Source organism: Halobacillus naozhouensis (genome assembly GCF_029714185.1).
GTDB lineage: Bacteria > Bacillota > Bacilli > Bacillales > Halobacillaceae > Halobacillus_A > Halobacillus_A naozhouensis.
Genome location: NZ_CP121671.1, coordinates 1,844,253 through 1,959,595 on the forward strand (window position 1 = coordinate 1,844,253; position 115,343 = coordinate 1,959,595).

The window sequence follows — 115,343 nt, forward strand, 5'->3', positions numbered from 1 at the left end:
AATTAAAGTCGGAATAATAAACTCCAATCTGATTACAACGTTCACAGGTTTCTGGCTTGCCATGTATTTTACTGGTGCAGGCTTCGCCAGTCATTGGCTGACATTCCTATTGACCATGTTCGGAACCGCTTTCTTAATTGCGGGTGGATGTATCATCAATAACTGGTATGATAGAGATATTGATCACATCATGACACGAACGGTCAGCCGCCCTACTGTAACGGGTTCAATTCCATTGCCAGTGATTTTATCGATGGGTATTGGCGCTTCAAGCATCGGTTTTATTATACTTTTATTCACGACCATAGAAGCTGCCCTCTTTGGAGCATTTGGCTGGTTTGTTTATGTGGTGCTGTACACCATGTGGTCTAAAAGGAAATACACGATCAACACGGTAATTGGAAGCTTTTCCGGTGCTGTTCCGCCATTAATCGGGTGGGCTGCCGTTGAACCGGGATTACGTTTAGAAGCTATTATCTTGTTTTTAATTATGTTTATCTGGCAAACTCCTCATTTTTTAGCTTTAGCTATGAAGAAGAAAGAGGATTACAAAGCAGCTGGAATTCCAATGCTGCCTGTTGTTCATGGGTTTAAAATGACCAAAAGGCAAGTGGTCGTTTATGTAGCTTGTTTATTGCCATTACCAATTTACTTAGTTTCTCTGGGAAGCATCTTTTTAACGGTGGCCTTCGCTCTGTCTATCGGCTGGCTGATACTGGGTTTAGTCGGGTTCTTGATGAAGGACGATTATAAGTGGGCCAAGTGGATGTTTGTTTATTCCTTGAACTATTTGACAATCCTATTCTTAACGATGGTGCTTGTCACATTGCCTGTTTCTTTTTAAGGTAACCAGCTCTTTTTCGAGCTAGTTCCAATAATATAATTCAATCAAAAGAGAAAGAGAGGTATCACTCAATGAGAGGTTGGATGGGAAAGTTCCGTTCCTTGATCTTATTTGGCGCATTAACCCTATTCCTTTCGGGATGCGGGGTTGAGAATATGACTGCACTAAAGCCAGAAGGATATGGAGCGAATTTATTATTTGATCTTATGATGATCAGTATTGCGATAATGCTCTTTGTGTTCATTATCGTTATGGCGATCTACACGTTTGTTTTAATTCGTTATCGTCAGAAAAAGGGACAGGAAGACTATATCCCTAAACAAACAGAAGGAAACAAAGCTTTAGAAATGATTTGGACAGTTATCCCAATTATTTTACTTCTAGTATTAGCTGTTCCTACTGTGCAAGCTACGTTTGACTTAGCGGATACAGGAGCTAAGAACGATGAGGACGCAATAACCATTGAGGTTACTGGTAATCAGTACTGGTGGCATTTTAATTATAAAGGACAGGAAATCACGACGAGTCAGGACCTTTATATTCCAACTGGTGAACGCGTATACTTAGACTTAAAATCGAGTGATGTTATTCACTCATTCTGGGTTCCTTCCATCGCAGGTAAAATGGACACGAATCCGGGCGAAAACGTAAATTCGATGTACTTAGAAGCTTTTGAAGAAGGCGTTTACTGGGGACAATGTGCTGAGCTTTGTGGTCCATCGCATTCTTTAATGGACTTTAAAGTGATTGCTGTAAGTCCTGAAGAATTTGATCAGTGGGTAAAAGACATGCAAAATGTCGATCCTGAAGCTGAGCCAAAGACAGCCTCTGCAAAAGAAGGTCAGGAATTATTTAATAACAACTGTATGAGCTGTCACGCCATTGGAAGCGGCGGTGCCGGTATTGCACCAAACCTAACCAATTTTGGCAACCGTACGATGATTGCAGGAATTCTTGAACCGACGAAAGAGAACTTGGTCAATTGGATTGTTAATCCAGATGAAATTAAGCCTGGTAACCAAATGCCGGCCAATCTGGTATCTGAAGAAGAAGCAAGCAAGATTGCAGATTACCTGCTGCAACTTAAACATTCAGAAGTTACACCTGATTCTGCAGGTGACAACAATCAAAAATAATTTATAACTACGAGAAAGAGGTTTTTAAGGGAGGTTAAAGCGTGAGTACTGCTGTTGCTCAAAATCGTGGACTCGGCGCTGCGATTTGGGACTATTTAACAACGGTGGACCATAAAAAGATTGCTCATCTTTATTTGGTCTCCGGAGGTTTATTTTTCCTTATCGGCGGGCTTGAAGCGATGATAATTCGAATTCAGCTTATGGAGCCTAGTAATAACTTCATATCCGCTGGACTTTATAATGAAATGATCACCATGCATGGTACAACAATGATTTTCCTGGCGGCAATGCCGATCATATTTGCTTTAATGAATGCTGTTGTACCTTTACAGATCGGAGCACGAGATGTAGCTTTTCCATTTTTGAACTCACTAGGTTTCTGGTTGTTTTTATTTGGTGGGTTAATTTTGAACATTTCCTGGTTTACGGGCGCTCCAGATGCCGGCTGGACGAACTATGCACCACTTTCGACAACCTCGCCCGGCCATGGAGTAGACTACTACGTCATGGGTCTGCAGATCTCAGGCGCTGGAACGTTGATTGGTGGTATTAACTTTCTTGTAACGATCGTTAATATGCGTGCACCCGGTATGACATATATGCGTATGCCGTTGTTTACCTGGACTGTCTTTGTAACGAGCACATTGATCCTATTTGCCTTCCCGGCATTGACTGTTGGTCTTTTCCTCATGATGTTTGACCGCATGTTTGGATCTGCATTCTTTGATGTAGCTCTTGGCGGTAACGCTATGATCTGGGAGCACTTATTCTGGATCTTTGGACACCCGGAAGTATATATTTTGATTCTTCCTGCTTTCGGTGCTTTTAGTGAAATCTTTTCTACGTTTTCTAAAAAACGCCTGTTTGGTTATTCAGCGATGGTATTTGCAACTGTATTGATCGGCTTTTTAGCCTTCATGGTTTGGGCTCACCACATGTTTACTGTGGGAATGGGTCCAATTGCGAACTCGATCTTTGCTGTAGCTACAATGGCAATTGCTGTTCCAACCGGAATTAAGATATTCAACTGGCTGTTTACGATGTGGGGCGGTAACATTCGCATGACAACCGCTATGCTCTGGTCAATCGCATTTATCCCTACCTTCACCATTGGAGGTATGACAGGGGTAATGCTGGCGGCCGCAGCAGCTGATTATCAATATCACGATACTTATTTCGTAGTAGCCCATTTCCACTATGTTATCGTTGGTGGTCTGGTGTTCGGTATTTTCGCTGCCCTCCATTACTGGTGGCCGAAAATGTTTGGGCAAGTTTTAAGTGAAGGTCTTGGTAAGTTAACTTTCTGGTTGTTCTTCATCGGATTCCATCTGACGTTCTTCATTCAGCATTTCTTAGGTCTGATTGGAATGCCGCGTCGTTACTGGACATACCAGGAAGGACAGGGACTGGAATTAGGAAACATGATCAGTACAGTCGGTGCCTTTTTAATGGCGATTGGTACTCTTGTTTTCCTCTATAACATTGTTCAAACTGCCGTAAAAGGCGAGAAAGTAAGCGGAGACCCGTGGGATGGCCGTACGCTCGAATGGGCAATTCCATCACCACCACCGCACTATAATTTCAAACAAACACCACTTGTCCGCGGTCTTGACGCCCTATGGGTGGAGAAGATGGAAGGCAAGAATGGGATGACCCCTGCTGAGCCGCTTGGTGATATTCATATGCCAAATAACTCTATTCTTCCGTTCTTAATGTCATTAGGACTGTTTATTGCAGGCTTTGGGTTCATCTATCAAGTGGACAATAAAATGTGGTTAATTCTCGTATTTATCGGAATGGGTATTACACTTGGATCCATGTTGACACGTTCAGTCAAAGATGATCTAGGTCATCATATTCATAAAGAAGATCTTGAGAAGGGGGCTGGCGAGTAATGAGTAATGAGGATGTACTAAATCCAAAAGAAATGCCACATGAGCCGGAAAAAGCCACCCTTGAAGGCAAGAATAAGTTCATAGGCTTTTGGTTCTTCCTTGGCGGGGAAACCGTATTGTTTGCTTGTTTATTTGGTACGTATCTTGCATTAAACGGCTCGACTATGGGGGAGAATACTCCTGAACACCTATTTGGCTTAGAGCTCGTGTTTATTATGACGATGCTTCTATTAACAAGTTCTCTGACAAGTGTGTATGCAATGTACCATATGAAGAACAATGATTTTGGGAAAATGCAATTATGGCTTGGCGTTACAGTCGTGCTTGGACTCGGATTCCTTGGCTGTGAAATTTACGAATTCATGCACTACATTCACGAGTATGAATTCACATTCCAATCTTCGGCGTTCGGTTCTGCTTTTTACACGTTAGTTGGATTCCATGGTGGTCACGTACTATTTGGTTTATCATGGATCACTGCGTTGATGATTCGTAATTCAAGACGCGGCCTGAACCTGTATAATGCACCTAAGTTTTATATTGCAAGTTTATACTGGCACTTCATTGATGTTGTATGGGTATTTATCTTTACTGTCGTATATTTGATGGGAAAGGTGGGTTAATCAATGGCGAATCACTCGAAATCCCCTAGTCAGCAAATGGACTTTGAGAAGAAGCAGCACAAGGAAGAAATGAAACAGCAAGTGATTAGTTTTGTGATGATGATTCTTTTCACGATCGTGGCATTTAGTATGGTGCTGCTTGAGATTAACTCGTATTTCCTCATTCCTACATTGATCTTACTGGCAGTTGTGCAAGTTCTTTTCCAACTGTATTACTTCATGCATATGAAAAACAAAGGGCATGACATGGTTGCCATGATGATGTACGGAGGAATCAGTGTTGCCGTACTGACGATCATTACCTTTACGACTATTATCTGGTGGTAAAGAAGACAAAAGACCGGGGATCTCCGGTCTTTTTCTTTATGTCTAATTTATGAACATTAAAAAAGATCTTGGACAAGGCTCGTGTTTTACGTGAAAATTAGTTAAAATAAAGAGGTAACAAGTCTATACAATCTGAGGTGAGACACCCATGTGGTTAGAACTACAAATATTCGGGTTTCGAGCACTATGGAGCCCTTATTATTTGCTTTTTGTTTTAGTACTTTCATTTCTTTACTTTATGATAACCGGACCGTGGCGTAAGCAGGGTGAAACAAGACCTGAAACCCGTCAGCAGGTAATGTTTTATATCGGGATGGCATTGTTATACACTATCAAGGGATCCCCGATTGACTTACTCTCTCATATAATGTTTACCGCACATATGATACAAATGGCTCTTTATTACTTATTGTTTCCAATCCTCATTATTAAAGGGATCCCTGTTTGGATTTGGCAAAAGGTTTTTCAAATACGTGGACTGAAGTCGGTTCTTAGCTTATTAACAAGGCCGTTGATTGCACTGTTATTATTTAACGGTGTATTCTCGATTTATCACATGCCACAGGTGTTTGATTATGCCAAATCGAGTGAATGGGCTCATGCGCTTATTAGTACCGGCATTTTATTCACCGCATTTTGTATGTGGTGGGCCGTGTATTCACCGCTTGAGAAAACAGATCGTTTAAGCCCTATTTTAAAGATTGGCTACATTTTTGCTAACGGTGTTTTAATTACACCAGCATGCGGGCTGATCATTTTTGCCGGCGCCCCTATCTATGAAACATATTCCCAGGCGGGTGCATGGCTGCAGGCAATGAGTTTATGTGTGCCCACAGATGTACTGGCAGGCATTTCAAATCAATTAAGTGGCCCTGCGTTTTTTACTCCAATGCCAGTGCTGCATGATCAGCAGCTGGGCGGGATTGTCATGAAAGTATCACAAGAGATCATTTTCGGCTTCATTATTGCTCAAATCTTTTTCAGCTGGTTTAATCGTGAGCGTGATACAATTGATCCATTGCCAAGCCATTTGCAAACAGACTCGTAATGCTGAGAGTTTACCTCCGCCTATACACTTTGCCGTAAGATTTATCGAAAAGGAGAACGCACATGCCATTATTACCCACACTAAGTACTTTTTTTATTGTACTAAGCGCGATATTAATTGCTATTGGCTGGCGGTTAATTGTTACAAATAAACCTCAAGCACATAGAAAGGCTATGATTGCTGCGTCTATCAGTGCATTGATTTTTTTCATTATTTACATGAGCCGAACTATCTTTATTGGAAATACCAGCTTCGGCGGTCCTGATGATATCAAAATATACTACACTATTTTCCTGATTTTTCATATTATCCTTGCCACAGTAGGCGCTGTGTTTGGGGTTGTGACTCTGACGTTAGCTTTTAAGCGAAATTTAATTAAGCATCGAAAAATTGGTCCAGTTACAAGCATTATCTGGTTTTGCACAGCAGTTACCGGTGTAATGGTGTACTTGTTGCTATATGTGATTTATGAAGGTGGAAAAACCACAAGCATGCTAAAGGCTATTTTTGGATTTTAAGCAGACAGCAATTAGATGAATTCGTCTAATTGCTGTTTTTATAACAAATAAAGGAGAGGATTAGGTGGAACATGCCTCGGACCGTATCAGGTTTATCCCGATAACTGTGAAAGCAGGCCAGCTTATGATCAGGAACCCCGTTAGTTTTTACGCTACATATGGTTTCCCGCGTAATAAATCCTGGCCTCATGATGGATTAAAAGCGATCTTGCCTTTTTACGTAGAGTTGTTAGAAAACGAGAGGTCTGAACTCGGGTTCGGTCCGTGGATGATGGTGGACCGCAGAGTGGGGGAAATACTAGGTGACATAGGATTTAAGGGGCAGCCTAAGTATGGAATGGTCGAAATTGGCTACTATGTAGTTCTTTCCAAGCGGAATCAAGGCTTCGCCACGGAAGCTGTAAAAGCGATGTGTAACTGGGCTTTTCAACAATCGCATGTTCGGACTGTTGAGGCACAATGTGACAAACGCAACCTCGCCTCCCAGCAAGTACTGTTCAACAATGGGTTTAATCCAATTTCGGAAAAAGGTGCTATTATTACTTTTATGAAAGAGAAATACAGTCGTGCTGAGAAACCTGGGTCGACGCAAGACCAGCATCAATAATCCCGTGAGTCGATAGCAGTCGACCGCGGGATTATTGGTGTTTATAATTTTAAATTCCACTTAATGATTCCGGCTTCTTTTGCAGAGTTAAAGGCGATCAGTGTGAGCGGTCCTAGGATAAAGCCAGCAAGCCCGATAAGCTGGAGCCCGAGATACATGGCGATTAAGGTAGCTAGCGGGGACAGACCAATGTGACTGCCCATAACTTTTGGTTCAACCGTTCTACGTATAGCAAGCAGGATGATCGCTAATACAGCCAGCTGTGTTCCAAGTGGGATATCACCTGTGATAAACATATATAACGACCATGGTCCTAAGATCACGATTGATCCGATGATCGGGATGAAGTCAATTACCCAGATGATCAGCGACATGACAATGGCTACTTCAGGGGCAATCCACAACAATCCAATGAGAGAAACGATGAAAATGATAATACTGACTAGGAATTGTGCTTTTAAAAATCCAAACACAACATAAGATAAGCGGGCGTTCATGAATTTTACTTTTTCCGAAGTGGCTTCGGTAAGCTGGTTGTGTAATTTTTTTCTGAGTCGCGGCATTTCCAGCATAAATAAAAATAAAGCAATCAGATAGACAAGGAAGCTCACTAGATACTCAGGGATTTTTGCGGCTACTGCAGCAATATTTCCAAGCTGTAATTTTTGACTGATCGCCTGAGTGGTTGAATCAAGTGTACTCATTAATTCACTTGTTACTTTCTCGACGAATTCTGGAGGCATATTCTTTGTGAAGTTATCCATATTATTTTCCCAATGAATAAACACACTGTTAATTTGGTTAATGTAGGCAGGAGCATTGTCAGCCAATTGAAGGATCTGAGTGATCGCTCTGGTGACAGCGTATGTTCCCAGTAATCCAATGAAGAGTAGAAATAGCAGAAATACCACAATCACTGCCACTTTCCTATTCACTCGAAGTCGAAACTTGATCCATCGTATGGAAGGATTTAAAAACAAGGCAGTGACGAGTGCAGCAATTAGCGGCACAGATATGGGTAAAACAAAATACCCTACAACGATGAACAGGATTGCAAGCAGGATAAGTGTCCATTGACGCTTAGTAAGATAGCTGAACAATTTATAAAATGACTCCCTTCTTCTCTATATTTGAGTGTGTCATGAAGAAGAGCCGCTCACCAGAGTGGTGTGCGACTCTTGAATAATTTTCAGCCAGTCTTAGAGGTCATTATGTTGTTTGGTGTTCGGCTACGTGTTCTTGTAGTTTCTTAACTAAATTGGTTGCTTTATCAATGATGCTTGAAGAAAACCCTTCTTGTTCTCCATATTCTACGCCATGTGGATAGTGGTGCTTCCCTAGAAGCGGAGTCACCAGCTGGATAACGGCATTACCTTTATCTACGTCACCTTCCAGCGCATATCCTTGTATGCGGATATAGAACGTTTTATTCTTCTCTGGGGAGTCAACTTTGTAATCATAGCTGACTCTTTCGTAATCCCATGAGCCGCCCAAAATAAACCCATTACTTTCCATAATCATAGTGAGTCGTTTAATGTCAATTACTAATCCATCGATTCCAGTACCTTCTAATTTCATTACATACACCTCACAAATTTTATGTATCTTTCCTCATTTTAGTATGGGAAAGGACAAGTTGCAATTCGCTGTGAATCGCTTTGTTATTACTATACATACTTTACCGACAGTCACTTAATTATACTATAAATTGCCTAGCCATGCATGTAATAAATTTAAGAAATCGGGAACAATACATATCGACGGCTGAATTAAAGGAGGATATTCATGAAGACCGTTAAAGATGTAATGACGAGTGATGTATCTGTTTGTCAAACGAGTGATACCTTATTCGATGCAGCTTCTATGATGAAACAGCAAAATGTTGGAGCCGTGCCTATTTGTGATGATAGTGGCCATTTAATGGGAATGGTAACCGATAGAGACTTAGTGATCCGGGGATATGCTGATAAGAATCCAGATTCTACACCTATCCAGCAAGTGATGAGTGAGCATCTGTACCATATCAGTCCAGACACGACCCTTGAGGAAGCCGGACAAATGATGGCCGAGCATCAAGTACGCCGACTGCCTGTCGTTGAAAATGGAAAATTGACAGGGATTATTGCGCTTGGTGATTTGTCCCTTGATCAAAAATCAGATCATGCTGCTGGTGTAGCATTACACGACATTTCAGAGCGTCCAGAGCTTCATTAAACCTTTTTAATAAGGCGACCCCTAGCAAAACGGGTCGTCTTATTTATTGACCCTACACGACGTAGGGTCGTTCGACGTTGGCACAGGAAATGCCGAACTTAGTCGAACTTCCTCTATGCCGTTTTTAACAGAACTTCCTTGAATTTCGGACTTCCTTAATTCAGTTTTAGCAGAGCTTACTCTTTCCTGTCTATCAGCGAATACACTTTTGTCATAGAAACAAGTTCTCTAGCTTATAGTATAGTAAAGAGGGTTAATAGGGGGAGTGGACGATGAGGAATTCGATTGCTATTGGATTGTTATTTATTCTGTTAAGTGGGGCGTGCTACCTGTTTATAGCTCAGCCAGCCACTCCGGAAACTCAGCCATCTGAATCCATCATAGAGACAGCGTCACCTGAGCAGCCTGTGACGAAAAATAGTCAGGAGAATCTGGAAAAAGAGAAAACGTTTTTCTCTTGGCTGGGAACTTCTAGTGAGGAGATTCTATCTCAGTTTAAAGAACCAGATCGAATTGATCAAAGTCCATACGGGTATGAGTGGTGGGTGTATTCGGGAGCGGATCGTTATTTTCAATTCGGCATCCGTGATGGAGAAGTAGTTACGGCGGTTACTTTTAGCGAAAACCCGAATGCACAGCTGACCATCGGGAAAAGTTATCGTCAATTAAATCAAGCCTATACGTTCCAGTCGGATGTGTCGATCCGCAATGGAATGTATTCCTTTCAGCTTACCGAAAAAGATATAAAAGAACGGCCGCTTATTCCATTAAATGATGAATGGTCTGCACAGCTTTATTTTGATACGTTTACGAAAGAGCTATCAGCTGTCCGTGCCGTTAGAAATGATATTTTACTGGAACAGCAGCCCTATCAACTTACTTATAGAGGTGATCTTCCTACACCTGAGGTCCTTACAGAGGAGGATTGGGAGGAGATCAATCAGGGTGCTGAACAGCAAATCTTCGAAATGTCTAATTATATTCGCCTGAAACATGGAATTGACTCGCTGGTAGTTCATGACAAAGCGGCGGCAGTGGCTTTTAGCCATAGTAAAGATATGAACGAGCACAACTATTTCTCCCATCATTCTCAAAATGGCGATGGGGTCGGAGAACGGCTTAGGAAGGCAGAAGTTCCCTATACAAGAGCCGGCGAAAATATAGCAGCACAGCATATCGACGCAACAGCTGCAATTCATGGATGGTTGAATAGCAAAGGCCACCGTGAGTCTTTGCTGGATGAGCGTTACACCCACTTGGGAGTCGGGGTGGATCAACTGTATTACACCCAGAATTTCCTCGCACTGCCTTGAACATATTTAGGCGAAATGCATAGGCTATAGAGTAGTTTTCTATAGTGAGGTGTGTACACATGAGTGAAAAGATCTTGCACCCAAGCGTCCAGCAATTTAAGGAGTTCGTAGATGCCAATCCTAATGTGAAAAGTCACCTAAGGAAGAATCATAAACTTATCCAAAGTTACTATGAGAAGTGGATGATTTTAGGAGAAGATGATCCTTTCTGGACATCACTTCCGAAATCAAAAACGCAAACGGATAACAATAAAAAGGATTGGATGAAACAATTTGGAGACCTGATGCAGGATATCAATTGGGAAGATGTTTCCAAGCATATCGATGAACTGAATGGAGCGATCGGCCAGATTCAACAGCTGATTACGAATATTCAACAGGAAAACAAACAAGACGCAAGGCAAGACACCATCGGCTATCCGTATTATTAAGCCGGCACATATTTCTTTACAGTTCCAGTAAAACCCAAGGGTATCTGCACCTTGGGTTTTTTGGCGTGCGGTGTACTGCTAAGTTGTCTCCACATCATTTATTTCAGTAGGTATGTTTTATATATACCTATACGGGGTACTCCCATGTAAATAAACTGTATAGAAGTGAACATAACTAATGGATATAGGAGGTTATTTATAGTGCCGAACAAAAATGATCAGCATAAGGAACACGGAAATCATCCGAACGAACATGTGCCCGAGCATCAGCAGTCACATGAGCATCATGACGACCACGCCCATCATGACCATGGTGCGCACGATCACCACGATCATCACGAACATATGGTAGCCGATTTCAAGAAACGCTTTTATATTTCACTTATACTTACGATTCCTATTTTGCTCCTGTCTTCGATGATTCAGGATTTCATTGGTTTAGAGATTGCTTTTCTATATGATCAGTATGTGTTATTTGGGTTAGCTTCATTGGTCTTCTTTTATGGAGGCTGGTCCTTCTTAACTGGTGCTATGGACGAGTTAAAGAATAAGAACCCAGGGATGATGACACTGATTGGCCTTGCGATTGTTGTCGCTTATGGTTATAGTTCCATGGTTGTTTTCGGATGGGAAGGACGCAATTTCTTCTGGGAGCTTGCCACATTAGTTGATATCATGCTGCTTGGCCACTGGATTGAAATGAAGTCAGTGATGGGGGCTTCGAATGCTTTACAAGAACTTGTTAAGTTAATGCCAAATGAGGCGCATCGTGTCAACGAAGCTGGGGAAACAGAAGATGTGCCGATCCATGAGCTGGACCATGACGATCATGTAGTAGTGAAACCAGGTGAAAAAATACCGGTCGACGGTATGATCCTTGATGGTAAATCAGCGATCGATGAATCGATGTTAACAGGTGAGTCGGTTCCTGTTGAAAAGGCTCAGGAAGACGAAGTAATCGGCGGTTCGATTAACAAAGAAGGTAGTCTGACGATTGCTGTGAAAAATATCGGAGAGAACACGTATCTTTCACAAGTTATTAACTTGGTCAAGGAAGCACAAAGTTCGAAATCACGTGCCCAGGACCTGGCAAACCGGGCGGCGAAGTGGCTGTTTTACCTGGCATTGGCATCAGGGATTGCGACCTTCATCATTTGGGTCACGATGGGAGCAACAATTGATATGGCAGTCGAAAGGACAGTCACGGTCATGGTCATCACATGTCCGCATGCTTTAGGACTGGCTGCACCACTAGTCATCGCTGTTTCAACCGCCATTTCCGCGAAAAAAGGCCTGTTAATTAGAAATCGCACCCAATTTGAGAACGCCCGCCAGTTGGATGCTGTTATTTTTGACAAAACCGGAACGCTCACGAAAGGCGAATTCGGGGTCACAGATATCATTTCTTCACAAGGATTTGAAGATAGAGACGTTATCTATTGGGCTGCGAGTGCTGAACAGAATTCACAGCACCCGCTTGCAAGAGGTATCATCGAAAGGGCAGAGGAACTGGAAGTTTCCCTGGATCATGTTGAAAACTTCGAATCCATGACAGGTAAAGGACTGCAAGGGGACGTTGCGGGGAAAAAAATCGCGGTCGTCAGCCCTGGCTATGTGAAGGGAGAAAACATCTCCTACGATACCTCGTCGTTTGAAAGGCTGTCAGAAGAAGGGAAAACCGTTGTGTTTGTTCTGCTTGATGGTCAATTGGCCGGTATGATAGCACTGGCTGATATAGTACGGGATTCAGCGAAAGCAGCGATAGCTGCCCTTAAAGAAAAGGGAATCCATTCTATCATGTTGACAGGGGACAATCAGAAAGTAGCTGATTGGGTCGCTGACCAGCTGGACATGGATGAGGTGTATGCAGAAGTTCTTCCTGATCATAAAGCAGACCAGGTCAAGAAAGTCCAGGCAGAGGGTAGAAAGGTAGCAATGACAGGGGATGGTGTCAATGATGCCCCGGCCTTAGCGACAGCTGATGTCGGGATAGCGATCGGCAGTGGAACGGATGTGGCTGTCGAAACTGCCGATATCGTTTTAGTTAAAAGTAATCCGGAAGACATTGTGTCTGTTGTGGAACTATCTCAAAACACGTATAAGAAAATGGTGCAAAATTTGTGGTGGGCCGCAGGATATAATATCGTCGCTATTCCATTAGCTGCAGGGGTCCTGGCCCCGATTGGAATAATGCTGAGTCCTGCTGTTGGTGCCATCCTTATGAGTCTGAGTACGATTGTGGTAGCGATTAATGCCAAGCTACTTAAAGCCTAGCTTGCGGGTGGCTGATCGGAGGTGTCTCATTCTGATTTAACCCTTTTAGTAGAATAGGATGTATCTGCATTTTATTCTATCTCTATATTTGGTACAATATAGAAGGAGGTGACACCTACTATGTTAGCCACAATGGAAATTGTAGATATATTAGACCAGTCTGAATCGATTGGTAAGATGGTTATGGATTCAGAGGTCATGCAAAATTACCAACAAGCTAAACAAGAGCTTGCGTCGGATCCAGATGCCCAGAAATTGATTCAGGATTTCACGGATATGAAAGATCAATACGAAGACGTGCAGCGCTTTGGGCGTTACCACCCTGATTACAGCATCATTATGAAGCGTGTCAGAGGGGTAAAGCGTGAGATGGACATGCATGAGAAAGTAGCACGTTATAAGAAAGCAGAACGTGAAGTTCAAAAGCTGCTGGATGAAATTAGCCAGAGTGTTGCCTTTAGTGTTAGTGAACAGATCAAGGTTCCGAGGAATGGAATGGTGTTTACAGACACAGGGTGCGGCTGTGGATCCGGCGGAGGCTGCGGTTGTGCTTCGTAACATAATATAAAGTATACTGACAGGTGTGTGTGCATCTGCAGCAAACATAAGGCGCCTGACTCTTGTTTTGATTGGAACATGAGTCAGGCGTTTCGTTTCTATTCTAGCTATCAAGCTTAGGAATGATTGAAGAGTAGTGATTAATTTGGTAAAATCATCATAAATACAAAACAAAGTAGGGAATTTTTATGAGGGTGAAACGACAAGGAATCATTGTGTATTTTCAACACATGAAGAATATTCGTCAAATTAAAAAACATGGTCATTTGATCCATGCTTCCAAAAAGCAAAAATATGCCCTTCTTTATGTGGATCATGAAGACACAGAGTTTAAGATGGAGAAACTGGAGCGTTTACCGTTCGTCTCTCGTGTTGTTCTTTCCCATAAGCCAGCCATCCGAACGAACTTTGAGAATGCTAAACCGGATAAAGCTAAGCAATATGATTATAAGATGGGGATTTAACAGGCGTTTGTTATGAACAAACGCCTGTTTTATTTTTCCTTACGATAAAGGAGCTATAAACTTATTGGTCCTTAATATGCCGATTAAGTATTGATAATACAAGTCTGTCTCAGGAAACACATTCGAGGGTTTAACAGTAAATTCGCTGATTTGTTTCTGATGACTTTCTACCATATCTTTAAACATCTCATAGCGTTTATTCGGCTGCTCATGCGGGTTAGGAATGCCTTCTCTGCAAAGGTAGATCGGCTGAAACTTTTGCTCAGGAGTAGGCTTCATGATTAAAGCTAGGGAAGCTGCGGGGCGGTTTGATTTTTCGCTAAAGAATGCAATGGCGTGCTGGATGCGATCAGGCATGAGCCGCCCCAGTTCCACAAGTTCATAGATATCCGCGTATCCTTCGCCGAGTTCAATAAATTTTTGAATCAATTGATATCGTCCTTTCAAATGGTCTACTCCTTACTTTAGCATGGGACAGGAAGTCATGGGAAGTGGTTATAGGTGATTGCCATGGGGCGGATGAAATTCACTTTAAGTTTTGCAGACAAAAAAATAGAGCTGCCCCACTAAGGGACAGCCCTTCTTTTTGCTTCTGTAATATGGAAACAAAAAGCAAAGGGAGAGGAGAAACCGGAAGATGGACCTATGGGGAATTAAGTCTCTTCCGTTTTCCGAAGCAGATAGATCTGCCTCACAACTAAGTATCACCACTTCTAAAATGTTTTATACGAACAAAGCTGATTATTTTCCGAAAAAAAACGCCTCTTGTGTGAAACGTTTTCAGCTCTTGACGATTTGTGGTAGGATTATGGTGAATGTGGATGAAAGAGGGGTGAAAATGATGCGAGTCATTGCAGGTATACATAAAGGCAGACAACTCAAGCCTGTACCGAATCATAAAACAAGACCCACGACGGACAAAGTGAAAGAATCGGTGTTTCAAATCATCGGGCCATATTTTGAAGGTGGACAAGTTCTCGATCTGTTTGCTGGAAGCGGAGGACTCGGCATTGAAGCTCTAAGCCGCGGTGCGGAGCAGTGTGTATTTGTGGATCAGCAGCAGAAGGCGATCCAGGTCATTCATGAGAATCTGGAGACCCTCAGGCTGAAGGATCAAGCTGAAATATTTAGAACCGATGCGCTTAGAGCCATTAAGGCGGCAGGGAAAAGAGGACTGACTTTTCAATACATATTTCTTGACCCTCCTTATAAAAAGTTTTCTTATGAAGACCTGCTGGAAGCCTTGATTCATGAGGGACTGACTGATAGTGGGACAACAATCGTCTGTGAACACGATGCCGCTGAGGATATTCCTGCCCAAGTAGGGCAATTTAAACTAATAAAATCTGAGAAATACGGCAGTAATATCGGTGTTTCTATTTTTAGATATGAGGTGACAAAATGACCAGGTTAGCGATTTGTCCAGGCAGTTTTGATCCTGTGACATACGGACATTTAGATATCATTCAACGCGGGACGAAGGTGTTCGATCACCTGATCGTGGCTGTGTTTAATAATCAAAGCAAGGCACCGTTGTTTGATGTCCACGAGCGAGTAGCACTATTGGAAGAAGCGACTGCAGATCTTTCTAACGTTTCAGTGGACGCTTGTGACGGACTGCTAATGGATTATGCGCAAGACAAAGGAGCTCAAGCGATTATTCGGGGATTGCGAGCGGTCAGTGATTTTGAATATGAAATGCAAATTACATCCATGAATCGGAAGCTCAATGAAGAAATTGAGACCTTTTTTATGATGACAAATAACCAGTATTCGTTCTTAAGTTCGAGTATCGTCAAAGAAGTTGCCAAATATCGGGCCAACATTTCCGACTTGGTTCCACCGACAGTTGAAAAAGCACTACGGCATAAATATAAATAAGCAAGGAGGTGTTCCAACAGTGTAAATCACTTAAAGGAACACCTCTTTTTTTTGAATGAGTTTCTCTGTTTGGATAGTAAGGGCGGATGCTTTCTTTACAGATTTTCCCGAGTTAGCCGTTTTGTTAGCACGATACTGACTTATCCCCTTTTTTTCATCCAAAAGAGATATAGGGAAAGTGATAGAAGACAAAATGTAAAGATCGGTCCGTAATGTTCAAAAAAGGCCATCCAGTGGTTTAGCGAATCATGTGTCCCTGTCCACACATTGACTGAATCCTCTGGAACATCAAAGTATTGATAGAATATAACCATCAGAACAGCGGCAATCGTACCATGGGCTAACCTCGCCCAGGCGTAGGGTGCGAACCGGATATCGGTATCGGCTAAGATACTGGCGATTTGAGCTTGAATGGACAGCCCGTGAAACCCTAAAATGAAGCTTACAAAAACCAACTGAGCTAATAAAGACGTATTGGTATCGGTCAGTGCTGCAACACCGGTCGTTATTTCGAATAACCCTGCTGTTAAAGGCAGCTGAAATACTTCTGGAATCCCAAACAATGTGAGCAGTAAGGAGGATAAATGAATCACTCCTGTTTGTTTTAACAAGTCTGTCACTACAGAAAATAACATAATAAAGCCGCCGACGAGGATTAATGTCTTGATGGAACGCATCACGGCATCTCCAAGCAGCTGGCCTAAGGGACGGCCATCATTAATCCGTGTATGGTGCAAAATGTGAAGTGCTTCTTTTACCGACTTTTTATGAGAGTGACCAGTCGGCTTGTCTTCACCATAACGATAAAAACGCATGCCAAGACCTACTAGAAAGTTTCCCCCGTAATGAGCAGCCGCGATCATCAAACCCAGCCCTGTATTGCCGAAGAAGGCGCCTGCTACCACTCCGAAGAGGAAAAGTGGACTGGAAGCATTCGTAAACGCGACAAGACGTTCCGCTTCCACCTTCGTGACCTGTCCGTTCTCCCGTAAATCCCTTGTCCATTTTGCTCCCGCCGGATACCCGCTCACCATCCCCATCACCCATACGAATCCCCCGGCTCCTGGCACATTAAATAATGGGCGCATAAATCGTTCGCATAAGGCACCTACCCCGTGTACAACACCGAACCCGAACAGCAATTCAGCAATGATGAAGAAAGGCAGCAAGGATGGAAACACTTTGGTGGCCCATAAGTCCATTCCTCGCAGACTGGCCGATAATACTGTATCAGGATACATAATGAGGGCAATGGTAAAAAAGATAGCCAGGACAGTGAAAGCGACGGTTGTTAATTTAGCTATAGCCATCACACCTTTACACGTCGTTTTCTGTACTTCTAAAATCATACATAGTAAAATGAGTATAGATTTTACATCGTAATGTTTGTCCCCACTTATATGTACGCTCATAAGTAACACAGATATACCATAAAATAGAATCAATCGATTTTCAGGCAAGGAGAGATGTCGTGTGGAGCATCCTAAAATAGGTCTGGCCCTTGGCTCAGGGGGTGCTCGGGGGTTTGCACATTTAGGAGTCCTTAAGGTATTGAGCGAACATGGAATTCCGGTGCATTTGATCGCCGGAAGCAGTATGGGTGCCCTTGTCGGGTCCTTTTATGCAGCGGGACAACGAATTGAAGACTTATATAAGTTAGCCTTCACATTCAAACGGAAGTACTACCTTGATTTCACTGTTCCGAAAATGGGATTTATTCAGGGACGTAGAATTAAGGAGTATATCCGTTTATTTACGTTTGGCAAATCCATTGAACAATTTAATTTGCCCATGTCGATCATTGCGACAGATTTATCAGCAGGAACAAAGAAAGTGTTTCAAAGCGGCCCTGCCAGCGATGCGGTTCGTGCCAGCATAGCGATTCCTGGGATTTTCGTTCCGGAAAAAATTAATGACCGTCTGTATATCGACGGAGGAGTGATTGATCGGGTGCCTGTCTCGGTGGTTAAGCAGATGGGGGCTGACCTGATCATTGCCGTCGATTGCTCTCATTTCGATGCCGATCCAAGCATTCATTCTATTTATGATGTTATTTTCCAGAGTATCGATATTATGCAGGATCAACTTGCGACGGCCATGGGAATCTCCTCAGATGCCGATGTGATGATACGTCCCGAGGTGACCACCTACAGTTCCCGGGCTTTTACCAATATCAAAGAAATTATTGAGGCGGGGGAGGCGGCAGCCACATTGCAGGTCGACGCGATTAAACACAAGATAGCTAATTGGAAGGGGACATCATCATTATGAAATCCAATAAACGAATTATAATAACTGGAATCATTACCATCTTAATCGTCGCATTTCTAGGAGCCTATCGATTACCTTATTACATTTACAAGCCAGGAAATGCGGACGAACTGGACCCTTTTGTTGAAGTGGCTGGAGGATACCAAAGCGATGGGGACATGCATTTAGTTACCGTCCGAGGCGGTCAGGCTACGCCGGTTCAATGGCTGATCGCTAAAGTTAGACCGTTTTATCAAGTGCACCCTCTCGATGAGATCAGGCCGGAGGGCATTTCTGAAGAAGAATACTTTCATGCTCAACTCAGGATGATGGAATCTTCCCAGGAGGCAGCTAAAGTGGTAGCCTATCAAGCAGCTGACAAAGATATTGACATTAATTACGAAGGTGTCTACGTTGTTAATGTGTTAAAAGAAATGCCAGCTTCTGAGCACCTTAAAGCTGGAGATGAAATTGTTAAAGTGGATGGCAAGAAGATTAATGAATCCAGTGAACTAGTTGACTATGTTGGCGGGTTTAGTGAAGGGGAAACCGTTTCGCTTACGATTAAAAGGGGCGGTGAAACGCTGACGAAAGAAATTGAACTTGCTACTTTCCCTGATAATCCGGATAAAGCAGGTGTCGGTATATCGCTCGTAACCGATCGTACGGTGGAGGTAGACCCCAATGTTAAAATAAAAAGCGGTGAAATTGGGGGTCCTAGTGCCGGGTTGATGTTTTCGCTGGAACTTTACGATCAGTTAACTGAACAAGATCTTACAAAAGGCTATCAAATTGCTGGTACAGGTGAAATTAATTATGAAGGTCAGGTAGGTAGAATCGGAGGCATCGGTAAAAAGGTAGTCGCTGCAGACGAGGACGGTTGTGACATCTTCTTCGCCCCGAATGAAGAGGGAAGAGAAGGATCCAATTACGAGATGGCTAAGAAAGCCGCAGAGGAAATCGGAACAGATATGAAAATTGTTCCCGTTGATACATTTCAAGATGCACGTGATTACTTGCAAAAGCTTGAGCCAAAGGAATAGAGAAGTAAAAAGAATGCCGCACATCAGCTTGCGGCATTCTTTTTAGATCCGAATGGGAGGTCCGTACTCTGTTGCTATCTGCCTGATCCTTTCCTTAGCAGGGAGCAGACTGCCCTTTCTTCGAATTCCAGCAGGGGATGAGCCCATTGCTGAGGCTGAGTAAGCAGCGGCACGTCCATGCGCTTTTTTTGTTTATTCAAGTAGGTTTGTCCTGTTTCGTTCATGCCAAGAAAACGCACATAAGGAGCCTGTTCGTTCAAAGAACGATTGGCTTCGTCTTTGGTTAAGCCTGTTAGAATATGGACACAAGTCCGTTGCAATCTTGTCCATGTATAACGTTTCGTTTTAACGGTATCGATGAGCTGATCAAAGCTTGCAGCTCGTTTGGCCGCTTGTTTAAAACGGTGTTCCAGTCCCTCATCCATGCCGTGAATCAACTGTAATTGGTCAGTGGGAAGCGTAAGGATTTTGTATTGCAGCAGTGCAAAATAATGCTCCCAGTCATGCCAGATGCCATAAGTATGCCTGTAGCGGCACAATTCGTCGGCAGTCAGGGCGGGCATAGCCTCGCGTGCCTGATCCGTCATTTTGTGATGGGTCAGCAAGTCCTTGCGTATACTCGTCGCACTAGCGATCGATCCGCCCATCTGTTGGTCGTGGTACTGGCTTCCTGTCCGTTTAATCGTAAGTGGAGTAATTTGTTTGTGACGGGTAAGCATTTGTTTTATGTAGCTGTAGCCCAGGGTGTTATTAGGCTGACCAAGATCGAGGGATTGTAGTCCGATCGCTTTGTAGGCAAGACGAGCTGCTTCCGGATAGGAAAGCCCTTTGTCCATATGGTGGCGTAAACTGCCATGAAATTTTTCGCCGTGCTGCACTAATGTTTCATGCGCAGCTAAGAACGGGGCGATGTCACCATTTTCACTGCCAAAGCAAATGGCATCAACGCCAGCATTAGACAGCGTATCGACCGCACCCTGGCTAAAATAATCACTATGCTGGACGGCAAATAAATAAGGCAGCTCGAGAACTAAATCGGCTCCAGACTGTAATGCGGCTTTGGTTCTATGCCACTTATCGATGATAGCAGGCTCGCCTCGCTGCAGGAAGTTCCCGCTCATCACGGCGATCATACAATCCGCTTCAGCAGCTTGGCGGCTTTGTTCGATATGGTAGGCGTGCCCATTATGAAACGGATTATACTCGACAATGACTCCACAAGATTTCATCGTATGAAAGTCCTCCTTCGTTTAATACTAGAGCATAACGGACCTATTGAATCCATGCTATTTATATCTTATCATGAAGATAGTATAATTAGCCGCTCATTTATTAGTAAAGGATCGGTACACAGGAATGAAATCATACGTGTACGTGTAAAAGGGTGTAAAGAAAATATATTGACAAATCGCTTAAATCCTTTTACAATAACTCTTGTTGCCATGGGGTGATAACTATGAAATTTCCTCTACAAAAACTAAACCAGGCGGGCGATGATCCGTTTGTTTTTGAGGACGATGTAGACATTCGCGAATTAGAGGATATGAATAACGACATTCGCAGGATTTCTCCTGTTCATGTAGAAGGTCAAGCCAGAAGACACGGCGATGACATCTCCGTCACGTTCTCCATTAAAGGCGAAATGGTTTTGGCATGTGCAAGAACATTAGTCGACGTGGAATATCCTTTTCAAATTGAGGCGCGGGAAGAATTCAACCTGTCTCCCTATTACGAAGAGGAAGATGAAAGTGAGATTCACCCGATTAGTGGAGAAATGCTTGACTTAACGCCTTATATCAAGGAAAATGTACTATTAGAGGTTCCAACTCGGGTATTTTCAGATGATCAAGAGGCACATGATCAAGCTCTTACAGAGGGTAAGGGCTGGCAGGTGGTTACAGAGGAACCGGAGGAGAAGAAAGTGGATCCTCGAATGGCTAAGCTGCAATCATTATTGAATGAAGAAGAAAATAACGAATAAGAAAATCATCAAGGTTTTCTCAGTCGTAAATAAAAGGAGGTGTACAACATGGCAGTACCTAAGCGTAAAACATCCAAAAAGGTAAAAAACCAACGTCGTACTCATAAAAAACTTCACGTACCTGGTATGGTAGAATGCCAGAACTGTGGAGAGTATACAAAACCACACCATGTTTGCAAATCTTGTGGACAGTATGATGGAAAGCAAGTGGTTGAACAGTAAGATTTGTTTGGAAGAAGGACCTGAATCTCAGGTCCTTTTTTATGCAAAAAAAGATATTTGCTAATATCATGGACTATATCACACGCAAAGGGAGCAAACGTATGGAACAAGTAACGCTGACTGTACATAATTACGGATGTGCTGTGATTACACTAAATCGTCCGGATAAAATGAATGCGGTTACAAAGCAGATGGCTGAAGAACTCCTGGAGGCCATAGAACAAGCAAGGACCGTCGAACATGTAAAGTGTCTCGTTATCCGCGGCGCAGGGGACCGTGCGTTTTGCACAGGAGGAGACTTAACAGAACTGCATGGAGATTTAACAAGTGAAGAGGCTTATCACGTCCTTTCACCTATGAAACAGGTGCTGCATGAGCTGGTCTGTTTTCCGGTCCCAACCTTCGCATTTCTCAATGGCCAGGCACGCGGCGGAGGGTGCGAGATTGCAACTGCCTGTGACTTTAGATACGGCTTAGCTGATGGAAGCTATGGATTTGTTCAAGGGCAGCTTGGCATCACACCGGGATGGGGTGGCGGTGAGATTTTATATAAGCGGATCTCATCTAATGCTGCTGCCCATTGGTTAATGGATGCTAAGATGTACACGGCAGCCCGGGCCCTTGAGATTGGCTGGTTACATAAGATCGTAGACAAGCAGGACATGGACGAGAAGGAGTTACTTCGTCCTTTTTTAGAAAAATCGCTGGAACAACTGCATGTCTTCAAGCAGCAATACGTGCAAAGGCTGGCTTTAGATGGGTTATCACAGCAAATGGACGAGGAAGTCCAGCAATGTGCCAGACTATGGGAATCTGAGGGGCACGTGGAAGCCGTGAGAAGGTTCACATCTTCCAGAAAAAACTGATAAATACGATTCTATCAACCTCTTCTTTTGCATAACTATAAGCAAACGATAGAGGAGGGATCAAATGGACGCCCCAAGACAAGATGCCTGGAAGGGTGAAGAAGATGTACTTCTAGCCCAAACAGTGCTGCGCTATATCCGGGATGGAAGAACCCAGCTGGAAGCCTTTCAAGAGGTAGCGGAGCAGCTGAAGCGAACCCCCGCTGCGTGTGGGTTTCGATGGAATGCTACAGTAAGAAAGGATTATCAGAAGGACATTCGTGAAGCGAAGCAAAATAGAAAATCCAGATCTGTACTTGCACAAACAGCTTTACAAAGGGAGACGCCCATTTCATTTGATGATGCCATTTCTTTTCTGAAAGAGATGAAAACGAGTCAGCATTCATCGCATGATCATGAACAGCTCCAAAGCCGGCTGCATCAGTTAAATGAAGATAACGTAAAATTAAAGGATCAGCTGAAGGAGCTGGAAGAAGCGTGGAGTGAAATGGAGAAGTTTGTGACCTATGTGAAGAAAAGCAGGCCGCAAACCTACACATAATGAGAGAAAGAAAAGGCCCTACACAGTAATGTAGCGGCCTTGTTTGTTTTATAGAGGATGTTCAAAAAGTCACTAAATGATAAAATGAAACTTCCATCAGCAGGGTTTTTACTAATGGTTCGTTAAGGCCTGCACGACGTGGGTTTCACAGACGTTGCCACAGGACGTGGCGAACTTAGCCTGTGTTCCTTAAAATCGGACATTTACGCACAGTTAACCCCCTGCTAAGATTCTTATTTTCACGAAGATATCTTTGGGGTTTACTGACCGTTAATGCGGGATAAAAGGCGATTTTCTTCTAATTGTCAACCATTGAACACACACACTTATAGAGTCAGACTTCTCTTTCTTTTACACCAGAAGGCATCCAGATCAATGGATTCTCACCAAGGTCCCGTTCGACATCGTAATGAGCTTTTTGGAAGTCCATTTTTTCCCAGAAAGAATGGGATTTAATTCGTGGATTAGTCTTGATAGGTAAGTTAAAGCTCTTCGCGAAATCTACTAATGCTTTTCCATATCCTTGGTTACGATAGTCTGGGAGCACTTCTAATTTCCAAAGCTCCAAGTAGTCCTGTGGAGGATTAAAGTAATGGTCGTATTTAGCGTGTACACGATAAAGACTCATCCTGGCTGCTAAAGCGTTTCCAAAATAGACTCCAAAAAAAGGTGACTCGCTGTCATTCTCCACAATATTGCTCTCAAGATCTTCAAGCATTGTTAATTCCTGATTTCCATATTCCTTAAACCGCTTAAATTCTTCTAATGTTTTATAATTAACTAATAATGGCTGAACTTTTAATTTTGTCATCATGTGGGATTCCCCTTTCAAGATTCTGTATCTACTTCTAATTATAATATAAAAATATTCAGATTGAAATGAATGACACTTATCTTTGCAAAAAGCCGTTCCCTGTTTTAGTGGAAGTTTGCTACAATAAGGAAAAAAGACGCTCTAACGAAATGAGGGAATGCCATGGAAGTGGGAATCATTGGCGGTGGTGCAATTGGGTTACTGATAGCCTCACACTTACATGAAGTACATAAGGTGACCCTATACGTGAAAAGGGAAGAACAGCGTGAGGCTCTAAACAGAAACGGTGTGTTTTGTTCATCGTTACGTCATACTGCCTATGTGGATGTTCAGTTGTTTACAGGTCAGCGAATGGAACATGATCTCGTCATACTTGCTGTTAAACAGCAGTCATTAGGTTCGGTCATCGACAACCTGAGTACAGAAGCTGCATTACTTTTTCTCCAAAATGGGATGGACCACCTCGAACCCATTTCAAATCTATCTAATCCATGCCTGATCGGAATCGTTGAGCATGGGGCTCTCAAGGAAAGGGATACGGATGTTCTTCATACGGGAAAAGGGAAGATCGTGATAGCCGCTCATCATGGTCTGGAAGCGATCGAAGATTGGGCAGCTAGATTATCAACTGCTGAGTTTCCGTTTGTAACGGGACAAGCGTACTTTCCGATTCTGGCTAAAAAACTGGTAGTGAACACGGTCATCAATCCCTTGACAGCTCTTTTCCACGTGAACAATAGGGCGCTTATGGACAACCCTTCAATTCAATCATTAGCTAAACAGCTTTGTAAGGAAGCGTGCCATGTTCTTGATTTGTCCTATTCTGAGCAATGGGAACGGGTTGCGGCTGTTGCATACAATACGGGCGAGAATCAATCGTCGATGCTTCAAGATATTAGGCTCGGAAGGAAAACCGAAGTGGATGCAATTTGTGGGTATATTGTGAAGTCAGCTAAAGGAGAGGCGCCTTTTCATGAGTTTGTAATGGAAGCCATTCATGCACTGGAAATACAATCGGATAGAGGAGAAGCGTTATGACGAATGCTTTCATCTATATGATTGCCGCTTTAGTAACTATGCCGCTGCTATTTTTATGGATTAGTTATTTTATTGCTATGAAATGGCATCGTTCTAAGAAAAAGGCCGTTCGGCAGTGCACGCAGTATACTGTTCCGTTTCTAGTATTAGGTATTCACGTTTTGCTGCTTGTTTTATTTGAGGAGAGTTATTTGTCCTGGATCATAATTTTTTTACTGGTCATTCTAAGCTTGTCTGTTATTATTCAGTATAAAATTTATGAAGAAGTTCAGCTGGGGCGGACATTCAAAGTATTTCTGAGGCTTAGCTTTGTAATGCTGCTGGCCGTGTATATGGGCTTGACGGTGTATGGGCTAGCTGGCAGGATGCTTCTTTGAAGACATTGGTGGGATGCAGAGAAGCCAATCTCTTCCCGATTTTCCGTAGAGATATCTTCTGGAGCAAACAGATTAGGTGAACTATCCGGCGCTTTTTTGTACAATACATAAGGGTACATAACAACCTGAGCATAAAAGGAGAAGTTCATCATGCGAATCGATCCCGTCAAACTAAATCAGAAGAATGTTTTAGTAAACGATTATTTTCATCATTATAAAAATGTGGAAGATAAATTTGAATACAATCCTCATCATGAAGATACCCTACGAAAACGAGCCGATTATGTGCAGGAGCGCACATACAATCGTGATGGCCTGGCTGATACGCTCACAGAGATGAATGAGCAGTGGGGAGCCCCGTCCCGAACCTTTACCTCGATTGAAAAGCTCCGGGATAACAAAACGATGGCTGTAGTGGCTGGTCAGCAGGCCGGGCTGTTGACAGGGCCGCTGTACACGGTTCATAAAATTATTTCAGTGATTCAGCTCGCGAAACAACAGGAGAAGCAGCTTGGAACGCCCGTGGCTCCAGTCTTTTGGATCGCTGGAGAAGACCATGACTTTGCTGAGATTAACCATGTGATGATGAAGAGCGAACAAAGAATGAAGAAAATTCAGCTGCAGCTACAGGCTGACCAGAAAGCTTCGGTGTCAGATCTGCCTTTTGATCGCGAAGCTGTAGATTCCTGGTTACAGAAGGTCTTCGCTGAAGTAAAGGAAACAGAAATCACTCGCGATTTTTATCAAACAGTGGTCAGGCACATGCATCAATCCTCGAGCTATAGCGAGTTCTTTGCGCGTCTGCTCTATCAGCTGTTTAGTGAAGAGGGGTTAATTATCGTTGATGCACATCATCAGAGCATTCGTCAACTGGAATCTGGGTATTTTGAGCAGATGATTGATGAAAATGAAACCATTGCAGCAGGTGTCTCGGCAGCAATTCAGCGAAATAGACAGCAAGGCTATCCAGTGTCATTAGATAGTGAGGCAGACGATGCTCATTTGTTCTACCATCACAGAGGGGAACGAGTTTTGCTTACGAGAAACGAAGAGGGAACCTTTCATGGCAAAAAGAATGAAGTGGAGAAGACAAAAGCCGAACTGCTTCAAATCGCCAGGGAAACACCGTGGCAGTTAAGTAACAATGTGGTTACAAGACCTCTTATGCAGGAATTCTTGTTTCCTGTACTGTCCTTCATTGGCGGCCCAGGTGAAATCAGCTATTGGTCTGTACTCAAACCAGCTTTTCAGGCACTGGAGTTACAAATGCCGCCTGTGTATCCGCGATTATCTTTTACGCTGATTGATCGAAAGGCTGAAGCATCGCTTGCAGAACTGCAGCTGGATGTGAAGCAAGTTCTTGAACGTGGGACTGCGAGTGAGAAGGTGAAGTGGCTGGCGGCAACGAGCAATCCGCCTATTGAACGCATAAGTGAGCAGGTTAAACATGAAATGGAAGACATTCACCAGCCGCTCCGTGAAAAAGCCTCTGAACTCGGGCCTGATCTTGAAGCGCTGGCGGAGAAGAATTTAGGTTATCTCAAGCAAATGGTGGAGTTTTTAGAACATCGTATGCTTCAATCGATTGAAGAAAAATACGAACATGAAATGAAGACATTTAAAGAGCTGGATCTGCTGCTTCACCCCGAAGGAGGATTACAGGAAAGAGTGTGGAGCATTACCCCGTGGGTAAACACATACGGAATGGATGTATTTAAGCGGATCAATGACCATCATCTTTCCTTTACTCACACGCATTACGTGGTGTATGTGTAACGCCCTCCACAATCCCCCACAATGGAATAAGGAAAGAAAAACTTTGAAAATCTTGCCTTCCAGGCAGGATTTTTTTATTATTTAAAGAATGATATAAAAGTAAGTGGTGAAAAGTGGGGCAATGTGGTAGGATGAATGTAGAAGGTGGGGAAGAGTCTATGTTCATGGGCGAATTTCAACATAACATTGATACCAAAGGACGAATTATCGTACCTTCTAAATTTCGTGATGAACTCCAGGACGGCTTTGTGCTGACAAGGGGTTTGGACCAGTGTTTATTTGCCTATCCTATGAATGAGTGGAAGTTGCTTGAAGAGAAACTGAAAAAGCTTCCATTAACGAAGAAAGACGCCCGTGCCTTCACAAGGTTTTTCTTATCGGGGGCTGTTGAATGTGAAGTGGATAAACAGGGAAGAATTAATATCCCTCCACCGCTTCGAAAGCATGCATTGCTCGATAAGGAATGTGTTGTAATTGGTGTTTCTAACCGTATTGAATTCTGGAGTAAGGATCAGTGGGAAACGTATTTCGAAGCATCCGAAGAATCTTTCTCTGAGATTGCAGAAAATATGCTTGATTTTGATATTTGATTGATAGAAGAAACGAGTGAGTACATGTTCGAACATTATAGTGTGTTAAAAGAAGAAACGATTAAAGGGTTACATATCCGGCCGAACGGTGTGTATGTAGATTGTACATTGGGTGGGGGAGGACACTCGGAAGAGATCGCTTCCCGGCTCGGGGAAGGCGGGCAGTTAATCGCCTTTGACCAGGATGAGCATGCACTCGAAGCGGCGCGTGAAAGATTAGCCCCTTATCGTGAACAAATCACCTTTGTTCATGCCAACTTCAGGCAATTGGAAGAGAAAGTGGCAGAACTGGGCTACGACCAGGTGGATGGCATCGTTTATGACCTTGGTGTTTCAAGCCCGCAGCTTGATGTGGCTGAGCGAGGGTTCAGTTATCACAATGATGCTCCTCTTGATATGAGGATGAACCAGTCAGATGAATTATCAGCTTGGCATGTGATTAATGAATGGTCCTATGAGCACCTCGTTCGCATCTTCTTTAAATATGGAGAAGAAAAATTTTCTAAACAGATTGCCAGAAAAATCGAGGCAGCCCGAGAACAGCAGGCGATAGAAACGACAGATCAGCTTGTAGACCTCATTAAAGAAGGGATTCCGGCTCCGGCACGAAGAAAAGGCGGCCACCCTGCTAAACGAGTGTTTCAGGCGATCAGGATTGCTGTCAATGACGAGCTGGGAGCTTTTCAAGATACATTGCATCAGGCAGCCAGAGTGGTAGGGGTGGAAGGACGAATCGCTGTTATCACATTCCATTCACTTGAAGATCGTTTGTGCAAACAAACCTTTAAGAAATGGAGTTCGAACCCACCATTGCCTAAGAATATTCCGGTTATTCCGGAGGACAAGCAGCCTCCGTTTACCTTAATTACAAGAAAACCGATTACAGCTGACAATCATGAGCTTGAAGACAATAGACGGTCGCGATCAGCCAAGCTTCGTGTAGTAGAAAAAGTAAAACCATGGTCAGAAGAATTTAAATTTGAAGAAGGGTGGAAGCAAACATGAGCACTGAAAGAGTAAGAGATTTGCAACAGCCTGTACAAGAACCGAATAAGAAACAGCAGCCTAAAGTAAAAATCCATAAAAAGCAATGGATCAGTACAGGAGAAAAGTTTTTATACAGCGCTTTTACAGGAGTCGTTGTCGCTGCTTCTATCTTTATGGTTAACTTTACCTCTTCGACTGACACCTTAAACCGAAATATTCAGGAACTTGAACAAGAAGTGAAACAGCAGGCAGCACATAATGAAACTCTTGCCTACCAGGTGAAAGAGTTAAGTAACCCGGACCGTATCCTCGAAATTGCCAAAGAACATGGCTTGGATATCCAGAATGCCAAAGTTAAGCAGGCTGGTTACCTAGGAAACTAACTTCATAGAAGGTGGTGTCTTTATGAAAAGTCCCAATACACATAAAGGTGCCGCTTTGTTGATCATTCTCTTTTCAATCATGTTCCTTATTATTGCCGGGCGTTTTCTGTATATTGAAACAACGGCTGAAGTAGAAGGGGTTAACCTGGAAAAATGGGCTGAAAACAGTCGAACAACCTCCTATCAGTTAGACGCAAGCCGCGGTAAAATTTTTGACAAAAATGGAATGGTGCTGGCGTATGACCGTCCCACCTTTCGCTTATATGCCATTGTTGATCCTGCTTTTACAACTAATGAAGAGGATCCTAAACATGTGGATGATATTGAGGAAACAGCATCGAAGCTGGCTCCAATATTAGATATGGATGCTGCAGAGATGGCCGAGACGATGGAGGAAGCTCAGGAGGCTGGAAGATTCCAGGTTGAGTTTGGAAGCAAAGGCCGGGAGATCCCCCGTAAGACTATGAAAAAAATAAAGGAAATGAATTTAAGCGGAATAAAGTTTGATCAAAGATCTAAGCGGTATTATCCAAACGGAAAATTCGCCTCGAACATCATCGGTTTTGCTCAGACGAAAAACGGGCATATCAACGGTGTAACTGGTGTTGAAAAGCAGATGGAGGAATATTTAGAAGGCGAAAAAGGTAAGATTTCTTATAAACGTGATAAATATGGAGTCAAGCTTCTGGATCCGAACGAAATATTGAAGCCGCCGGATGATGGGGAAAGTGTCCATCTCACCATTGACCAGAAGATCCAAACCTTCTTGGAAGATGCGATGACTTCTGTCCAGGAACAGTACAAGCCGAAGAAAATCATGGCAGCTGTCATGGACCCGGATACCGGGCAAATTTTGGCCATGAGTAATCGGCCAAGTTATAACCCGAATGATATTGGTGATGTGGAGAACTGGTACAATGACGTCATTTCCTACCCATTTGAACCAGGATCTACCATGAAAATGTTCACTTGGGCCGCCGCGATTGAAGAAGGGGTCTATAATGGGAAAGAGCAATTTAAATCCGGTTCGTATGATATCGGAGAGGATTACAAAGCCATTCATGATCACAATTACGACGGATGGGGAAAAATCTCATTTAACGAAGGGTTCAGACGTTCCTCTAATGTGGCTGCAGCTATTTTAGCAATGGAAAAGATTGGACCACAGACATTTAGAGAATATCTGTCCGACTTCCATTTTGATCAGAAAACAGGCATTGACCTGCCTGGCGAAGCTAAAGGCAAGATCCTTTACAAGTGGCCGATTGAGAAAGTGACGACATCATTTGGACAGGGTACAACAACGACACCTATCCAATTGATGACAGCCGCTACCTCTATTGCGAATGACGGTAAAATGATGCGTCCGTATGTGCTTTCCAAAATTACCGGAAGTGATTCTGATAAAACGATTAAAATAAGTGAACCTGAAGTGATTGGCGAACCGATCTCTGCTGACACTGCCAAGAAAATGCGTGATTTATTAGGCAGTGTGGTTACAGGCGAACATGGGACAGGGGCACCGTATAAATTAGGTGATTATTCTGTGGCCGGTAAAACCGGTACAGCGCAAATTCCGGGTCCAAATGGCGGGTACATGACTGGAAGAGAGAACTACATCTTCTCATTCCTTGGAATGGCGCCTAAAAAGGATCCTGAACTCCTCATGTATGTGGCTGTACAGCAGCCAGAGCTTGAGCCGACTGAGACTGGGTCTGAGCCTGTGTCTTATATCTTTAATACCGTCATGGAGAACAGCCTGCATTATTTGGATATTAACCCAGACAAGAATAATGACCAGCAGGTTAAGACACAGGAGCTTAAAGATGTGACGAACATGTCCACGAAAGATGCCGTCGCTCAATTGCAAAAAACGTACGAGCATGTCTCCGTAGTTGGGAACGGCGGGAAAGTCGAAGCCACTCTCCCAGAAGCAGGGACGACAACGCTAAATGGCGAGCGTATCATTGTCATTACCGATCAGCCGAAAATGCCTGACCTGACAGGATGGTCATTACGGGATGTTCAAAGGCTGGCAGACTATTTTAATTTAAAAATGGAAACAATGGGCAGTGGATATGTCGTGAAGCAAAGTATCGCAAAAGGTTCAAAACTTAAAGATGATGGTTATCTTGTGGTAGAACTTTCGCCGCCCGAGTAACCCTAAATGAGCAGTGTTCTAATCGTTCTGTGATTGCATATAGTGATACAAGCCTACTCTATCGATTTTAAAGGAGTTATGGATATGAGGAGAGTATCACAAGTAGTCGTCAGAAAACGTTTAGTCACTGTTTTTTTAGTGGGATTACTTATTTTTACAACGATTGCCGGTCGGTTAGGGTATGTTCAATTCGTGCTAAGCGACTTTCTAATCGCTAAGGCCGAGGAATCGTGGGGTCGGGATATTACTTTTGAGCCCGAGCGGGGGAGAATTTTAGGCACGAATGGGAAGGTACTCGTCGGTAACCAATCAGCGCCCACTGTTATGGTCGTACCCAGACAAATTAAAAAACCAGAAGAAACGGCACAAAAACTGGCCAAGATTCTCGATATGAGCGTAGAGAAGGCCTATGAACATGTCACTAACCAAGTATCGATTGAGAGAATCAATCCGGAAGGCCGGAAAATATCTGAAGATCAAGCGGAAGCCATCCAGTCTCTAAACATCCCTGGTGTATATATAGCTGAAGATTCCAAGCGCTATTATCCACATGGTGCTTTTCTTTCGCATGTACTAGGGTTCAGCGGAATTGATAATCAGGGGCTGCTTGGACTGGAAGCCTATTATGATGAGAAACTTAGCGGTGAGAAAGGCGCTCTTTCCTTCTTTTCTGATGCAAAAGGGAAGCGAATGCCTGACATTGCTGATGTGTACAAACCCCCTGTTGATGGGAAGGACCTACGTTTGACCATTGACTATAAGGTGCAGTCGATCATTGAGCGTGAGTTGGATTTAGCTGTTGAGAAGTACAACCCTGACGGTGCCCTGGCTATTGCTGTTGACCCGGACACTGGAAAAGTAATGGCAATGTCATCGCGGCCTAATTTCCATCCAGGCAATTATCAAAATGTTGATCCATCCGTTTACAACCGAAATTTACCGGTCTGGAGTACGTACGAGCCGGGGTCTACTTTCAAGATCATCACACTCGCAGCTGCCCTTGAGGAAGATGTAGTTGATTTACATGACGACCATTACCATGATGACGGGTCTATTAAAGTTGATGGCACTACCCTTCATTGCTGGAAGCGGGGCGGGCATGGCGAACAATCGTATCTTGATGTCGTGCAAAATTCATGTAACCCGGGGTTTGTCACCTTAGGGCAGAAACTAGGCAAAGAAAGCTTATTTGAATACATTAATCGGTTTGGCTTTGGTCAGAAAACAGGGATTGATTTACAAGGTGAAGGAAAAGGGATATTATTCAAACCAGAACGAGTCGGACCTGTTGAATTGGCAACAACCGCTTTCGGTCAAGGTGTTTCTGTTACCCCGATTCAGCAAGTAATGGCTGTAGCGGCCGCCGTAAACGGGGGGTACTATTACGAACCTTATGTGCAGGAAGCGTGGCTCGACCCTGTCAGCGGAGAAGTATTGCAAAAAAATGAACCGGAAATGAAGAGACGTGTCATATCTGGAGAAACGTCGGAGCAAGTACGAAAAGCGCTTGAAAGTGTTGTGGCAAAAGGAACAGGTCGTGGCGCGTATGTAGAGGGCTATCGAGTAGGCGGGAAAACCGGTACCGCCCAGAAAGTGGGAGAGGATGGCCAGTATATGAGCAACAATCATATTGTCTCCTTTATTGGCTTTGCACCTGCTGATGACCCTGAACTCGTCGTTTATCTTGCCATTGATAATCCGAAAAATACAGTGCAGTTTGGGGGCGTAGTTGCGGCTCCGATTGTAGGAAATATCATGGAGGACAGTTTGCGTTCCCTGGGTGTTAAACCAAGAAAAGATGGTTTGGAGAAAGAGTATGCCTGGCCGGAAGAACCACTCGTTGAAGTTCCAGACGTGACTGGCATGGAAAAAGATGAACTGACTCAATTTTTAACAACCCTGAAAATTAAAACTAGTGGGAAAGGTTCAGAAGTTGTTACGCAAGCGCCAGAAGCAGGGGTGAAAGTTCCGAGTGGATCCACTATACGCGTCTACTTGGGCGAGGAATAAGTTGTCAAAATTCATTATAGAACGGTACAGCCGATTATATCTTTGCTATAATGAATGAGAATGTGGGAAAGTTAGGATGATTAGAATGAAGATGAAAGAATTATTAGAAGTTGTTCCATTTTATAAAACCAACCAATCAATTGATACTATTACAATAACCGGTGTCACGATGGATTCAAGAACCGTTTCCCCTGGCGACTTGTTCGTATGTATTCGCGGAGCTGAAACGGATGGTCATGCCTACGTCACATCTGCGATTGATCAAGGAGCAGCGGCGATTGTAGCGGAAGAAGACTTGAATATTGAATTTCCCGTCGTCACTGTAAACGACACGACCAAGGTACTGGCCATGCTGGCAGCAGCCTATTACAACTATCCGACCGAGGGTGTCTACACAATTGGCGTGACAGGTACGAATGGTAAAACGACGATTACGTACTTACTTGATGAAATCTTTCGACTAGAACAGCAAACGACAGCAACTATAGGAACGATCCAAATGAATATAGCGGGGGATGTGTATCCTGTGAAAAACACAACCCCTGACGCTCTCTCATTACAGAGCAGTTTTCGTAAAATGGTTGACCGCGGTGTGGAAACAGCGATTATGGAGGTTTCCTCCCATGCCCTGGATCAGGGGCGCGTCTATGGCTGTGACTTTGATATTGCTATTTTTACAAATTTGAGTCAGGATCATTTAGATTATCATGAAGATATGGATGATTATCTTCGTGCTAAGTCCCTATTGTTTGCACAGCTTGGAAACGGGTATAATGTGGAGCGGGAAAAATTCGCTGTTATTAATATTGATTCGCCTGTGGCACCTAAGCTGATCCGTTCCACGGCTAAACCGACTTTAACTTATGGTATTCATGAACAGGCAGATATTATGGCGGCAAACATCCATCTTCACGAAAAAGGTACTTCATTTACGCTGCAAACCCCTAAAGGGACAGTTGAGATTACAAGTCCATTAATGGGCATGTTCAGTGTTTACAATATGCTGGCAGCTGCCGGAGCGGCTCTTGCTGCTGGAATAAGCTTGCAGACGATCAAGCAATCTTTTGCAGAAACAGAAGGAGTACGCGGCCGTTTTGAACCTGTTCTAGCTGGTCAGGAGTTTGGAGTCGTGGTAGATTATGCCCATACACCGGATTCATTGGAGAACGTGCTGAAAACAATGAAGGAATTTTGTTCTGGGCAAATTCGTGTAGTGGTAGGCTGCGGTGGGGACCGTGATCGGACCAAACGTTCGCTCATGGCCGATGTGGCGATGAAATATGGCGATCATATTATTTTCACATCAGACAATCCACGAACAGAAGAGCCTGAGCGAATCCTCTCTGATATGACAGCACATCTGAACGGCAATTTCGAAGTGGAAGAGGACCGGAAGCAGGCCATTGAACAAGCTATTACGAGCTCAAGTGAAGGAGATATGGTGCTGATTGCCGGCAAGGGTCATGAAACGTATCAGGAAGTCAACGGTGTACGGTATGACTTTGATGACCGGGAAGTGGCCAGGGATATTTTATTGAAAGTAAAAGGGAGTCATTCTTAATGTTCACTGTTGAAGAATTAACAAACGTTTTTCCGAAGTTTAGCGGTAAAACAGAGGCTATTGCGCTAGAGCGCATTATGACAGATACGAGAAAAGAATCGGAACAAAGTCTCTTTGTTCCGATTGTCGGGGAGTCATTTGATGCCCATCATTTTGTATTAGAAGCTATTGAGCAAGGAGCGGTCGCCGCTCTATGGCAGGAAAACTACGAGCTCCCTGAAAACCTGCCGTCAGGGTTTCCGGTATTTTTTGTAAAGGATACAACTGCTGCGCTGCAGCAGGCCGCCAAATATTACTTGGAACAAGTGGCCCCGATTGTTATCGGGATAACGGGCTCAAATGGGAAAACAACCACGAAAGATCTTGTAGCGTCCATCTTGCGAGTCAAGTATAAAACCCATAAAACAGCAGGAAACTATAATAATCATATTGGATTGCCGCTAACTATCCTCGCCATGCCGAAAGATACAGAGGTGGCTGTGCTTGAAATGGGGATGAATCAGGCAGGTGAAATTTCCCTCCTGTCCCAGCTTGCAAAACCAGATCATGTGGTCATTACGAATATTGGTGAATCTCATATCGAATATTTAGGCTCGCGAGAAAATATTAAGCGCGCTAAACTTGAAATTCTCGATGGCTGGAGTGAGCGGGGATTATTTGTCTTTGACGGTGATGAACCGTTGCTTGCTGCTTCATATGGACCCTCTGCAGTATCCTGCGGGTTCTTTGAGAAATCCCGGAAGCAGATTCAGAACGTGGAAATGACTGATCATGACAGCAGCTTTACTTTTGAAGGTATTCACTATCATGTCCCGCTGTCTGGCAGGCATAACGTTAAAAATGCATCATACGTTATAGCCATTGCTACTTTTTTAGGAATGACGCCAGCGGAAATTAATCAAGGGTTTACCCGCTTGGAAATGTCAGGTATGCGTTTTGAGAAACATGCAGGTAAGCAGGGTTCTCTGATTATTAACGATGCTTACAATGCCTCACCCACTTCAATGAAGGCTGTCATTGAAGTAATTTGTCATTTAAAACAGAAAACACATAAAGTACTTGTGCTAGGAGATATGTTTGAGCTGGGGGACCATGCTGATGAATTACATGAAGCCGTCGCTGACGCGATAACCGAACAAATTCAGGCTGTCTATACGATTGGTGATCATGCTGATAAGATTTCAGCAGCGGTCCAGGAACATCATCCAACCATCGAAGCCCAGCATTTTGAAACAAAACAACAATTGAGTGATCAGCTTCAAGATAAACTAACATCAGAGACCGTTGTATTAATTAAAGCTTCACGGGGTATGAAACTTGAAAAGCTAATGAAAGATTTAACGAACTGATGAGCAGGCGATAGCGATCACGATAAAGGGGGAAAAACATGAACGACTACATACTTTTTATAACCATGGCACTAGCTTTCGCTATAACAGTCGTTATATCGCCGATCATTATCCCGTTTTTAAGGCGCCTTAAATTTGGCCAGAAAATCAGGGAAGAGGGTCCACAATCTCATCAGAAGAAATCGGGCACACCTACGATGGGCGGTGTGATGATTCTAATTGCAATCACACTGACTACGCTTATCATCGCTTTCTGGTTTTTACCAGAAGCAGAAGGTGTCAAGGTATTTATTGTGCTGTTTGTCCTACTAGGTTATGGATTATTAGGGTTTCTCGATGATTATATTAAAGTAGCAATGAAACGAAATCTAGGCTTAACCTCTAAACAAAAGATGGTCGGGCAAATTGTGATTGCCATCGTCGTCTATTGGATGTTAAAGCAAAATGACTTCCCCACATACATTACACTCCCTGGAACTTCCCTGGAGTTCGAATTGGGATGGGGATATGGACTATTAATTTTAATCATGCTTGTTGGTGGATCTAATGCTGTTAATTTGACAGATGGCTTAGACGGCCTTCTTGCCGGCACCGCAGCAATTGCTTTTGGAGCATTTGGAATTTTAGCGTGGAATGGCGAAGCTGATACAGTCGTCGCCATCTTTTCGCTTGCTGTAGTCGGAGCACTGTTAGGATTTCTAGTCTTTAACGCCCATCCTGCTAAAGTGTTTATGGGCGATACTGGCTCACTTGCCTTAGGCGGAGCCATTGCGATAATTGCGGTTTTGACTAAACTTGAACTGCTTCTCGTCATCATCGGCGGTGTATTTGTGATTGAAACTCTTTCGGTCATTATTCAAGTCATTTCCTTTAAAACGACGGGCAAGCGAGTATTTAAAATGAGTCCTTTACACCATCATTATGAATTAAAAGGATGGTCAGAGTGGCGTGTTGTCACTACATTCTGGACGGTGGGGCTACTCTTTGCCATACTCGGTATTTATATTGAGGTGATGTTCGGATGAGAAGCTTGGCATCTTTTGTGTATAAGCATGTGTTAGTCTTAGGTCTTGCTAAAAGTGGGACAGCCGCGGCTGAGCTGCTTTTAGACAGCGGGGTTTCGGTAAGGATCAATGATTTAAAAGCGGATGAGGAAAGTGACTTGGTCAAACGGCTCAAAAACAAAGGAGCAGAAGTGATCACTGGAGGTCATCCTCTCCACATACTTGATGATATCGATCTTATCGTTAAGAATCCAGGCATTCGTTATGAAAATCCGGTTGTAGAGGAAGGACTAAAGCGAGGGATTTCTGTCGTCACCGAAATTGAACTGGCGGGTCAGCTTCATCAGGGAGATTTAATTGGCGTCACAGGCTCTAATGGTAAAACAACAACCACGACACTGATTCATGCTTTTTTAGAAGCTGATCAGCAGCCTGTATCAATTGCGGGGAATATTGGTGAAGTAGCCTCTGAGGTTGCTCGTACCACTTCTGAAGAAGAGACTATGGTTATCGAGCTGTCTTCTTTTCAGCTGATGGGAGTGGAGACGTTTAAGCCGAACATCGCTGTCTGGTTGAATTTATTCGAAGCTCATTTGGACTACCATCATACATTGGAGAATTACTTTCGGGCAAAGGCGAATATCATTAGCCAGCAAACGGAAGACGATTATTTAGTTTACAATGCGGATGATGAAGCGATATTGTCATTCCTTCCGGAAGCAGCTGCTGTTCATGTTCCTTTCTCGATCACTGAAAAAGTGAACGGGACATGGGCTGATGACGAGTATATTTACTATAAGGAAGAAAAAGTCATGAAGCGCAGTGAAATTGTCCTGGTGGGTGAACATAATCTGGCCAATATCCTGGCGGCTGTTGCGGCTGTTAAAATAAGAGGCATTTCAAACCAGGCGATACGAACCATTCTGACGAGCTTTGCGGGCGTGACGCATCGGCTGGAATTTGTCACGCGAAAACGAGGCGTTTTATTTTACAATGATTCAAAAGCCACGAATATTTTAGCAACTTCCTATGCGTTAAGATCGTTTGCACAGCCGACAGTATTGTTAGCAGGAGGTCTTGACAGGGGCAACAGTTTCGATGCTCTGGTCCCTTATTTGAATAATGTGAAAGCCATGGTCGTCTTTGGGGAGACACAGGACAAGCTGGCGGAGGCCGCAAAGCAGGCGCAGGTGGAGAACGTCAAAGCGGTTGAAACGATGGATGAAGCCGTGGCTGCCGCGTATCGCTTCACGAATGAAGGGGATGTGGTGCTGTTATCTCCTGCTTGTGCGAGTTGGGATCAATATCGTACATTTGAAGAAAGAGGTCATATGTTTAAACAAGCTGTGCATAAGCTGTAAGTAAGGGGCTTCATGTGACAAGCTTGACAAGCCCTGTTTTCCAAATCATATGGGAGGTAGGGCTTTTTAATGGACAGAAATGAAAAAAAGCCAGACATATGGCTGACATGTACGATCCTTAGTATTTTATTTATTGGCATTGTGATGGTTTACAGTTCCTCAAGTATCTGGTCAGAATATAAATTTGATGATGCTTGGTATTATGCCAAACGACAAATATTGTTTGCTACATTAGGCTTGATCGCGATGGTTGCCTTGTCCCGGATTCCGTATCATATTTGGTTTAAGCATGCAAAATGGATCGCGATCGTCTGTCTCATTTTCCTCATCGCTGTGTTAATCCCGGGAGTGGGAATGGTCCGCGGGGGAGCACGAAGCTGGATTGGAATCGGAATGTTCAGCATCCAGCCGTCTGAGTTCATGAAACTTGGGCTAATTATTTTTCTGGCTAAGTTTTTAGCGTTAAGACAAAAGAAAATTGTCTCGTTCCAAGAAGGATTTCTTCCGGGACTGGCCATGATCCTTGTACCATTTGCTCTGATTATGCTTCAGCCTGATTTAGGGACAGGCGTCGTAATGGTCACCACGTGTCTTGTAATGATGTTTACAGCTGGTGCGAGAATCAGCCACTTTATGTGGATTGCCGGCGCCGGTGCAGCAGGGATGGTCGGATTGATTGCTTCGGCACCCTATCGGATTAAACGGATTACAGCCTTTTTGCATCCGTGGGAAGATCCGCTTGGGAGCGGCTTTCAAATTATCCAGTCCCTTTATGCCATTGGCCCGGGCGGACTGCTCGGAGTGGGGTTAGGGAACAGCTTGCAGAAGTTCTTCTATCTGCCTGAGCCGCAAACCGATTTTATTTTCTCCGTGTTAGCAGAAGAATTAGGGTTTCTCGGCGGCAGTGCGGTTCTGTTTCTATTCTTAATTTTGCTGTGGCGTGGAATCCGCGCCAGTTTATATGCACCGGACTTATATGGGAGTTTACTGGCGCTAGGGATAGTTGGGATGATCTCCATTCAAGTGATGATTAATGTCAGCGTCGTAACTGGCTTAATTCCAGTAACCGGAATCACCCTTCCACTCGTCAGTTATGGAGGATCCTCTTTAACCTTAACCTTGGCCGCACTTGGCTTGCTATTAAGTGTCAGCCGCTATTCAACGAAATAGGCAGGGGCGGTAACCATATAGCATGCTAGTGCTGTATGGACAGGATGTTGAGAAAATCTCGACATCCTGTTTTTTTGTTCAGAGTTCCATTCGTAATTCGACCTAATTGGGTGTCTATTTCGGTTACGTAGGGTTCATGGGAGGGAGGGGTATTCGCTCCCATGAAGTCCTATACAAAAGCTTGAAAAAACAAGTATTAAATTGTAAACTAGTTCCTAATTCGCATGGGTTTATGTGATATAATGGGTGATATCATGAGCGTAATCAGTTCATACCATTGTATTGAAAAAGTTAGAAGTTTGCTGTGATGAAGTGTTTTGCATCAGGCAACAAGGAGACATGCTGATTATGGAAGAAAAAAAGAAAGTTGTTTCCATAGAGGATCGAATTCCTAAATTAAAACAAGTTAGAAAGAAAAAAGCGAATAGAAGGCTAGTTCAATATTTGTCCGTTTTATTTCTGTTAATTGCGATTGTTGTTTATTTACAGTCCCCGCTGAGTCATGTGCACAACATCAAGATCGAAGGGGAGAATTATGTCAGTAGCGAGAAAATTAAAGAATTGTCCGGGATAACCGATACGACGAATTTCTGGAAGGTTGATCCAGCTGATATAGAAGCAAGTATCTCCTCACATAATCAGATTATTAATGTGGAAGTGAAGAGAAATTTGCCAAGCACGATCCGTATCGAGGTAGAGGAAGCGGAACGAATTGGATATGTGCAAGTGGATGGCAAGTTTCAGCCTATTTTAGAAAATGGCACAAAGCTCGATGTGCAAATGGCAATTCCTGGCGGAGATGCTCCCATATTAAAAGGGTTTACGAAAGCAACCTATTTAAAGGAAATGTCTAAAGAACTTAAACAGCTTCCAAATAGTATTGCCAGTTTAATATCTGAGATTCACTGGATTCCTAAAGAAGACAACCCTTATCTTATCACCCTTTACATGAATGAGGGGTACGAAGTACAGGCTTCAATACGAACCTTCTCTAGTAAAATGCCAGCCTACCCTTCGATTGTATCCCAGCTGAGCGAGGATCAGGAGGGAATCGTACATATAGATGTAGGAGCCTATTTCGAAGCCTATCCGGAACCGAAGAAGGAAGAGGGAGACACGGAAGGTGATGGCGCAGAGGAGAATGAGGATGAGTCATAAAGGAAGAACCTTTATCCTTTCGCTCGTGTTACTCAGCTCAGGCTTTCTGGTTGCTTACAGCTACCAGCAAACGAAATCTGAACCGAAAATGGTCCAGTTAAACGACACTCAATGGGAAAAAGAATATTACTACCGGCAGCAGTTGTTAAAAATTGAGAAAAGGAATAAACAGCTGAAAGAAGAACTAAGTAGTAAGCGTAAAGAAATTCAGGAGTTTGAAACCCAGCTGGCACAGTCTGAACAAATGGTTTCAGATTATGTGGATGAAAAGCAGGAATTACAGCTATTGGCGGGCGAATTACCCGTCAAAGGACCAGGGGTAACCATTACGTTGCGTGATGCTAAATACACCCCGGAATCCGGCAATATCAATGACTATATGGTTCATGAAAGTCATATCCATCTTGTAATTAATGAGCTGCTGAGCGCAGGGGCTAAAGCGGTCTCCATTAATGGTCAGCGTTTTTTTAGTGACAGCTACATCTCCTGTACCGGTCCTGTCATTACGGTGGATGGTGTTCAGCATCCTGCTCCATTCGTGATTTCAGCGATCGGAGACACAGAAGTTCTCTATTCAAGTCTTGATTTAACGCGGGGTGTAGTAGATCAACTAGAGAGTGAGCATGTTGATGTTAAGATGACAGAAGAAAATGAAATCAAAATGAAAGCAAGGGTAACACCTGATGGGTGAACAGCATGAGTAAACGGACAACATGGATGATTTCAGTTATTTTTCTGGTTATTGGTTTTATGATTGCAATTCAGTATCAAACAACAACGGCGGGACCTGTAGAGCGAGAGACGAGGGATGTATGGGAAATAAGAGAAGCTTTGGAAAATCAGCAAATTCGACAGCAGGATCTATTGGAGAAAATTGCCAAAGCGGATCGTACGATTGAGAAGTACCAGAAGCAAAGTGAACATGAGCAAATTGAAACACTCAAATCTTCTATTCACACTCTCGAACGGAAACTGGGGCTGACTCAGCAAACAGGTACGGGAATTATGATTGAGGTTGTGCCGATTTTTCTAGAAACAGAGGAAGTGCAAACTTATCCTTCCATTTCTCCCGAGCTCCTGACTCGTCTGCTTAATGATTTAAACAAGTTCGGAGCAACGGAAATAGCGATAGGAAACGAACGGGTCACAAATTTATCACCCGTGAGAGGTGTAAACGGGGATACTTATATAAACAATCGCCCTCTACCACCCCTGCCTGTAACCATCTATGCCCTTTCGAGTAATCCTGAAAAGCTGGCAGACTATATGGAAGTGAGTCAGTCAAAAGATTACTTTGCTATTGATAACCTCGAATTGAAAGTCAGTATTCAGAACAACATTACTTTGCCAGAGTATGAAGATCCTTTGCATTTAGAGGTGTTACAAAAAGGGGAAATGGGGGAGACAAGTGAATAGAATGTGGCTCCCAGTACTGTTTTTAATCGTCGGGGTTACGGTTGGTTTGATGACAAACCTGACTGTGCCTGAAGAATATAAGGATTATCTGTCTATTGCTGTTTTAGCTGCATTTGATACACTGTTAGGAGGAGTACGGGCCAGCTTGGAAAAAACATTTAATGAGACGGTATTCGTGACCGGATTTTTTTCTAATGTTACTTTAGCGGCATTGCTTGCTTTTGTCGGTGTGCAATTGGGAATAGACCTGTACCTTGCAGCGGTGTTTGCCTTTGGGATGCGCTTATTTCAGAATATTGCGATAATTAGAAGGCTAGTGATTGATCAGCGGCTTAATACGCGAAAAATTAAGAAAATGAAGCAAAAATAAAAGGGTTTTTCGCCCTGGTGTGGAAGATAATAATTATAAAATAATTTCTATTCAGTCACTGATTCCATTACCTAATTTATCAATTCATTTACGTTTATATTGCAACGATTGTTTTTTATCTGTAAATTCGATATGATTTTAGTACTTATATGGCTTGTAACAGGAGGTGCGTCACTGGTGAACCAAAATGAAATATTAGTAAGTTTAGATATAGGAACGAGTCGAATTAAAGTGATTATTGGAGAAATAATGAATGATTCACTTAATATAATTGGCGTTGGATCATCCAAATCAAATGGAATGAAAAAAGGCGCTATTGTAGATATCGACCAAACGGTACATTCGATTAAATCTGCTGTTGAACAAGCAGAGCGAATGGTAGATATGAAGATAGACCGTGTAGTAGTCGGTGTGAACGGGAATCATATTCAATTACAGCCCTGTCATGGGGTCGTAGCTGTTTCTAGTGAAACTCGGGAAATTGGAAATGAAGACATTGCGAGAGTAATTGATGCAGCACAGGTAGTTTCAATTCCACCAGAACGGGAAATTATTGATGTCATCCCACAGCAATTTATTGTTGACGGGCAGGATGAAATCACGGATCCTAGGGGGATGATCGGGGTTCGTCTGGAAATGGAAGGCATGATTATTACATGCGCGAAAACCGTTTTACATAATACATTGAAATGTGTGGAACGAGCTGGGTTAGAGGTGCTCGATGTTTGTTTGCAGCCACTGGCAACCGGTACGGTGTCGCTTTCAGAAGATGAAACAAATCTTGGTGTAGCTCTCGTAGATGTAGGCGGTGGATCAACGACGATATCTATCTTCGATGAAGGCCATTTAAGAGGAACAAGTATGATCCCTTATGGTGGAGATAACTTGACGAAAGACTTGTCCATTGGTTTAAGAACTTCTACAGAGGAAGCTGAAAAAATTAAAATCGATCATGGACATGCTTTTTTTGATGATGCGAACGAAGAGGAAACATTTTCTGTCACAATTATTGGCAGTAATCGCGAACAATCATTCAATCAATTGCAAATCTCTGATATGATTGAAGCAAGACTGGAAGAAATCCTTGTTTTTGCTGCCCAGGAATTGCAGCGCATGGGTGTACGTGAGTTACCGGGCGGCTTTGTGCTTACCGGAGGCGCGATGAATATGCCTGGAGTACTGGAGTTGGCTCAGGATGTATTTAATTCAAATATCCGATTAGCCATCCCAGATTATATTGGTGTACGCGAGCCACAATACACGAGTGGTGTTGGGATATTGCAATTCGCTTATCGTAATGCGAAAATACAAGGGAAAGAGATGTTTCCGTCTGTCTCTATGGATTATGAGCAGCCCGCTCCTAAAAAACAGAAGCGGACAGCAAAGCAGCCAAAAGAAGAAGAAACAGAAGAGCCTAAGAAGAAGAAAAAAGAATCAGGGTTCCAAAACCTATTAAAGTATTTCTTTGATTAAAGTAACAAGAAAATATTTATGGGAACGTTCGACATAGTAAATCTTGTAATCTTGTGTATTAGGAGGAACGGAAGATGTTAGAGTTTGATACGAGCATGGATTCACTAGCGACAATTAAAGTAATAGGTGTCGGCGGCGGCGGAAGTAATGCCGTTAACCGAATGATTGAGCACGGAGTTCAAGGTGTAGAATTTATTGCTGTCAACACAGACGCACAGGCGTTGAATCTATCAAAAGCAGAAGTGAAAATGCAGATTGGCGGTAAACTGACTCGCGGACTTGGCGCTGGAGCGAATCCAGAGGTAGGCCGCAAAGCAGCTGAAGAAAGCAAGGAACAGTTGGAAGAAGCACTTCAAGGTGCCGATATGGTCTTTGTTACAGCTGGAATGGGAGGAGGCACAGGAACAGGTGCTGCCCCTGTTATCGCTCAAGTAGCGAAAGAACTTGGAGCCTTAACTGTCGGTGTTGTTACCCGCCCGTTTACGTTTGAAGGACGCAAGCGTTCCACTCAGGCAACAGGTGGAATTGAAGGCTTAAAAGGCAGTGTAGATACGTTAATCGTTATCCCGAATGACCGTTTGCTAGAGATTGTTGATAAGAACACACCGATGCTTGAAGCTTTCCGTGAAGCCGACAACGTGCTTCGCCAGGGTGTTCAGGGGATTTCAGACTTGATCGCAGTCCCTGGTTTAATTAACGTTGACTTTGCAGACGTCAAAACCATCATGGTTGATAAAGGTTCAGCATTAATGGGCATTGGTATTGCTACAGGAGAAAGCCGAGCTGCAGAAGCTGCCAAAAAAGCGATCTCCTCACCATTGCTTGAAACATCCATTGATGGAGCGCACGGCGTTCTCATGAACATTAGTGGCGGAGCGAATTTAAGTCTTTATGAAGTACAGGAAGCTGCCGATATTGTCACTTCGGCTGCAGACCAGGAAGTCAATGTGATCTTTGGTTCGGTTATCAATGAAAATTTGAAAGATGAAATCGTCGTAACGGTTATTGCGACTGGGTTTGATGAGGCCCAAATTGCAGAAGCTCAGAAGAGACCACGCGGTAACATGATGAATCAAATGAAATCTAACCCGCAAGAGCGCGTTCGTGAAGAGCAGCCGCAATCACGCCGTGAGGCTCCAGCTTCACCGCAGACACCACCGAGACAAAGCCCTAATCAAGAAGAAGATACACTTGATATTCCAACGTTTTTACGTAATCGTAATCGCCGCAGATAAACAAGTGTGAAAATATCGCTGTCCCTAGAGGGGCAGCGATATTTTTTATGCCCAGAGATCTATTTTACAGCAGTTAAGTTTATATGAGTTTGGGTGCGTCCAGCGTTAGTATTAGTCAATCGATTCTGCGGACTTCACAGACTCGTATAGTTTTGCAAAGACCTGTGGCATAACAACCGCGTCACAGAGAGATTTTCAGTTTTCTCATAAGAAGTTTTTCTGTCGTTTTGGGTACTGTGAACCTGAAGTGCTTCCGTTCTTCTCACAAACACAAGGAGGTCCGGGAAATTGTGAGACTCCTGTGGGATAAACATGGCAGGTGAGACCCCGGAGGACGGAGTCCGAGGAGGCTCAGCGCATGCCCACGGAAAACGAGTGATTTCCCGGACCTCCTATCTCCATCCAAGGAAACGGAACCATAGCGGAATTGGGCCTTCCAGTTTACTGCCCTTAACCTAATAAAAGTGATTTCAAATACTTGACTAGACTTGGGGAGGTGCTTTCTTTTTACATTTTGAATCCCTTGGGGCACACGAGGCTTAAATCATGAAATTGGTTTAATTAACCATAATTAAGTTTACATAATAAAATTATTACACACTTAATTCTTCATTTTTCTCCATAAATCATCTTTGAGATCCCCGAAAATCACTAGACAGAAAGTAACAAAACTAGCTTTGAATCAAATCAAAATGTGACAGACTTTTTACATAGACAGGCTTTATACTAATTTATAAATCATTAAGAGAGGAGAGGGGAGGATTTACCTTGATGCTGTTTGGACATTGAATGTTTTCATGGACGGAATGATTCTATACTTAACTCAAGGATTAACTCGAGCGAAAACGACGAATAAACGTTTGATAGCCGCAGCCTTGTTTGCTTCCTGCATCGTTCCGATTACGGTGTATATGCCTCATATCTGGTTAACTTCAGCATTAGGGAAGTTATTTTTTTCGCTTATCATTATCTATATGGCGTTTTCTTTTAAGTCTATTCAATCTTTTATCATCCAATGGCTGACTTTCTATTTTGTAACGTTTGCGATCGGAGGCGCTCTACTAGGGATTCATTTTTTCTTAAATAGTCGAGTTGAATTTGATGGAAGCACCATGATCACCTTTTCTTCTGGATATGGAGATCCGGTCAGCTGGGTGCTTGTATGTGTCGGCTTTCCATTATCGTGGCTATTTACGAAATGGCGCATGGAACAAGTGCAAGCACACAAAATGAAGACAGAAGATTTGTATAACGTCACCGTCAGCTTTGATGGCAAACAGGCAAATTGTACCGGGTTAGTGGATAGTGGAAACCAGCTGATTGATCCGATTAGCAAAAAAATGGTTTTCCTGGCTGACCTCCATGTATGGAAACAGCTTTTGGCCGAACAGGATTTAGAGTACGTAAAAACAGACCAAGTATTGGAGCACTTAGAGGAACTGTCACCTGAAGTTCAATCAGCGGTCCGTGTCGTCCCGTATCAGGGTGCAGGGTCGCTCGGGCAGTTAATGGTTACGTTCTTTGTCGAGTCGATTACCATTCATACAAATGAAGGTCAATTAAAGGTAGATCAGCCACTCCTGGGCGTTCAGCAACATGACTTAACACACGACCAAATGTACCAGATTTTAATCCACCCTCATGCTTCATTAAAGGGAATTACGGCTTAGCGAAGGGAGAGTTTTCATGAAGTGGAAATTGAAACTTAAATTATGGATTTATAAATTATTGATAAAGCTCGGTATAAAGCAGAGCGAAATCTACTATATTGGCGGAAGTGAGGCACTGCCGCCGCCTTTATCCCGAGAAGAAGAACGGGAATTACTGGAGCGGCTGCCTAAAGGAGATAAAGCAGCTCGGGCCATGCTGATAGAACGTAACCTGCGTCTTGTCGTGTATATTGCTCGTAAATTTGAGAACACTGGGCTGAACATCGAAGATTTAATTAGTATCGGTACAATTGGACTTATTAAAGCTGTGAATACCTTTGATCCTGAGAAGAAAATTAAGCTGGCAACTTACGCTTCGAGATGTATTGAAAATGAAATTTTGATGCATTTACGTAAAAGTAATAAGCTGAAGACCGAAGTATCTTTTGATGAACCATTGAACGTCGATTGGGACGGAAATGAACTGCTTTTATCAGATATACTTGGAACGGACGAAGATTTAATTACAAGAGGGATTGAGAAGAAGATTGATAAAACACTACTTAAATCCGCCCTCACCCAATTAAATGACCGCGAAAAAGAAATTATGGAACTGCGCTTTGGATTGATCGGAAAAAAAGAAAAAACTCAAAAAGATGTTGCGGATATGATGGGCATCTCTCAGTCCTATATATCAAGGCTTGAGAAGAAAATTATCCGACGCTTGCAACGTGAATTTGATAAAATGGTATAGATTTTCTTACGTGTGAATGTGCATAAATTTTCCTCCCAAGGAGATACTGAGAACTGATTACAGCTTCTTGGGAGGGTCTTACATTGACACGTCATAAAGTAGAAATATGTGGTGTAGATACATCAAAGCTTCCTGTACTTAAAAATAAAGAAATGCGGGCCCTATTTAAACGAATGCAAAGTGGAGATGACAGTGCTCGTGAAGAGCTTGTCAACGGAAACTTACGACTTGTTTTATCAGTCATTCAGAGGTTTAACAACCGCGGTGAATACGGGGATGATTTGTTCCAGGTTGGCTGCATCGGATTGATGAAATCGATTGATAATTTCGATCTAAGTCACAATGTGAAGTTTTCCACCTATGCCGTTCCAATGATTATCGGGGAAATCCGCCGCTATCTGCGGGATAATAATCCCATTCGCGTTTCCCGGTCACTTCGGGATACAGCTTACAAAGCACTGCAAATGCGAGAGAAAATGATAGGTGAAACATCGAAGGATCCAGCTCCTCATGAAATCGCTGAAAAAATGGGTGTGCCTCATGAGGATGTAGTCTTTGCCATGGATGCAATCCAGGATCCTGTTTCTTTGTTTGAACCGATTTATAATGATGGGGGAGATCCCATTTTTGTTGTCGATCAATTAAAGGACGATCGTGAAAAAGATTCTAATTGGGTGGACGAGCTATCACTACGAGAAGGTATGAAAAAGTTAAACGATCGCGAAAAAATGATTTTAACAAAACGATTTTTTCAAGGAAAAACGCAAATGGAGGTCGCAGACGAAATCGGAATATCGCAGGCTCAAGTGTCAAGGTTAGAGAAAGCTGCGATTAAAGAAATGAATTCATCTATGTTTCAATAAGGGAAACACCGCTTGCTAAGCAAATGCAGGCGGTGTTTTCTTTTTGTAAAGAAAGAGTTGACCACCTTGTGCATATACTCTAGAAAGGAGTGGTGAAGTGATGAAAATTTCTGAGCTGCAAATGAAAGATGTCATTGCGATGGAAACGGGAGAACGTCTTGGCTATATATCAGATTTAGATATCGATACCCAGAGAGGACAGTTGCAAGGATTAGTCATCACCTTAAAAGGAAAAGCGATGGGTTTGTTCGGAAAAGATGAAGAAGTCGTCATCCCCTGGGCCCAAATTGTAAACATTGGGGCAGATGTTATTTTAGTGAAAAAATCCAGTTATAGTGGAGTTAAGAGTCAGCAAAAGTCAAATTCTCACGAATGAAATAGGAAAAAGCGTGAATGATGTGGTAAAATGGAGGGAAATCGAGGTGGTATAATGACCGAGCCTTTCAAACACCAGGCGTCGAGACATTTATCGTGTTTAGAAGAATATGGCGTAAAAGCAGGAATAACGACGAGACAGAACGGGTATAGTGAAGTGCCATACGCTTCCTTAAATATGGGGTTGCATGTTGGAGATGCGGTAACTGACGTGTTGCGAAATCGCAAAGAACTTGCAAATGATCTGGGCTTTCCATTAGAACAATGGGTGATGGGGCAACAAGTCCATGGCACAGGCATACATGTGGTCAAACAGGAAGATGCAGGGAGAGGAGCATTTGCTAAGGAGCAAGCGATTGCTGATGTAGATGGATTGATTACCAATCAGAAAGACCTTCTGCTTACCGCTTTCTATGCGGATTGTGTTCCTCTTCTTTTCATCGACCCAGTAGCAGAATGGATTGGGATTGCCCATGCAGGCTGGAAAGGCACTGTGCATGATATGACAGGGCGAATGGTTACTGCATTGACGAGCCAGGGCGCCACTGTTGCAAACCTAAGGATGGTCATCGGACCTGCCATTGGTGAACGAAATTATGAAGTCGACCACCATGTTATTCAGCACATTCCCGAAGCTTATAAAAAGAAAGTGTCTATTCCTACGGGATCTGACAAATATTTGTTAGATTTAAAAGAGCTAAACAAACAAATCGCAATACATGCAGGTTTGCGCGAATCCCACATTTATAAGACAAATTTATGTACGTTTGATGAAGAGGAGCTATTCTATTCACATCGGCGTGACCATGGGAAAACGGGAAGAATGCTGGCTTACATTGGTCTTTAAGTAAATGTGAAAGGAGCAGCGATACATACATGACTGTGGCAGAAAACTTAACAAAAATGAACAAAACGATTGAGCAGGCGTGCCGGAGAAGTGATCGTAATCCAGAGGAGATTACGATCATCGCCGTAACGAAATACGTTTCGATTGAGAGGACAAAGGAAGCATTGGAAGCCGGGATTACGAATCTTGGTGAAAACAGGAAAGAAGGCTTCCTTGAAAAGTATGAAAGTATAGAGGATCAGGCTGCGTGGCATTTCATTGGTACACTACAATCGCGCAAAGTGAAAGATGTGATCCATAAAATAGATCAGCTTCACTCCTTAGATCGCCGTTCCCTGGCTAAAGAAATTAATAAGCGGGCTGAAGAACCTGTTTCTTGTTTTGTACAAGTTAATGTCAGTGGGGAGGAATCGAAACATGGCCTCCCGCTAGAAGAAGTGGAATCGTTCATTGAGGATATGAAGGCATATGACAAAGTTAAGGTAGTCGGGTTAATGGCTATGGCCCCGCATATCGAGGAAGAAGAGGGATTAAGAGCCGTTTTTAGAAAACTACGTGCTTTACGTGACCGGGTAAGGGACAAGCAACTGGCCCACGCTCCTTGCGAATGGCTGTCCATGGGAATGAGTAATGATTATGAGATAGCCATTGAAGAAGGAGCCACCCACATTCGAGTCGGTTCTAGTTTAGTAGGATAATAAAAATATCTGAGGTGATCAGAATGAGCATGAAAAACAAATTCAAATCTTTTTTTACATTGGAAGATGAATATGAATATGTGGATGAAGATAGAATGGATAGTGAAGAAGAGGAAGAAGAAATTGCACCTATGCAGAGAAACAGGCAAAGACAGGAACATCAAAATGTAGTGAGCCTGAAAAGTGCCAAGTCTTCTTCTAAGATGGTTCTGAGTGAACCTAAAACGTATAATGAAGCTCAGGAAATAGCTGACCAGCTTGTGAATCGTAAAGCGGTGGTCATTAATTTGCAGCGAGTCGACCATCATCAAGCGAAGCGAATTGTGGATTTTCTCAGCGGTACCGTTTATGCTATAGGTGGAGACATTCAAAAACTTGGTGCCCAGACATTTCTATGCACACCAGATAATGTGGAGATCTCTGGTACGATTTCAGAAATGCTGATGGGTGAAGAAGAAGATACGAGTAGAAGGTGGTAAATAATGGATCAGTTGTTTAATGTTTTATTTTTTGCGATTAATATTTATAGTTGGCTCTTAATTATTTACATTCTATTGTCCTGGTTCCCAGGTGCAAGAGAGTCAAGTTTCGGCGAGATTCTCAGTAAAATGTGTGAACCGTTTCTAGAGCCGTTTCGAAAGATCATCCCGCCTTTAGGAATGATTGATTTATCTCCTCTTGTGGCCATTTTCGTATTACGGTTTGCAGGACAAGGTCTACAAGTTTTATTTAACATGATCTTTTATTAATAACCGAATCGGAACAGGTTAGATGCTAGCCGAAAGCAGCCAGCCTCTTATCTGTTCTTTTTGTCGTAAACGGTGGTGAAGTAATGGAAATCTATCAGCATTTCAGGGAAGACGAGCGTCTGTTCATTGATCAGGTGATCGCCTGGGAAAATGATGTAGAGATGCGCTATGAACGCAAAGAAAGTGACTTTCTCAACCCGCGGGAACAACAGATCGTGAGCGCTGTCATGGGGAATAACTCTGTGCTGAAATGGGGCTTATACGGCGGCTCTGAAAACAGTGAAAGAAAACGAGCGGTCATAGCTCCTGAATATGAAGTGATTAGCGATCAAGATTTCAATGTGGTGTTGTTAGAAGCAAGTTATCCTGATAAGTTTATGACACTTGAGCACAGGGATGTACTTGGGGCATTTATGTCTCTCGGCATTCGCAGGGAAAAACTCGGGGACCTTATCGTTCAGGATGGATGGATTCATATTCTGGCTGCTTCTGAAATCAGTGATTACATATGCATGAATTTTACCGGAGTGAAAAAAGCAAAAGTAAGCTTCGAGCAAAAACCGCTCAGCTCGATGATGGAGAGTAACGAAGTGTGGCAGTCAAAAGACGCCACGTTAAGCTCCTTAAGGCTTGATGTTGTTGTGAAAGAAATATACGGTGTCTCACGCAAAAAGGCAGCGATGTATATTGAAGCAGGCCATGTGAAAGTCAACTTCAAAACGGTGGAAAGCTCGTCTTTCCTTTTAGAAGCCGGAGATCTCCTATCTGTCCGGGGGAATGGAAGAAGCAGAGTGGACCAAATCAATGGCATGACAAAAAAGGAAAAGTATCGTGTGACGATTTCTAAATTAATTGGATAAATTAGAGGAATTACACGAGCGAATGTCGAAACAAGTACCATAGCTGTTTGTATCGACACTTATAGGGAGGTGGCCGGTGTGCCTTTAACACCACTTGATATTCACAATAAAGAATTTACACGCGGGTTCAGAGGGTATGATGAAGATGAAGTAAATGAATTTCTGGATCAAGTCATCAAAGATTATGAAATCGTCATTCGTAAGAAGAAGGAACTCGAACGTGAAGTCGAACAGATGAATGAACGTCTAGGTCACTTCAATACGATTGAAACGACGTTGAATAAATCTATTCTTGTCGCGCAGGAAACAGCAGAAGAAGTTAAAAATAGTGCGACGAAGGAATCGAAACTTATCGTCCGTGAAGCGGAAAAAAATGCGGACCGTATTATAAATGAAGCGCTTGAGAAATCCAGACGAATTGCTGTAGAAGTAGAAGAAATGAAAAAACAGGCGAAAGTGTTCAAGATGAGACTGCGTATGCTTGTGGAAGCGCAGGTTGAAATGATTGATAATGATGACTGGGATCATCTCTTTGAAACTGAGTTCGATGAAGAAATTGATCTGAAGGAAGAGCTGGCAAACAATAATACTTGACTTCGTGAACAGGATTACATATAATGCATAAGCATAAAGTGAAATGCCCGTGTTTATTTATCTTGGATAATTAAATATGAATTAAACGATGATAGGGAAAGTACGCAGGGATGCAAGGATCTGTTAAGCGATTCGGTGATGGTGGAAGACCGAAGCTTGCTTCTGTTGGAAAATCCCCCTTGAGTTACTACGTCGAACCAATATGCAGTAGATGTAGTCGTGTCATTCACGATACGAATAAGACAAGTGATTTAGCTGATTTTAGCTAATTTATTAGGGTGGTAACGCGAGCCTTCTCGCCCCTTTTTATGGGGTGGGGAGGCTTTTTTATCGTCTGAATTAAAAAGAGGCGCTTTAAGCTTTAGTTTTATGAAAATAAGGAGGAGCATCTATGAATTACAAAGAAACATTGTTGATGCCAAAAACAGAATTTCCGATGCGAGGCAATTTACCGAATCGTGAGCCGGAAATGCAAAAAACATGGGAAGACTTAAATATTTATCAGGAAGTTCAAAAACGGACAGAAGGTCGTCCGTTGTTCGTGTTGCACGATGGACCTCCTTATGCCAACGGAAGCCTGCACATGGGGCATGCATTAAATAAATCATTAAAAGATTTTATTGTGCGATATAAATCAATGGCTGGTTACCATGCACCATACGTACCTGGCTGGGATACGCATGGACTGCCGATTGAATCTGCCCTAGCTAAGAAAAAGGTTGATCGAAAAAAGATGTCTGTTGCGGAATTCCGCAAGCGCTGCGCCGAATATGCTTTAGGTCAGCTGGACAGTCAGCGAACTGAATTTAAACGGATGGGAGTTCGCGGGGACTGGGATAATCCTTATATTACATTAAATAAAGATTATGAAGCCGAACAAATTAAGGTGTTTGGTGACATGGCTAAGAAAGGGTATATTTATAAAGGTCTTAAGCCAGTTTTCTGGTCTCCATCTTCTGAATCTGCCTTAGCTGAGGCTGAAATTGAGTACCAGGATAAACGTTCACCGTCTATTTATGTAGCTTTTGACGTTAAAGATGGTAAAGGGCTGCTGGAGGGTGATGAGAAATTCATTATCTGGACGACAACGCCTTGGACGATTCCATCTAACTTAGGGATCGCTTTAAATCCGGGCTATGACTACGCTGTTGTTCAAGTAGATCAGAATAAATTTATCATTGCTCGCGATTTGTTGGACACTGTAGCTGAAAAGCTTGAGTGGACAGATTATGAAGTGAAGCAAGTTTTCAAAGGAAAAGAAGCGGATCGTATAACGGCCAAACATCCATTGTATGATCGTGAATCGCTCGTCGTTCTTGGTGATCATGTAACGGTTGATGGCGGTACAGGATGTGTTCACACAGCACCTGGTCACGGGGAAGATGACTTCTGGGTAGGACAGCAATATGGTCTTGATGTTCTTTGTCCTGTCGATCATAAAGGTGTGTTCACAGAGGAAGCACCAGGCTATGAAGGCATGTTCTATGATAAAGCTAACAAACCTATTACGGATGAATTGAAAGAAGCGGGTGCCTTGTTAAGCCTTGCGTTCATTACACACTCTTACCCTCATGATTGGCGTACGAAGAAACCGACTATTTTCCGGGCAACGGATCAATGGTTCGCTTCGATTAAAGATTTCCGGGAAGACCTACTGGAGGAAATCAATCAAGTAAAATGGACGCCTAAGTGGGGAGAAACACGTTTGTATAACATGGTCCGCGATCGTCAGGACTGGTGTATTTCCCGCCAGCGTACCTGGGGCGTGCCGATTCCTGTTTTCTATGCTGAAAATGGCACACCGATCATTACAGACGAAACGATCAGTCACGTATCCGAGCTATTCCGTGAACACGGTTCGAATGTCTGGTTTGAGCGAGAAGCAAAAGATTTGCTTCCTGATGGATTTACGTCTGAGCATAGTCCGAATGGCGAGTTTACCAAAGAAACTGACATTATGGACGTATGGTTTGATTCCGGCTCATCCCACCAGGGTGTACTGCATCAAAGAGAGGAGCTCAATCGTCCTGCCGATCTTTATTTGGAAGGATCCGACCAATACAGAGGCTGGTTTAACTCTTCCCTATCAACAGCGGTTGCGGTTACAGGAAAGGCTCCGTTCAAAGGTATCTTGAGTCATGGGTTTGCTCTTGATGGCAACGGCCGCAAGATGAGTAAGTCGCTTGGAAATGTAATCATTCCCGACAAAGTGATGAAGCAGCTGGGCGCCGATATTATTCGCCTTTGGGTCGCTTCCGCGGATTACCAGGCCGATGTCAGAATTTCCGATAAAATTTTGAAGCAAGTGGCTGAAGTATATCGTAAGGTTCGTAACACCTTCCGCTTCCTGCTCGGTAATTTACACGACTTTGATCCAAACATAGACATGGTGAGTGATGAGAACCTGCAAGAAGTGGATCAGTATATGCTGCATCGTCTCCATACGCTTGTGGGTGATGTTCGCCAGGCATATGATGACTACGAATTTTCTGTTGTCTATAACAAGATACACAATTTCTGTACCATTGATTTAAGTTCGTTTTATTTAGATTTTGCAAAAGATATTCTGTATATTGAAGCAAAAAGCCACCCGTATCGTCGCAGCATCCAGACGGTTTACTACAAAATTCTAACGTCTCTCGTGAAGCTGATGTCACCGATTACCCCACATACGGCCGATGAAGCATGGAAGTTTATTCCGGGAGTAGATACTGCCAGTGTCCAGCTGACAGATATGCCGGAAGCAAATGACCCTGTCGATGCAGCACTCGTGGAGAAATGGGATCACTTTATGGAAGTTCGCGATGACGTGTTAAAAGCACTTGAAGCGGCCCGTAATGAAAAAGTGATCGGAAAATCACTGGAGGCCCGTGTGACGCTGGTTCCTAAGAATGATAAAACACGAGAAGTTCTTACGAGTATTGATCACATACATCAGCTGCTGATTGTGTCGGATGCAACTGTTGCAACAGAGGCAACAGACGCTCAGTCTTATGAGCATGTGAACGTAGAAGTTGTGAAGCATTCAGGTGAAAAATGTGAGCGCTGCTGGGTATCTTCTGATGATATTGGAAAAGATCAGGATCATCCAGAATTGTGTGGACGTTGTGCAACTGTTGTTAAAGAACATTATGAAGTATAAAAAGTGCGTGCCGCTCAAGTTAACTGAGCGGCACGTTTTTTTAGGATGGGTAGAATCTATTCATTTAGGTAAGAATCCTGTAGAGTTTCAGAAGAATTGATACTAATTTGGGAAGAACCAAAGTGGTTTTGGGTGCTGCAAGTCCTGCTCGAACCAATGCAGGCTTGTCAGACAACAGGATGATATTAAAAAAAGCCCTAGCCTCAGATTTTGAGGTTAGGGCTTTTGAAGGTTTCAATAAACTGACTTTTAGTTAGAATACTCTTTCTGTGAGTTCTTACTCTTATCAGACATGAACCATCCGCCAATTGCGATGGCCAGTAGGACAGTCCAGAAAATAATCGTCCAGGTTGTACTGTGAGCAAATGTTTCAGGCAGCACACCGACATTGTGGTGGGACAGAGTAATAATAGCTAGCTTTACACCTACCCACGTGACGATTAAATAAGCTGCTGTCTCCAAGCCGGGACGTTTTTCAAGAAGTTGTACAAACCAGTTAGCCGCAAATTTAATGAGCACCAGTCCTGCGATGGTAGCGATAACGATGACTGCATATTTACCTCCATCCATTCCACCGAACTGCGGAAGGGGAGTAGCTGGCAATGTGACGGCCAGGGCCACGGCTGCCAGAATGGAGTCGATGGCAAAAGCCACGTCGGCAACACCGATTTTTGCTACAGTAGGCCAAAAACCGGCCCCTGTTTTATCTTCTTCATCTTCTTCGCCTTCGTTTTTCTTAACGAAAAACGTGGCATACACATGTTTGACACCGAGGTAAATGAGGTAAGCTGCCCCAATCGCCTGAACTTGCCAGACACCTGCCAAAAATGAGATAAGGAAGATAGCAGCAAATCGGAAAATAAAGGCCATAAGAATACCATAATCGATTGCACGTTTCTTTTCTTCTTCTGGTAAATGCTTGGCAATCACCGCAAGCACAAGGGCATTATCAGCAGATAATATTCCCTCCAGACCAATTAATACCAGTAAAGTCCAGCCATATTCGAGCCAGATTGATTCCATGTTGATTTCTCCTTTCAAGACGTCAATATAAGCGTAATGCATTTTTAAGTTGAACTGGTATAGACCACAAAAAACAAGACCTTCACCATTCAACTTAGGCAAAGGTCTTGCTAACAAAAGTTGCCAGTAATGCCGAGAGTGATCTCAAGACTCTGTAATGACGACAGTTACTGTTAAAGCTACTCCCCTTTGAATTCTATGAATAGTTAACCACGTTAGCCAGTATAAGTCAATATTTTTAACCACGGTTGTTAAAACTAAATGCAAATATTACAGTTCCCGATTCATGTCAAGCTTATCCATGTGAATACAAGTAAAGCTAGCTTCTCCGCTTCATTCCATTTTATGATACAATTACATAGGAAAATAATAATGGAGGCCGGTTATGTATATATACTATTTGATTGCTGCTGCAATTGTCGCCATTGATCAGCTGACAAAGTGGATCATTGTACGGACGATGGAGATACGTGAATCCATTCCTGTTATAGAGGATTTCTTTTACATCACCTCCCATCGAAATCGAGGCGCAGCATGGGGAATCCTGCAAGGTCAAATGTGGTTTTTCTACATCGTTACCGTCATCGTAATTGGTGTAATTATCTATTATATGGGTCAATACGCGAAACAAAGCAGATTCGTTGGGGTGGCCCTTGCTTTAATCTTAGGCGGTGCGATTGGGAACTTCATTGACCGGTTATTTCGAAAAGAAGTCGTTGATTTTCTAAATTTCTATATTGGAAACTATAATTTTCCGATCTTTAATGTGGCTGATTCATCGCTCGTTATAGGCGTGATCTTTGTGCTTATTGCTACATTTGTTGATGAACGACGCCAGAAAAAAGGAGTAAAAGCATGAGTGAATACTATCAGGCAAAAGATACTGACCAGTCAAAGCGAATTGATAAACTGTTAGCGGATATCATAGACGATGCTTCACGGTCACAAGTGCAGGGCTGGTTAAAAGAGGACCTTGTATTAGTCAACGAACAACCTGTCAAAAGTAATTATAAAATTCAAGAAGGGGATGTTATTACGTGGACCATTCCTGAACCTAAGCCATTAGAACTGAAGGCAGAAAATATCGATCTTGAAATTGTATATGAAGATCGCGATGTGATTGTCGTCAATAAGCCTTCAGGGATGGTCGTTCACCCTTCAGCTGGCCACGAAAGTGGGACACTCGTAAACGCTCTGCTGTATCATTGTGATGACTTATCAGGTATAAACGGAGTAGAGCGGCCCGGTATCGTTCACCGGATTGATAAAGATACGAGCGGCCTGTTGATGGTAGCCAAACATGATCGTGCCCATGAGTCGCTGGTTACTCAACTTAAGGACAAAACAGTGGAACGAAAATATATGGCGATTGTTCACGGATCAATCTCTCATGAATATGGGACGATAGATGCGCCGATTGGACGAGATACGAAAGACCGTCAGCGTATGGCAGTCGTAGAAGGAGGCCGGGATGCGGTCACACACTTCAAAGTACTTGACCATTTCCCTGAATTCACCCTCGTTGAATGTACATTGGAGACGGGAAGAACCCACCAAATTCGTGTTCACATGCGTTATATTAACCATCCCCTGGCAGGGGATCCTAAGTATGGTCCGAGAAAAACGCTCGATTTAGACGGACAAGCCCTTCACGCAAAAACCCTGGGATTCGATCATCCCACCACAGGCGAGCGATTGACATTTGAAATCGAACCACCTGCGGAATTCACGGAAACCATCCAACACCTTAGAAATAGAAGTTGACAAAAGTCAGTAAGTTTGCCATAATGGCTAATAGAATAAAATAGTCCTTTAATGATAGTCCCGTGAGGCTAGAAAGGTTCGGTTCACACGACGTGTGTATATGCCCTTTTTCTGCCTTCATGTGGAAAAGGGCTTTTGTTATGGATAGGGGTGAGCAGATGGAGAGAAAAGCAACAGTACTTGATGATGCAGCGATTCGACGGGCTCTTACGAGAATTTCCCACGAAATCATTGAGAAAAATAAAGGCGTAGAAGAGGTCGTACTAGTAGGGATTAAAACACGCGGTGTTCCGATAGCTGAGCGTCTACGTTCAAAAATAGAGAGCATAGAGGGAGAATCACTCCCTGGAGGCGAGCTCGATATTACTCTTTATCGTGATGATCTTTCGAAAAAAGGAAATCAAGCTGACCCGGATGTAAAAGAAACGAACATTACCGAAGATATAACGAACAAAAAAGTAATCTTAGTAGATGATGTGCTTTATACGGGCCGCACGGTGCGTGCCGCAATGGACGCCCTTATGGACCACGGAAGGCCATCACAAATCCAGTTAGCTGTTCTAGTAGACCGCGGTCACCGCGAACTTCCGATTCGTGCGGATTACGTTGGAAAGAATGTTCCTACTTCACTAAATGAAGTGGTGACCGTCTCACTGTCAGAAACGGATGCTGCTGATGAAGTATATATTTCTGAAAAATAAATAGATGTTACACCTTTAATGGAAGCCCCGTGAGGCTTAAAAGGTCGTAAATGACAAGCGCGTTCACCCAATGCGCCAACCTCTTTGCGTACCTTTAAGCAAAGAGGTTTTTTTATGACAAAAGCGGAGCGGGGCGTTAGAAAAGGAAGTTGGACTAAGAACGGCACGTCCTGCGGAGCCACAGCGCAAATAAAGGAGGAAATGGCATGAACTCAACAGAAGGAGCTATCGGTATCCGAGAAATACCGAAAGCACATAAATGGATTACATTAAGCATTCAGCACTTATTCGCCATGTTTGGCGCAACAATACTTGTACCATTTCTAACCGGATTATCCCCAGCCGTCGCCCTAGTTTCAAGCGGATTTGGTACATTGGCTTATCTGCTAATCACAAGAGGAAGGATTCCAGCCTACCTAGGTTCAAGTTTTGCTTTCATATATCCCATTGTAGAGGTGTCCAAGTCGAGTGGTGTAGCTGGAGCGATGATTGGCAGTTTTTTAGCTGGCCTTGTGTACGGTATGGTTGCCTTACTCATCACCATATTCGGGTTAAATTGGCTGATTAAACTGCTTCCACCAGTTGTGGTAGGACCTGTAATCATTGTCATTGGTTTAGGACTGTCCTCTACAGCTATTGATATGGCGATGTATTTGCCAGGTGAAGGGCAGGTGTATAGTGCTACACACTTTACGGTAGCGCTCGTGACGTTAGGGATTACGATCCTGGCCACAGTCTTTCTAAGAGGATTTCTAAGCCTGCTGCCGATTTTATTCGGGATCATCGGTGGATATGTGTTCGCCATGACCCAGGGTATCGTCGATACTACTGAGATTCAGACAGAATGGCAGAACATAACATCCGCTGGATCAATCGGAGGCTTTTTCCAGGCTCTGTTCCAGATGCCAGAATTTCTGATTCCCTTTAAGGACTTTTCACCAACGGAAGTATTTAGCTGGCATATCGTCCTGGTCATGGTGCCGTTTGCCCTTGTTACTATTACGGAACACATTGGTGATCAAATGGTATTATCCAAGGTTGTCGGCAAGAACTTCTTAAAGGAACCTGGCCTAAATCGTTCCATTCTTGGGGATGGCGTCGCTACGATGATGGCTTCATTCCTCGGGGGCCCGCCGAATACAACATATGGCGAGAATATAGGAGTCCTCGCCATTACGAAAGTGTACAGCGTATTCGTAATCGGCGGCGCTGCTATTGTAGCCATCCTGTTCGGGTTTATGGGAATGAGCACAGCCGTGATTGGGTCGATTCCTTCAGCCGTAATGGGCGGTGTGTCGATTCTGTTATTCGGAACGATCGCCTCAAGTGGCTTACGAATGTTAATAGACAATCAAGTAGATTTTGGAGAAAAACGTAATTTAATTATCGCCTCTGTGATCCTCGTGCTTGGAGTAGGCGGTGCATTTATTCAAGTGACAGATGAAGTCCAGATTGCAGGTATGGCACTATCAGCGATCGTAGGGGTTTTACTGAACCTCATTCTCCCTGGAAAAGAAAAAAGCCAGGGTAATGGCCGGATGTTTGAAGCACCTGAAGTGGAACAACAGAAGCAGAATGATGGAGCAGCATAATCTAAACCTATACACGTTTTAACAGAGTCCTGTGAGACTTTGAAGGGTGTACTTTGGGCTTAGCTTGTTCGTCCGCGCGCGGCGAAAGCACCCCCGGTATATCCGGAGGTGCTTTTTTCATGAACAAAACGCTTACGCTTTCGAAATTAAGGGGGGGAGAATCGTGCAGCATTTACTATCTATGAATGACCTTACTAAGCAAGAGATTATGAATCTAATAGACACCGCACAAGCGATTGAATCTGGTGAACACATTCTGCCAATGGAGCGGACGTTCGCGAGCAACATTTTTCTTGAGCCCAGTACTCGAACCAAAAATAGTTTTTATATTGCCGAGAAACGGTTAGGAATGGAAGTCCTCGATATGAATGGAGTCGACTCCAGCGTGACCAAAGGGGAAACGTTAGAAGACACACTGAAAACCTTACAGGCGATTGGGGTAAAGCTAGCCGTTGTTCGTCAGCCTGAAGTCGGTGTCCTACAGCAAGCCGCACATGAGGTGAGTAGCCTGTCTATCATTAATGCCGGAGATGGAACGGGGGAGCATCCCACCCAATCACTCTTAGACCTCTACACAATCTCAAAAGAGTTTTCCAGCTTTGAAGGACTTCGTGTTGCGATAGCAGGCGACATTAAACATAGCCGGGTCGCCCGTTCTAATGCGTGCGCTTTAGAAAAATTAGGTGCGCATGTGTGCTTTGTAGCCCCGGAGGCTTGGAGAGATGAGTCCATTTCGATTAATTATATCAGTATGGATGAAGCTTGTGAGCAAGTTGATGTACTGATGCTGCTGCGTATCCAGCATGAACGGCATATCATTAGCGACAATCAGGGTGATTACTTACAAGAGTTTGGATTGACGATAGAACGCGAACGATGCATGAAGGATGAGGCTGTCATTCTTCACCCTGCTCCCGTAAACCGAGGAGTGGAAATTGATTCTTCATTAGTAGAATCTGAAAAATCGCGAATCTTTCAGCAAATGTCTAATGGTGTTTTGATGCGAATGGCTATTATTCAGACGTTATTAAAGGGGGAGCTGCAATATGAGTATTAAAATCGTAAACAGCAAACGAAGCGTAGAAGGTCAATTAGTAGAATGTGAAGCATTCATAGAAAACAATCAGATTGTTGAAATAGGGGAGAAAGTTAACAGAGACGCAGACAAAGTCATCGATGCTAAAGGCCGTTTGCTGTCAGCCGGCTTTGTTGATGTCCATATCCATCTTAGAGAACCAGGCGGGGAGGCCAAGGAGACAATCGCTACAGGTACGGAAGCTGCAGCCAGGGGCGGGTTTACAACGGTTTGTGCGATGCCAAACACACGTCCTGTGCCCGACTCCGAAGAAACGATGGCCAACCTATTTGAAAAAATCAATCAGGACGCGGTTGTGCGTGTCTTACCTTATGCGGCCATCACCACCCGTCAGCTTGGGAAGGATCTTGTTAATATGGAGCAGCTCAGCGAAATGGGCGCCTTTGCTTTTACCGATGACGGTGTCGGTGTTCAAGTGGCCGGCAAAATGTACGAGGCGATGAAGGAGGCAGCGCGAGTAAATAAAGCAGTTGTCGCCCATTGTGAGGATAATTCCCTTGTTTACGGCGGGGTCGCTCATGATGGCGAAGTCAGTGAACGACTGGACATTCCTGGCATCCCGAACATTGCTGAATCTGTTCATATTGCTCGCGATGTGTTGTTAGCTGAAGCGGCAGATTGCCACTACCACGTTTGCCACGTGTCAACGAAGGAATCGGTACGCGTGATCCGAGAAGCCAAGAAAGCGGGAATCCGTGTAACAGCTGAAGTAACTCCCCATCATCTGTTACTAAACGAAGAAAACATTACACAGGATGATGCGTTATTTAAAATGAATCCGCCACTCCGTTCTAAAGAAGATCAGCAAGCATTGTTAGACGGATTGCTGGATGGAACAATTGATTGTATTGCAACCGACCATGCCCCACATACGGAAGAAGAGAAACAAGCGGGCTTCCTTCGCTCTCCATTTGGGATTACCGGGCTCGAAACAGCATTCCCGCTGCTCTACACCAAACTTGTTATTGAAAATGGAACCATAAGCCTTGATCAGCTTATTAACTGGCTGACGATTCGTCCGAGTGAAATTTTCCAACTCCCATATGGAAAGCTTGAAGTAGGGGCAACAGCAGATCTTACTCTTATTGACCTTGAGGAAACAAGATCAATCGACAGACACAACTTGGTATCAAAAGGGAAAAACAGTCCTTTTCACGGAGTCCGTGCAAAAGGCTGGCCTGTAGCAACAATCGTTAACGGCACACTAGTTTTTGAGGAGGATGTATATGAAGCAGCTCGTTCTTGAGGATGGTACAGTATTTGTAGGGAAAGGTTTTGGCAGTGATCGCGAGAGTTTTGGCGAAATTGTGTTCAATACTGGTATGACTGGGTACCAGGAAGTGATTTCTGACCCATCTTACTGTGGGCAGATGGTTACGTTTACCTATCCGTTAGTTGGAAATTATGGGATCAACCGAGACGACTTTGAAACAGTCGATCCTGCAATATTAGGAGTCGTTGTGAAAGAACATTGTAAGCATCCATCTAATTTCAGAAATGAGGAGACGCTGGATGAATTTCTGAAAGCTAAGCGGATTCCTGGGATTAGCGGCGTGGATACAAGGAAGCTCACCAAAATTATTCGTAAGCATGGCACGATGAAAGCGATGATTACATCAACTGATCGTCCTGTCGAACAGTTGGTTGACTTTATGAGAAATACCCCGCTTGCGACCGATCAAGTAAAGCAGGTGTCGACCGTTAAGCCATACGTAGTACCAGGACGCGGCTATCGAATTGTACTGATTGATTACGGCATGAAGCATGGCATTCTGCGAGAATTTACAAAGCGAAGCTGCCATGTAACTGTCGTACCTTACAATACCTCGGCTGAGGAAATTGAAAGGCTGAGACCAGATGGCATTATGCTTTCTAACGGTCCTGGCGATCCAAAAGACGTCCCTGAAGCCATTCAAACAGTCCGCAAGCTAATGGGGCACGTACCAATCTTTGGAATCTGCCTTGGGCACCAGCTGATTGCGCTGGCTTCCGGTGCAGACACCGTGAAAATGAAATTTGGCCATCGCGGTGGAAATCAGCCTGTGAAAGATTTACGTACGAACAGCACCGCGATCACTTCCCAAAACCATGGCTATGCCGTTGATCGTGACTCGCTTGAGTCAACACAGTTGTCTTTAACACAAATTTCCTTGAACGATGGCACAGTGGAAGGCCTCGAGCATCAGAGCGTGAACGTCTTTTCTGTGCAGTATCATCCTGAGAGCTCTCCAGGACCAGAAGATACATCAAGCTTATTTGACGAATTTCTAACGAGAATCACTGAATCCCATAAAGAAGCGAAGGAGGCTCTACATGTCTAAGCGAACAGATATTAAACGCATTTTAGTTATTGGTTCTGGCCCTATCATTATTGGTCAGGCGGCTGAGTTCGACTACTCCGGAACCCAGGCGTGTCAAGCTTTGAAGGAAGAAGGATACGAAGTCATTTTAGCAAACTCCAATCCCGCTACTATCATGACGGATCACACGTTTGCCGATAAAGTGTACATGGAGCCGCTAAACCTTGAATTTTTAACAAAAATTGTTCGGAAGGAATCACCAGATGCGATTCTGCCTACACTTGGCGGCCAAACGGGATTGAATCTTGCCGTAGCCTTAAGTGAATCTGGAGTCCTTGAACAGCAACAAGTCGAGTTGCTGGGAACACCGCTTGATGCGATTCAGCGGGCTGAGGATCGGGAGAAATTCCGCGCACTCATGCATAAACTGGAGCAGCCTGTTCCGGAAAGTGAAATTGTCAGCTCTGTCGATCAAGCCGTCAACTTTGCAAATAAGATTGGCTATCCTGTTATCGTTCGTCCTGCTTATACTATGGGAGGAGCCGGCGGCGGAATGTGTGATAACGAAGAACAGCTTCGGGAAATCGCGCGCAGTGGACTTGCTCAATCACCTGTTCATCAATGTTTAATTGAGAGAAATATTGCCGGCTTTAAGGAAATCGAGTATGAAGTGATGCGCGATGCCAACGATCAGGCGATTGTTGTGTGTAACATGGAAAACTTTGATCCGGTTGGTATCCACACTGGGGATTCCATTGTGGTAGCCCCCTCCCAAACGTTAAGTGACCGTGAGTATCAGATGCTGCGCAATGCATCTCTTGAAATTATTCGGGTCCTTGAGATTGAAGGCGGCTGTAACGTTCAATTAGCTCTCGACCCTGATAGCTTTCAGTATTATGTAATTGAAGTCAATCCGCGTGTCAGCCGTTCTTCCGCACTGGCATCAAAGGCTACCGGTTATCCGATTGCTAAAATGGCTGCTAAAATCGCGGTGGGGATGACGCTCGATGAAATCGAGAATCCGATTACCGAGACGACTTACGCTTGTTTTGAACCGGCGCTCGATTATGTGGTAACGAAAATCCCGCGCTGGCCCTTTGATAAATTTGCGAAGGGAAATCGTAAACTGGGTACACAAATGAAAGCAACCGGTGAAGTAATGTCGATCGGCCGTACGATTGAAGAATCTTTGTTAAAAGGAATTCGCTCGCTGGAAGGGGAAACAGATGATTTGTTTGTAGCTTCTGTTGCCGAGCTTTCAAACGAGGATATCTTCAAACGATTGCACCTGGCTGATGATGAGCGGATTTTCATTTTAGCTGAAGCGTTAAGACGAAATATTACGCTTGCACAGATTCATGAAACGACAGGCATCGACTACTTTTTCCTTCATAAACTGCAGCACATTATTCAACTGGAGCAAAAAGTGAAGGAAGCAGGCTGGGAGGCTGCCATCATACGGGAAGTGAAAGAAACCGGCTTTTCCGATCGACAAATTGCCCGATTGCTTGAGACGACCATCGATGATGTAATGAGTTTTAGAAAACAGCACAACATCTCACCCGTTTATAAAATGGTCGATACGTGTGCAGGTGAATTCGTTTCAGAAACTCCGTATTTTTACAGCAGCTATGAAGACGAAAATGAATCAGTCGTTACAGAAGCCAAAAAAGTGCTCGTCATCGGGTCTGGTCCAATTCGAATCGGCCAGGGAGTTGAATTCGACTATGCGACCGTTCACTCGGTTTTAGCTCTTAAAGAAATGGGTTATGAAGCGATTATTATGAACAATAACCCGGAAACAGTATCCACAGACTTTAGCGTTTCTGACAAGCTTTACTTTGAGCCGTTAACACTTGAAGATGTGATGCATGTCATCGATCTTGAACAGCCTGAAGGTGTCATTGTTCAGTTTGGCGGACAGACAGCGATCAATCTTGTGGAGGGGCTGAGCCGTCACGGGGTAAATATTCTCGGCACAACGATGGATGCGATCAACCAAACCGAAGATCGTGATCTATTTGAACAATTGCTCACGAACCTTGATATCGCCAAGCCTGGCGGAGAGAGTGTGACGAGCGAAGAAGAGGCTATTCAAGCGGCACAGCGAATAGGCTACCCTGTTGTCGTCAGACCTTCTTATGTGCTCGGCGGACGTGCGATGGAGATTGTCTACTCTGAAGAAGAGTTACTGATTTACATGGAAGAAAACGTTCGCGTACACAACGGTCATCCGATCTTGATCGATAAATATTTAACAGGTATGGAGATCGAGGTTGATGCGATTTCAGACGGTCAGGATGTTGTGATTCCAGGGATAATGGAGCACATTGAACGCGCGGGCGTCCACTCTGGCGACTCAATGGCTGTCTATCCGTCTCAGCGCTTATCGGAACGGCTCGAACAGCAGTGTATTGATGCTACGGTCAAAATAGCCCGCGACTTAAACATGAAGGGGCTCATCAACATCCAATTTGTCATCCTGGATGAGACTGCCTACGTGCTCGAAGTGAATCCACGCGCCAGTCGTACGGTTCCTTTTCTTAGTAAAATTACCGGAATTACGATGGCCCAGGTGGCAACGAAAGTCATAATGGGACAAACATTAGCTTCCTTAGGCTACTCATCAGGAATTGCTCAAAAGCCTGACGGTGTATATGTGAAAGTACCCGTGTTTTCATTTGAAAAACTTCGCAGTGTTGATACAACGCTTGGACCTGAAATGAAATCAACTGGGGAAGTGATCGGGTATGATCAAAGCCTCGAGAAAGCTCTCTATAAAGGCATGACAGCGGCCGGATTAAAAATACCGACAGAAGGTGCTGTGTTACTAACAGTAGCGGATAAAGACAAACAGGAGATGCTTGCGATCGCGAGAACGTTCCATCAGCTTGGCTTCCACTTGTATGCGACAGAAGGGACAGCAAGAGCGATCGAAGAATCTTCCCTGCCTGTGGAAGCGGTTGGAAAACTCGGTTCAAGCCAGCGTGACGTCGTCGATTTAATTCGCAGCGGTGACGTTCAGTTTGTTGTCAACACAGTAAATAAGGGACGCCGTGCCCGCTCAGATGGCTTCCAAATTAGACGTGAAGCAGTTGAGCACGGTATTGCCTCCTTGACGAGTCTTGATACAGCGAAAACGATTGTAGAAGTGATTGATGCGATGACGTTTACGGCCAGGACGATTGCGAAGAAAGAGGCGGTGTTCGTGTAATGCAAAGAGAATGGATGACGATCATTACTCATCGATCCATCGCTGCTCAAACTTATCTGTTGGAACTGCAAGGGAGTCTTCCGCAATGTGTGGAGACCCCCGGGCAGTTTGTCCATATCCAGGTTAGTGATAACTATTTTCTGCGACGCCCTGTTTCCATTGCTGATGTTGATGCGGTAAAAGGAACATTTACACTGCTTTATAAGGTGATGGGTAAGGGAACAGCAGCTCTAACTAAAAAGCAGACAGGTGAAAAACTGGATGTACTCGGTCCAAGTGGGACAGGCTTCCCTCTGGAAAAATTAACCGCAGAAAAAGCTCTGCTCATTGGGGGAGGGATCGGTGTTCCGCCATTGTATTACTTGGCCAGAAAGCTGCAGGAGCGAGGGATTGAGGTCACAAGCATTCTCGGATTTCGGTCAAGCGAGGATGGCTTTTATATCGACAAATTCCAGGAATTCGGTGAAGTGCATGTGGCAACAAATGATGGGAGCCTTGGGACACAAGGGTTTGTGACAGACGTCATTCCGCAGGTAAATTCCTTTGATACGTATTTCTCTTGTGGTCCTACTGTAATGCTTAAAGGAGTTAAAGAGCAGCTTATAGATGTCCCTGGCTATATATCCATTGAGGAGCGAATGGGCTGTGGGGTTGGTGCCTGTTTTGCCTGCGTGGTGGAATGTGCCGATGAAGGAGATGCGAAAGGTTACCGTAAGATTTGCTCTGATGGACCCGTATTCCGGCCTGAGGAGGTAATTTTATGATCGATACGACCGTTGATCTACCTGGGTTACAGTTGAAGAACCCAGTGATGCCTGCATCGGGATGCTTTGGTTTTGGCCGAGAATTTGCTCAGTTTTATGATTTATCTCACTTAGGAGCGATCATCATTAAAGCAGCGACGGCCACAAAGCGATTTGGCAACCAAACACCGAGAGTGGCGGAAACAGCAAGTGGAATGCTGAACGCAATTGGCCTTCAAAATCCAGGGGTGGATGCGATTATTAAGGAAGAACTGCCTTTTCTTGAAACCTACCAAACTCCGATCATTGCAAATGTCGCTGGCAGTGCCATGGAAGATTACGAAGAAGTTGCAGCGAAGCTCGGGAATAGTATGGTCTCGGCACTTGAACTAAACATCTCATGTCCGAATGTAAAAGAAGGAGGCGTCCAGTTTGGTGTCGATCCCGAACTTGCTTATTCTGTGACGAAGCGGGTAAAACAAGCTAGTGACAAACCACTTTATGTGAAACTTTCTCCTAATGTCACCGATGTTGTTACCATGGCAAAAGCTGTTGAAGAAGCCGGAGCAGATGGTTTATCCATGATCAACACGTTAACAGGAATGAGGATTGACCCCGTCACTAGAAAGCCGATCATTGCCAATCAAACTGGCGGTTTGTCAGGTCCCGCGATTAAACCTATTGCGATCCGGATGATTCATCAAGTGTATCAAGCCGTTAATCTGCCTATCATTGGGATGGGCGGCATAGAAACGACTGACGACATTATGGAATATTTACTGGCTGGGGCCAGTGCGGTAGCAGTCGGTAGTGCAAACTTTAAAAATCCATATATTTGCAAGGAGTTAATTGACCAACTGCCTGACGCTCTGTCGGCTCATGGTTTTCACTCTGTGAAGGACGTAATAGGAGGAGTTCATGTATGAAAACACGTTATCTTCAACCACTCTATCTTGCTTTAGATTTACAAGATAGAAGCCAGGCTCTGGATTTCCTCGAGCAGCACCAGCTTCAAGACATTCCCGTTAAGGTGGGGATGGAATTGTTTTACCGGGAAGGTCCAGGATTGATCGAAGAATTGGCGAAGCAAGGTCATCCGATCTTCCTTGACTTAAAGCTCCATGATATTCCGACAACGGTGAAGCGGGCGATGAGTAATTTAGCAAAATTGGATGTGGATGTTGTTAATGTTCATGCCCAGGGTGGAAAGCATATGATCGAAGCTGCTCGGGAAGGACTCGAACAATCAAGTCGAGGCAAGCGACCGCTGTTGCTGGCCGTTACCCAGCTGACTTCAACAGATGAAACGATGCTTCATAATGAACTGCTTGTAAAGGAAAAGATGACGGATGTCGTTGCTCATTACGCCGAGCTCGCCCATCAGTCCGGAGCAGATGGTGTCGTATGCTCCGTTCATGAGGTAGAGACAATCAAACAAACGTGCGGGAACTCGTTTTTGACCTTAACACCAGGAATCCGCCGTTCAACAGGTGTGCTCCATGACCAAAAACGGGCAGCCACCCCGGTTGAAGCTGGCGAAATCGGCAGTGATTCAATTGTGGTCGGGCGGAGCATCACCCAGGCAAATAATCCGCTAGCTGCTTATCAAACGATCAAGGAGGAATTTGAAAATGGAAGACAAGCCACTCGTTCAACATCTACTTGATATTGGAGCTGTACAACTAAGCCCTGATGACTTTTTTACATGGACATCCGGGCTGCGATCACCGATATACTGTGATAATCGTCTTACTATGTCCTATCCAGTTATCCGACAGCGAATCACAAGGGAATTTGCTGCCTTTATGGAACAGATTGATGAAGAGATTGATATCGTGGCCGGGTGTGCTACAGCAGGAATTCCCCACGCCGCGTGGGTTGCGGATCAACTGGACTTGCCGATGGTTTATGTTCGATCTTCCGCCAAAAAGCACGGGAAAGGCAACCAGATCGAAGGGGCTTATAAAGCGGGACAAAAAGCCATCGTCATTGAGGATCTTATTTCAACAGGGAAGTCATCAATTGAGGCCGCGGAAGCACTGCAGCAAGAAGGTGTAGAAGTGACTTACGTACTATCCATTTTTAATTATAATCTGACTGAGGCTGTAGAAGCTTTCGCTGACAAGAGTCTCCCCGTTCATTCCTTAACCGATTATAATCTCCTGCTGCATACTATGGAAAAAGATGCATTATTAAGCGAAGAACAGCATAGTAAATTACTACAGTGGCGGGAAAATCCTTCAGCCTTCATGCACTCTTGAAGGGGAGTTAGTTGCGATTCCGAAGCAGGGCTAGTACGATAGAAACATCGGAAAGCTTTGGTGATGACAATGGGTTCTACTAAACATTCTATTTTTCTCTTAGTAAATGCTTCACTCGGACTTATAACGTGTATGGCTTATTTATACACATGGCTTGCTTTCGCCTTTATGGGATCGATGTGGTCGCTTGAGCCTTTGCTGAGCCTGTTCCTTTGTTTGGGCGCATTCTTCCTATGGAATAAATGGATGCTGAGAAAGGAAAACAGGCGGTACTGGGCTCAGGCCGTCTTTTCTTACTTTGGCACCATTCTGATCTTTATTTATTTTCTCAGCGGCTGAAATAGTTGACTGAGCAACTACCAATCAACCAATTTAAACGGACATGTGTGGCCTGGTTAGGTAAACTCTGCCTGACCAGGATACACATGTCCTTTTTCGTGAACGTTTTGTTTTCAAGGTGTGTGGCTATTTCGTGTTAAGTGATAGCAAATTTGGTTCGGTTCACCCGTGCACAAACACCTTAAATGTAGTATATTCATAATGATCAGAAAATTAATACTAAAGCACATGTCTTTACAATTAATCTGAGGTACAAATTACATACATTTCAATTGAATGGAGGAAGAACAAATGTCAAGAATTCCGTCAATACTTCAGAATTTACGTATTCCTGTAATCGGGGCACCATTATTTATTATTAGTAATCCTAAGCTAGTGATAGAGCAATGTAAGGCAGGGATCGTTGGATCGATGCCTGCACTGAATGCTAGACCTGCATCCTTACTTGATGAATGGTTGGCAGAAATCACAGAGGAGCTTGCAGCCTATAACGCAAAAAACCCGGATCGTCCGGCTGCACCATTTGCTATTAATCAAATTGTTCACAAGTCAAATGAACGGTTAGAACACGATATGGAATTGTGTGCGAAGTACAAAGTTCCCATTGTTATTTCGTCCTTAGGCGCCCGTAAGGAGATATTTGATACAGCACATAGCTACGGAGGAATTGTTCTGCACGATGTAATCAATAACACTTTCGCACACAAAGCAATCGACAAAGGTGCAGATGGCTTAATTGCAGTTGCAGCAGGAGCTGGCGGTCATGCTGGTGTGAAGAGCCCTTTTGCTTTCATTCAAGAAATTCGACAGTGGTTCGACGGTCCAGTTGCTTTGTCCGGATCGATTGCTACGGGAGATGCAATTCTTGCTGCCCAAGCGATGGGGGCTGATTTTTCATATATTGGCTCACCGTTCATTGCAACGCATGAAGCCCGTGCTTCTGAAGAGTATAAGCAAGCAATTGTTGACAGTACGTCTGATGATATTGTTTATAGCAATCTATTCACGGGTGTACATGGAAATTATCTGAAACCATCAATTCGGGCAGCAGGCTTAGATCCTGACAATCTTCCTGAAAGTGATCCATCCAAGATGAATTTTGGAGAGGCCGTCAAGCCATGGAAGGATATTTGGGGAAGCGGTCAAGGCATTGGTGCTATTAAAGAGGTTACTAGTGGAGCAGAACTTGTAGACAAACTTCACAAAGAATATTTGGAAGCAAGAGACAGTCTAATCAGCCGTAGTGATTATTATTAACAATTCAAGAAAGTTATCCTTCAGAAATTATTTATAGACATATTTATATTTGCTTTTCCTTTGTTATCCTTTTTGCTGTTATAATTTACGGCTTATATTATCGAAGAGCAAAGTTTAAAAATTTTCTACCACAAAATTAATTATTCAAGGTTGTTAAAATGAATTGAGGTATTGGAATCACCTCTATAATTAGCAGGCGTATTATACTACGCATAATTAGTGGAATCGTTGGAATTTCACACATCGGCAATCGACTGTCATCAATTTAATCAAACAGTGCGTATATACAACTATGCTCTTAAAGCATCAAACAGATAATTCGTGATTCTTCTCTCCTGGAAAACTCATTTACTTGCTTATTGGGTGGGAGTCCAGCCTGTGATCCTGACCTTGTTATTTTTAAAACAGTTATAATATTTGTCGAGAACTGTACCAATGCCTCTTACAATTATAATCGCTGACCTAGGAGCGCTACCAAGTTACATATTCTTCGTAGGTAAACGTTCTCCTAAAACTAACGAGTTCCTTAACTAAAAATGGTTAAACAACGGGAGTAGTCCCTAAAGGTTCTGCTCCTGAAGATGGGGAAGTAATTAAGGATCTTCAGCAATCGGGCCATTAAATGGGATAAGCGATTGCACGAAATAAGATAATTTAAAATAATTGGTATAAGTTAAAGGGTGGTTATCTGGAACAAGGGGGCAATAATCATAGCAGCTAAATCTAGCATAATTTTAAAGTCAGCATTAATTTTACAGATAATCTGGTTTGTAATGTTTTTCACTAATTTTCTTGGGTTTATTGGTTCAAAAAGTATATTACTTCAAGATATTGTGTGGCTTGGTACCCCAGTAATTGGATCAGTTGTCTCAGTTTTCCATCTAGTAAAAAGACAGTTAAACCGATTGGTGTTCACTACGATTTTCTCGTCTTTAACGATTTTTATATTATGGGTTTTAATATCTGGAATAAGTCAAATATAAGTTTATAGGGGGCTTTTCTCCTCATATTGTAATAAGGAAAATAACTTGTTTTAGATATTTAGTAGGGTAAGGATGAGCTATATAGAAAGGGATAAAAGGTATTAATCTCCATATTGTTTTATTTCTTTTTTTTATGATTGAGGGTTTGGGTGCATCGTGTGTATCAACTCCTTATCCTCCCTACGGTCCGGTACCGTGTGACACACGCCCCAGAAAGTTTTTTTCCCGTAAAATAGAGAAGTTATTTATTCCATTATAAATTCAAAATCTTCATGCGTAGGTTCTTCGTTTGTATATGCAATCCAATACATATTCTTCTTATAATAATCTTTAGTAAGTTCTTTCACGTAAGTTACGGCTTTAGCAGATTCTCCTAAGACCTTAACTCCTTTTATATTCGTTTTTTTTGGCAATTCATCTGGTAAAAGTATCGTTACGCTCGGGCCTTTATCTCTTCCAAAAACCATAACACCTGCCCCTTGTAAACTCATTGATTGAGTACGATCATCTGGACCAGCTACCCATTTTATTTTTCCATTATTATTCTTTAAAATAACTAAATCAGGATTATGAGTATTACCAGGATGTTCATTTTTAAAAATCACGTAAACAAAATTATCTTTAATGTCGTAGTCAATAATTTCTTTATTCTTTAATTCCTTTTCTGCCATAACATTGGTGATTTGTTCCTCTAATGATAGAGTTTCTGCGGTAGATTGCTCCCCATTAGGCTTTTCTTCCCCGTTTGAACAACCCAACAAAATAAAGATTAAGATAAATGGGATATACAACTTTTTCATGACATAACCTCTCCTTAATTAATTATACTAAATCCATAATTTTCCTCATTCTCCTTCAAACTGACTAATACCTCCCTTATAAATAATTTCTTACAAAAATGCAACTAAATGATTACTTGGTGGAACGGATAATTGGGCTTAATGACGTTAGAGAGACGGTTGTAATGTTAGGGATGCCAGACGGCCAGGCAACTTTGGAGCTGGTCAAATTCCATACGCCGTCAGATAAAAAAGTATTCAGCAATCTTTTGCAGTTATCTTGGGAATCCAGCATATTGCATTGCTGTTGAAGATATTGAAGGTGTTGTTGCCAAATTGAAAAAGAGAGGCGCGGAACTTTTTGTTTAGATACAAAACTACGAAAACGCTTATAAAATTATGCTACGTTCGTGGGCCAGAAGGGATTATTTTAGAGTTGGCGGGACAAATCAAATAACGCGTCCTTTTTACATTTAAGGGCTAGGTTGTTGAATAGAAAACACGGATAAGGTAGCATAATAATGATAATGAGAATCATTATCATTATTATGTAAGTTGAAAGAGGTGAGGTAAATAGATTTAATTGAAGTTGTACAGTCAATGTGAACCATTTTTGACAATAAGCCGGAAAGGTTGACCGAAATACTTTTAGGATTATTTCAGATTGCCTTTTATGCACTGAATCATCAAACGAAAGAACTTTGGAAAATTAAATTGTATGAGGATGAGGTTAGGTCATTGTTTGGCGAAAAGAAAGTGGTTAGTTACATACATTCGAATTGGATATCAAAACAAAACATCAAAATAAAAGACTGTACACAAACGAGTAGTCAGCTGAAAATGCCAGGGGGGTTCACATATGAAGAAAATAATGATTGTTGTATGCATACTAGTTTTATCATTGTTGGTTGCATGTAATGAAACAAGTAAAGAGGAAAAAACCAGTAAAAATAAAAATACGACAGTTCGGGAAATTAAAATAGAAGATGCAATGGGGACCCAAACCATTAAAGGTACACCAAAAAATATTGTAGTCTTACAATGGGCTTATGCAGAATATTTATTAGCATTAGGTATTCAACCTGCTGGAGTCACTGATATAAATGGCTATAAAAAGTTTGTCAATGTGGATAAAAAGCTTGCAAAAAGTGTAAAAGACGTGGGGACTCGGACAGAACCTAACTTGGAAGCTATTTCAAGATCAAAACCAGATCTTATTATTGCTATGGAATCAACTCATGAAAAAATATTAGATAACTTAAAGAAAATTGCCCCAGTAGTAACATTTGAATCAAGCTCGAACGAATCGATAAAAAATCAATATAAAAATATGTTGGAGGATTTTAAAAAAGTCGCAAAAATTGTTGACAAAAAAGAAAAAGCAGAGCTTGCGATTTCTGATCTAGAAGAATTTATTGAAGATCAAAGGAATCGACTAACAGAAGCTGGATTAGTGGGCTCAAAGTATATTGTTTCTCAAGCATATTCAGTACAAAATTCGGCTGTAATACGATTGTTTACGGATAATTCAATTGTATCGCAAATCATGACACGTCTTGGCTTTGAAAATGCCTACAAACCAGATAAGTTTAAACCTAATGGCTTTAGTAAAGTAACGGTTGAGGCACTACAAACTTTTCAAAATGAAAATCTTCAATTTCTGTACATTGTGCAAGATGATGACAATGTTTTTGAAAACCAACTTAAAGGTAATCCAGTATGGGAAAATTTAAGTTTTGTAAAAAGTGGAAATACACATCGACTTCCCGGAGATACATGGCCGTTTGGTGGTATTTTATCTGCATATGAACTAACCGAACAGTTTGTAGATGCAATGTTAGAAAAATAATCGTAAGGGAGTATATATCCGTTCCTTAACTTCTACACGTACACACTTGAAATGAAATCTGTATTCAAATGGCCTTTATTTGGAGTCAGCTTATTACTTTTTACATCATTATGGAAGACAAAAAGTGGGTTTAGTTTTATGATATGAGATTGTGAACTTAAACAAATGGGGAAGGTTAGCTGAATAAGAACGTATTAAAAATAAGAAATAGATAAGATGCTTTTAAATTTAACTAGTGTGTTGATCCCTTACGAGGATTAATGCACTTTTTTGTTAAAATTCAGTTTATATTTTTATAATGGTTCAGAATTACAATTAGGTGACTTTAACTGGTTAAGATTGCATGATACGGTTCCTTTAACAAGCAACTATATAGTTGCTTGTTATTGACGGCAACCATATAGTTGCATATACTTGAAATATGAATTTGGACAAAGACACTATATTCAAAGCACTTGGCGACTCGACTCGGCGGCTTATATTAGATGAACTATCTGAACGCAATGAGCTGACCTTGTATGAACTTACGGCACGTCTCATTATGAAGCACGAGCTTTCCATATCGCGACAAGCGATCGCTAAACATCTTACTACATTGGAAGAAGCAGGGCTCGTAATATCAAAACGAAAGGGAAAATATCGGGTAATTATATTCAACAACGAACCACTTAAAAATTTGCTGAAAGGATGGATAGAGTAATTTTATAAATCGAAACAGGACTTCTGACTCATGTGTAAGTTGTTTTGCTTATAGCAGATTGTTAGCCCAGCACCATGCGTCACAACTATCGAAGGAGGAAAAACAGTATGAAAATCATTGTTACTAGTATATTCGTAGAAGACCAAGATAAGGCACTAGAATTTTATTCAGAAACGCTGGGATTTGTAAAAAAACATGACGTTCCCACAGGAGAATTTAGGTGGATAACACTAGTTTCTCCCGAGGAACAAAAAGGTACCGAGCTTTTACTTGAACCGAATAACCATCCAGCCGCTAAAGAGTATCAAGAAAAGTTATTTGCTGAAGGCATCCCGGTAACAATGTTTGGCGTAGCAGATATTCGTAAAGAGTACGATCGATTATTGGATAAAGGCGTGAAGTTTACTATGGAGCCGACAAAAATGGGCGAAGTCACAATAGCTGTCTTCGATGATACATGCGGCAACCTTATTCAGATAATACAGCAGTAACCCCATGGCGAAGTAACCTAATACTAAACGACTTTATTGGCAAGTTTTAAGTTCGTGAAGTGTTCTTTTGTCAAAAGTTAAATCATTTTATGTTTTCCCTGTCCTATTTTTAGGGCGGGGTTTTGCATTTTTTTAGGTCTAAAAATAAATGAGAATGTTTTCTTTCTACTAGAAATGTAACATTGTGAAAATGTTCACTTAAACTAACAAGGGCAAGAAGAACTAATTGATTTTTTTTGGATTGAGATTATATTTTGTTATTCCTTTATAGGAGCGCTTTAATCGGAGATTAATCTATCTTAATCTTAAAACTGAAAGAAACCACCCTTCCTCTGAGGATGGTTTCCCTATTTATCTTAACCTTATTAACAGCAAGAGATTTTGAATGACAAATACAAAAGCTTACTTGGATTGTTGTGTTTTAAACTTTAATATTAAACAAGCTACTTAAGATCGTGATCAGATGGACTTTTCCAGCAAATAAGATGATCGCAAAATGTGGTTGGGCTAATCCAGGGTGGGGAGTGTTTAAGTCCTAATGTTGTAGTAGACCAGGAACCTGAAAATGCCCAAGGTATCGTCCAAATCACTTGGCAGATTGCTTACATCTTAGGTGCTGCTATTGGAGGTCTTTTTTTGCAGACTTTCTTGGTGCACCGGCAACCTCATTCCTGAATGCTGTTTTTTCAGGAAATTTATAAATAAGGACATTAAAGCAGGCTTTTTTCATATAATATTCTGGGGTGAAAAAATGCCAAGAGTAAAATACAGAGATTCAGACGTAGCTTTAATGGCAAGGTTGATGAGAGCGGAAGCCGTAGGTGAAGGAAAACAAGGAATGTTGTATGTGGGAAATGTAGTTGTTAACCGGGCTGTAGCGGATTGTTTAGATTTTACGAATTTAAGAACAATTCGAGATGTCATTTTTCAGGTACAAGGAGGAAATTATTCTTTTGAAGCTGTTCAAAAGGGCAGTCTATTTTATAAAGGAGCGAGATCTGTTGAGAAAAGATTAGCAAGAAAGAATTTAAAGTTTTGGAGACAACACCCAGCGAAATATTCTCTTTGGTATTTCAATCCATATGCTCCATGTCCTCCAACATGGTACGGTCAACCTTTAACTGGTCGTTATAAAAATCATTGTTATTATGAACCAGAAGCTGGAACTTGTGCCAGTGTTTATTGAGTTATTATATTTCTTCAGGAAAACAAGTTTATGAAATATTGTAATTAAACTCACTCAGATAGATTAGATTTAATCATAAATGCTCGCTAACGGGAGCGTTAGTTTAACAGATGATGCGTAAGAAATTTCGATATTGAGGCTTCAAGCTAAGGGCACTTATGTGTAATCGATAGGTGTCTTTTTTGTTGGGAAAAGAATTGAGTTAATTGCATGGTTTTGAAATAATTGGTATTAAGCAATCGGGCAGGAATTGAACAATGGGCATAGTAGGCCGCTTCTCAACTAATGGGAAGCGGCCTTTTGACAAACTATTGTTTCATTTTCCTGATCATCTCGATAGCTGGCGTTACATATAATGTCTGCTGGTGGTCATAAGTGACAAAACCCGGTTTAGCACCAGAAGGTTTCTTCACATGTTTAATCAGAGTATAATCCACTGGAACAGAGGACGATTGACTAAACTTACTAAAATAAGCCGCAAGCTGTGCCGCTTCAAATAAGACGTCTTCCGTCGGTGCTTCGTCCTGAATAACCACATGAGAGCCAGGAATATCTTTCGCATGCAGCCATGTATCATGCTTGTTGGCCAGACGATTGGTAAGATACTCATTTTGTTTATTGTTGCGTCCGACATAAATGGCTGTGCCGTCACTAGCCGTAAACTGTTCAGGCTTTGGCTTTGAAGGTTTGTTCGTTTTCTTCCTGGAAGAACTTCTTTTTTTCATATAGCCCTGTTCTCTCAGCTCTTCTCTAATTTCATCAATATCCACTTCCCGGGCAGATTCAACTTGCTGGATGAGTCGATCCAAATAGTCGATTTCTTCTTCAGCCTTGCCAATTTCTTTCTGAACAACTTGTTTCGATTTTTTTAGTTTTTGATAAGTTTGAAAGTAGCTTTGAGCGTTCTCGCTCGGCGATTTATTAGGGTTGAGCTCAATGGTACGTTCGCCTTGATCAGGATCGTAATAATCAACAACGCTTGCGAATTCGTCTCCTTGCTTTACTAAATGCATGTGGGCGGTTAGCAGTTCGCCAACACGTTGGTAATCTTCAGCAGCTTCCGATTTTTTCAGTGTCGTTTCGTGTTTCTTAATTTTACGTTTGTTTTTATCGCGTTCATTTTTTAAAAATTTGTAGAGGTCGCCAGCTTGCTGTTTCACTCGGTCTCGTTCAGCTTTCCCGGAATAGTAGCGATCAAGCATAGCGCTGACTGTCGGAAAGGAAGTCCCGTCTTGTTTGAGGAAACTAAGCTGCAGGACGTAAAACTGTTCACGGTCCCCCGAATAAATAACAGGCTGATAGGTATTGTCCATGATTTGCTCGCGGATATGAGAATAGGCGTTTTTATAGGCTTCCGATCCCCCTAAGTGAGCACAATGAGCAATTTCTTTTGTTATCACAGGTGAAAAGCCCATGACTGTGTTAAGGATTTGTTTATCGATTTTTCCTGAATTAAAATCTAGTTTTTTAACTAGTTCGTCTGCTTCTAGCTCCAGCGGATTTGTTTTCCCTTGTTCAGGTGGAAGTTTGTATGGCTGCCCCGGCATTACTGTACGGTGACGGTTTTGGGAAGGGGGCAAGTGTTTAATACTGTCTAAAATATGCCCTTGTTCGGTATCCACAAGTAAAATGTTCGAATGTTTCCCCATTACTTCGATGATCAGGGTCTTCATAGTCTCGTCACCAATTTCGTTCCGTGACCGGATTTGAAACTTAACGATTCGTTCCATACTCACTTGCTCGACCTTTTCAAGAAAGCCGCCGACTAGGTGCTTCCTCAGCAGCATACATAGCATTGGTGGTTCTTTCGGGTTGTGATACTGATCATTCGTCAAGTGAAACCGTGCATAGCTTGGATGTGCTGATAATAGTAGTGTATGGTTCGTTCGGTTCTTTCTAATAGTAAAAACTAATTCCGTTTCTGTTGGCTGATAAATTTTAACGATTCTTCCGGTCTTCACTTCCTCATTTATTTCGTGAGTGATTGCCCGGGTTACAATGCCGTCAAATGACATAGTGCATCACCTCTCTACTTGTGCAAGTATAGCATGTTTTGCTAAGAAATCCCTAAGAACTCTGCCTGTTCAATAAGAAAGAATTCATGTAGTTTTAAGATACAATTTTGAGCGAACTGGACCTGAATGTGATCTTTCTTTCCGTGATGTCTAACATTAGCTTATTAGTGGGGAGATTTGATAAACTGTAGAAAGAAACGTAAAATTAAACCTTGGGTGTGATAACAAGTGGTAAAAAGTATGACAGGATATGGACGACACACTGTAGAATCCGCTGGTATGAGGCTGACTATTGAACTGAGAAGTGTCAATCATCGTTTTTTAGATATCTCCCCTAAAATACCGCGGAACTTTTTATTTCTTGAGGAGGCTATGAAACGTTACATCAAACAGAAGCTTAGTCGCGGTCGAGTGGATCTTTTTCTTACGGCAGAGGGAGAAGGTCTGCTGTATAAACGGCTTGAAGCGGATGATGAGCTTCTTGATCAGTACATAACCAAGTTAAGTAACGTAAAGGACCAGTACAAGTTGACGGGGGACATCTCAATTGATACGGTAGCCGGGCTAGAGGGGATCTTTACAGTTCGAGAAACGGATCAACCCGTCGATCAAATCAAAGCGGAGCTTCTAAGCGTGCTCGATGCAGCGTGTGCTGAACTGATTGAAATGAGAAATCAGGAAGGCGAACGACTGGCTCAGGACCTTCTAAATAGGCTCCATTCTATGAAAGATACGGTGGCTGATATAGAAGCACGAAGGCCCGTGATTGTAGATGAATACAAGGCTAAAGTGTTATCAAGAATCGAGACATTTATCAATGAAGAGATTGCTTCTGAGGAGAGCAGGGTGCTGCAAGAAGTTGCTTTGCTCGCTGAAAGAGGTGATATAACGGAAGAGGTCACAAGACTATATTCGCATATTGACCAATTTCACAACACCCTTGAAAAACAGGAGCCAATTGGACGTACTCTCGATTTTATCGTTCAGGAAATGCACCGGGAGATTAATACGATTGGTTCAAAATCAAATGACAGTCAGTTGTCCAACAGTGTAGTGACATTGAAGAGTGAAGTAGAGAAAATGAAAGAACAAGTACAAAATATTGAATAAAGATTGAGATTTGCTAGGTATTTTTCATATAATAGAAGTAATACTCGTTTAATAACGTGGCCATTTTTTTTGGTGACGGTTAAGCGACCATTAGTAGATCTGTCTCGTTAGAAGGAGGAAACGTCGTTGAGTTTAAAGTTAATTAATATCGGCTTTGGAAACGTGGTATCAGCTAATCGAATCATTTCTATTGTCTCACCAGAATCCGCGCCGATTAAACGTATTATAACCGTAGCAAGAGATAATAATAAATTAGTAGATGCTACATACGGCAGAAGAACACGTGCCGTTATTATTACTGATAGCGATCATGTTGTGCTGTCGGCAGTGCAGCCAGAAACAGTTGGACAGCGTGTAATCAGTAATGATGAAATGTCAGATGAGAATTAGGAGGGTCCAAACGTGATAGATGAAAAAGGTATCTTATTTATTCTTTCTGGGCCTTCTGGTGTAGGGAAAGGAACGGTACGTAAAGCATTATTTGAACAATCGACCAACCTTCGTTATTCCATCTCCATGACAACGAGAAGGCCGAGAGAAGGCGAAGTGGATGGCGTTGATTATTTTTTTAAGTCACGAGCAGAATTTGAAAGGCTTATTGAACAGCGGCAATTAATTGAGCATGCTGAATATGTAGGGAATTACTATGGAACTCCTAAGCAATACGTCGAAGATACCCTTAATGAAGGGAAAGATGTTTTCCTGGAAATTGAAGTACAAGGCGCCCTCAAAGTTAGAGAAAACTTTCCAGAAGGGGTATTCGTCTTTCTCATTCCCCCTTCCCTTGAAGAATTGAAGGATCGGATTGTAAACCGCGGTACAGAAACAGAAGATAAAGTGAAGAATCGTCTGTTGGCGGCTAAAGAAGAAATTGAGATGATGGATGCTTATGATTACGTCGTGGTCAATGATCAAGTCGATCATGCTGTCAGTAAAATACAGTCGATCGTAGCGAGTGAACATTGCAAGCGTGAGCGAGTATCACAACAATATAAAAAAGCACTGGAGGCTGATCAACATGATGCTTGAGCCATCAATTGATTCATTACAAGAGCAAATCAAATCAAAGTACACTCTCGTCACCTTATCTGCCCGGCGAGCGCGTGAACTGAAGCAGGGAAGCGCTCCAATGGTTGAAAATCCAACTTCAAGCCAGCAGGTTGGCGTGGCGCTGGAAGAAATACAGGCTGGAAAACTCGATTATACTCATAGTGATCAGATTCAATCTAGAACGGAAACACTATAATTTTACTACAAGCCGCGCTGACCCGAGAAGAGAGCGCGGCTTTTCCTTATTGCATAGGATTTTTTTGACAATAGGATCCTGCCGAGGATGAGGTAAGGGTGAAAGGAAATGGTGAAATATGCTACAAGGGAAAAAGATCGTCTTAGGTGTTAGCGGGGGGATTGCTGCTTATAAAGCCGCAGATTTAACAAGTAAACTTGTTCAGGCAGGCGCTGAAGTACGGGTCATCATGACAGAAAGTGCCTTAAAGTTTGTCGGGGGCACGACCTTTCAGGCATTAAGTCGTCAGCCTGTCTACACCGATACGTTCAAGGAACATGATTCCACACAAATTCAGCACATCGATGTGGCAGATTGGGCAGATTTGTTCCTAATTGCTCCTGCCACCGCCAATATAATAGGAAAATTGGCTCATGGGATTGCTGATGATATGTTATCCACGACGTTGCTGGCTACAGAAGCCCCGGTTTATATAGCTCCAGCGATGAATGTACATATGTACAGCCACCCATCTGTCATCAGTAATTTAAAAAAACTTGATCAATGGGGGTTCCGGTTCATTGAGCCAGGAGAAGGCTATTTAGCTTGTGGTTATGTAGGCAAAGGAAGACTGGAAGAACCGCAAACGATTGTGTCAGTTCTTCAGCATCAGTCCACACAAAGCCTGTCCTTATCAGGAAAACGCGTACTCATAACAGCCGGTCCTACAAGAGAAAAAATTGATCCGGTGAGGTATTTTACGAATCCTTCCTCAGGAAAAATGGGATTTGCTCTGGCACGCCAGGCAGCAGCCCTGGGAGCAGACACTACGTTAATAGCAGGTCCTGTCGATCTGGATACACCAAGAGGAGTAAACAGAGTTGATGTAGTGACAGCGCAGGACATGTACGAACAGGTGCTTTCGCGTTATGACGCGAGTGACCTTGTTATTAAGTCGGCTGCCGTAGCTGATTACAGACCAAAGCAGGTTTTTGACCAAAAAATGAAAAAATCACCCGGTGACTATACGGTGGAGATGGAGCGGACGCACGATATTTTACAAGAACTTGGGGAACGCAAACGGCATCAATATTTGATCGGTTTTGCAGCAGAAACCCAGGATCTTGAATATTACGGTGAGCAAAAACTCGTTAAGAAGAACCTTGATGCTATCGTGATGAATAACATAGCTGAGCAAGGCTCTGGTTTTAGTACCGATACAAACGCCTCTGTTTATTTAGCGAAAGACGGGAAGCGAGTTGACTGGCCGTTAATGTCGAAAGATGAGCTGGCCGCAAATATTTTACAAATGGCAAGCGAGGCACTTGTCGGTGAAGAGTCTTGAACATTGCCAGAGTAATTGTCGATGTTCCTTCGCAAAATACGAATCGCCCCTTTGATTATGGCATTCCCGAGCGATTTTCAGGGGTTGTCCAGCCAGGTGTAAGGGTGATCATCCCATTTGGCCCGAGAAAGATTATGGGCTATGTCGTCTCGCTGACCGATCATAGCGATTTTGATAAAGTCCGGGATATTGTCGATGTACTTGATTTGACTCCGATTTTAACGAAAGAGCTGCTTCAAATTGGAAAATGGTTGTCCAATCAAACGTTGAGTTACTATATTTCCTGTTTGCAAGTAATGCTGCCTCAAGTGTTAAAAGCCAAATATCGAAAAGAATTGTGGATCACAACCGAGGAGGAGCTGCCTGAAGAACTGGAAAAAGTTTTTGCGGGCAGAGACGTGATTGATTATGAAGAGTTCCAGCAGTCAAATCTGAGTTACCAGAAGCTGAGGACGATGATTGAGGACGGATGGATTGATGTCCATTATGAGGTGAAGAGCAGGGAAACGAAGCGGACTACGACGATGGTCGAACCGCAGAAAGATGCTATCGAGTTAGAAGAATCTTTAGTAGATCTGTCTAAACAAGCCAATAAACAGCGCATTGTGATCCAATACTTTCTCGAACATGAGCAGCCTGTTCCGAAAAAGCAGCTGCTTCAGACACTGCATACAACTGCGGCAACGATTAAACCCTTGATTGAGAAAGGCATCTTAAGAGAGTACAAGCAAGAGGTGCTGAGAGACCCGTATGGTCATAGAGAATTTGAAAGAACCCAGCCCTTTACGTTAACAGAAGAACAGCAGGCTGCGATTGAACCTGTGCTTGCTTCGATTGAAGACAATTCACATGACGTTTTTCTATTGCACGGTGTCACCGGCAGTGGAAAAACCGAAGTGTATCTGCAGTCGATTCAACAGGTCATTGACAGAGACCAGGAAGCGATTATGCTCGTTCCGGAAATTGCATTAACGCCGCAAATGGTAGAACGATTTAAAGGCAGGTTTGGCTCAAAAGTGGCCGTATTGCACAGTGCGTTATCGGCCGGTGAAAAATACGATGAATGGAGAAAGATTCAGCGGCAGGAGGTCCAGGTCGTTGTCGGAGCTCGTTCTGCTATCTTTGCTCCGTTTACAAATATCGGCATTATTATTATTGACGAGGAGCACGAATCAAGCTATAAACAAGAGGATCGCACGAGGTATCATGCTCGTGATGTTGCTATTGAACGAGGGAAAATTCACACTTGTCCTGTTATGCTCGGCAGTGCAACCCCCGCTCTTGAAACGTATGCTCGAGCTGTTAAAGGCAATTACCAACTGCTCACTCTGTCTAAGCGGATGAATGATGCAATGATGCCGAAAGCTGAGCTGGTCGATATGAGAGAGGAGCTGCATGAGGGGAATCGGTCGATGTTCTCGAGGCAATTGAAAGAGAATATAGAAGATCGTATCGCCAAAGGAGAACAGATTGTTCTGTTTCTCAATCGCCGCGGATACGCAACTTTCGTTATGTGCCGCGATTGTGGTCATGTGAAAGAATGTCCCCATTGTGATATTGCGTTAACCTATCATAGAAGACAAGAAAGATTAAAATGCCATTATTGTTCACATGAAGAGCCAATGCCGGCGCAGTGTCCGGAGTGTGAAAGTAAAACGATTCGCTATTTTGGAACCGGTACACAAAAAATAGAGGAAGCCTTGCAGCAGTTAATCCCTGAAGCCCGCGTCATTCGGATGGATGTGGATACAACGCGGCGTAAGGGGTCCCATGAGCGTCTCCTCCAGCAATTTGGAGAAAAAAAAGCGGATATTTTACTCGGAACGCAAATGATCGCGAAAGGGCTGGATTTTGCCAATGTGACACTTGTCGGTGTGCTCGCAGCTGATTCGCTGCTCAACCTGCCTGATTTTCGTGCATCTGAAAAAACGTTCCAACTATTAACACAAGTAAGTGGACGAGCAGGACGCCATCAATTGCCGGGAGAAGTGATCATCCAGACTTATACCCCGGAACATTACAGCATTCAGCTGTCAAGCCAGTTTAACTATGAGGCCTTCTTCGCAGAAGAGATGAAATTAAGGAAGGCGTTTCACTACCCGCCTTATTATTTCCTGACACTGTTTACTGTATCTCATCCGAAGCAATTAAAGGTTCAGGAAGTCACCCAGAAAATTGTTCAATTTATGGGGCAACGGCTGACTGAGGGTGCCGATGTATTAGGCCCGACCCCCTCTGCGTTAACCCGGATCAACGATAGATATCGCTACCAATGCATGGTAAAATACAAGAAGGAACCCGAGCAGCGGAAATTAGTGCAGCGTATCCTTCACTATTACGAAGATGAAATGAAGCAAGAAAACGGATTGCAGATCACGGTAGATTTCCAGCCGTATCAGCTAATGTAAGAAAGGAGCTCTTTCGCCAGATGACACGTATTGTTTTTATGGGAACGCCTGACTTTGCTGTTCCTGTTCTGGAACAGCTAGTTGAACACAATTATGAAGTCGTATTAGCGGTTACTCAGCCAGATCGCCCGAAAGGCCGCAAACGCACCCTCACACCTCCGCCTGTCAAAGCAGCGGCTGAGAAGTGGGGAATCCCCGTTTTTCAACCTGAGAAAATAAAAGATGAATATGAGGAAGTCTTATCGTATGAGCCTGAGCTCATCGTAACAGCTGCCTTCGGCCAAATTCTGCCCGAAGCTTTACTTACTGCTCCTGAGCACGGATGTATCAATGTTCATGCTTCTCTGTTACCAGAACTTAGAGGCGGTGCACCGATTCATTATTCGATTATCCAGGGCAAGCAGGAGACGGGTGTCACTATTATGTATATGGTGAAAAAGCTTGATGCGGGCGATATCCTGACCCAAGTCCGCGTGCCTATTGAGGATGATGATCACGTAGGTACATTACACGATAAATTAGCAGAGGCCGGATCACGTTTACTTATGGAAACGCTGCCGCCGCTTTTAAAACGCGAAATTACTCCACATCAGCAGGTGGATGAGGAAGCGACCTTTGCTGCGAATATCAAGAGAGAACAGGAGTGGATTGATTGGAGTCTAGATCAGCAGTCGGTGTACAATCAGATTCGCGGCCTGCATCCGTGGCCCGTTGCCTTTACCTACTGGAAGGGAAAACCATTGAAAGTCTGGTGGGCGGCCAAGGTAGACGGAAAGTATGAACAGGCCCCCGGAACTGTATTAGCACGGGAGGAAGATGGATTTCTCGTGCAAACAGGTGACGGAAAAGCTGTGAAACTTACGGATGTTCAGCCTGCAGGGAAAAAGCGCATGAATGGACAGGCCTTTTTAAACGGTGCCGGCCAAACGCTGACGACCGGGGAAGTATTGGGGGAGCACGATGGCTAAATACGTACTGAGAGAATCTGCTTTACATTTACTGACGAGAATTGGCGAACAGGGCGGATACAGTCATGTTTTGTTAGACCAGGAAATGAACAAGCGCAGCTTATCGAACAAAGATGGTGCGTTATTAACGGAAATCGTTTATGGGACTTTGCAAAACAAGCGTAAGATCGAGTTTCAAATTCAACTGTACATCGCCAAACAAAAGAAAATTAAGCCGTGGGTGAAGTGGCTGCTTTATATGTCGGTCTACCAAATGCTGTATTTGGAACGAGTGCCGGACCATGCTGTCATCCATGAAGCCGTGGAAATTTCTAAAACAAGGGGACACAAAGGGATCGCATCATTCATGAATGGGGTGCTCCGTAACGTGCAGCGTAAAGGAGTTCAGGATCCTTCTACAATTGACAATAAAGTTGAACGCCTCGCCATTGAGACCAGTCATCCAACCTGGCTGGTCAGTCGCTGGGTGGAGCAATATGGCTGGGAACTGACAGCGGGAATGTGCACGCAGAATTTAAAACGCCTTCCGATGTCGGTTCGGATTCAGCCATTGCGTATTTCCCGTGCAGAAGCCATGGCGGAATTGAAAGAGCGTGGAATTACTGGTAAGGAAAGCGTGCTGTCAAGTCAAGGACTCTTAATTGAGGAAGGTCGTATCATCGACGATCGCTTATTAACGGAAGGATACCTTACCGTCCAGGACCAAAGCTCGATGCTTGTAGCTGAAATGATGGATCTGAAACCAGGGCTGACCGTACTTGATGCCTGTAGTGCTCCGGGCGGCAAAACGACTCATATTGCCGAAAAAATGGAAGATCAAGGCTCAGTTATCGCGTATGATTTACACGATAAGAAAGCCAAGCTTGTCGATGACAAAGCGATGCTGCTCCAACTTCAATCCATTGAAGCAAAGCAAGCGGACTCGAGACGACTGCACGAACTCCACAAAAATGAATCCTTTAACCGCATTCTTCTCGATGCCCCGTGTTCAGGACTCGGTGTTATGCGAGGGAAACCTGATATTAAGTATCACAAAAACGAATCAGACATCATCGCTCTTAGAAACATACAAGATGAATTACTGGACAGCGTAGCGCCGTTGTTACAGGTAGGCGGAAAGCTTGTGTACAGTACCTGTACAGTCGATCGTCACGAGAATGAGCAAGCTGTTGAACACTTTTTACAGCAACATCCCGAATTTGAAATTGACCCGGCTTTTGCAGGAAGTTTGCCTGAAGAGCTGCAGGATTCAGTTGGACATACAGAGTTCGGGCTTCAATTGTTTCCACAGCAATGGGATACAGATGGATTCTTTTTGACGAGAATGGTGAAAAAACACTAAAAACGAGCATGACTACTTTCCTTTGTAAAGTTGTATTTTTATAAATGAACAGCGATTCTTCCAGGCAACGGTTTTAAGACAGCGTGATTATGGTTATTCTGATTACGTAACGGCTGTATATGTGCGAACCATGAACAGTATTAAATCCAAGTGGTTTCCTGTACACTAAATGTCAAGTGTTCTCACAACCTGGGGAGACACCGGAACAGAAGAAATAAGGGTGCTATTTGTCACGATTAAGGTCACATTCAGCATGTGACCCGCTTCGTACGATGGAGCGAAACGAAGAAACGAGGTGAAGACCGTGTTCGACTGCTTTATGACAGATCAAGGAAAAGTTAGAAATCATAATGAAGATGCTGGCGGAATTTTTAATAGTGAATCCGGGCAGAAGCTAGCTGTTGTTGCAGATGGGATGGGCGGTCACCGTGCAGGAGATGTAGCGAGTCAACTTGCTGTGACAGTCTTACATAATAAGTGGCAGGAAGCTGGTGCTTTTAACACACCAGACGAGGCAGAAGGTTGGTTAAAGCAATCGGTACTCGAAGTAAATCAGGATATTCAAGAACATGCGAATCAGCATGAAGAGTGCCAGGGGATGGGAACCACTCTCGTGGCTGCAATTTGTACAGATGGCTTTGCAACGATCGCCCACATTGGTGATAGTCGTTGTTATTTAGCCAATAATTACGGATTTAAACAAGTTACCGAGGACCATTCACTGGTGAACGAGTTAGTTCGCTCAGGTCAAATAACCTCAGAGCAGGCGGAACATCATCCTAGAAAGAACGTGCTATTAAAAGCGCTGGGAACAGAGGAAGAGATCACACCTGATATTCTCACGATTTCTTTTGATGAAGATGATCGTTTGCTGCTGTGCTCTGATGGGTTAAGCAATAAAGTTACTGATGATGAAATAGAGGAATTAGCAGCCTTTAACGGGAAATGGGAAGAATTTTGTCAATCCTTGGTTGATCTGGCCAATGAACGAGGTGGCGAAGATAATATCACCCTTGCTGTCATTCATTATAGTCACACAGATTCGAAAGAAGGTGCTGACTAATGATGAATAATCGTCTCCTGAACGAACGATATAAAATTATGGAGATGATCGGCGGGGGAGGGATGGCCAACGTCTATCTAGCTCACGATACGATTTTAAATCGAGATGTAGCGATTAAAGTGTTACGACTTGAACATGGAGACGATGATGAATTTATTGCCCGCTTCCATCGCGAGGCGCAGTCTGCCTCAAGCCTATCTCATCCGAACATTGTGAACATTTACGATGTAGGTGAAGAAGAAGATTTATATTTTATGGCAATGGAATACGTTGATGGCATGACCTTGAAACAATACATTCAAAAAAACAGTCCAATTGATGCAGCAGACGCGATTGATATCATTCGGCAGATTACTTCAGCTATCTCTCATGCCCACGACAATGAAATTGTGCACCGTGATATTAAACCGCAAAATATTTTAATTGACCATTATGGGCAAGTGAAAGTTACAGACTTCGGAATCGCCATGGCATTAAGTGCTACAGCCTTAACGCAAACGAACTCTGTACTCGGATCTGTTCATTACTTATCACCTGAACAAGCCAGAGGTGGCATGGCCACTAAAAAGTCTGATATTTATTCATTAGGGATTGTGCTTTTTGAGTTACTAACAGGACGTCTGCCTTTTTCAGGAGAATCCCCAGTAGCCATTGCTCTTAAGCATTTACAGCATGACACTCCTTCGCTAAAGCGCTGGATTGCAGATCTGCCTCAAAGTGTAGAGAATATCGTGTTAAAAGCAACCGCCAAGGATCCATTTCATCGGTACGATTCTGTCATGGAAATGGAGTATGATCTAGAAACAGCTCTTGAACCTGAACGCCTGAATGAACCGATTTTTACTACTCCGAATGATGGGGATGAAGAGCAGACAAAGGCGATCCCGGTAATTACTGAGGAAAATTATGGAGACGATGCTGAAGACGATACGATCGTCCATAGTGCTGCAACAAAAGTCAGTCAAGATCAAAACCTTTCAAAAAAAGAAAAGAAACAAGCCAAGAAGCTTCACAAAAAATCCAAAAAACAGCAGAAGAAAAAGAAAAAGAAGAAGAAAAGACCTTTGTTATGGTTACTAATCATTTTCCTACTTCTTTCCGCAGCCGGTGCTATTGCGCTGTTTGTCGTACCAGGTCTTCTGCAGCCAGATGATGTTGAAATGATTGATGTTGAAGGAATGGAGTATGAAGAAGCGTATGACCAGCTAAGTGAGCTTCGTTTGAACGTAAAACGTGAACCCACCTATTCTGACACAGTGCAGGAAGGACTTGTGGTTCGAACAGACCCTGAAGCGGGAATGGTCATAAAGGAAGAATCGGAAGTTACCGTTTATACGAGTCAAGGTAAAGAACGGGTCGAGTTTGGCAATTACGAAGGGGAAGATTTTGACAGGGTTAAACAAGAGCTTGAAGATCAGGGTTATTCAAGTGTTCTCGCTATCGACGAAAATTCGGATCAGCCTGCAGGTGAGATCATCGAACAAATTCAGCCTCAGGAGGATGAGGAAGTTGTACCAGAGGAAACGAGTGTTATTTTCAGGGTCAGCGTTGGGCCACTTACTGTCACTCTAAGATCTCTAGAAGGAGAGACGCTTGAGTCAGCTCAAAACTATCTAAATGAGAACAACCTGAATGCAACAGTGACAGAGGAACACTCGCCTGATATCCCTGAAGGCCACGTTATTGGCCATCAGCCGCAAGCGTTAAGTGAAATAGAGGAAGGATCAACTGTTAATCTGGTAGTCTCGCTGGGACCGAAAGAACAGCCTCCAAGAGAAGAGACAATCCAGGTAGAGGTCCCGTACGATGAGAAAGCAGAACAAAAGGAACAAACCGTGCTCATTTATATTAATGACGCCAACCATGAAATGAAAGAAGTTTTCCGTGAAGAAACAATTACCGAAGATACTACTGTAGAGTTTACGCTTACGATTCAGCCAAAAGAGGAAGCATCATATAAAGTGCAGCTAGGTGATAAAGTAATTGAGGAAAAAACGGTGCCATATGAAGAAGGTGAATAAATGGCAACAGGTAAAATAATAAAGGCATTAAGCGGGTTTTATTATGTTCTCCATGAGGGAACGGTTTATCAGTGTCGAGGCAGAGGTGTATTTAGGAAACGAAAGATAACCCCGCTTGTGGGAGATCTTGTGGAATTTAAAGCAGAAACGGTCGAAGAAGGTTATATTCTTGCCATTGAAGAACGGCAGAATGAGCTCGTAAGACCGCCGATATCTAATATTGACCAAGCTCTGATTGTAACATCTGCCGTCCACCCTGATTTCAACTCGTTGTTATTGGATCGATTCTTAGTCCTTGTTGAGGCAAAGCGTATTGAACCGTTAATCGTTATTTCTAAATTAGACCAGGTGGCAGATGAAGTGTTACAAGAGATGGAAAACTACAAGAATTTGTACGAGGGGATAGGATACCCTGTAATCCTTTCCTCGGTAAATGATTCACAATCGATTGATCAGCTGCAGTCTCATTTAGCTGGCCGGACTACTGTAATTGCCGGGCAGTCTGGAGTGGGCAAATCTTCACTGCTGAATTCGATCGATCCCCGGCTGGCCATCGATACGGATGAAATTTCAGCAAGTCTTGGACGAGGCAAACATACTACAAGACATGTAGAACTTTACGAAATTGCCGGTGGACTAGTTGCAGATACACCCGGTTTTAGTTCATTAGAGTTCGGCAGTCTTCAGTTGGATCAATTAAGTGAATGTTTTCCTGAGTTTGTTGCTGTCCAGGATGAATGTAAGTTCCGGGGCTGTCTCCACAATAAGGAGCCCAAGTGTGCCGTGAAAGCAGGAGTAGAAAGCGGTTCGATCGCCCAACAAAGATATGAACATTATTTACAATTCGTTGAAGAAATTTATAACAGAAAGCCGAGGTATTAACATGACTAAGATTGCGCCATCGATTCTGGCATCAGATTTTGCCCAATTAGGGTCGGAAATTCTAGATGTGGAACAAGGAGGAGCCGATTACATTCATGTGGATGTAATGGACGGCCATTTTGTTCCTAATATTACAATTGGACCACTTATTGTGGAAGCGATACGCCCGAATACGACGTTACCGATCGATGTTCATTTGATGATTGAAAATCCTGATGATTATATTGGTGCTTTTGCTAAAGCGGGATCTGATATCATTACAGTGCACCAGGAAGCCTCTCCCCATCTGCATCGAACGGTTCAACTTATCAAAAGCCATTGTGTAAAAGCAGGTGTGGTTATCAATCCTGCCACACCGGCAGAATCTATTAAACCAATATTACAAGATGTGGATCTTGTGCTGCTTATGACTGTAAATCCAGGATTTGGCGGGCAATCATTCATTGAAAGTGTTGTCCCGAAAATTAACCAGATTTCCACATGGCGAAGCGAACTGGATGCTGAGTTTGAAATCGAAATTGATGGTGGGGTTAATAAGGAAACCGCCAAAATCTGTACGGAAGCGGGAGCAGATGTACTGGTAGCTGGAAGTGCAATATTTAACCAGGAAGATCGAGGAAAAGCGATCACGGAAATTCGTCAATCGTTATAAACAGCAAGAAGCCAAAATATGTGGTTCACTGCCGATATTTTGGCTTCTTTTTTTGAAGGTGGTAAGGTAATGAAGAAAATAGCGATCGTCGCTGGCGGACCAAAGGATTTCGTGCCAGACCTCTCAAAATTTGATGAAAACAATATACTCTGGATTGGGGCTGATCTTGGAGCGGAAGTAATCCTTGAGCAAGGCAGACGGCTGGATATCGCTGTAGGTGACTTTGACTCAGTCAGCTCCGAGTCGTTAATGCGGATTAAAGAATCAGCGGGAAGAACGGATACATACCCAAATGAAAAGAATGAAACAGACCTCGAAATAGCCCTTCTCGAAGCTTTAAAATACCAGCCAGAGCAGATTTTACTTTTTGGCGTAACAGGCGGGCGGCTTGATCATACGATGGTAAATATTCAAATTTTGTACCCCCTATTAACAAAAGGTATTAAAGGAACTATTATTGATCAGCAAAATCAAGTGGAATTAGTTGGTCAAGGAGTGCATACACTGAAGAAGATCAGTCAATATCCATATGTATCCTTCTTACCGGTCACGCTTGCAATCAAAGGGTTAAGTTTGGAAGGTTTTTATTATCCGTTACTGGATGCTGAACTTTCTTATGGATCGACGCGCTGTATATCTAATCAATTGATTGAAGATAGAGGTACTTTTTCATTCACCGAAGGCATACTCTTAGTAATAAGAAGCCATGACGTTATCTAACAGAAGGTTGCAAGACGCACAGCTTTACATTTTGAGGAGGGGGCTCATGAAATTCTATACGATTAAACTCCCGCGTTTTCTCGGAGGGTTTGTACGGGCTATCATTGGTACTTTTAAAAAAGAATAGCAAAAAAGCACCCTGTGAGGGTGCTTTTTTGTGCGAGTCTAGATTAGACGCGCTCTACTTTACCTGATTTTAAATCACGTGCAGATACATAAACCTTCTTAGGCTTACCATCTACAAGAATACGCACTTTTTGCACGTTGGCTTTGAATTGACGTTTATTAGCGTTCATAGCGTGTGAACGATTATTTCCGGAACGTGTACTACGTCCTGAAACGACACATTTGCGTGACATATAAATCCCTCCTGTTACGATACATAAATCATGAAATACTTAATTAATGTATCATAATAAATACGTAAATGCAATGGAACGAAAGATGATATCAAGAATTTTTTCTTGACAGAGAGAAGCAATTGTTTCAGAGTATAGGAGGGGTTTCACCGTATATAAATACGATGTATGAATTCTGTGATATAATGGGTGCACGAACATGGTTGAGTGACAAAGGAGGATTTTTAAATGTCCGTTGATCTTACTACTAAATATGGTCATATCACGATAAGCAATGAAGTCATTTCCACTGTAGCAGGAGGTGCTGCGGTTGAATGTTACGGAATTGTCGGCATGGCCTCTAAAAATCAACTTCGAGATGGTCTGGCAGAAATGCTGCGTCGTGAGAATTTTTCAAGAGGCGTTGTCGTAAGACAAGAAGATGAACAGCTCCATATCGATATGTATATTATCGTAAGCTATGGTACGAAAATATCGGAAGTCGCACATAATGTCCAATCACAAGTCAAATACACATTAAATAAAACAGTAGGCTTATCAGTTAGTTCGGTAAATATTTTCATCCAAGGGGTACGGGTGATCAACGAATAAAGGTAGTCGTTAGTCAAAGGAGGAAGCAGCGTGACGTTACGAAAGTTAGAGGGGACAACACTGGCAGAAATGATTCTGCAAGGTGCTCATCATCTTAAAAGCAACTCGCAGATGATTGATGCTCTTAATGTGTTTCCTGTTCCGGATGGAGATACCGGTACGAATATGAATTTGTCCATGTCGTCAGGGGCAGAAGAAGTGAAGAACGTTTCTGCAAATCATGCCGGGCTCGTTTCACAAGCATTCGCAAAAGGTTTGTTAATGGGAGCACGAGGAAACTCAGGGGTTATTCTTTCTCAGTTATTCAGAGGGTTTTCTAAAGCGTTGGAAGAGAAAGAAACGATCACCACGAAAGATTTTGCTGAAGCTCTTCAAGGCGGCGTAAAGACCGCCTATAAAGCAGTAATGAAACCCGTCGAAGGCACTATTCTGACGGTTGCACGGGAAACAGGAGAAGCATCTGTAACTTTAGCGGAAAAAGAAGAGGAATTTCTGCCATTTATTCAAGGTGTGGTGGATGCTGCACGCGAATCCTTAAAAGGGACACCTGAATTGCTTCCGGTTTTAAAAGAAGTGGGAGTGGTCGATAGTGGTGGACAAGGGTTATTAACCATTTACGAAGGGTTTTTAGCCAATTTAAAAGGTGAAGAGATGCCTGAACACAGTACAATGAACTCAATGGGAGAGATGGTGAACGCTGAACACCATAAACTTGCCCAGGACTTCATGGATACTGATGATATTAAATATGGGTATTGTACAGAATTTATGGTCAAGTTTGAAGAAGAGAAATTGGCCGAAACACCATATAAAGAAGAAGCTTTCCGGGAAGTATTAAGTGAACACGGTGATTCGCTGCTCGTCGTGTCTGACGAAGAGTTGATCAAAGTCCATATCCACACTGAACATCCCGGCAATGCTCTTAATTTGGGCCAGCAATACGGCAGTTTAGTGAATATGAAGATCGAAAATATGCGGGAGCAGCATACGTCAATCGTTGGCGATAAAAAACAAACCAAACCTAGGGAAAAGGCTGGGTATGGGATTGTGACGGTAGCGATGGGAGACGGAATGAAGAAGTTGTTTGAGAGCCTCGGGGCCAATGTTGTCATCCAAGGCGGCCAGACGATGAATCCAAGTACTAAAGATATTTCAGACGCAATTGTGGAAGCTCACGCCAACAATGTTCTTATTTTGCCAAACAATAAAAACATTACGATGGCGGCTGAACAGGCGGCTGAATTAGCTGAAGTAAATGCAGCGGTTGTACCATCGAAAACGATACCTCAAGGGATTAGTGCCTTACTTGGATTTAATCCGGAAGCAGATTTAATTGCGAACCAGGAGGAAATGTCTTCGTTAATGGCCCAGGTGAAGTCGGGACAAATCACCTATGCGGTTAGGGATACGCAAATTGATGGACTTTCGATAGAAAAAGGACATTTTATGGGGATATCTGAAGGAAAAATCTCTTCGGCCCAGAAGGACAAATTAGCTACGGCTAAGGATCTATTAAAAGAAATGATTGATGAAGAAGAGGACGAGATCGTCACTATCATCAGTGGTGAAGAGGCTAATGAGCAAGAGGTCGAAGCCTTAGAAGCTTATTTAGAGGAACACTACGAGGATATGGAAGTGGAAATTCATCGTGGTGACCAGCCTATCTATTCCTTTGTTTTTTCTGTTGAATAAACGAACAAAAGCGGAGCCTACCAGGCTCCGCTTTTTCTGTGGTTCAGCTTCTAAGGCTATTAGGGGATAGACCTTAGCGTTATAAGTTATTCCAATCTGGAATAATAGCTTTATTCCACACGACCATAGTTTGATTAATACTTCCATGGTCTAGACGCCCTTTTCATCTTTCAATTAATGCCCGAGTGATCGCATGATAAATTCAAGAAGAAAGATCATGGCAATACATACAACCGGTGTGGTTAGCTCTCGCTGCTTTCCGATCGCAAACTTCACGATAGGATAGGCAATGAACCCGAAGGCCATGCCATCAGCGATCGAATAAGTGAACGGAATCATCACAATGATCAAAAAGGCTGGCATTGCTTCAGATAAATTGTCCAACGGTATTTCCTTAATATTTTGCACCATCAGTGCCCCGACGATGATTAAGATAGGACTGATGGCTGTTGAAGGAACCATTGATATCCAAGGGATCAGCAGCAGTGTTGCCAGAAACAGCACGGCCATCGTAAGACTTGCGCGGCCAGATTTTCCTCCTGATGCAATAACAGCAGCACTTTCAGCCGAAGATACAGTCGGAGAAGTTCCGAAAAATCCACTTGCGAGCGCTGAAAAAGCTGAAGCTTGATAAGCTTTTTTGAACTTATCGTCCTGTTTTAACATGGACAATTGTCCGTGAATCAGACCCATATTTTCAAAAATAAGGACAATGGTTAATGGAAATACGGCCATCCAGAAACTGAATTCAGTAATTCCGCTGAAGGAAGGCATCATAATCCATTCCTGATCCGCTAAGGACAAGGAGGGCCCAGGTGCATCTAATAAGCCGGTAAAGTGTGCAATGAGCGTGCCGATGATCATAGTGATCAGGAAGTTGCCGGGGACATTTTTAGCAAAAAGAAAGACAGCAATAAATAAGGTTAGTAAACTCGTGATCACGAGAGCGGAAGACGGATTACCTAATGTAATCAATGAATGTTCTCCGCGGACGACGAGACCGCCTTTCTCTAAGCCGATTAAAGTCAAAAACATCCCAAGACCTACAGTAACTGCATGCTTTAACGAATCAGGGATAGCTGTTTTTAACCAATCTCCCAAACGCGTGAAAGCGGTCAGCAGAAAAATCAATCCAGCTACAAGAACCACAGCCAGACCTTCCTGAAACGGAATCCCGCTGCCTTCGACAATCGAATAAGCAAATAAAGCATTCACTCCCATACCAGGAATGAGTACCATAGGGGCATTGGCGTATAAAGCCATGATCAAACAGCCTGCAGCGCTTGCTAAAATGGTGGCAACCATTCCTTGCTCTAATGGCAGACCTGCCGTTTTCAGAATCTGGCTGTTTACCGCCACGATATAAACAGTAGTAAAATAGCCGATTAAGCCCGCTAACAGGTCTTGACGCAAGCCAAGCGTGTGATTATGCTTAGTAAGCATAGACAATCGCCTCTATGAAATTTATCCCTCTCCCACCCGGTTACCGTGTAACCCACGAAGAACTATTATACTCTTCTCCCAGCTAAGAATCAATTCATCTTTATATTAAATTGTTACAAATAGAGAGCAATATGATAGAATAAATAGGGTTGAATTTGTAAAAGTAAGCGTTTTCCCGTTAAAATAGAAGTAAGTATCAGATGGGATGGTGGTAGGAATGAAGTATAGATCAGTGTTTGATATAATTGGCCCTGTTATGATTGGACCTTCCAGCTCACATACAGCTGGAGCCGCCCGGATTGGCCGGGCAGCCAGACATTTATTTGGCCGGGAGCCTCACTATGCAAATATTCATTTATATGGTTCATTTAAAGAAACGTATAAAGGTCATGGGACTGATGTGGCTATTGTTGGTGGATTGCTAGATTACGATACAGATGATACAAGAATGAGTAAGTCACTCGATACAGCCCGTGAAAAAGGAATAAAAGTGCAATTTTTTGAGGAAGCAGCACAAACGGATCACCCTAATACAGCTCGAATCAAAATTGGAGATGAACAGGATGAACTTGAACTTGTCGGGATCTCAATCGGCGGAGGAAAGGCTGAGATTACAGAGCTTAATGGTTTTGAGTTAAAGCTTTCTGGAAGCCACCCGGCGATTCTGCTCATTCATAATGATCGGTACGGGGCCATCGCCTCAGCTACAACCATATTGGCGAGCAATGAAATTAATATCGGCCGTATGGAAGTGTCAAGAAAAGGTGAGGGAGAACAGGCACTGATGGTGATCGAGGTGGATCAAAATATTGATGATTCGGTTTTAAGCGAATTAGAACGTGCAGATCATATTACCCAGGTCGCTAAAATATCAGACTAACCTAGAGAAAGGGGTAGTACTTTGTTTAAAAACGTTGCAGAATTAATACAACTTGCAGAAAGCAAAGGCGAAAAAATTTCAGAAATAATGATTCAGCAGGAAGCAGATGTTAAGCAAGTTTCAAGGGAAGAGATCTTCTCTCAAATGGAACGAAATCTGGCGGTCATGGAGAAAGCTGTTGAGGACGGCTTGAAAGGTGTAAAGTCTCACAGTGGATTAACCGGCGGCGATGCGGTTTTAATTCAGGACTATATGAGAGACCATGAGCCACTCTCTGGGAACTTATTAATGGATGCGGTTAGTAAGGCTGTTGCCACTAACGAAGTGAACGCAGCGATGGGAACGATTTGCGCCACTCCAACTGCAGGCAGCGCAGGCTGTGTTCCGGGAACATTGTTTGCTGTTAAAAATAAACTAAATCCTACCCGGGAACAAATGGTTCGCTATCTATTCACATTGGGAGCGTTTGGCTTTGTTGTTGCGAACAATGCATCCATCTCTGGTGCAGCAGGGGGCTGTCAGGCAGAAGTCGGTTCTGCTGCCGGAATGGCATCAGCAGCGATCGTAGAAATGGCTGGAGGAACACCAGCCCAGTCAGCTGAGGCGATGGCGATCACGCTTAAGAATATGCTTGGTCTCATTTGTGACCCTGTTGCTGGTTTAGTAGAAGTTCCCTGTGTGAAAAGGAATGCGATGGGAGCAACGAATGCGATTGTTTCAGCTGACATGGCTCTCGCAGGTGTCACGAGCCGTATCCCTTGTGATGAAGTCATCGATGCCATGTATAAAGTAGGTCAGCGGATGCCGACAGCCTTCCGCGAAACGGCTCAAGGCGGGCTCGCTGCTACGCCGACAGGAAAGCAGCTCGAAGCTAAAGTGTACGGCATGCCGCTCGAGAAAGAGTGAATTCCATGTTGAGCCAATCTATAGGTGAAGTAAAAGGTGTCGGGGAAAAGCTCCAAGCTCATTTGAATGAGCTTGGACTTTTTACAATTGAAGATTTGTTATTCTATTTCCCATATCGTTACGAAACGTATGAAATCAAGCCGCTAACCGAATTAATTCATAATGAGAAGGCGACTATTGAAGGAGTTTTAACGGCGGAACCAGCTGTGAACTATTACGGTAAAAAGAAATCACGCTTAACGATGACGCTGCAGGTGGAGCAATTTGCGGTTAAAGCGGTGATGTTTAATCGAGCTTTTGCCAAGAAACAGTTACATAAAGGCGATACCATCACGGTTACTGGCAAATGGGATCAGCATCGATTGCAAATCACTGTGAGCCAATTTAAAAAAGGCGAAGCCAAAAGTCAGGATCCGATTCAGCCCGTTTACACGTTGAAAGAAAGTGTAACATTGAAGACGTTAAGAAAGGTGATAAAAGCTGCCCTTGATGAGCATGCAGACGAAGTTACGGAAATTTTACCTGAAGAAACGATGCTTTCCTATAAGCTTCCAGACCGCAGACAAGCACTGTTGCAAATGCATTACCCTGAAAGCCGGATCATGCTCAAGCATGCGAAAAGGCGATTTATTTATGAAGAATTTCTCGTATTTCAACTAAAAATGCAGCTGCTAAGGAAACTTCATCGCGAGTCTACCAAAGGAAACGCACAAAACTATAATAATGATCAATTAACCGGCTTTGTCCAGGACCTTCCTTTTGAATTGACCGCTGCCCAAAAACGATCGCTGGCAGAGATCTTAAAGGATATGAAGAGTCCTTACCGGATGAACCGGCTTCTGCAAGGGGATGTAGGATCAGGGAAAACAGCCGTTGCGGCGATTGCACTATATGCCTCGATTACGATAGGGAAGCAAGGTGCCCTCATGGTTCCTACTGAAATTCTTGCCGAACAGCATTACCATTCTCTTAGTCAGATGTTTGCCGGTAGGGCCCGCGTAGTTTTGTTAACAGGTTCTGTTAAAGGTAAAAAACGCAAAGAGGTTCTGCAGTCCATCCAGGCGCACGAAGTGGATATTATAGTGGGGACACATGCCCTGATTCAAGAAGAAGTTGAATTTAATGAGCTGGGTTTTGTGATCGTTGATGAGCAGCATCGCTTCGGAGTTAACCAGCGCCGTGCGTTAAGAGGGAAAGGCTTAAGTCCGGACGTCTTATTCATGACGGCAACACCTATTCCAAGAACCCTGGCGATTACAGCGTTCGGTGATATGGACGTATCGGTGATTGATGAGATGCCAGCCGGCCGAAAACCAGTTGAAACCTACTGGATTAAAGGAGAAATGACGGATCGTGTGCTGGGTTTTATTGAAAAAGTGGTCAGGAATGGTCAGCAGGCATATGTAATTTGTCCGTTAATTGAGGAATCTGATCAGTTAGACATCCAAAATGCAGTTGATTTATACCAGCAAATTGCTGAAGTCTACGAACCCAATATTTCAGTTGGCCTAATGCACGGACGCCTTCATAATGAGGAAAAAGAAGAAGTGATGAAGCGTTTCGCAGAGAATGAACTGCAGGTGCTCGTGTCAACGACAGTCGTTGAGGTAGGGGTGAATGTCCCGAATGCAACTGTGATGGTGATTCATGACGCGGAACGATTTGGTCTTTCACAGCTTCATCAACTGCGGGGACGTGTCGGCCGAGGCCATGAGCAAAGTTATTGTATTTTACTCGCTGATCCTAAGGGAGATGTAGGCAAAGAACGAATGCGTATTATGACTGAAACGACTGATGGATTTGAGCTATCTGAGCAGGATTTAAAACTGAGAGGTCCTGGAGACTTTTTTGGCAGAAAACAAAGCGGACTGCCTGAATTTAAAGTGGGTGACATGGTTCATGACTATCGGGCACTTGAAACGGCCAGAGCCGATGCAGCCGAAATAATAGTGAACGGTTCGTTGGTTCATGATGAACAATTTAGGCCGTTGAAAGAGCTCATTGAGCAAGATGAGCATATTAGTGGTGAGATCCTTGATTAAAAAATGAGTGAGAGCTTGGAAAAAATTAATTTTATCAGATGAAAATAATCCGAACTATTATTCGTGCTTATAATTCGCTTCGAAAATATACTTCGCTTTCCGCGGGAGGCTGTTGAGTCTCCTCGTGCTGGCGCATTGCAGGGTCTCACCTAGGCCTTTCCTCCCGCAGGAGTCTTCGTATATTTTCTCCGCTAAAGCAGCGCATCATTCGTCTTTTTACTTAAGAGGTATAGTTATGTCCCTGCCTCGTTCAATGTTGGCACATGCCCCACAGGACGTGCCGATTTTAACCGAACTTCCTTTATCTGGTCCTTACCCGAATACTCTCTGCCGCGGCAACCCGGGTCACTTGTGCTTTAGCTCATTTGTATGTTTTTATCGTTTCCTCGAACAATATAGGGAAACTATTGCGTAATTGATTCAGGTATTATATATTACTGTTAGTACCTAGTCATAAAAAATGTGGCAATCGAACGGTGGGAACGTGATGAAACGTACGAAACAAATGAGGCAAAGTGAATTAAAATCAACCATTGAAGCCACTCCCTTCATAACAGATGAGACCCTGGCAAACCAATTCGGTGTAAGTATCCAAACCATCCGCCTCGATCGGATGGAGTTATCTATTCCTGAATTAAGAGAACGGATCAAATCTGTGGCTACCCAGGAATGGAACGAAACGGTTAAAGCTCTTCCTATTGAGGAAGTTATCGGGGAAGTAGTCGATTTGGAACTGGATCAACGTGCCATTTCCATTTTGGATATTAAAGCGGAACATGTTTTCTCAAGAAATCACATCGCCCGAGGACATCATTTGTTTGCCCAGGCAAATTCCCTTGCTGTAGCTGTAATTGATGAGGAGCTGGCCCTTACAGCTGAGTCGAGGATTCGCTTTATGCGGCAGGTTAAGCAAGGAGAGCGTGTCATAGCTAAGGCATTCGTCCGAGGTGATGATGATAAAGGGCGCACGCTAGTGGATGTGCACAGCTTTGTAGAAAATGAGGAAGTGTTCGCAGGTACATTTGAAATGTTTCGTCAGCAAGAGTCAAAGGAGTGAAGCAAGTAATGAAACTAGCAATAGATGCTATGGGCGGAGATCATGCTCCTGAGTCGATCGTCAAGGGGGCGGTACAAGCCGTGTCCAAGATTGATGACCTGTCAATAACCTTGATAGGTGATGAACAACAAATCAATCCTTTACTAGGTGATACAGCAAATATTTCGGTTATACATACAGATGAAAAGATTACGTCAGATGATGAGCCTGTTAGAGCTGTTCGCAAAAAAAAGACGGCCTCGATGGTCTTGATGGCAAAAGAAGTAAGCGAAGGCAGAGCTGAAGGATGCATATCAGCTGGGAATACAGGGGCGCTCATGAGTGCCGGCTTATTTATTGTCGGCCGAATGAAAGGAATCGACCGTCCGGCTTTAAGCCCTACACTCCCTACAGAAGATGGCAAAGGCTTTCTGCTGCTTGATGTTGGAGCCAATGTGGATGCTAAACCGAATCACTTACTGCAATACGCGGTTATGGGTTCCATTTATAGCGAAAAAGTCCGTGAAATCTCTCGGCCAAGAGTAGGTTTATTGAATGTAGGGACAGAGGACGGTAAAGGAAGCGAGTTGACCAAGCAGGTGTTCAAGCTGTTATCAGACGCACCGATTAACTTTGTTGGCAATGTCGAAGCAAGAGATTTATTAACGGGCGTTGCTGATGTAGTCGTGACCGATGGATTTACGGGAAACGTCACACTCAAAACACTTGAGGGAACCGCGATGACAATGTTTTCGATGATGAAGAAAACATTTATGTCCAGCTTTAAAACGAAGCTTGCAGCTGGGCTTGTCAAAAACGATTTGAAACAGTTAAAGGACCAGCTGGATTACTCTGAGTACGGAGGCGCAGGCTTGTTTGGCCTGGCTGCCCCTGTCATAAAAGCTCATGGGTCTTCTAATGAACGGGCGGTTTATAATGCGATTCGACAAGCGTGTGAAATGATCGAACGAAACGTGTCCACAACCATTGCTGGTACCATGGAAGAACTTCAAGCGAAGGAGGATCATGAATGAAACGTATAGCATATATTTTTCCAGGCCAAGGCTCTCAGGAGGTTGGCATGGGACAGGACATGTACGAAACCTATCCGCAAGTAAAAGAATTATTCGACGCAGCTGATGAGGCATTAGGTTATTCGCTGACTTCCTTAATGTTTGAAGGACCGGCTGAGGAATTAACGAAAACCGAAAACGCCCAGCCAGCACTATTATTAAACAGTGTTGCGATGGCAAAGGTGTTAGAGGAAGAAGGCGTTACACCAGCTATGACGGCTGGGCACAGTTTAGGGGAATACAGTGCCTTAGTCAGTGCGGGTTCCCTTGACGCTATTGACGCGGTTAAGCTTGTCCATACACGAGGTAAATTAATGGAAGAAGCCTATCCGACAGGGTTAGGAGCCATGGCAGCAGTTCTAGGTTTGGACAAGGAAGAAATAGAACGAGTTTTAGCGAAAATGGATCAAGATCAGCCTGTTGATTTAGCCAACATTAATTGTCCAGGGCAAATTGTGATCTCCGGTACATCAGACGGAGTGAAACACGCTTCCGAACTGTTACAAGAAGCGGGAGCAAAGCGAGTATTACCACTTAACGTCAGCGGACCTTTTCATTCAAGATTGATGAAGCCGGCTAGTGAAAGCCTGGCGAACTCCTTAGAGGAAACTGCATTGCATGACGCTAAACTTCCTGTGTATGCAAATGTGTCGGCAGAAGCTGTTACAGATTCCGGAAAGATCCATAGTTTATTAGTACAACAACTGTATTCACCTGTCCGTTTCCAGGAAATTCTTGAACAATTTGTCGAAGAAGACATCGACGCGATTGTGGAAGTCGGGCACGGCAAAGTATTAAGTGGTCTCGTCAGAAAGGTAAAACGCAGAATGAAGACGTTTGCTATCGGTGACCCGGAATCAGCAGCTTCATTTTTAGAATGGTATAAGGAGGATTCATAATGCTTCAAGAACAAGTTGCACTCGTCACTGGTGCTTCGCGCGGGATTGGCCGGGCCATCGCCCTTGAGCTTGCTCAAAATGGTGCAAAAGTAGCTGTGAATTATGCGGGCAGTGAAGATAGAGCCGAAGCGGTTATTCAGGAAATTAAAGACAACGGCGGTGAAGCCATTAAAATCCAAGCCAACGTCTCTCAAGCAGACGATGTCAGCCGCATGGTGAAGACAGTGGTAGAAGAATTCGGCCGCTTAGATATTTTAGTGAACAATGCTGGAATTACAAAAGATAATCTCTTAATGCGTATGAAGGAACAAGAGTTTGATGATGTAATTGATACTAACTTAAAAGGTGTCTTTATGTGTACGAAAGGCGTAACCAGACAGATGATGAAGCAGAAGTTTGGCCGGATTATTAATATTTCCTCTATCGTAGGAGTTTCAGGTAATCCTGGACAAGCCAACTACGTAGCTGCTAAAGCAGGCGTCATTGGGTTAACGAAATCCAATGCTAAGGAACTGGCTTCACGAAATATCACCGTAAATGCTGTGGCTCCTGGTTATATTACAACAGACATGACCGATCAGCTGACGGACGAGCAGCGAGAACAAATGCTTGCCTTGATTCCGCTTAACCGCTTAGGTGGAGGAGAAGACGTTGCTCGAGCTGTACGTTTCCTCGCTTCTGGAGATGCTGCCTATATTACAGGTCAAACACTTCATATCGATGGCGGAATGGTCATGTAAATTGATCTGGTTTCCGGAAGTGAAATCTACTATAATAACTGAAGGGAGGTGAAGTTCCTATGGCAGAAACATTTGATCGCGTAAAACAAATCATTGTCGATCGTCTAGATGCAGACGAATCTAAAGTTACAATGGAAGCTTCCTTCAAAGAAGATCTAGAAGCAGACTCTCTTGACGTAGTAGAATTAGTAATGGAGCTCGAAGATGAGTTTGATATGGAAATCTCTGATGAAGAAGCTGAAAAAATCAATACGGTTGGCGACGCTGTGAATTACATAAACAGTGTATCCTAACCATTGAATAGCTGCCTGTTTTTCAGGCAGCCTTTCCTATATTACTAATTTTAAAAAGGGACAAGGTGACGTATGGAGGATTTCCCCAGTTTCCAAGATAAAATTAACCAACAATTTAAAAATCTATCGTTGCTGGAACAAGCTTTTACCCATTCATCCTATGTGAATGAGCATCGCAAAACAGACCGTGAAGATAATGAGCGCCTTGAATTTTTGGGAGATGCCGTCCTTGAATTAGGGGTGTCTCAATATTTATATAAAGAATTTCCGAACAAGCCTGAAGGAGAATTAACAAAACTGAGGGCATCAATTGTTTGTGAAGCTTCACTCGTCAAATTTGCAAACGATTTAAATTTTCAGGACTTAATCTTACTCGGTAAAGGGGAAGAAATGACCGGCGGCCGTAATCGTCCAGCTCTGTTGGCTGATGTATTCGAGGCATTTATAGGTGCCTTATACTTAGATAAAGGCTTTAATCAAGTCGTGCATTTTCTTGAAAATTACGTTTACCCTAAGATCAAAGAAGGTGCTTTTTCTCATGCGATGGATTATAAGAGTCAGCTCCAGGAGTTCATTCAACGGGACCGAAACAGCAGAATTGAGTATGAGATTGTAGAAGAAAGAGGTCCAGCACACAGCCGCGAGTTTGTAGCACATGTCCGGATCCAGAATGAGAATGCGGGGATCGGCATTGGGCGTACGAAAAAAGAGGCAGAACAAAAAGCAGCTCAGCAAGCATTGATAAATCAAGGGGCAATGTAAAAAAGACGGCCAGATGAACATTCATCTGTACCGTCTTTTTTTACGGACCTGATCCGCGTGTTAGGATCACGTTAGCTTTTCCGGGTATTCATGCTACTTGCGGTATTGGCCTAGTTCCTGTACGAATGCTTGGATTTCAGAAACACTTAACTGGCCTTTCATTTCTACAATGTCGTGCAATGATTTAATTTCTTCATACTTATTTAGGTCGTAATCGTCAGGATCCATCAGTGAACGGTTGACCACTTGTAATCGTTCAGCCATATCATTTATGATGATGTTTAAATTATCCTGAGTAGGTTCTTGTAAACTCATAATGCAGCCTCCTTCATCGACTCATAATTTCTACTATGTATCATCATAAAATAAATGCTGTCATTTTAAAACCCTTGACAGCTTACATATCTACCGCTCTGCACCAGACTATGATAAAATGAGTAAGTTGAAATCAAGTATAATTAGTGAAGAAAAAGCAGACTACGCGCTGCGTCAGCTCGAGTTTCGGCATACCAGTCAAAACTTTTTTCATGGTGGTTGCAGCTGAATACGAGAGATCCGGCGCTTTTTGTATATTAATAAACAGGAGGATGAGTATGTTCCTCAAACGTCTGGATACAGTAGGATTTAAATCATTTGCCGAACGGGTAACCGTGGACTTCGTTTCAGGGGTTACCTCAGTAGTCGGTCCAAATGGAAGTGGAAAAAGTAATATTACAGATGCGATCCGCTGGGTACTCGGTGAACAATCTGCCCGATCACTGCGCGGGACAAAAATGGAAGATATTATTTTTGCTGGAAGTGATACGAGAAAAGCTTTAAATATGGCTGAAGTCACCTTAACATTAAATAACGAACAACATACGTTACCACTCGATTATCAGGAAGTCAGTGTAACACGACGGGTGTATCGTTCAGGAGAAAGTGAATTTTATATCAATAATCAGACATGCCGTCTTAAGGATATTGTCGATTTATTTATGGATTCCGGTCTCGGCCGGGAAGCGTTCTCGATTATTAGTCAAGGTAAGGTCGAAGAAATTCTCAGTTCTAAACCCGAAGAGCGCCGTTCCATTTTTGAAGAGGCGGCAGGGGTGCTCAAGTATAAACAGAGAAAGAAGAAGGCAGAACATAAGCTTTTCGAAACACAGGAAAACCTCAATCGGGTGGAAGACATTATCCATGAGATCGATGGACAGCTGGAGCCTCTAAGAGAACAAGCCTCAGTTGCGAAAGACTATTTAGAGAAAAAAGATGAGTTGAAGCACGTAGAAATTTCTTTACTCGTTACTCAGATTGAAAACCTCCATGAAGAGTGGCAAGGGCTTCTAGTCCAACTGGAAGAAGTGAAACAAGAGGAAAACGAATTGAAGGCTGAATTGGACAGACAGGCAGCTTCGATAACGAAGAAGCGTGAAAACATGGAAGCTTTAGAAGAATCTATCGAAGACCTGCAGGAAACTTTGTTAGTTCTAACGCGTGAGCTGGAAAATTTAGAAGGTAAAAAAGAGTTAATGAAAGAGCGCCATAAACATTACTCTGAGAACAAGACTAAATTAACCTCAGAATATGAAGAATTATCTTCCCAGCTCGAAATCGTAAAGCAAAAGGCTCAATCTGAAACGGACAAATTAAAAACTGTCCAGCAAAACCGTAAAGAAACTAAAGTAAACCTAAAACAGGCAGGAGAAGCCTTGCATCAAGGTGTAGACGATATCGAAGCGGAAATTGAAGATTGTAAAAGTGATTATATTGACTTATTAAACAAACAGGCTGCCAAGCGAAATGAACAACAGACCCTAGAGCAGCAGCTCGTTCAGCTTTCCAATAAAAAAGGTGTACAGCAAGGGAAGTTTCAAGAGATGTCAGATGAAAGGTCTGCCGTTGAGAGTTCCTTAAAGGACCGAAATGATAAGCTGCAAGCAGCCAGCCAGAAGCGGCAGGACTTGGATCAGGAACTGGAAACGCTTGATGAGCAAATTAAAAAAGATGATGCAGCTTATCAGGAATGGCAGCAAAAGTTGTATCAAGGGTATCAATACTTAGAAAAAATGCGCTCCAAAAAAGAAATGCTTGAAGAGATGAAGGAAGATTACTCAGGTTATTATCACGGAGTGCGCGAGATTCTAAAAGCTAGAGAGAAACAGCTTATCCACGGTGTGGAGGGTGCTGTCCTTGAAGTGATTAACATTCCGGCAAACTATTTAACCGCTATTGAAACCGCATTGGGTGCACAGGCCCAGCATGTAATTGTGCAGGACGAGAAGGCAGGACGACAGGCGATTCACTGGCTCAAACAGAACAATAAAGGGCGTGCAACTTTTCTTCCTTTAACAACGATTCAACCTCGTTCAGTCTTCGGTCAGGCGGCCAGCAGGTTAGCGGAGCAGGAGGGTTTTCTCGGAACAGCTTCCGAGCTGATTCAGTTTGATTCTCGTTATGACAAGGCGATTCAGCACTTGTTAGGTCATATTGTGATCGCAACAAACTTGGAACAGGCAAATGAGATCGCCCGCGCCGTCAATCGAAAATACCGGATAGTCACCCTTGAGGGGGACGTTGTAAATCCGGGCGGAGCGATGTCAGGCGGCGCTCAAAAGAAATCGAACCAATCTCTTTTTACAAGAGAAAAAGAACTACAGGAGTTAACGGAAAAGATTACGTCTTTTGATTTGAAAGCGAGAGACGTTGAAGCAAAGGTGAAGCGACTTAAAGACAAGCTCTCTTCAAATGCAGAAAAGAGAGAACAAGTAAAAGAACAATCCATCTCCTCTCGAAACACTGAGTATGAAGAACAATCAGCCGTTAGGGAGATGCAGGTGAAAGTTAGTCATTTAAATGATCAGCTGCAATTGTATGATCAAGACCAATCACAGTTTAATCAAGATCAATCGCAGGCGAAAGAGCGATTGACCACGTTGGCTGAAGAATTAACATCCCTCAGTAAACAGCTTGAAGACTTGCAGGAACGAATCGATGACTTGACTGCTGCTAAAGATCAGCAGCAGGAAGATGAAGCCAACCAGAAGGAACGTTATCAGAACTTACAAATCAAGCTTGCTGAACAAGATTCAGCTGTTGAGAATCAAAAAGAGAAAGCCGGACGTTTACAGGAGGACTTGCAATCGGTGCAAGATCAGTTAGCCAAAAATCGCCACTCTTACCAGCAGCTTGTGGAGGTCGTCGATTCTAACCAGTCAGAAGAAGACATTATGGAAGATATTGAGAAATCAAAAATAAGAAAAGAAACGACGTCTGCTCTGATCCAAGAGCGCAGGGAAGAACGAAATCAATTAGCTCAGGCTGTTCATCAGGAAGAACAAACACAGAAAGAAACCCAGCGCCGACATCAAAATTACCTTCAAGATATTCAACAGAAGGAAGTCAAAGCGAACCGTCTTGATGTAGAGCTAGAGAATTTACTGAATTATTTACAGGAAGAATATGTGATTACGTTTGAGAAGGCGAAAAACGATTATCAAGGTGTAGAAGATGTCCATGCGGCTTCTACCCGAGTGAAATTAATTAAGCGGGCTATTGATGAACTCGGTACGGTTAATCTCGGAGCTATTGATGAGTATGAGCGAATTGTAGAACGGTACGATTTCCTGACTGGCCAGCAGAGGGATTTGCTTGAGGCTAAGGAAACCCTTTATTCTATTATTTACGAGATGGATAGTGAGATGGAGCGTCGATTTGAAGAAACTTTCACAAAGATCCGGGCAGAATTTGGTGAAGTTTTCAAAGATCTATTTGGCGGCGGGAAAGCGGATCTGCAGTTAACACAGCCTGATGATATGCTTGAAACGGGTGTAGATATCGTGGCCCAGCCTCCTGGTAAGAAACTGCAGAATCTTAGTCTTCTATCTGGTGGAGAACGCGCCCTGACAGCGATAGCGTTGTTATTCTCTATCTTGCGTGTACGACCGGTTCCTTTCTGTGTGCTCGATGAGGTAGAAGCTGCATTAGATGAAGCGAACGTCGAGCGGTTTGCCCGGTTCCTGAAAGAGTTTAGTGAACGGACACAATTTATTGTGATTACCCACAGAAAAGGAACTATGGAAGAATCAGACGTCCTGTATGGTGTAACGATGCAGGAATCCGGAGTGTCGAAACTCGTTTCTGTCCGGTTGGAAGACACGGCAGAGTTAGTGGGAACATAGAAAGGAAGATTTGATGAGCTTTTTTAAAAAGTTAAAAGAAAAATTTGTACAAGAACCGATGGAAAAAGCAGTAGAGGATTCTCTGGAACAAGAAGAAGAAAAGAATCAGTCACCACTTGAGCATGAGGAGACAGAGGAAGAAGCTGAATCGCTTGAAGGTGAAACAGAAGTTCAGGAAGCGGGTGAGGACCTGTCAGAAGAGCCAGTCTTAGAAACCGATGCAGGTGATGAACCGGAACAGACGGATGCAGAAGAAGAGGTACAGTCTAAAGAATCCAACATTGCTTCTAAGTTTAAGATGGGCTTAACGAAAACGAGAGATTCATTTACGAGTAAAATCAATGACTTAGTAGCTCGTTATCGTACGGTCGACGAGGACTTTTTTGAAGAACTTGAAGAAGTCCTAATATCCGCAGATGTTGGCGTTAATGCAGTCATGGAAATGATTGATGAGCTGGAGATGGAAGTCAAACGCAGAAATATTAAAGACACTCAGCTGGTAAAAGAGGTTATTTCGGAGAAACTTGTTGAGTTGTATTATGGTGATGATCACAAGGGTGCAGTGGAAGAATTGCAAACAAACGCTGATGGTCTTACGATTTACTTGTTCGTGGGTGTTAATGGTGTTGGGAAAACCACGACAATCGGCAAGCTTGCCCACCAGTTGAAAACTGAAGGGAAAAAAGTTACGTTAGCCGCTGGTGATACATTTAGAGCAGGGGCGATCGATCAGTTGGATGAATGGGGAAAACGCGCCGGTGTTAATGTAATTAAACATAGTGAAGGCAGTGATCCCGCAGCAGTCATTTATGATGGCATTCAATCCGCTAAATCAAAGCAGGCCGATGTGCTGATTTGTGATACAGCCGGCCGTTTGCAAAATAAGGTTAACTTGATGAATGAGTTATCTAAAGTAAAACGCGTCATCGAACGCGAAGTTCCAGGAGCCCCTCATGAAGTACTGCTGGTCTTAGATGCGACAACAGGGCAGAATGCGATGAGTCAGGCGAAGACGTTTTCTGAAGCTACAGATGTTTCTGGCATCGTTCTTACCAAACTGGATGGAACAGCGAAAGGCGGTATCGTGCTCGCAATTCGTAATGAACTGGAGATTCCTGTGAAACTTGTTGGTCTAGGTGAAAAAGTAAGTGATTTAGAAACATTTGATGCCCACGCCTTCGTTTATGGGTTGTTTGCTGATATGATAGAAGAGCAAACGGAAGAGGAATAGTTGTGAGTGATAATAAAGATGTTTTTGTTACAATAAAGACATTTCATTTACAATGAAGTTGTTCCGTAACGGGCAGTATTGTAGGAGACTTGGTTCCGAGACCTTAGTGGGTATAAAAGGGGCTCCGGAAAGCGAGTTGGTTTCCCAGATCCCATCCGCGATCCTCAAAAGTAACGAAACTGATCTTCAAACAAGCGGGTACAATTATGTAATAGCAGGGCTTAATAAATAACTTTTTTGTCTTGTTATTTTCCGTTCTATCTAAAATAATCAGTTAAAAGTAAACAACTATTTTTGAGTGACCCGCATTTTTCAAAGGAAGAATGCGAGTTTCAGCTATTGAGAGGAAATAACTATATTTGTATTGAACAACAGCATAGTCAACCTTGACATAGGAGGATGAACTCCGTTAGTATTCATATGTAAAGGTATTTCACTTAACAAGGAGTGCATATGTTGTGCTTGAAAAAACAACACGCATTAACTATTTGTTTGATTTTTATCAGTCCTTGCTAACTCCAAAACAGCGAAACTATATGGAACTTTATTATTTAGAAGATTATTCGCTCGGTGAAATATCAGAGACTTTCAATGTATCAAGACAAGCTGTCTATGATAATATTCGCCGTACAGAAGCGATGCTTGAGGAATACGAGGACAAGTTATTTTTGTACGGAAAGTTTGAGAAGCGTCAGCAATTGATCCAGAAAATGATAGAGGCAGTGAACGATTCTGAGCAGGAGAATCAGTTTCACGACTGGCTCGAGCAATTACAAGAATTAGAATAGGAGGGTTCCTTCGATGGCATTTGAAGGTTTATCCGACCGATTACAGCAAACCATCCAGAAAATTAAAGGAAAAGGGAAGGTTTCCGAGCAAGACGTTAAGGAAATGAGCCGCGAGGTGCGGCTTGCCCTCCTTGAGGCCGACGTTAACTTTAAAGTGGTAAAAGACTTTGTTAAACGGATTCGCGAACGGTCGGTCGGCTCTGAAGTGATGGAAAGCCTGACTCCAGGTCAGCAAGTCATAAAGATTGTTAAAGAAGAGTTAACGGATTTAATGGGTGGGGATGAGAGTAAGATTGCTGTGGCAAACCGCCCGCCGACGGTCATTATGATGGTCGGTTTACAAGGTGCCGGTAAGACTACGACAACAGGGAAACTTGCAAACCTGCTTAGGAAAAGCTATAACCGTAAACCACTTCTAGCAGCGGCCGACGTCTATCGGCCGGCAGCGATCCAGCAGCTTGAGACATTAGGTCGTCAGCTGGATATGCCGGTTCATGCTCAAGGGACTGATGCGGACCCTGTAGATATCGCCAAGAATGCCGTAGAAAAGGCTAAAGAAGAACATCATGACTATGTCATTATTGATACAGCCGGTCGTCTTCATGTCGATGGTGATCTGATGAATGAATTGCAGCGTATTAAAGACGCTGTAGTTCCTGATGAAATTTTTCTTGTTGTCGATGCGATGACAGGTCAGGACGCTGTGAACGTGGCTGAGAGCTTTGATGAGCAGCTTGATGTTACCGGAGTCTTACTAACGAAGCTTGACGGCGACACCCGTGGCGGTGCTGCTCTGTCCATTAAAGCGGTAACTGGCAAACCGATTAAATTTGCCGGTATGGGTGAGAAGCTTGACCAGCTTGAGCCATTTCATCCTGAGCGAATGGCCTCCCGAATTCTCGGCATGGGTGACATGCTTACATTGATTGAGAAAGCTCAAACGCAAGTTGATGAGAAACAGGCGAAGGAACTCGAATCAAAAATGCGCAATGCCTCTTTTACATTCGAGGATTTTCTTGACCAAATGCAGCAAGTCAAAAATATGGGACCGCTTGATGAACTGATCAATATGATTCCTGGTGCTAATAAAATGAAAGGCTTAAAGAATGCCTCATTTGATGACAAACAAATTTCTCACATTGAAGCGATTATCCAATCGATGACCATCAAAGAACGCCAGGATCCTTCGCTGATGAATGCCAGCCGGAAGAAGCGGATTGCAAAGGGTTCAGGCAGGTCTGTTTCCGAAGTTAACAGGCTGTTGAAACAGTTTGAAGATATGAAAAAAATGATGAAGCAAATGAGTAATACCAAAGGGAAAAAAGGCAAAGGAATGAATTTTCCCTTTATGTAATGTAAAAAACCTTTACAGACATTCATTCATCTGCTAAAATCTAAACTTGTGTAAAACATTTATTTAAAAGAATGATGGAGGTGCTTAAACATGGCAGTAAAAATTCGCCTAAAACGAATGGGATCTAAACGTAACCCGTTCTATCGTGTAGTAGTAGCAGATTCACGTTCACCTCGTGATGGACGTTTTATTGAACAAATCGGGACATATAACCCAGTAGTTAACCCAGTAGCGGTTGACATCGATGCTGATAAAGCAATCGACTGGATGTCTAACGGTGCTAAGCCAAGCGATACAGTTCGTAACCTATTCTCAAATGAAGGCATCATGAAGCAATTTCACGACAAGAAAAACCAAAAGTAAAGTAGTGTGATATCATGAAAGCCTTGATCGAAACAATCGTAACACCGCTCGTAGATCACCCTGAAGAGATCGCTGTTGAGGTGAAGAAGGAAGACAATAAGATTGTCTATCACTTAACCGTCCATACAGATGATGTCGGAAAGGTAATAGGGAAGAACGGTAGAATTGCCAAAGCAATACGTACGGTCGTGTATGCGGCAGGGTCTGATTCAAACAAACGAATCTATTTAGATATCATGTAAAAGGGAAAGGGGAAAACCTTTCCCTTTTTTTCCATACAATTATAGCGATGAGGCAGGTACTTATGATGCAAATTCTTAAACGAATACCTGTGAAACAAGTATTAACAGCAGCAAGCAGACAGAAACTAACCGAGCAGTTTGAACAAGATTACTTACGTCTAAAGCAAGAATGTGAACAGTTATGGTTTGAACAAAAGAAGCTTGAAAAAAAGCAGGAATTTTCTAAAATGGAAGTGGAGAAACGTTTTTCCGCTGAGATTCAAAAGCGCAAAGATAAAATGAAGCGTGCAGAACATCTGCTAGGTCAATTAGAAATTCTGCCAGATGACAGTGAATTAGTCATTGACGAAGTGGATTCTATCGTGACCGTGGAAGCAGGTGATCGATATGAGGAACGAATGCTCGATCCTCAGATTATTATTAAGGACGGAATTGTCATACGAGCGAGGTAATGAAAGTCATGAACGAACAATTGTACAATGTTGGACAAATTATTAATACTCATGGCATTAAAGGTGAAGTCAAAGTCCGACGAATTACCGACTTTGATGAGCGTTTTCAGCCGGGTCAGCTTTTGTATTGGGTGAGTGATGAGCAAGAGCAAGACCAATACCCTGAAGAATTAGTCGTGAAAACCCACCGAATGCATAAAGGATTTGA

The 115,343-nt window shown here is 43.1% G+C and carries 115 protein-coding genes, 1 pseudogene and 1 other annotated feature (2 of these 117 cut by a window edge); of the genes and pseudogenes, 104 read left to right on the forward strand and 12 right to left on the reverse strand.

Features of this window, described 5'->3' with window-relative positions; genetic code table 11:
* The 8 genes from cyoE to P9989_RS09765 form a co-directional block, all read left to right on the forward strand.
* Nucleotides 1-844, forward strand: partial view of a heme o synthase gene (gene cyoE, locus P9989_RS09730; RefSeq protein ID WP_390306783.1) — the 3' portion only. The gene continues 95 nt to the left of window position 1, outside the view; only the last 844 of its 939 coding nucleotides appear in the window; the start codon falls outside the window, past its left edge; its stop codon occupies nucleotides 842-844.
* 71 nt (nucleotides 845-915) lie between these two features.
* Nucleotides 916-1,980, forward strand: a complete 1,065-nt coding sequence (coxB, locus tag P9989_RS09735; RefSeq protein WP_283078561.1) for a cytochrome c oxidase subunit II — start codon at nucleotides 916-918, stop codon at nucleotides 1,978-1,980.
* A 41-nt stretch (nucleotides 1,981-2,021) separates the two neighbouring features.
* Entirely contained in the window at nucleotides 2,022-3,875 is a 1,854-nt protein-coding gene (gene ctaD / locus P9989_RS09740) for a cytochrome c oxidase subunit I (protein ID WP_283078562.1), read from the forward strand.
* Nucleotides 3,875-4,498, forward strand: a complete 624-nt coding sequence (locus P9989_RS09745) for a cytochrome (ubi)quinol oxidase subunit III (protein WP_283078563.1) — start codon at nucleotides 3,875-3,877, stop codon at nucleotides 4,496-4,498. Before ctaD ends, P9989_RS09745 begins: the two co-directional genes overlap by 1 nt.
* A gap of 3 nt (nucleotides 4,499-4,501) precedes the next feature.
* Complete coding sequence (gene ctaF / locus P9989_RS09750; protein ID WP_283078564.1) at nucleotides 4,502-4,825, forward strand: cytochrome c oxidase subunit IVB; 324 nt, start codon at nucleotides 4,502-4,504, stop codon at nucleotides 4,823-4,825.
* A 148-nt stretch (nucleotides 4,826-4,973) separates the two neighbouring features.
* The gene (gene ctaG / locus P9989_RS09755; protein WP_283078565.1) at nucleotides 4,974-5,873 is read left to right on the forward strand and encodes a cytochrome c oxidase assembly factor CtaG; all 900 of its coding nucleotides are present in this window, start codon (nucleotides 4,974-4,976) and stop codon (nucleotides 5,871-5,873) included.
* Nucleotides 5,874-5,935: 62 nt separating this feature from the next.
* A complete protein-coding gene (locus tag P9989_RS09760) occupies nucleotides 5,936-6,391 on the forward strand; it encodes a DUF420 domain-containing protein (RefSeq protein WP_283078566.1) in 456 nt (151 codons plus the stop codon).
* A 64-nt stretch (nucleotides 6,392-6,455) separates the two neighbouring features.
* Entirely contained in the window at nucleotides 6,456-6,998 is a 543-nt protein-coding gene (locus P9989_RS09765) for a GNAT family N-acetyltransferase (protein ID WP_283078567.1), read from the forward strand.
* Nucleotides 6,999-7,039: 41 nt separating this feature from the next.
* Here P9989_RS09765 and ytvI read toward each other — a convergent pair whose 3' ends face one another.
* Both ytvI and P9989_RS09775 read right to left on the reverse strand, forming a co-directional pair.
* On the reverse strand, nucleotides 7,040-8,098 hold the full coding sequence (ytvI, locus tag P9989_RS09770; protein ID WP_283078568.1) for a sporulation integral membrane protein YtvI: 1,059 nt from the start codon (nucleotides 8,096-8,098) through the stop codon (nucleotides 7,040-7,042).
* A 109-nt stretch (nucleotides 8,099-8,207) separates the two neighbouring features.
* The gene (locus P9989_RS09775) at nucleotides 8,208-8,576 is read right to left on the reverse strand and encodes a YugN family protein (RefSeq protein WP_283078569.1); all 369 of its coding nucleotides are present in this window, start codon (nucleotides 8,574-8,576) and stop codon (nucleotides 8,208-8,210) included.
* 207 nt (nucleotides 8,577-8,783) lie between these two features.
* Between P9989_RS09775 and P9989_RS09780 the strand changes: the two genes are divergently transcribed.
* The 6 genes from P9989_RS09780 to P9989_RS09805 all read left to right on the forward strand — a co-directional run bounded on the left by P9989_RS09780 (nucleotide 8,784) and on the right by P9989_RS09805 (nucleotide 14,252).
* The gene (locus P9989_RS09780) at nucleotides 8,784-9,212 is read left to right on the forward strand and encodes a CBS domain-containing protein (RefSeq protein WP_283078570.1); all 429 of its coding nucleotides are present in this window, start codon (nucleotides 8,784-8,786) and stop codon (nucleotides 9,210-9,212) included.
* A gap of 272 nt (nucleotides 9,213-9,484) precedes the next feature.
* On the forward strand, nucleotides 9,485-10,525 hold the full coding sequence (locus P9989_RS09785) for a CAP domain-containing protein (protein WP_283078571.1): 1,041 nt from the start codon (nucleotides 9,485-9,487) through the stop codon (nucleotides 10,523-10,525).
* Between the two features lie 59 nt (nucleotides 10,526-10,584).
* Nucleotides 10,585-10,956, forward strand: coding sequence for a spore coat protein YlbD (ylbD, locus tag P9989_RS09790; RefSeq protein WP_283078572.1), 372 nt, complete (start codon nucleotides 10,585-10,587; stop codon nucleotides 10,954-10,956).
* 345 nt (nucleotides 10,957-11,301) lie between these two features.
* A complete protein-coding gene (locus P9989_RS09795; protein WP_283078880.1) occupies nucleotides 11,302-13,230 on the forward strand; it encodes a copper-translocating P-type ATPase in 1,929 nt (642 codons plus the stop codon).
* A gap of 120 nt (nucleotides 13,231-13,350) precedes the next feature.
* A complete protein-coding gene (locus P9989_RS09800) occupies nucleotides 13,351-13,788 on the forward strand; it encodes a YlbF/YmcA family competence regulator (RefSeq protein WP_283078573.1) in 438 nt (145 codons plus the stop codon).
* 188 nt (nucleotides 13,789-13,976) lie between these two features.
* Complete coding sequence (locus P9989_RS09805; protein WP_283078574.1) at nucleotides 13,977-14,252, forward strand: YlbG family protein; 276 nt, start codon at nucleotides 13,977-13,979, stop codon at nucleotides 14,250-14,252.
* Between the two features lie 39 nt (nucleotides 14,253-14,291).
* On the opposite strand, the gene P9989_RS09810 is transcribed toward P9989_RS09805, so the two are convergent.
* The gene (locus P9989_RS09810; protein ID WP_283078881.1) at nucleotides 14,292-14,681 is read right to left on the reverse strand and encodes a DUF7147 family protein; all 390 of its coding nucleotides are present in this window, start codon (nucleotides 14,679-14,681) and stop codon (nucleotides 14,292-14,294) included.
* A gap of 208 nt (nucleotides 14,682-14,889) precedes the next feature.
* Between P9989_RS09810 and rsmD the strand changes: the two genes are divergently transcribed.
* Both rsmD and coaD read left to right on the forward strand, forming a co-directional pair.
* Nucleotides 14,890-15,657 (forward strand): 16S rRNA (guanine(966)-N(2))-methyltransferase RsmD, encoded by a 768-nt coding sequence (rsmD, locus tag P9989_RS09815; RefSeq protein WP_346274900.1) that lies wholly within the window; start codon nucleotides 14,890-14,892, stop codon nucleotides 15,655-15,657.
* The gene (gene coaD / locus P9989_RS09820) at nucleotides 15,654-16,133 is read left to right on the forward strand and encodes a pantetheine-phosphate adenylyltransferase (protein ID WP_283078575.1); all 480 of its coding nucleotides are present in this window, start codon (nucleotides 15,654-15,656) and stop codon (nucleotides 16,131-16,133) included. The genes rsmD and coaD overlap by 4 nt, the downstream gene beginning before the upstream one ends.
* A gap of 140 nt (nucleotides 16,134-16,273) precedes the next feature.
* Here the strand turns inward: coaD and ylbJ are convergent, their stop codons facing one another.
* Nucleotides 16,274-17,482 carry a sporulation integral membrane protein YlbJ gene (ylbJ, locus tag P9989_RS09825; protein WP_283078576.1) on the reverse strand — a complete coding sequence of 403 codons (1,209 nt, stop codon included), beginning with the start codon at nucleotides 17,480-17,482 and terminating at the stop codon, nucleotides 16,274-16,276.
* A gap of 124 nt (nucleotides 17,483-17,606) precedes the next feature.
* Between ylbJ and P9989_RS09830 the strand changes: the two genes are divergently transcribed.
* Together P9989_RS09830 and P9989_RS09835 are read left to right on the forward strand one after the other, a co-directional pair.
* Nucleotides 17,607-18,404 carry a patatin-like phospholipase family protein gene (locus tag P9989_RS09830; protein WP_283078577.1) on the forward strand — a complete coding sequence of 266 codons (798 nt, stop codon included), beginning with the start codon at nucleotides 17,607-17,609 and terminating at the stop codon, nucleotides 18,402-18,404.
* On the forward strand, nucleotides 18,401-19,426 hold the full coding sequence (locus P9989_RS09835) for a SepM family pheromone-processing serine protease (RefSeq protein ID WP_283078578.1): 1,026 nt from the start codon (nucleotides 18,401-18,403) through the stop codon (nucleotides 19,424-19,426). Before P9989_RS09830 ends, P9989_RS09835 begins: the two co-directional genes overlap by 4 nt.
* Before the next feature lie 74 nt (nucleotides 19,427-19,500).
* Here the strand turns inward: P9989_RS09835 and P9989_RS09840 are convergent, their stop codons facing one another.
* The gene (locus P9989_RS09840; protein ID WP_283078579.1) at nucleotides 19,501-20,655 is read right to left on the reverse strand and encodes a nucleotidyltransferase; all 1,155 of its coding nucleotides are present in this window, start codon (nucleotides 20,653-20,655) and stop codon (nucleotides 19,501-19,503) included.
* 227 nt (nucleotides 20,656-20,882) lie between these two features.
* Here P9989_RS09840 and P9989_RS09845 point away from each other — a divergent pair, with 227 nt between their 5' ends.
* The 4 genes from P9989_RS09845 (at nucleotide 20,883) to P9989_RS09860 (ending at nucleotide 23,036) form a co-directional block, all read left to right on the forward strand.
* Complete coding sequence (locus P9989_RS09845) at nucleotides 20,883-21,407, forward strand: YceD family protein (protein ID WP_283078580.1); 525 nt, start codon at nucleotides 20,883-20,885, stop codon at nucleotides 21,405-21,407.
* A 48-nt stretch (nucleotides 21,408-21,455) separates the two neighbouring features.
* Complete coding sequence (rpmF, locus tag P9989_RS09850) at nucleotides 21,456-21,629, forward strand: 50S ribosomal protein L32 (RefSeq protein ID WP_283078581.1); 174 nt, start codon at nucleotides 21,456-21,458, stop codon at nucleotides 21,627-21,629.
* A gap of 41 nt (nucleotides 21,630-21,670) precedes the next feature.
* Entirely contained in the window at nucleotides 21,671-22,495 is an 825-nt protein-coding gene (locus tag P9989_RS09855; protein WP_283078582.1) for an enoyl-CoA hydratase/isomerase family protein, read from the forward strand.
* 64 nt (nucleotides 22,496-22,559) lie between these two features.
* Nucleotides 22,560-23,036: an RsfA family transcriptional regulator gene (locus tag P9989_RS09860; protein ID WP_283078583.1), complete on the forward strand. Its 477-nt coding sequence runs from the start codon at nucleotides 22,560-22,562 to the stop codon at nucleotides 23,034-23,036.
* Nucleotides 23,037-23,370: 334 nt separating this feature from the next.
* Here P9989_RS09860 and P9989_RS09865 read toward each other — a convergent pair whose 3' ends face one another.
* On the reverse strand, nucleotides 23,371-23,850 hold the full coding sequence (locus P9989_RS09865) for an N-acetyltransferase (RefSeq protein WP_390306803.1): 480 nt from the start codon (nucleotides 23,848-23,850) through the stop codon (nucleotides 23,371-23,373).
* 162 nt (nucleotides 23,851-24,012) lie between these two features.
* Here P9989_RS09865 and P9989_RS09870 point away from each other — a divergent pair, with 162 nt between their 5' ends.
* From P9989_RS09870 to ileS, 30 genes are all read left to right on the forward strand, one after another.
* Nucleotides 24,013-24,888: a 2-dehydropantoate 2-reductase gene (locus P9989_RS09870; RefSeq protein WP_283078584.1), complete on the forward strand. Its 876-nt coding sequence runs from the start codon at nucleotides 24,013-24,015 to the stop codon at nucleotides 24,886-24,888.
* Nucleotides 24,885-25,265: a DUF3397 domain-containing protein gene (locus tag P9989_RS09875; RefSeq protein WP_283078585.1), complete on the forward strand. Its 381-nt coding sequence runs from the start codon at nucleotides 24,885-24,887 to the stop codon at nucleotides 25,263-25,265. The genes P9989_RS09870 and P9989_RS09875 overlap by 4 nt, the downstream gene beginning before the upstream one ends.
* A gap of 150 nt (nucleotides 25,266-25,415) precedes the next feature.
* On the forward strand, nucleotides 25,416-27,041 hold the full coding sequence (gene bshC / locus P9989_RS09880) for a bacillithiol biosynthesis cysteine-adding enzyme BshC (RefSeq protein ID WP_283078586.1): 1,626 nt from the start codon (nucleotides 25,416-25,418) through the stop codon (nucleotides 27,039-27,041).
* A gap of 158 nt (nucleotides 27,042-27,199) precedes the next feature.
* Entirely contained in the window at nucleotides 27,200-27,631 is a 432-nt protein-coding gene (mraZ, locus tag P9989_RS09885) for a division/cell wall cluster transcriptional repressor MraZ (RefSeq protein ID WP_079530608.1), read from the forward strand.
* A 24-nt stretch (nucleotides 27,632-27,655) separates the two neighbouring features.
* A complete protein-coding gene (gene rsmH, locus P9989_RS09890; RefSeq protein WP_283078587.1) occupies nucleotides 27,656-28,636 on the forward strand; it encodes a 16S rRNA (cytosine(1402)-N(4))-methyltransferase RsmH in 981 nt (326 codons plus the stop codon).
* Nucleotides 28,633-29,001 (forward strand): cell division protein FtsL, encoded by a 369-nt coding sequence (ftsL, locus tag P9989_RS09895; protein WP_283078588.1) that lies wholly within the window; start codon nucleotides 28,633-28,635, stop codon nucleotides 28,999-29,001. Before rsmH ends, ftsL begins: the two co-directional genes overlap by 4 nt.
* A 22-nt stretch (nucleotides 29,002-29,023) precedes the next feature.
* The gene (locus tag P9989_RS09900; RefSeq protein WP_283078589.1) at nucleotides 29,024-31,162 is read left to right on the forward strand and encodes a penicillin-binding protein; all 2,139 of its coding nucleotides are present in this window, start codon (nucleotides 29,024-29,026) and stop codon (nucleotides 31,160-31,162) included.
* 84 nt (nucleotides 31,163-31,246) lie between these two features.
* The gene (locus tag P9989_RS09905; protein WP_283078590.1) at nucleotides 31,247-33,172 is read left to right on the forward strand and encodes a stage V sporulation protein D; all 1,926 of its coding nucleotides are present in this window, start codon (nucleotides 31,247-31,249) and stop codon (nucleotides 33,170-33,172) included.
* 85 nt (nucleotides 33,173-33,257) lie between these two features.
* Entirely contained in the window at nucleotides 33,258-34,733 is a 1,476-nt protein-coding gene (locus P9989_RS09910; RefSeq protein WP_283078591.1) for a UDP-N-acetylmuramoyl-L-alanyl-D-glutamate--2,6-diaminopimelate ligase, read from the forward strand.
* Nucleotides 34,733-36,082: a UDP-N-acetylmuramoyl-tripeptide--D-alanyl-D-alanine ligase gene (locus P9989_RS09915; protein WP_283078592.1), complete on the forward strand. Its 1,350-nt coding sequence runs from the start codon at nucleotides 34,733-34,735 to the stop codon at nucleotides 36,080-36,082. Before P9989_RS09910 ends, P9989_RS09915 begins: the two co-directional genes overlap by 1 nt.
* Before the next feature lie 38 nt (nucleotides 36,083-36,120).
* Nucleotides 36,121-37,107: a phospho-N-acetylmuramoyl-pentapeptide-transferase gene (gene mraY / locus P9989_RS09920; protein ID WP_283078593.1), complete on the forward strand. Its 987-nt coding sequence runs from the start codon at nucleotides 36,121-36,123 to the stop codon at nucleotides 37,105-37,107.
* Nucleotides 37,104-38,447 carry a UDP-N-acetylmuramoyl-L-alanine--D-glutamate ligase gene (murD, locus tag P9989_RS09925; protein ID WP_283078594.1) on the forward strand — a complete coding sequence of 448 codons (1,344 nt, stop codon included), beginning with the start codon at nucleotides 37,104-37,106 and terminating at the stop codon, nucleotides 38,445-38,447. Before mraY ends, murD begins: the two co-directional genes overlap by 4 nt.
* Before the next feature lie 69 nt (nucleotides 38,448-38,516).
* Nucleotides 38,517-39,617: a stage V sporulation protein E gene (gene spoVE / locus P9989_RS09930; protein ID WP_283078595.1), complete on the forward strand. Its 1,101-nt coding sequence runs from the start codon at nucleotides 38,517-38,519 to the stop codon at nucleotides 39,615-39,617.
* A 348-nt stretch (nucleotides 39,618-39,965) separates the two neighbouring features.
* Complete coding sequence (locus P9989_RS09935) at nucleotides 39,966-40,775, forward strand: cell division protein FtsQ/DivIB (RefSeq protein ID WP_283078596.1); 810 nt, start codon at nucleotides 39,966-39,968, stop codon at nucleotides 40,773-40,775.
* Nucleotides 40,765-41,466 carry a DUF881 domain-containing protein gene (locus tag P9989_RS09940; RefSeq protein ID WP_283078597.1) on the forward strand — a complete coding sequence of 234 codons (702 nt, stop codon included), beginning with the start codon at nucleotides 40,765-40,767 and terminating at the stop codon, nucleotides 41,464-41,466. Before P9989_RS09935 ends, P9989_RS09940 begins: the two co-directional genes overlap by 11 nt.
* A gap of 5 nt (nucleotides 41,467-41,471) precedes the next feature.
* Complete coding sequence (locus P9989_RS09945; protein WP_283078598.1) at nucleotides 41,472-42,191, forward strand: DUF881 domain-containing protein; 720 nt, start codon at nucleotides 41,472-41,474, stop codon at nucleotides 42,189-42,191.
* A gap of 1 nt (nucleotide 42,192) precedes the next feature.
* Nucleotides 42,193-42,561, forward strand: coding sequence for a small basic family protein (locus P9989_RS09950; protein WP_283078884.1), 369 nt, complete (start codon nucleotides 42,193-42,195; stop codon nucleotides 42,559-42,561).
* A gap of 177 nt (nucleotides 42,562-42,738) precedes the next feature.
* Complete coding sequence (gene ftsA / locus P9989_RS09955; RefSeq protein WP_283078599.1) at nucleotides 42,739-44,034, forward strand: cell division protein FtsA; 1,296 nt, start codon at nucleotides 42,739-42,741, stop codon at nucleotides 44,032-44,034.
* 74 nt (nucleotides 44,035-44,108) lie between these two features.
* Nucleotides 44,109-45,269, forward strand: a complete 1,161-nt coding sequence (gene ftsZ, locus P9989_RS09960) for a cell division protein FtsZ (RefSeq protein WP_283078600.1) — start codon at nucleotides 44,109-44,111, stop codon at nucleotides 45,267-45,269.
* Nucleotides 45,270-46,054: 785 nt separating this feature from the next.
* Nucleotides 46,055-46,939 (forward strand): sigma-E processing peptidase SpoIIGA, encoded by an 885-nt coding sequence (gene spoIIGA, locus P9989_RS09965; protein WP_283078601.1) that lies wholly within the window; start codon nucleotides 46,055-46,057, stop codon nucleotides 46,937-46,939.
* Between the two features lie 16 nt (nucleotides 46,940-46,955).
* Entirely contained in the window at nucleotides 46,956-47,672 is a 717-nt protein-coding gene (sigE, locus tag P9989_RS09970) for an RNA polymerase sporulation sigma factor SigE (RefSeq protein ID WP_283078602.1), read from the forward strand.
* 83 nt (nucleotides 47,673-47,755) lie between these two features.
* A complete protein-coding gene (gene sigG, locus P9989_RS09975) occupies nucleotides 47,756-48,535 on the forward strand; it encodes an RNA polymerase sporulation sigma factor SigG (protein WP_283078603.1) in 780 nt (259 codons plus the stop codon).
* A gap of 97 nt (nucleotides 48,536-48,632) precedes the next feature.
* Nucleotides 48,633-48,911 (forward strand): YlmC/YmxH family sporulation protein, encoded by a 279-nt coding sequence (locus P9989_RS09980; RefSeq protein WP_283078604.1) that lies wholly within the window; start codon nucleotides 48,633-48,635, stop codon nucleotides 48,909-48,911.
* A 30-nt stretch (nucleotides 48,912-48,941) separates the two neighbouring features.
* A complete protein-coding gene (gene pgeF / locus P9989_RS09985) occupies nucleotides 48,942-49,757 on the forward strand; it encodes a peptidoglycan editing factor PgeF (RefSeq protein WP_283078605.1) in 816 nt (271 codons plus the stop codon).
* A gap of 29 nt (nucleotides 49,758-49,786) precedes the next feature.
* Complete coding sequence (locus tag P9989_RS09990) at nucleotides 49,787-50,455, forward strand: YggS family pyridoxal phosphate-dependent enzyme (protein WP_283078606.1); 669 nt, start codon at nucleotides 49,787-49,789, stop codon at nucleotides 50,453-50,455.
* Between the two features lie 23 nt (nucleotides 50,456-50,478).
* The gene (locus tag P9989_RS09995; RefSeq protein WP_283078607.1) at nucleotides 50,479-50,934 is read left to right on the forward strand and encodes a cell division protein SepF; all 456 of its coding nucleotides are present in this window, start codon (nucleotides 50,479-50,481) and stop codon (nucleotides 50,932-50,934) included.
* A gap of 3 nt (nucleotides 50,935-50,937) precedes the next feature.
* Nucleotides 50,938-51,204 carry a YggT family protein gene (locus P9989_RS10000; protein ID WP_283078608.1) on the forward strand — a complete coding sequence of 89 codons (267 nt, stop codon included), beginning with the start codon at nucleotides 50,938-50,940 and terminating at the stop codon, nucleotides 51,202-51,204.
* An 83-nt stretch (nucleotides 51,205-51,287) separates the two neighbouring features.
* Nucleotides 51,288-52,064 (forward strand): YlmH family RNA-binding protein, encoded by a 777-nt coding sequence (locus P9989_RS10005; RefSeq protein WP_283078609.1) that lies wholly within the window; start codon nucleotides 51,288-51,290, stop codon nucleotides 52,062-52,064.
* Nucleotides 52,065-52,142: 78 nt separating this feature from the next.
* Nucleotides 52,143-52,658 carry a DivIVA domain-containing protein gene (locus P9989_RS10010; RefSeq protein WP_283078610.1) on the forward strand — a complete coding sequence of 172 codons (516 nt, stop codon included), beginning with the start codon at nucleotides 52,143-52,145 and terminating at the stop codon, nucleotides 52,656-52,658.
* A gap of 79 nt (nucleotides 52,659-52,737) precedes the next feature.
* Nucleotides 52,738-52,965, forward strand: a binding site (T-box leader).
* 84 nt (nucleotides 52,966-53,049) lie between these two features.
* The gene (ileS, locus tag P9989_RS10015; RefSeq protein ID WP_283078611.1) at nucleotides 53,050-55,800 is read left to right on the forward strand and encodes an isoleucine--tRNA ligase; all 2,751 of its coding nucleotides are present in this window, start codon (nucleotides 53,050-53,052) and stop codon (nucleotides 55,798-55,800) included.
* A 249-nt stretch (nucleotides 55,801-56,049) separates the two neighbouring features.
* On the opposite strand, the gene P9989_RS10020 is transcribed toward ileS, so the two are convergent.
* Nucleotides 56,050-56,823, reverse strand: a complete 774-nt coding sequence (locus P9989_RS10020) for a TerC family protein (protein WP_283078612.1) — start codon at nucleotides 56,821-56,823, stop codon at nucleotides 56,050-56,052.
* A 385-nt stretch (nucleotides 56,824-57,208) separates the two neighbouring features.
* On the opposite strand from P9989_RS10020, the gene lspA reads away from it, so the two are divergent.
* The 14 genes from lspA to P9989_RS10090 all read left to right on the forward strand — a co-directional run bounded on the left by lspA (nucleotide 57,209) and on the right by P9989_RS10090 (nucleotide 72,090).
* A complete protein-coding gene (gene lspA / locus P9989_RS10025) occupies nucleotides 57,209-57,682 on the forward strand; it encodes a signal peptidase II (RefSeq protein ID WP_283078613.1) in 474 nt (157 codons plus the stop codon).
* Nucleotides 57,679-58,587, forward strand: a complete 909-nt coding sequence (locus P9989_RS10030) for an RluA family pseudouridine synthase (RefSeq protein WP_283078614.1) — start codon at nucleotides 57,679-57,681, stop codon at nucleotides 58,585-58,587. The genes lspA and P9989_RS10030 overlap by 4 nt, the downstream gene beginning before the upstream one ends.
* Before the next feature lie 158 nt (nucleotides 58,588-58,745).
* Nucleotides 58,746-59,288: a bifunctional pyr operon transcriptional regulator/uracil phosphoribosyltransferase PyrR gene (gene pyrR, locus P9989_RS10035; protein ID WP_283078615.1), complete on the forward strand. Its 543-nt coding sequence runs from the start codon at nucleotides 58,746-58,748 to the stop codon at nucleotides 59,286-59,288.
* A gap of 206 nt (nucleotides 59,289-59,494) precedes the next feature.
* Nucleotides 59,495-60,880, forward strand: coding sequence for a solute carrier family 23 protein (locus P9989_RS10040; protein WP_283078616.1), 1,386 nt, complete (start codon nucleotides 59,495-59,497; stop codon nucleotides 60,878-60,880).
* A 163-nt stretch (nucleotides 60,881-61,043) separates the two neighbouring features.
* Complete coding sequence (locus tag P9989_RS10045; RefSeq protein ID WP_283078617.1) at nucleotides 61,044-61,937, forward strand: aspartate carbamoyltransferase catalytic subunit; 894 nt, start codon at nucleotides 61,044-61,046, stop codon at nucleotides 61,935-61,937.
* Complete coding sequence (locus P9989_RS10050) at nucleotides 61,927-63,222, forward strand: dihydroorotase (protein WP_283078618.1); 1,296 nt, start codon at nucleotides 61,927-61,929, stop codon at nucleotides 63,220-63,222. The genes P9989_RS10045 and P9989_RS10050 overlap by 11 nt, the downstream gene beginning before the upstream one ends.
* Nucleotides 63,197-64,297, forward strand: coding sequence for a carbamoyl phosphate synthase small subunit (locus P9989_RS10055; protein ID WP_283078619.1), 1,101 nt, complete (start codon nucleotides 63,197-63,199; stop codon nucleotides 64,295-64,297). The genes P9989_RS10050 and P9989_RS10055 overlap by 26 nt, the downstream gene beginning before the upstream one ends.
* Nucleotides 64,290-67,490 carry a carbamoyl-phosphate synthase large subunit gene (gene carB, locus P9989_RS10060; protein WP_283078620.1) on the forward strand — a complete coding sequence of 1,067 codons (3,201 nt, stop codon included), beginning with the start codon at nucleotides 64,290-64,292 and terminating at the stop codon, nucleotides 67,488-67,490. The genes P9989_RS10055 and carB overlap by 8 nt, the downstream gene beginning before the upstream one ends.
* On the forward strand, nucleotides 67,490-68,254 hold the full coding sequence (locus P9989_RS10065; protein ID WP_283078621.1) for a dihydroorotate dehydrogenase electron transfer subunit: 765 nt from the start codon (nucleotides 67,490-67,492) through the stop codon (nucleotides 68,252-68,254). Before carB ends, P9989_RS10065 begins: the two co-directional genes overlap by 1 nt.
* Complete coding sequence (locus tag P9989_RS10070) at nucleotides 68,251-69,159, forward strand: dihydroorotate dehydrogenase (RefSeq protein ID WP_283078622.1); 909 nt, start codon at nucleotides 68,251-68,253, stop codon at nucleotides 69,157-69,159. Before P9989_RS10065 ends, P9989_RS10070 begins: the two co-directional genes overlap by 4 nt.
* The gene (gene pyrF / locus P9989_RS10075; RefSeq protein ID WP_283078623.1) at nucleotides 69,156-69,899 is read left to right on the forward strand and encodes an orotidine-5'-phosphate decarboxylase; all 744 of its coding nucleotides are present in this window, start codon (nucleotides 69,156-69,158) and stop codon (nucleotides 69,897-69,899) included. Before P9989_RS10070 ends, pyrF begins: the two co-directional genes overlap by 4 nt.
* The gene (gene pyrE / locus P9989_RS10080; protein ID WP_283078624.1) at nucleotides 69,865-70,494 is read left to right on the forward strand and encodes an orotate phosphoribosyltransferase; all 630 of its coding nucleotides are present in this window, start codon (nucleotides 69,865-69,867) and stop codon (nucleotides 70,492-70,494) included. The genes pyrF and pyrE overlap by 35 nt, the downstream gene beginning before the upstream one ends.
* Before the next feature lie 132 nt (nucleotides 70,495-70,626).
* Entirely contained in the window at nucleotides 70,627-70,833 is a 207-nt protein-coding gene (locus tag P9989_RS10085; protein WP_283078625.1) for a hypothetical protein, read from the forward strand.
* Nucleotides 70,834-71,124: 291 nt separating this feature from the next.
* Nucleotides 71,125-72,090, forward strand: coding sequence for an NAD(P)H-dependent flavin oxidoreductase (locus P9989_RS10090; RefSeq protein ID WP_283078626.1), 966 nt, complete (start codon nucleotides 71,125-71,127; stop codon nucleotides 72,088-72,090).
* A gap of 1,228 nt (nucleotides 72,091-73,318) precedes the next feature.
* On the opposite strand, the gene P9989_RS10095 is transcribed toward P9989_RS10090, so the two are convergent.
* Nucleotides 73,319-73,873 carry a hypothetical protein gene (locus P9989_RS10095; protein WP_283078627.1) on the reverse strand — a complete coding sequence of 185 codons (555 nt, stop codon included), beginning with the start codon at nucleotides 73,871-73,873 and terminating at the stop codon, nucleotides 73,319-73,321.
* Between the two features lie 122 nt (nucleotides 73,874-73,995).
* Between P9989_RS10095 and P9989_RS21695 the strand changes: the two are divergent.
* The 5 genes and pseudogenes from P9989_RS21695 to P9989_RS10115 form a co-directional block, all read left to right on the forward strand.
* Nucleotides 73,996-74,309 (forward strand): annotated as a pseudogene (locus P9989_RS21695) (VOC family protein); the annotation flags it as partial.
* Between the two features lie 402 nt (nucleotides 74,310-74,711).
* Nucleotides 74,712-75,701, forward strand: a complete 990-nt coding sequence (locus P9989_RS10100; RefSeq protein ID WP_283078628.1) for an ABC transporter substrate-binding protein — start codon at nucleotides 74,712-74,714, stop codon at nucleotides 75,699-75,701.
* Between the two features lie 421 nt (nucleotides 75,702-76,122).
* Nucleotides 76,123-76,401 carry an ArsR/SmtB family transcription factor gene (locus tag P9989_RS10105; RefSeq protein ID WP_283078629.1) on the forward strand — a complete coding sequence of 93 codons (279 nt, stop codon included), beginning with the start codon at nucleotides 76,123-76,125 and terminating at the stop codon, nucleotides 76,399-76,401.
* Between the two features lie 107 nt (nucleotides 76,402-76,508).
* Nucleotides 76,509-76,892, forward strand: a complete 384-nt coding sequence (locus P9989_RS10110) for a VOC family protein (protein WP_283078630.1) — start codon at nucleotides 76,509-76,511, stop codon at nucleotides 76,890-76,892.
* A gap of 751 nt (nucleotides 76,893-77,643) precedes the next feature.
* Nucleotides 77,644-78,078, forward strand: a complete 435-nt coding sequence (locus P9989_RS10115) for a cell wall hydrolase (protein ID WP_283078631.1) — start codon at nucleotides 77,644-77,646, stop codon at nucleotides 78,076-78,078.
* A gap of 308 nt (nucleotides 78,079-78,386) precedes the next feature.
* Here the strand turns inward: P9989_RS10115 and P9989_RS10120 are convergent, their stop codons facing one another.
* Nucleotides 78,387-80,093 carry an Rqc2 family fibronectin-binding protein gene (locus tag P9989_RS10120; RefSeq protein ID WP_283078632.1) on the reverse strand — a complete coding sequence of 569 codons (1,707 nt, stop codon included), beginning with the start codon at nucleotides 80,091-80,093 and terminating at the stop codon, nucleotides 78,387-78,389.
* Between the two features lie 279 nt (nucleotides 80,094-80,372).
* Between P9989_RS10120 and P9989_RS10125 the strand changes: the two genes are divergently transcribed.
* The 14 genes from P9989_RS10125 to spoVM all read left to right on the forward strand — a co-directional run bounded on the left by P9989_RS10125 (nucleotide 80,373) and on the right by spoVM (nucleotide 93,956).
* Complete coding sequence (locus P9989_RS10125) at nucleotides 80,373-81,203, forward strand: YicC/YloC family endoribonuclease (protein WP_283078885.1); 831 nt, start codon at nucleotides 80,373-80,375, stop codon at nucleotides 81,201-81,203.
* Between the two features lie 126 nt (nucleotides 81,204-81,329).
* The gene (gene remA / locus P9989_RS10130) at nucleotides 81,330-81,593 is read left to right on the forward strand and encodes an extracellular matrix/biofilm regulator RemA (RefSeq protein WP_079529790.1); all 264 of its coding nucleotides are present in this window, start codon (nucleotides 81,330-81,332) and stop codon (nucleotides 81,591-81,593) included.
* 12 nt (nucleotides 81,594-81,605) lie between these two features.
* Complete coding sequence (gene gmk / locus P9989_RS10135) at nucleotides 81,606-82,232, forward strand: guanylate kinase (RefSeq protein ID WP_283078633.1); 627 nt, start codon at nucleotides 81,606-81,608, stop codon at nucleotides 82,230-82,232.
* Nucleotides 82,222-82,449 carry a DNA-directed RNA polymerase subunit omega gene (gene rpoZ, locus P9989_RS10140; RefSeq protein ID WP_283078634.1) on the forward strand — a complete coding sequence of 76 codons (228 nt, stop codon included), beginning with the start codon at nucleotides 82,222-82,224 and terminating at the stop codon, nucleotides 82,447-82,449. Before gmk ends, rpoZ begins: the two co-directional genes overlap by 11 nt.
* Before the next feature lie 118 nt (nucleotides 82,450-82,567).
* A complete protein-coding gene (coaBC, locus tag P9989_RS10145) occupies nucleotides 82,568-83,773 on the forward strand; it encodes a bifunctional phosphopantothenoylcysteine decarboxylase/phosphopantothenate--cysteine ligase CoaBC (RefSeq protein ID WP_283078635.1) in 1,206 nt (401 codons plus the stop codon).
* Nucleotides 83,770-86,181 carry a primosomal protein N' gene (gene priA, locus P9989_RS10150; protein WP_283078636.1) on the forward strand — a complete coding sequence of 804 codons (2,412 nt, stop codon included), beginning with the start codon at nucleotides 83,770-83,772 and terminating at the stop codon, nucleotides 86,179-86,181. Before coaBC ends, priA begins: the two co-directional genes overlap by 4 nt.
* A gap of 20 nt (nucleotides 86,182-86,201) precedes the next feature.
* Nucleotides 86,202-87,149 carry a methionyl-tRNA formyltransferase gene (fmt, locus tag P9989_RS10155; RefSeq protein ID WP_283078637.1) on the forward strand — a complete coding sequence of 316 codons (948 nt, stop codon included), beginning with the start codon at nucleotides 86,202-86,204 and terminating at the stop codon, nucleotides 87,147-87,149.
* Nucleotides 87,142-88,491 carry a 16S rRNA (cytosine(967)-C(5))-methyltransferase RsmB gene (rsmB, locus tag P9989_RS10160; RefSeq protein WP_283078638.1) on the forward strand — a complete coding sequence of 450 codons (1,350 nt, stop codon included), beginning with the start codon at nucleotides 87,142-87,144 and terminating at the stop codon, nucleotides 88,489-88,491. The genes fmt and rsmB overlap by 8 nt, the downstream gene beginning before the upstream one ends.
* A 319-nt stretch (nucleotides 88,492-88,810) precedes the next feature.
* Complete coding sequence (locus P9989_RS10165; protein ID WP_390307308.1) at nucleotides 88,811-89,554, forward strand: Stp1/IreP family PP2C-type Ser/Thr phosphatase; 744 nt, start codon at nucleotides 88,811-88,813, stop codon at nucleotides 89,552-89,554.
* A complete protein-coding gene (pknB, locus tag P9989_RS10170) occupies nucleotides 89,554-91,575 on the forward strand; it encodes a Stk1 family PASTA domain-containing Ser/Thr kinase (RefSeq protein ID WP_283078639.1) in 2,022 nt (673 codons plus the stop codon). Before P9989_RS10165 ends, pknB begins: the two co-directional genes overlap by 1 nt.
* The gene (gene rsgA, locus P9989_RS10175; protein ID WP_283078640.1) at nucleotides 91,576-92,457 is read left to right on the forward strand and encodes a ribosome small subunit-dependent GTPase A; all 882 of its coding nucleotides are present in this window, start codon (nucleotides 91,576-91,578) and stop codon (nucleotides 92,455-92,457) included.
* Nucleotide 92,458: 1 nt separating this feature from the next.
* Nucleotides 92,459-93,109, forward strand: a complete 651-nt coding sequence (gene rpe, locus P9989_RS10180) for a ribulose-phosphate 3-epimerase (protein ID WP_283078641.1) — start codon at nucleotides 92,459-92,461, stop codon at nucleotides 93,107-93,109.
* A gap of 69 nt (nucleotides 93,110-93,178) precedes the next feature.
* The gene (locus P9989_RS10185) at nucleotides 93,179-93,829 is read left to right on the forward strand and encodes a thiamine diphosphokinase (RefSeq protein WP_283078642.1); all 651 of its coding nucleotides are present in this window, start codon (nucleotides 93,179-93,181) and stop codon (nucleotides 93,827-93,829) included.
* Between the two features lie 46 nt (nucleotides 93,830-93,875).
* Nucleotides 93,876-93,956, forward strand: a complete 81-nt coding sequence (gene spoVM, locus P9989_RS10190) for a stage V sporulation protein SpoVM (RefSeq protein WP_079529801.1) — start codon at nucleotides 93,876-93,878, stop codon at nucleotides 93,954-93,956.
* A 43-nt stretch (nucleotides 93,957-93,999) separates the two neighbouring features.
* On the opposite strand, the gene rpmB is transcribed toward spoVM, so the two are convergent.
* Complete coding sequence (rpmB, locus tag P9989_RS10195; protein WP_283078643.1) at nucleotides 94,000-94,188, reverse strand: 50S ribosomal protein L28; 189 nt, start codon at nucleotides 94,186-94,188, stop codon at nucleotides 94,000-94,002.
* 228 nt (nucleotides 94,189-94,416) lie between these two features.
* Between rpmB and P9989_RS10200 the strand changes: the two genes are divergently transcribed.
* Nucleotides 94,417-94,779 carry an Asp23/Gls24 family envelope stress response protein gene (locus P9989_RS10200; RefSeq protein ID WP_283078644.1) on the forward strand — a complete coding sequence of 121 codons (363 nt, stop codon included), beginning with the start codon at nucleotides 94,417-94,419 and terminating at the stop codon, nucleotides 94,777-94,779.
* 30 nt (nucleotides 94,780-94,809) lie between these two features.
* The gene (locus P9989_RS10205; RefSeq protein WP_283078645.1) at nucleotides 94,810-96,471 is read left to right on the forward strand and encodes a DAK2 domain-containing protein; all 1,662 of its coding nucleotides are present in this window, start codon (nucleotides 94,810-94,812) and stop codon (nucleotides 96,469-96,471) included.
* A gap of 174 nt (nucleotides 96,472-96,645) precedes the next feature.
* Here the strand turns inward: P9989_RS10205 and P9989_RS10210 are convergent, their stop codons facing one another.
* A complete protein-coding gene (locus P9989_RS10210) occupies nucleotides 96,646-97,914 on the reverse strand; it encodes an NCS2 family permease (protein ID WP_283078646.1) in 1,269 nt (422 codons plus the stop codon).
* 217 nt (nucleotides 97,915-98,131) lie between these two features.
* On the opposite strand from P9989_RS10210, the gene sdaAB reads away from it, so the two are divergent.
* The 9 genes from sdaAB (at nucleotide 98,132) to rnc (ending at nucleotide 106,545) form a co-directional block, all read left to right on the forward strand.
* Complete coding sequence (gene sdaAB, locus P9989_RS10215) at nucleotides 98,132-98,794, forward strand: L-serine ammonia-lyase, iron-sulfur-dependent subunit beta (RefSeq protein ID WP_283078647.1); 663 nt, start codon at nucleotides 98,132-98,134, stop codon at nucleotides 98,792-98,794.
* Between the two features lie 21 nt (nucleotides 98,795-98,815).
* Nucleotides 98,816-99,700 carry an L-serine ammonia-lyase, iron-sulfur-dependent, subunit alpha gene (gene sdaAA / locus P9989_RS10220; protein ID WP_283078648.1) on the forward strand — a complete coding sequence of 295 codons (885 nt, stop codon included), beginning with the start codon at nucleotides 98,816-98,818 and terminating at the stop codon, nucleotides 99,698-99,700.
* Between the two features lie 5 nt (nucleotides 99,701-99,705).
* On the forward strand, nucleotides 99,706-101,742 hold the full coding sequence (gene recG / locus P9989_RS10225) for an ATP-dependent DNA helicase RecG (protein ID WP_283078649.1): 2,037 nt from the start codon (nucleotides 99,706-99,708) through the stop codon (nucleotides 101,740-101,742).
* 487 nt (nucleotides 101,743-102,229) lie between these two features.
* Nucleotides 102,230-102,799 (forward strand): transcription factor FapR, encoded by a 570-nt coding sequence (fapR, locus tag P9989_RS10230; protein ID WP_283078650.1) that lies wholly within the window; start codon nucleotides 102,230-102,232, stop codon nucleotides 102,797-102,799.
* A gap of 8 nt (nucleotides 102,800-102,807) precedes the next feature.
* On the forward strand, nucleotides 102,808-103,812 hold the full coding sequence (plsX, locus tag P9989_RS10235; RefSeq protein ID WP_283078651.1) for a phosphate acyltransferase PlsX: 1,005 nt from the start codon (nucleotides 102,808-102,810) through the stop codon (nucleotides 103,810-103,812).
* Nucleotides 103,809-104,750, forward strand: a complete 942-nt coding sequence (gene fabD, locus P9989_RS10240; protein WP_283078652.1) for an ACP S-malonyltransferase — start codon at nucleotides 103,809-103,811, stop codon at nucleotides 104,748-104,750. The genes plsX and fabD overlap by 4 nt, the downstream gene beginning before the upstream one ends.
* Complete coding sequence (gene fabG / locus P9989_RS10245) at nucleotides 104,750-105,490, forward strand: 3-oxoacyl-[acyl-carrier-protein] reductase (RefSeq protein WP_283078653.1); 741 nt, start codon at nucleotides 104,750-104,752, stop codon at nucleotides 105,488-105,490. The genes fabD and fabG overlap by 1 nt, the downstream gene beginning before the upstream one ends.
* Before the next feature lie 59 nt (nucleotides 105,491-105,549).
* Complete coding sequence (acpP, locus tag P9989_RS10250) at nucleotides 105,550-105,783, forward strand: acyl carrier protein (RefSeq protein WP_079529814.1); 234 nt, start codon at nucleotides 105,550-105,552, stop codon at nucleotides 105,781-105,783.
* 72 nt (nucleotides 105,784-105,855) lie between these two features.
* Nucleotides 105,856-106,545 carry a ribonuclease III gene (gene rnc, locus P9989_RS10255; protein ID WP_283078654.1) on the forward strand — a complete coding sequence of 230 codons (690 nt, stop codon included), beginning with the start codon at nucleotides 105,856-105,858 and terminating at the stop codon, nucleotides 106,543-106,545.
* A 93-nt stretch (nucleotides 106,546-106,638) separates the two neighbouring features.
* Here the strand turns inward: rnc and P9989_RS10260 are convergent, their stop codons facing one another.
* On the reverse strand, nucleotides 106,639-106,860 hold the full coding sequence (locus P9989_RS10260; protein WP_283078655.1) for a DUF1128 domain-containing protein: 222 nt from the start codon (nucleotides 106,858-106,860) through the stop codon (nucleotides 106,639-106,641).
* A 278-nt stretch (nucleotides 106,861-107,138) separates the two neighbouring features.
* Here P9989_RS10260 and smc point away from each other — a divergent pair, with 278 nt between their 5' ends.
* The 8 genes from smc to rimM form a co-directional block, all read left to right on the forward strand.
* A complete protein-coding gene (gene smc / locus P9989_RS10265; protein WP_283078656.1) occupies nucleotides 107,139-110,705 on the forward strand; it encodes a chromosome segregation protein SMC in 3,567 nt (1,188 codons plus the stop codon).
* Between the two features lie 13 nt (nucleotides 110,706-110,718).
* On the forward strand, nucleotides 110,719-111,936 hold the full coding sequence (gene ftsY / locus P9989_RS10270) for a signal recognition particle-docking protein FtsY (protein WP_283078657.1): 1,218 nt from the start codon (nucleotides 110,719-110,721) through the stop codon (nucleotides 111,934-111,936).
* Between the two features lie 458 nt (nucleotides 111,937-112,394).
* Nucleotides 112,395-112,724 carry a putative DNA-binding protein gene (locus P9989_RS10275; RefSeq protein ID WP_283078658.1) on the forward strand — a complete coding sequence of 110 codons (330 nt, stop codon included), beginning with the start codon at nucleotides 112,395-112,397 and terminating at the stop codon, nucleotides 112,722-112,724.
* A 13-nt stretch (nucleotides 112,725-112,737) separates the two neighbouring features.
* Nucleotides 112,738-114,078, forward strand: a complete 1,341-nt coding sequence (ffh, locus tag P9989_RS10280) for a signal recognition particle protein (RefSeq protein ID WP_283078659.1) — start codon at nucleotides 112,738-112,740, stop codon at nucleotides 114,076-114,078.
* A 90-nt stretch (nucleotides 114,079-114,168) separates the two neighbouring features.
* Entirely contained in the window at nucleotides 114,169-114,441 is a 273-nt protein-coding gene (gene rpsP, locus P9989_RS10285; RefSeq protein ID WP_163530520.1) for a 30S ribosomal protein S16, read from the forward strand.
* A 14-nt stretch (nucleotides 114,442-114,455) separates the two neighbouring features.
* Complete coding sequence (locus P9989_RS10290; protein WP_283078660.1) at nucleotides 114,456-114,683, forward strand: KH domain-containing protein; 228 nt, start codon at nucleotides 114,456-114,458, stop codon at nucleotides 114,681-114,683.
* Nucleotides 114,684-114,730: 47 nt separating this feature from the next.
* Nucleotides 114,731-115,135 (forward strand): YlqD family protein, encoded by a 405-nt coding sequence (locus P9989_RS10295; protein WP_283078661.1) that lies wholly within the window; start codon nucleotides 114,731-114,733, stop codon nucleotides 115,133-115,135.
* A gap of 8 nt (nucleotides 115,136-115,143) precedes the next feature.
* Nucleotides 115,144-115,343 carry the 5' portion of a ribosome maturation factor RimM gene (rimM, locus tag P9989_RS10300; protein ID WP_283078662.1) on the forward strand. 328 nt of this gene lie beyond the right edge of the window, so 200 of the gene's 528 nt are visible here — the first part of the coding sequence; the start codon lies at nucleotides 115,144-115,146; the stop codon falls past the right edge of the window.

What these genes read in the sequence shown, in the direction of transcription:
- fapR (WP_283078650.1), top strand. Translation starts at nt 102,230, where the DNA reads ATGAAACGTACGAAACAAATGAGGCAAAGTGAATTAAAATCAACCATT.
- mraZ (WP_079530608.1), top strand. Translation starts at nt 27,200, where the DNA reads ATGTTCATGGGCGAATTTCAACATAACATTGATACCAAAGGACGAATT.
- P9989_RS10090 (WP_283078626.1), top strand. Translation starts at nt 71,125, where the DNA reads ATGTCAAGAATTCCGTCAATACTTCAGAATTTACGTATTCCTGTAATC.
- sigE (WP_283078602.1), top strand. Translation starts at nt 46,956, where the DNA reads ATGAAGTGGAAATTGAAACTTAAATTATGGATTTATAAATTATTGATA.
- ylbJ (WP_283078576.1), bottom strand. Translation starts at nt 17,482, where the DNA reads ATGATTTTAGAAGTACAGAAAACGACGTGTAAAGGTGTGATGGCTATA.
- P9989_RS09785 (WP_283078571.1), top strand. Translation starts at nt 9,485, where the DNA reads ATGAGGAATTCGATTGCTATTGGATTGTTATTTATTCTGTTAAGTGGG.
- P9989_RS09910 (WP_283078591.1), top strand. Translation starts at nt 33,258, where the DNA reads ATGAAGATGAAAGAATTATTAGAAGTTGTTCCATTTTATAAAACCAAC.
- P9989_RS10050 (WP_283078618.1), top strand. Translation starts at nt 61,927, where the DNA reads ATGAGTATTAAAATCGTAAACAGCAAACGAAGCGTAGAAGGTCAATTA.
- P9989_RS10065 (WP_283078621.1), top strand. Translation starts at nt 67,490, where the DNA reads ATGCAAAGAGAATGGATGACGATCATTACTCATCGATCCATCGCTGCT.
- carB (WP_283078620.1), top strand. Translation starts at nt 64,290, where the DNA reads ATGTCTAAGCGAACAGATATTAAACGCATTTTAGTTATTGGTTCTGGC.
- ctaG (WP_283078565.1), top strand. Translation starts at nt 4,974, where the DNA reads ATGTGGTTAGAACTACAAATATTCGGGTTTCGAGCACTATGGAGCCCT.
- P9989_RS09775 (WP_283078569.1), bottom strand. Translation starts at nt 8,576, where the DNA reads ATGAAATTAGAAGGTACTGGAATCGATGGATTAGTAATTGACATTAAA.
- rsmB (WP_283078638.1), top strand. Translation starts at nt 87,142, where the DNA reads ATGGCTAAATACGTACTGAGAGAATCTGCTTTACATTTACTGACGAGA.
- P9989_RS09845 (WP_283078580.1), top strand. Translation starts at nt 20,883, where the DNA reads ATGAAATTTCCTCTACAAAAACTAAACCAGGCGGGCGATGATCCGTTT.
- bshC (WP_283078586.1), top strand. Translation starts at nt 25,416, where the DNA reads ATGCGAATCGATCCCGTCAAACTAAATCAGAAGAATGTTTTAGTAAAC.
- P9989_RS10020 (WP_283078612.1), bottom strand. Translation starts at nt 56,823, where the DNA reads ATGGAATCAATCTGGCTCGAATATGGCTGGACTTTACTGGTATTAATT.
- P9989_RS10115 (WP_283078631.1), top strand. Translation starts at nt 77,644, where the DNA reads ATGCCAAGAGTAAAATACAGAGATTCAGACGTAGCTTTAATGGCAAGG.
- P9989_RS09875 (WP_283078585.1), top strand. Translation starts at nt 24,885, where the DNA reads ATGACGAATGCTTTCATCTATATGATTGCCGCTTTAGTAACTATGCCG.
- P9989_RS10030 (WP_283078614.1), top strand. Translation starts at nt 57,679, where the DNA reads ATGAGTGAATACTATCAGGCAAAAGATACTGACCAGTCAAAGCGAATT.
- P9989_RS10070 (WP_283078622.1), top strand. Translation starts at nt 68,251, where the DNA reads ATGATCGATACGACCGTTGATCTACCTGGGTTACAGTTGAAGAACCCA.
- ileS (WP_283078611.1), top strand. Translation starts at nt 53,050, where the DNA reads ATGAATTACAAAGAAACATTGTTGATGCCAAAAACAGAATTTCCGATG.
- P9989_RS09860 (WP_283078583.1), top strand. Translation starts at nt 22,560, where the DNA reads ATGGACGCCCCAAGACAAGATGCCTGGAAGGGTGAAGAAGATGTACTT.
- P9989_RS10120 (WP_283078632.1), bottom strand. Translation starts at nt 80,093, where the DNA reads ATGTCATTTGACGGCATTGTAACCCGGGCAATCACTCACGAAATAAAT.
- P9989_RS10200 (WP_283078644.1), top strand. Translation starts at nt 94,417, where the DNA reads ATGTCCGTTGATCTTACTACTAAATATGGTCATATCACGATAAGCAAT.
- rpmF (WP_283078581.1), top strand. Translation starts at nt 21,456, where the DNA reads ATGGCAGTACCTAAGCGTAAAACATCCAAAAAGGTAAAAAACCAACGT.
- P9989_RS10110 (WP_283078630.1), top strand. Translation starts at nt 76,509, where the DNA reads ATGAAAATCATTGTTACTAGTATATTCGTAGAAGACCAAGATAAGGCA.
- P9989_RS10040 (WP_283078616.1), top strand. Translation starts at nt 59,495, where the DNA reads ATGAACTCAACAGAAGGAGCTATCGGTATCCGAGAAATACCGAAAGCA.
- sdaAB (WP_283078647.1), top strand. Translation starts at nt 98,132, where the DNA reads ATGAAGTATAGATCAGTGTTTGATATAATTGGCCCTGTTATGATTGGA.
- P9989_RS10185 (WP_283078642.1), top strand. Translation starts at nt 93,179, where the DNA reads ATGAAGAAAATAGCGATCGTCGCTGGCGGACCAAAGGATTTCGTGCCA.
- P9989_RS10210 (WP_283078646.1), bottom strand. Translation starts at nt 97,914, where the DNA reads ATGCTTACTAAGCATAATCACACGCTTGGCTTGCGTCAAGACCTGTTA.
- P9989_RS10105 (WP_283078629.1), top strand. Translation starts at nt 76,123, where the DNA reads ATGAATTTGGACAAAGACACTATATTCAAAGCACTTGGCGACTCGACT.
- ctaF (WP_283078564.1), top strand. Translation starts at nt 4,502, where the DNA reads ATGGCGAATCACTCGAAATCCCCTAGTCAGCAAATGGACTTTGAGAAG.
- P9989_RS10000 (WP_283078608.1), top strand. Translation starts at nt 50,938, where the DNA reads ATGGATCAGTTGTTTAATGTTTTATTTTTTGCGATTAATATTTATAGT.
- P9989_RS10295 (WP_283078661.1), top strand. Translation starts at nt 114,731, where the DNA reads ATGAGGCAGGTACTTATGATGCAAATTCTTAAACGAATACCTGTGAAA.
- rpe (WP_283078641.1), top strand. Translation starts at nt 92,459, where the DNA reads ATGACTAAGATTGCGCCATCGATTCTGGCATCAGATTTTGCCCAATTA.
- spoVE (WP_283078595.1), top strand. Translation starts at nt 38,517, where the DNA reads ATGGACAGAAATGAAAAAAAGCCAGACATATGGCTGACATGTACGATC.
- P9989_RS09745 (WP_283078563.1), top strand. Translation starts at nt 3,875, where the DNA reads ATGAGTAATGAGGATGTACTAAATCCAAAAGAAATGCCACATGAGCCG.
- P9989_RS09900 (WP_283078589.1), top strand. Translation starts at nt 29,024, where the DNA reads ATGAAAAGTCCCAATACACATAAAGGTGCCGCTTTGTTGATCATTCTC.
- P9989_RS10055 (WP_283078619.1), top strand. Translation starts at nt 63,197, where the DNA reads ATGTATATGAAGCAGCTCGTTCTTGAGGATGGTACAGTATTTGTAGGG.
- P9989_RS10005 (WP_283078609.1), top strand. Translation starts at nt 51,288, where the DNA reads ATGGAAATCTATCAGCATTTCAGGGAAGACGAGCGTCTGTTCATTGAT.
- pyrR (WP_283078615.1), top strand. Translation starts at nt 58,746, where the DNA reads ATGGAGAGAAAAGCAACAGTACTTGATGATGCAGCGATTCGACGGGCT.
- P9989_RS09990 (WP_283078606.1), top strand. Translation starts at nt 49,787, where the DNA reads ATGACTGTGGCAGAAAACTTAACAAAAATGAACAAAACGATTGAGCAG.
- ftsY (WP_283078657.1), top strand. Translation starts at nt 110,719, where the DNA reads ATGAGCTTTTTTAAAAAGTTAAAAGAAAAATTTGTACAAGAACCGATG.
- rsgA (WP_283078640.1), top strand. Translation starts at nt 91,576, where the DNA reads ATGGCAACAGGTAAAATAATAAAGGCATTAAGCGGGTTTTATTATGTT.
- P9989_RS10085 (WP_283078625.1), top strand. Translation starts at nt 70,627, where the DNA reads ATGGCTTATTTATACACATGGCTTGCTTTCGCCTTTATGGGATCGATG.
- pyrF (WP_283078623.1), top strand. Translation starts at nt 69,156, where the DNA reads ATGAAAACACGTTATCTTCAACCACTCTATCTTGCTTTAGATTTACAA.
- P9989_RS09835 (WP_283078578.1), top strand. Translation starts at nt 18,401, where the DNA reads ATGAAATCCAATAAACGAATTATAATAACTGGAATCATTACCATCTTA.
- P9989_RS09995 (WP_283078607.1), top strand. Translation starts at nt 50,479, where the DNA reads ATGAGCATGAAAAACAAATTCAAATCTTTTTTTACATTGGAAGATGAA.
- P9989_RS10095 (WP_283078627.1), bottom strand. Translation starts at nt 73,873, where the DNA reads ATGAAAAAGTTGTATATCCCATTTATCTTAATCTTTATTTTGTTGGGT.
- fabG (WP_283078653.1), top strand. Translation starts at nt 104,750, where the DNA reads ATGCTTCAAGAACAAGTTGCACTCGTCACTGGTGCTTCGCGCGGGATT.
- pknB (WP_283078639.1), top strand. Translation starts at nt 89,554, where the DNA reads ATGATGAATAATCGTCTCCTGAACGAACGATATAAAATTATGGAGATG.
- P9989_RS09855 (WP_283078582.1), top strand. Translation starts at nt 21,671, where the DNA reads ATGCAAAAAAAGATATTTGCTAATATCATGGACTATATCACACGCAAA.
- rsmH (WP_283078587.1), top strand. Translation starts at nt 27,656, where the DNA reads ATGTTCGAACATTATAGTGTGTTAAAAGAAGAAACGATTAAAGGGTTA.
- P9989_RS09915 (WP_283078592.1), top strand. Translation starts at nt 34,733, where the DNA reads ATGTTCACTGTTGAAGAATTAACAAACGTTTTTCCGAAGTTTAGCGGT.
- P9989_RS09870 (WP_283078584.1), top strand. Translation starts at nt 24,013, where the DNA reads ATGGAAGTGGGAATCATTGGCGGTGGTGCAATTGGGTTACTGATAGCC.
- coaD (WP_283078575.1), top strand. Translation starts at nt 15,654, where the DNA reads ATGACCAGGTTAGCGATTTGTCCAGGCAGTTTTGATCCTGTGACATAC.
- P9989_RS09780 (WP_283078570.1), top strand. Translation starts at nt 8,784, where the DNA reads ATGAAGACCGTTAAAGATGTAATGACGAGTGATGTATCTGTTTGTCAA.
- coxB (WP_283078561.1), top strand. Translation starts at nt 916, where the DNA reads ATGAGAGGTTGGATGGGAAAGTTCCGTTCCTTGATCTTATTTGGCGCA.
- P9989_RS09805 (WP_283078574.1), top strand. Translation starts at nt 13,977, where the DNA reads ATGAGGGTGAAACGACAAGGAATCATTGTGTATTTTCAACACATGAAG.
- rpsP (WP_163530520.1), top strand. Translation starts at nt 114,169, where the DNA reads ATGGCAGTAAAAATTCGCCTAAAACGAATGGGATCTAAACGTAACCCG.
- pgeF (WP_283078605.1), top strand. Translation starts at nt 48,942, where the DNA reads ATGGAGGGAAATCGAGGTGGTATAATGACCGAGCCTTTCAAACACCAG.
- ylbD (WP_283078572.1), top strand. Translation starts at nt 10,585, where the DNA reads ATGAGTGAAAAGATCTTGCACCCAAGCGTCCAGCAATTTAAGGAGTTC.
- fmt (WP_283078637.1), top strand. Translation starts at nt 86,202, where the DNA reads ATGACACGTATTGTTTTTATGGGAACGCCTGACTTTGCTGTTCCTGTT.
- P9989_RS09760 (WP_283078566.1), top strand. Translation starts at nt 5,936, where the DNA reads ATGCCATTATTACCCACACTAAGTACTTTTTTTATTGTACTAAGCGCG.
- acpP (WP_079529814.1), top strand. Translation starts at nt 105,550, where the DNA reads ATGGCAGAAACATTTGATCGCGTAAAACAAATCATTGTCGATCGTCTA.
- plsX (WP_283078651.1), top strand. Translation starts at nt 102,808, where the DNA reads ATGAAACTAGCAATAGATGCTATGGGCGGAGATCATGCTCCTGAGTCG.
- P9989_RS09800 (WP_283078573.1), top strand. Translation starts at nt 13,351, where the DNA reads ATGTTAGCCACAATGGAAATTGTAGATATATTAGACCAGTCTGAATCG.
- P9989_RS09840 (WP_283078579.1), bottom strand. Translation starts at nt 20,655, where the DNA reads ATGAAATCTTGTGGAGTCATTGTCGAGTATAATCCGTTTCATAATGGG.
- P9989_RS09905 (WP_283078590.1), top strand. Translation starts at nt 31,247, where the DNA reads ATGAGGAGAGTATCACAAGTAGTCGTCAGAAAACGTTTAGTCACTGTT.
- P9989_RS09950 (WP_283078884.1), top strand. Translation starts at nt 42,193, where the DNA reads ATGTGGCTCCCAGTACTGTTTTTAATCGTCGGGGTTACGGTTGGTTTG.
- coaBC (WP_283078635.1), top strand. Translation starts at nt 82,568, where the DNA reads ATGCTACAAGGGAAAAAGATCGTCTTAGGTGTTAGCGGGGGGATTGCT.
- spoVM (WP_079529801.1), top strand. Translation starts at nt 93,876, where the DNA reads ATGAAATTCTATACGATTAAACTCCCGCGTTTTCTCGGAGGGTTTGTA.
- rsmD (WP_346274900.1), top strand. Translation starts at nt 14,890, where the DNA reads ATGGACCTATGGGGAATTAAGTCTCTTCCGTTTTCCGAAGCAGATAGA.
- rpoZ (WP_283078634.1), top strand. Translation starts at nt 82,222, where the DNA reads ATGATGCTTGAGCCATCAATTGATTCATTACAAGAGCAAATCAAATCA.
- recG (WP_283078649.1), top strand. Translation starts at nt 99,706, where the DNA reads ATGTTGAGCCAATCTATAGGTGAAGTAAAAGGTGTCGGGGAAAAGCTC.
- ftsL (WP_283078588.1), top strand. Translation starts at nt 28,633, where the DNA reads ATGAGCACTGAAAGAGTAAGAGATTTGCAACAGCCTGTACAAGAACCG.
- rpmB (WP_283078643.1), bottom strand. Translation starts at nt 94,188, where the DNA reads ATGTCACGCAAATGTGTCGTTTCAGGACGTAGTACACGTTCCGGAAAT.
- ftsZ (WP_283078600.1), top strand. Translation starts at nt 44,109, where the DNA reads ATGTTAGAGTTTGATACGAGCATGGATTCACTAGCGACAATTAAAGTA.
- P9989_RS10290 (WP_283078660.1), top strand. Translation starts at nt 114,456, where the DNA reads ATGAAAGCCTTGATCGAAACAATCGTAACACCGCTCGTAGATCACCCT.
- P9989_RS09935 (WP_283078596.1), top strand. Translation starts at nt 39,966, where the DNA reads ATGGAAGAAAAAAAGAAAGTTGTTTCCATAGAGGATCGAATTCCTAAA.
- rnc (WP_283078654.1), top strand. Translation starts at nt 105,856, where the DNA reads ATGGAGGATTTCCCCAGTTTCCAAGATAAAATTAACCAACAATTTAAA.
- P9989_RS10260 (WP_283078655.1), bottom strand. Translation starts at nt 106,860, where the DNA reads ATGAGTTTACAAGAACCTACTCAGGATAATTTAAACATCATCATAAAT.
- P9989_RS10165 (WP_390307308.1), top strand. Translation starts at nt 88,811, where the DNA reads ATGACAGATCAAGGAAAAGTTAGAAATCATAATGAAGATGCTGGCGGA.
- P9989_RS10100 (WP_283078628.1), top strand. Translation starts at nt 74,712, where the DNA reads ATGAAGAAAATAATGATTGTTGTATGCATACTAGTTTTATCATTGTTG.
- fabD (WP_283078652.1), top strand. Translation starts at nt 103,809, where the DNA reads ATGAAACGTATAGCATATATTTTTCCAGGCCAAGGCTCTCAGGAGGTT.
- pyrE (WP_283078624.1), top strand. Translation starts at nt 69,865, where the DNA reads ATGGAAGACAAGCCACTCGTTCAACATCTACTTGATATTGGAGCTGTA.
- P9989_RS09795 (WP_283078880.1), top strand. Translation starts at nt 11,302, where the DNA reads ATGGTAGCCGATTTCAAGAAACGCTTTTATATTTCACTTATACTTACG.
- P9989_RS09945 (WP_283078598.1), top strand. Translation starts at nt 41,472, where the DNA reads ATGAGTAAACGGACAACATGGATGATTTCAGTTATTTTTCTGGTTATT.
- P9989_RS10125 (WP_283078885.1), top strand. Translation starts at nt 80,373, where the DNA reads ATGAGGCTGACTATTGAACTGAGAAGTGTCAATCATCGTTTTTTAGAT.
- lspA (WP_283078613.1), top strand. Translation starts at nt 57,209, where the DNA reads ATGTATATATACTATTTGATTGCTGCTGCAATTGTCGCCATTGATCAG.
- mraY (WP_283078593.1), top strand. Translation starts at nt 36,121, where the DNA reads ATGAACGACTACATACTTTTTATAACCATGGCACTAGCTTTCGCTATA.
- P9989_RS09865 (WP_390306803.1), bottom strand. Translation starts at nt 23,850, where the DNA reads ATGATGACAAAATTAAAAGTTCAGCCATTATTAGTTAATTATAAAACA.
- ffh (WP_283078659.1), top strand. Translation starts at nt 112,738, where the DNA reads ATGGCATTTGAAGGTTTATCCGACCGATTACAGCAAACCATCCAGAAA.
- P9989_RS09940 (WP_283078597.1), top strand. Translation starts at nt 40,765, where the DNA reads ATGAGTCATAAAGGAAGAACCTTTATCCTTTCGCTCGTGTTACTCAGC.
- smc (WP_283078656.1), top strand. Translation starts at nt 107,139, where the DNA reads ATGTTCCTCAAACGTCTGGATACAGTAGGATTTAAATCATTTGCCGAA.
- murD (WP_283078594.1), top strand. Translation starts at nt 37,104, where the DNA reads ATGAGAAGCTTGGCATCTTTTGTGTATAAGCATGTGTTAGTCTTAGGT.